At 65.0% G+C, this 113,721-nt stretch carries 109 protein-coding genes, 1 tRNA gene and 2 pseudogenes (2 of these 112 cut by a window edge); 59 read left to right on the top strand and 53 right to left on the bottom strand.

The window, feature by feature from the left end; genetic code table 11:
* Positions 1-424, bottom strand: the 5' portion of a protein-coding gene (locus tag QX121_RS14790) for a sn-glycerol-3-phosphate ABC transporter ATP-binding protein UgpC (protein WP_315776865.1). It extends 638 nt beyond the left edge of the window; the window shows 424 of its 1,062 coding nt (coding positions 1-424); its start codon is at positions 422-424; its stop codon lies beyond the left edge, outside the window.
* Positions 425-713: 289 nt separating this feature from the next.
* Between QX121_RS14790 and QX121_RS14785 the strand changes: the two genes are divergently transcribed.
* The 7 genes from QX121_RS14785 to QX121_RS14755 all read left to right on the top strand — a co-directional run bounded on the left by QX121_RS14785 (position 714) and on the right by QX121_RS14755 (position 7,282).
* A complete protein-coding gene (locus QX121_RS14785) occupies positions 714-1,793 on the top strand; it encodes a LacI family DNA-binding transcriptional regulator (protein ID WP_315776866.1) in 1,080 nt (359 codons plus the stop codon).
* 138 nt (positions 1,794-1,931) lie between these two features.
* A complete protein-coding gene (locus QX121_RS14780; RefSeq protein ID WP_315812306.1) occupies positions 1,932-3,755 on the top strand; it encodes an IlvD/Edd family dehydratase in 1,824 nt (607 codons plus the stop codon).
* A 141-nt stretch (positions 3,756-3,896) separates the two neighbouring features.
* A complete protein-coding gene (locus tag QX121_RS14775) occupies positions 3,897-4,631 on the top strand; it encodes an SDR family oxidoreductase (RefSeq protein WP_315749728.1) in 735 nt (244 codons plus the stop codon).
* Between the two features lie 115 nt (positions 4,632-4,746).
* The gene (locus QX121_RS14770) at positions 4,747-5,493 is read left to right on the top strand and encodes an SDR family NAD(P)-dependent oxidoreductase (protein WP_315812305.1); all 747 of its coding nucleotides are present in this window, start codon (positions 4,747-4,749) and stop codon (positions 5,491-5,493) included.
* Positions 5,494-5,694: 201 nt separating this feature from the next.
* Positions 5,695-6,084 (top strand): GFA family protein, encoded by a 390-nt coding sequence (locus QX121_RS14765; RefSeq protein ID WP_315812304.1) that lies wholly within the window; start codon positions 5,695-5,697, stop codon positions 6,082-6,084.
* 54 nt (positions 6,085-6,138) lie between these two features.
* The gene (locus QX121_RS14760; protein WP_315812303.1) at positions 6,139-6,819 is read left to right on the top strand and encodes a site-2 protease family protein; all 681 of its coding nucleotides are present in this window, start codon (positions 6,139-6,141) and stop codon (positions 6,817-6,819) included.
* A gap of 61 nt (positions 6,820-6,880) precedes the next feature.
* Positions 6,881-7,282 carry a hypothetical protein gene (locus tag QX121_RS14755; protein WP_315812342.1) on the top strand — a complete coding sequence of 134 codons (402 nt, stop codon included), beginning with the start codon at positions 6,881-6,883 and terminating at the stop codon, positions 7,280-7,282.
* Positions 7,283-7,324: 42 nt separating this feature from the next.
* On the opposite strand, the gene QX121_RS14750 is transcribed toward QX121_RS14755, so the two are convergent.
* The 7 genes from QX121_RS14750 to QX121_RS14720 form a co-directional block, all read right to left on the bottom strand.
* Positions 7,325-8,116, bottom strand: coding sequence for a TonB family protein (locus QX121_RS14750; protein WP_315812302.1), 792 nt, complete (start codon positions 8,114-8,116; stop codon positions 7,325-7,327).
* 14 nt (positions 8,117-8,130) lie between these two features.
* On the bottom strand, positions 8,131-8,601 hold the full coding sequence (locus QX121_RS14745) for a biopolymer transporter ExbD (protein ID WP_315812301.1): 471 nt from the start codon (positions 8,599-8,601) through the stop codon (positions 8,131-8,133).
* Positions 8,602-8,607: 6 nt separating this feature from the next.
* The gene (exbB, locus tag QX121_RS14740) at positions 8,608-9,531 is read right to left on the bottom strand and encodes a tonB-system energizer ExbB (protein ID WP_315812300.1); all 924 of its coding nucleotides are present in this window, start codon (positions 9,529-9,531) and stop codon (positions 8,608-8,610) included.
* Positions 9,532-9,542: 11 nt separating this feature from the next.
* Positions 9,543-10,232 (bottom strand): Fe2+-dependent dioxygenase, encoded by a 690-nt coding sequence (locus QX121_RS14735; protein ID WP_315739695.1) that lies wholly within the window; start codon positions 10,230-10,232, stop codon positions 9,543-9,545.
* 2 nt (positions 10,233-10,234) lie between these two features.
* Entirely contained in the window at positions 10,235-12,655 is a 2,421-nt protein-coding gene (locus QX121_RS14730) for a TonB-dependent receptor (protein ID WP_315812299.1), read from the bottom strand.
* A gap of 239 nt (positions 12,656-12,894) precedes the next feature.
* A complete protein-coding gene (locus tag QX121_RS14725; protein WP_315812298.1) occupies positions 12,895-13,155 on the bottom strand; it encodes a hypothetical protein in 261 nt (86 codons plus the stop codon).
* A gap of 379 nt (positions 13,156-13,534) precedes the next feature.
* Complete coding sequence (locus QX121_RS14720; RefSeq protein WP_315739692.1) at positions 13,535-13,996, bottom strand: MarR family transcriptional regulator; 462 nt, start codon at positions 13,994-13,996, stop codon at positions 13,535-13,537.
* A gap of 158 nt (positions 13,997-14,154) precedes the next feature.
* Between QX121_RS14720 and QX121_RS14715 the strand changes: the two genes are divergently transcribed.
* The 3 genes from QX121_RS14715 (at position 14,155) to QX121_RS14705 (ending at position 19,749) form a co-directional block, all read left to right on the top strand.
* Positions 14,155-15,324 carry an efflux RND transporter periplasmic adaptor subunit gene (locus QX121_RS14715; protein ID WP_315739691.1) on the top strand — a complete coding sequence of 390 codons (1,170 nt, stop codon included), beginning with the start codon at positions 14,155-14,157 and terminating at the stop codon, positions 15,322-15,324.
* On the top strand, positions 15,321-18,467 hold the full coding sequence (locus QX121_RS14710; protein ID WP_315812297.1) for an efflux RND transporter permease subunit: 3,147 nt from the start codon (positions 15,321-15,323) through the stop codon (positions 18,465-18,467). The genes QX121_RS14715 and QX121_RS14710 overlap by 4 nt, the downstream gene beginning before the upstream one ends.
* A 106-nt stretch (positions 18,468-18,573) precedes the next feature.
* Entirely contained in the window at positions 18,574-19,749 is a 1,176-nt protein-coding gene (locus QX121_RS14705) for a hypothetical protein (protein WP_315812296.1), read from the top strand.
* Positions 19,750-19,773: 24 nt separating this feature from the next.
* Here QX121_RS14705 and QX121_RS14700 read toward each other — a convergent pair whose 3' ends face one another.
* Positions 19,774-20,841 (bottom strand): XRE family transcriptional regulator, encoded by a 1,068-nt coding sequence (locus QX121_RS14700; RefSeq protein WP_315812295.1) that lies wholly within the window; start codon positions 20,839-20,841, stop codon positions 19,774-19,776.
* Between the two features lie 2 nt (positions 20,842-20,843).
* Positions 20,844-21,518, bottom strand: a complete 675-nt coding sequence (locus QX121_RS14695; protein WP_315812294.1) for a hypothetical protein — start codon at positions 21,516-21,518, stop codon at positions 20,844-20,846.
* 232 nt (positions 21,519-21,750) lie between these two features.
* On the opposite strand from QX121_RS14695, the gene QX121_RS14690 reads away from it, so the two are divergent.
* From QX121_RS14690 to QX121_RS14680, 3 genes are all read left to right on the top strand, one after another.
* Positions 21,751-21,824: transfer RNA gene (locus QX121_RS14690), tRNA-Gln, on the top strand.
* Between the two features lie 312 nt (positions 21,825-22,136).
* Positions 22,137-24,359 carry a tetratricopeptide repeat protein gene (locus QX121_RS14685; RefSeq protein WP_315812293.1) on the top strand — a complete coding sequence of 741 codons (2,223 nt, stop codon included), beginning with the start codon at positions 22,137-22,139 and terminating at the stop codon, positions 24,357-24,359.
* Between the two features lie 429 nt (positions 24,360-24,788).
* Positions 24,789-24,947, top strand: a complete 159-nt coding sequence (locus tag QX121_RS14680) for a hypothetical protein (RefSeq protein WP_315781062.1) — start codon at positions 24,789-24,791, stop codon at positions 24,945-24,947.
* A gap of 39 nt (positions 24,948-24,986) precedes the next feature.
* Here the strand turns inward: QX121_RS14680 and QX121_RS14675 are convergent, their stop codons facing one another.
* The gene (locus QX121_RS14675) at positions 24,987-25,508 is read right to left on the bottom strand and encodes a hypothetical protein (RefSeq protein WP_315812292.1); all 522 of its coding nucleotides are present in this window, start codon (positions 25,506-25,508) and stop codon (positions 24,987-24,989) included.
* Between the two features lie 299 nt (positions 25,509-25,807).
* On the opposite strand from QX121_RS14675, the gene QX121_RS14670 reads away from it, so the two are divergent.
* Positions 25,808-27,835: a lipase/acyltransferase domain-containing protein gene (locus QX121_RS14670; protein ID WP_315812291.1), complete on the top strand. Its 2,028-nt coding sequence runs from the start codon at positions 25,808-25,810 to the stop codon at positions 27,833-27,835.
* Positions 27,836-27,909: 74 nt separating this feature from the next.
* On the top strand, positions 27,910-28,044 hold the full coding sequence (locus QX121_RS14665) for a hypothetical protein (protein ID WP_315758917.1): 135 nt from the start codon (positions 27,910-27,912) through the stop codon (positions 28,042-28,044).
* Positions 28,045-28,057: 13 nt separating this feature from the next.
* On the opposite strand, the gene hpaD is transcribed toward QX121_RS14665, so the two are convergent.
* A complete protein-coding gene (hpaD, locus tag QX121_RS14660) occupies positions 28,058-28,975 on the bottom strand; it encodes a 3,4-dihydroxyphenylacetate 2,3-dioxygenase (protein ID WP_315797647.1) in 918 nt (305 codons plus the stop codon).
* 183 nt (positions 28,976-29,158) lie between these two features.
* Positions 29,159-29,545: pseudogene (locus tag QX121_RS14655) on the bottom strand (Hsp20/alpha crystallin family protein); the annotation flags it as partial.
* Between the two features lie 242 nt (positions 29,546-29,787).
* On the opposite strand from QX121_RS14655, the gene QX121_RS14650 reads away from it, so the two are divergent.
* Entirely contained in the window at positions 29,788-31,542 is a 1,755-nt protein-coding gene (locus QX121_RS14650; RefSeq protein WP_315739682.1) for an ATP-binding protein, read from the top strand.
* 161 nt (positions 31,543-31,703) lie between these two features.
* Complete coding sequence (locus QX121_RS14645; protein ID WP_315797645.1) at positions 31,704-32,288, top strand: peroxidase-related enzyme; 585 nt, start codon at positions 31,704-31,706, stop codon at positions 32,286-32,288.
* A 5-nt stretch (positions 32,289-32,293) separates the two neighbouring features.
* Here QX121_RS14645 and QX121_RS14640 read toward each other — a convergent pair whose 3' ends face one another.
* Positions 32,294-32,920, bottom strand: coding sequence for a ParB-like protein (locus QX121_RS14640; protein ID WP_315739680.1), 627 nt, complete (start codon positions 32,918-32,920; stop codon positions 32,294-32,296).
* A 239-nt stretch (positions 32,921-33,159) separates the two neighbouring features.
* On the opposite strand from QX121_RS14640, the gene QX121_RS14635 reads away from it, so the two are divergent.
* The 9 genes from QX121_RS14635 (at position 33,160) to fabF (ending at position 40,757) form a co-directional block, all read left to right on the top strand.
* Positions 33,160-33,510 carry a hypothetical protein gene (locus tag QX121_RS14635; protein WP_315812290.1) on the top strand — a complete coding sequence of 117 codons (351 nt, stop codon included), beginning with the start codon at positions 33,160-33,162 and terminating at the stop codon, positions 33,508-33,510.
* A 217-nt stretch (positions 33,511-33,727) separates the two neighbouring features.
* Positions 33,728-34,009, top strand: a complete 282-nt coding sequence (locus QX121_RS14630) for an acyl carrier protein (RefSeq protein WP_006609130.1) — start codon at positions 33,728-33,730, stop codon at positions 34,007-34,009.
* A 9-nt stretch (positions 34,010-34,018) separates the two neighbouring features.
* Positions 34,019-34,489 (top strand): 3-hydroxyacyl-ACP dehydratase FabZ family protein, encoded by a 471-nt coding sequence (locus QX121_RS14625; protein WP_315781069.1) that lies wholly within the window; start codon positions 34,019-34,021, stop codon positions 34,487-34,489.
* On the top strand, positions 34,486-35,691 hold the full coding sequence (locus QX121_RS14620; protein ID WP_315739677.1) for a beta-ketoacyl-ACP synthase: 1,206 nt from the start codon (positions 34,486-34,488) through the stop codon (positions 35,689-35,691). The genes QX121_RS14625 and QX121_RS14620 overlap by 4 nt, the downstream gene beginning before the upstream one ends.
* Before the next feature lie 37 nt (positions 35,692-35,728).
* Positions 35,729-37,003 carry a beta-ketoacyl-ACP synthase gene (locus tag QX121_RS14615; protein WP_409997704.1) on the top strand — a complete coding sequence of 425 codons (1,275 nt, stop codon included), beginning with the start codon at positions 35,729-35,731 and terminating at the stop codon, positions 37,001-37,003.
* Between the two features lie 16 nt (positions 37,004-37,019).
* Positions 37,020-37,952 (top strand): lipid A biosynthesis lauroyl acyltransferase, encoded by a 933-nt coding sequence (locus QX121_RS14610; protein WP_315797643.1) that lies wholly within the window; start codon positions 37,020-37,022, stop codon positions 37,950-37,952.
* 159 nt (positions 37,953-38,111) lie between these two features.
* On the top strand, positions 38,112-38,489 hold the full coding sequence (locus tag QX121_RS14605; protein ID WP_315739675.1) for a VOC family protein: 378 nt from the start codon (positions 38,112-38,114) through the stop codon (positions 38,487-38,489).
* A gap of 476 nt (positions 38,490-38,965) precedes the next feature.
* Positions 38,966-39,481, top strand: coding sequence for a helix-turn-helix domain-containing protein (locus QX121_RS14600; RefSeq protein WP_315739674.1), 516 nt, complete (start codon positions 38,966-38,968; stop codon positions 39,479-39,481).
* 13 nt (positions 39,482-39,494) lie between these two features.
* On the top strand, positions 39,495-40,757 hold the full coding sequence (fabF, locus tag QX121_RS14595) for a beta-ketoacyl-ACP synthase II (RefSeq protein WP_315797641.1): 1,263 nt from the start codon (positions 39,495-39,497) through the stop codon (positions 40,755-40,757).
* Between the two features lie 148 nt (positions 40,758-40,905).
* On the opposite strand, the gene QX121_RS14590 is transcribed toward fabF, so the two are convergent.
* From QX121_RS14590 to QX121_RS14525, 14 genes are all read right to left on the bottom strand, one after another.
* Complete coding sequence (locus QX121_RS14590) at positions 40,906-42,012, bottom strand: polyamine ABC transporter substrate-binding protein (protein WP_315812289.1); 1,107 nt, start codon at positions 42,010-42,012, stop codon at positions 40,906-40,908.
* A 12-nt stretch (positions 42,013-42,024) separates the two neighbouring features.
* Entirely contained in the window at positions 42,025-43,188 is a 1,164-nt protein-coding gene (locus tag QX121_RS14585) for an aminotransferase (RefSeq protein WP_315812288.1), read from the bottom strand.
* Positions 43,189-43,197: 9 nt separating this feature from the next.
* Positions 43,198-43,527 carry a rhodanese-like domain-containing protein gene (locus tag QX121_RS14580; RefSeq protein ID WP_315739670.1) on the bottom strand — a complete coding sequence of 110 codons (330 nt, stop codon included), beginning with the start codon at positions 43,525-43,527 and terminating at the stop codon, positions 43,198-43,200.
* Between the two features lie 108 nt (positions 43,528-43,635).
* The gene (locus QX121_RS14575) at positions 43,636-45,558 is read right to left on the bottom strand and encodes a potassium transporter Kup (protein ID WP_315776887.1); all 1,923 of its coding nucleotides are present in this window, start codon (positions 45,556-45,558) and stop codon (positions 43,636-43,638) included.
* 151 nt (positions 45,559-45,709) lie between these two features.
* Positions 45,710-47,608 carry a potassium transporter Kup gene (locus QX121_RS14570; protein ID WP_315770897.1) on the bottom strand — a complete coding sequence of 633 codons (1,899 nt, stop codon included), beginning with the start codon at positions 47,606-47,608 and terminating at the stop codon, positions 45,710-45,712.
* A gap of 279 nt (positions 47,609-47,887) precedes the next feature.
* Positions 47,888-48,718 carry a flagellar motor protein MotB gene (locus QX121_RS14565; RefSeq protein WP_315739667.1) on the bottom strand — a complete coding sequence of 277 codons (831 nt, stop codon included), beginning with the start codon at positions 48,716-48,718 and terminating at the stop codon, positions 47,888-47,890.
* Between the two features lie 36 nt (positions 48,719-48,754).
* Positions 48,755-49,528 carry a motility protein A gene (locus tag QX121_RS14560; protein ID WP_315714499.1) on the bottom strand — a complete coding sequence of 258 codons (774 nt, stop codon included), beginning with the start codon at positions 49,526-49,528 and terminating at the stop codon, positions 48,755-48,757.
* Positions 49,529-49,693: 165 nt separating this feature from the next.
* Entirely contained in the window at positions 49,694-50,056 is a 363-nt protein-coding gene (locus QX121_RS14555) for an Hpt domain-containing protein (protein WP_315770895.1), read from the bottom strand.
* Positions 50,053-52,242 carry a hybrid sensor histidine kinase/response regulator gene (locus QX121_RS14550; protein ID WP_315812287.1) on the bottom strand — a complete coding sequence of 730 codons (2,190 nt, stop codon included), beginning with the start codon at positions 52,240-52,242 and terminating at the stop codon, positions 50,053-50,055. Before QX121_RS14550 ends, QX121_RS14555 begins: the two co-directional genes overlap by 4 nt.
* A gap of 24 nt (positions 52,243-52,266) precedes the next feature.
* On the bottom strand, positions 52,267-52,413 hold the full coding sequence (locus QX121_RS14545; RefSeq protein WP_315776891.1) for a hypothetical protein: 147 nt from the start codon (positions 52,411-52,413) through the stop codon (positions 52,267-52,269).
* 124 nt (positions 52,414-52,537) lie between these two features.
* Positions 52,538-53,257, bottom strand: a complete 720-nt coding sequence (locus QX121_RS14540; protein WP_315812286.1) for an RraA family protein — start codon at positions 53,255-53,257, stop codon at positions 52,538-52,540.
* A gap of 110 nt (positions 53,258-53,367) precedes the next feature.
* Positions 53,368-54,258, bottom strand: a complete 891-nt coding sequence (locus QX121_RS14535) for a phosphatidylcholine/phosphatidylserine synthase (RefSeq protein WP_315739662.1) — start codon at positions 54,256-54,258, stop codon at positions 53,368-53,370.
* 86 nt (positions 54,259-54,344) lie between these two features.
* The gene (locus QX121_RS14530; protein ID WP_315739724.1) at positions 54,345-55,079 is read right to left on the bottom strand and encodes a phosphatidylserine decarboxylase; all 735 of its coding nucleotides are present in this window, start codon (positions 55,077-55,079) and stop codon (positions 54,345-54,347) included.
* Positions 55,080-55,172: 93 nt separating this feature from the next.
* Positions 55,173-57,143 carry an ABC transporter ATP-binding protein/permease gene (locus QX121_RS14525; RefSeq protein ID WP_315776892.1) on the bottom strand — a complete coding sequence of 657 codons (1,971 nt, stop codon included), beginning with the start codon at positions 57,141-57,143 and terminating at the stop codon, positions 55,173-55,175.
* A 242-nt stretch (positions 57,144-57,385) separates the two neighbouring features.
* Here QX121_RS14525 and QX121_RS14520 point away from each other — a divergent pair, with 242 nt between their 5' ends.
* Positions 57,386-57,988 carry a TIGR00730 family Rossman fold protein gene (locus QX121_RS14520; RefSeq protein ID WP_315739659.1) on the top strand — a complete coding sequence of 201 codons (603 nt, stop codon included), beginning with the start codon at positions 57,386-57,388 and terminating at the stop codon, positions 57,986-57,988.
* Between the two features lie 3 nt (positions 57,989-57,991).
* Here the strand turns inward: QX121_RS14520 and QX121_RS14515 are convergent, their stop codons facing one another.
* The 4 genes from QX121_RS14515 to cysS form a co-directional block, all read right to left on the bottom strand.
* On the bottom strand, positions 57,992-58,369 hold the full coding sequence (locus QX121_RS14515) for a VOC family protein (protein ID WP_315739658.1): 378 nt from the start codon (positions 58,367-58,369) through the stop codon (positions 57,992-57,994).
* A gap of 120 nt (positions 58,370-58,489) precedes the next feature.
* Positions 58,490-60,103 carry a citramalate synthase gene (gene cimA / locus QX121_RS14510; RefSeq protein ID WP_315812285.1) on the bottom strand — a complete coding sequence of 538 codons (1,614 nt, stop codon included), beginning with the start codon at positions 60,101-60,103 and terminating at the stop codon, positions 58,490-58,492.
* Entirely contained in the window at positions 60,100-60,603 is a 504-nt protein-coding gene (locus QX121_RS14505) for a GNAT family N-acetyltransferase (RefSeq protein WP_315812284.1), read from the bottom strand. Before QX121_RS14505 ends, cimA begins: the two co-directional genes overlap by 4 nt.
* A 113-nt stretch (positions 60,604-60,716) precedes the next feature.
* Positions 60,717-62,126 carry a cysteine--tRNA ligase gene (cysS, locus tag QX121_RS14500; protein ID WP_315812283.1) on the bottom strand — a complete coding sequence of 470 codons (1,410 nt, stop codon included), beginning with the start codon at positions 62,124-62,126 and terminating at the stop codon, positions 60,717-60,719.
* A 389-nt stretch (positions 62,127-62,515) separates the two neighbouring features.
* Here cysS and QX121_RS14495 point away from each other — a divergent pair, with 389 nt between their 5' ends.
* Positions 62,516-62,824, top strand: coding sequence for a hypothetical protein (locus tag QX121_RS14495; RefSeq protein ID WP_315739652.1), 309 nt, complete (start codon positions 62,516-62,518; stop codon positions 62,822-62,824).
* 153 nt (positions 62,825-62,977) lie between these two features.
* Entirely contained in the window at positions 62,978-64,132 is a 1,155-nt protein-coding gene (locus QX121_RS14490) for a DUF2865 domain-containing protein (protein WP_315739651.1), read from the top strand.
* Positions 64,133-64,154: 22 nt separating this feature from the next.
* Here QX121_RS14490 and QX121_RS14485 read toward each other — a convergent pair whose 3' ends face one another.
* From QX121_RS14485 to QX121_RS14475, 3 genes are read right to left on the bottom strand one after another with little or no spacing between them, the layout of a single operon-like run.
* Positions 64,155-65,543 carry a nitrilase-related carbon-nitrogen hydrolase gene (locus tag QX121_RS14485; RefSeq protein ID WP_315812282.1) on the bottom strand — a complete coding sequence of 463 codons (1,389 nt, stop codon included), beginning with the start codon at positions 65,541-65,543 and terminating at the stop codon, positions 64,155-64,157.
* Between the two features lie 12 nt (positions 65,544-65,555).
* On the bottom strand, positions 65,556-65,909 hold the full coding sequence (locus QX121_RS14480; protein WP_315739649.1) for a diacylglycerol kinase: 354 nt from the start codon (positions 65,907-65,909) through the stop codon (positions 65,556-65,558).
* Entirely contained in the window at positions 65,909-67,297 is a 1,389-nt protein-coding gene (locus QX121_RS14475) for a class II 3-deoxy-7-phosphoheptulonate synthase (RefSeq protein WP_315739648.1), read from the bottom strand. Before QX121_RS14475 ends, QX121_RS14480 begins: the two co-directional genes overlap by 1 nt.
* Positions 67,298-67,467: 170 nt before the next feature.
* Between QX121_RS14475 and QX121_RS14470 the strand changes: the two genes are divergently transcribed.
* Positions 67,468-68,340: an alpha/beta fold hydrolase gene (locus QX121_RS14470; protein WP_315812281.1), complete on the top strand. Its 873-nt coding sequence runs from the start codon at positions 67,468-67,470 to the stop codon at positions 68,338-68,340.
* 699 nt (positions 68,341-69,039) lie between these two features.
* Positions 69,040-69,774 carry a metallophosphoesterase family protein gene (locus QX121_RS14465; protein ID WP_315739646.1) on the top strand — a complete coding sequence of 245 codons (735 nt, stop codon included), beginning with the start codon at positions 69,040-69,042 and terminating at the stop codon, positions 69,772-69,774.
* A gap of 45 nt (positions 69,775-69,819) precedes the next feature.
* Here QX121_RS14465 and QX121_RS14460 read toward each other — a convergent pair whose 3' ends face one another.
* The gene (locus QX121_RS14460; RefSeq protein ID WP_315739645.1) at positions 69,820-69,960 is read right to left on the bottom strand and encodes a hypothetical protein; all 141 of its coding nucleotides are present in this window, start codon (positions 69,958-69,960) and stop codon (positions 69,820-69,822) included.
* A gap of 194 nt (positions 69,961-70,154) precedes the next feature.
* On the opposite strand from QX121_RS14460, the gene QX121_RS14455 reads away from it, so the two are divergent.
* The 5 genes from QX121_RS14455 (at position 70,155) to QX121_RS14435 (ending at position 73,797) form a co-directional block, all read left to right on the top strand.
* Positions 70,155-71,861 carry a jacalin-like lectin gene (locus QX121_RS14455; RefSeq protein ID WP_315797633.1) on the top strand — a complete coding sequence of 569 codons (1,707 nt, stop codon included), beginning with the start codon at positions 70,155-70,157 and terminating at the stop codon, positions 71,859-71,861.
* 138 nt (positions 71,862-71,999) lie between these two features.
* Positions 72,000-72,323, top strand: coding sequence for a metalloregulator ArsR/SmtB family transcription factor (locus QX121_RS14450; protein ID WP_315772894.1), 324 nt, complete (start codon positions 72,000-72,002; stop codon positions 72,321-72,323).
* Positions 72,320-72,730 (top strand): SRPBCC domain-containing protein, encoded by a 411-nt coding sequence (locus QX121_RS14445; protein ID WP_315739641.1) that lies wholly within the window; start codon positions 72,320-72,322, stop codon positions 72,728-72,730. The genes QX121_RS14450 and QX121_RS14445 overlap by 4 nt, the downstream gene beginning before the upstream one ends.
* Before the next feature lie 36 nt (positions 72,731-72,766).
* Positions 72,767-72,988: a hypothetical protein gene (locus QX121_RS14440; RefSeq protein WP_315739639.1), complete on the top strand. Its 222-nt coding sequence runs from the start codon at positions 72,767-72,769 to the stop codon at positions 72,986-72,988.
* Positions 72,989-73,161: 173 nt separating this feature from the next.
* Positions 73,162-73,797 (top strand): LysE family translocator, encoded by a 636-nt coding sequence (locus tag QX121_RS14435; protein ID WP_315739638.1) that lies wholly within the window; start codon positions 73,162-73,164, stop codon positions 73,795-73,797.
* 199 nt (positions 73,798-73,996) lie between these two features.
* Here QX121_RS14435 and QX121_RS14430 read toward each other — a convergent pair whose 3' ends face one another.
* The 4 genes from QX121_RS14430 to rpiA all read right to left on the bottom strand — a co-directional run bounded on the left by QX121_RS14430 (position 73,997) and on the right by rpiA (position 77,582).
* Complete coding sequence (locus tag QX121_RS14430; RefSeq protein ID WP_315739637.1) at positions 73,997-74,755, bottom strand: DUF4336 domain-containing protein; 759 nt, start codon at positions 74,753-74,755, stop codon at positions 73,997-73,999.
* 145 nt (positions 74,756-74,900) lie between these two features.
* A complete protein-coding gene (gor, locus tag QX121_RS14425) occupies positions 74,901-76,286 on the bottom strand; it encodes a glutathione-disulfide reductase (protein WP_315812280.1) in 1,386 nt (461 codons plus the stop codon).
* A 33-nt stretch (positions 76,287-76,319) separates the two neighbouring features.
* Positions 76,320-76,841 (bottom strand): DUF2059 domain-containing protein, encoded by a 522-nt coding sequence (locus QX121_RS14420; RefSeq protein ID WP_315739635.1) that lies wholly within the window; start codon positions 76,839-76,841, stop codon positions 76,320-76,322.
* Positions 76,842-76,889: 48 nt separating this feature from the next.
* Complete coding sequence (gene rpiA / locus QX121_RS14415) at positions 76,890-77,582, bottom strand: ribose-5-phosphate isomerase RpiA (protein WP_315739723.1); 693 nt, start codon at positions 77,580-77,582, stop codon at positions 76,890-76,892.
* Between the two features lie 175 nt (positions 77,583-77,757).
* Here rpiA and QX121_RS14410 point away from each other — a divergent pair, with 175 nt between their 5' ends.
* From QX121_RS14410 to QX121_RS14365, 10 genes are all read left to right on the top strand, one after another.
* A complete protein-coding gene (locus tag QX121_RS14410; protein ID WP_315739634.1) occupies positions 77,758-78,444 on the top strand; it encodes an HAD family hydrolase in 687 nt (228 codons plus the stop codon).
* A gap of 266 nt (positions 78,445-78,710) precedes the next feature.
* Positions 78,711-79,103 carry a hypothetical protein gene (locus QX121_RS14405; protein WP_315812279.1) on the top strand — a complete coding sequence of 131 codons (393 nt, stop codon included), beginning with the start codon at positions 78,711-78,713 and terminating at the stop codon, positions 79,101-79,103.
* 184 nt (positions 79,104-79,287) lie between these two features.
* Positions 79,288-80,319 (top strand): GTP 3',8-cyclase MoaA, encoded by a 1,032-nt coding sequence (gene moaA, locus QX121_RS14400; RefSeq protein WP_315758957.1) that lies wholly within the window; start codon positions 79,288-79,290, stop codon positions 80,317-80,319.
* Positions 80,320-80,469: 150 nt separating this feature from the next.
* The gene (locus QX121_RS14395) at positions 80,470-81,102 is read left to right on the top strand and encodes a DUF1326 domain-containing protein (protein WP_315812278.1); all 633 of its coding nucleotides are present in this window, start codon (positions 80,470-80,472) and stop codon (positions 81,100-81,102) included.
* A 36-nt stretch (positions 81,103-81,138) separates the two neighbouring features.
* Positions 81,139-81,960, top strand: coding sequence for a DUF2182 domain-containing protein (locus QX121_RS14390; protein ID WP_315812277.1), 822 nt, complete (start codon positions 81,139-81,141; stop codon positions 81,958-81,960).
* Between the two features lie 136 nt (positions 81,961-82,096).
* A complete protein-coding gene (locus tag QX121_RS14385) occupies positions 82,097-82,777 on the top strand; it encodes a spermidine synthase (protein ID WP_315812276.1) in 681 nt (226 codons plus the stop codon).
* A gap of 253 nt (positions 82,778-83,030) precedes the next feature.
* Positions 83,031-83,420, top strand: a complete 390-nt coding sequence (locus tag QX121_RS14380) for a nuclear transport factor 2 family protein (RefSeq protein ID WP_315812275.1) — start codon at positions 83,031-83,033, stop codon at positions 83,418-83,420.
* 155 nt (positions 83,421-83,575) lie between these two features.
* Entirely contained in the window at positions 83,576-85,837 is a 2,262-nt protein-coding gene (locus QX121_RS14375) for a DUF2235 domain-containing protein (RefSeq protein ID WP_315812274.1), read from the top strand.
* A gap of 336 nt (positions 85,838-86,173) precedes the next feature.
* Positions 86,174-86,446 (top strand): hypothetical protein, encoded by a 273-nt coding sequence (locus QX121_RS14370; protein ID WP_315717640.1) that lies wholly within the window; start codon positions 86,174-86,176, stop codon positions 86,444-86,446.
* 233 nt (positions 86,447-86,679) lie between these two features.
* Complete coding sequence (locus QX121_RS14365) at positions 86,680-87,570, top strand: cation diffusion facilitator family transporter (RefSeq protein WP_315739622.1); 891 nt, start codon at positions 86,680-86,682, stop codon at positions 87,568-87,570.
* A gap of 138 nt (positions 87,571-87,708) precedes the next feature.
* Here the strand turns inward: QX121_RS14365 and QX121_RS14360 are convergent, their stop codons facing one another.
* Complete coding sequence (locus QX121_RS14360) at positions 87,709-87,948, bottom strand: hypothetical protein (protein WP_315739621.1); 240 nt, start codon at positions 87,946-87,948, stop codon at positions 87,709-87,711.
* A 536-nt stretch (positions 87,949-88,484) separates the two neighbouring features.
* Between QX121_RS14360 and QX121_RS14355 the strand changes: the two genes are divergently transcribed.
* Together QX121_RS14355 and QX121_RS14350 are read left to right on the top strand one after the other, a co-directional pair.
* Positions 88,485-89,024 carry a TRAP transporter small permease subunit gene (locus QX121_RS14355; RefSeq protein WP_315739620.1) on the top strand — a complete coding sequence of 180 codons (540 nt, stop codon included), beginning with the start codon at positions 88,485-88,487 and terminating at the stop codon, positions 89,022-89,024.
* Positions 89,021-90,622 (top strand): TRAP transporter large permease subunit, encoded by a 1,602-nt coding sequence (locus QX121_RS14350; RefSeq protein ID WP_315739619.1) that lies wholly within the window; start codon positions 89,021-89,023, stop codon positions 90,620-90,622. Before QX121_RS14355 ends, QX121_RS14350 begins: the two co-directional genes overlap by 4 nt.
* 200 nt (positions 90,623-90,822) lie before the next feature.
* Here QX121_RS14350 and QX121_RS14345 read toward each other — a convergent pair whose 3' ends face one another.
* The 4 genes from QX121_RS14345 to QX121_RS14330 all read right to left on the bottom strand — a co-directional run bounded on the left by QX121_RS14345 (position 90,823) and on the right by QX121_RS14330 (position 95,074).
* Positions 90,823-91,911: an ABC transporter substrate-binding protein gene (locus QX121_RS14345; protein ID WP_315758965.1), complete on the bottom strand. Its 1,089-nt coding sequence runs from the start codon at positions 91,909-91,911 to the stop codon at positions 90,823-90,825.
* 182 nt (positions 91,912-92,093) lie between these two features.
* Positions 92,094-93,230: a TRAP transporter substrate-binding protein gene (locus QX121_RS14340; protein ID WP_409997703.1), complete on the bottom strand. Its 1,137-nt coding sequence runs from the start codon at positions 93,228-93,230 to the stop codon at positions 92,094-92,096.
* A gap of 134 nt (positions 93,231-93,364) precedes the next feature.
* Entirely contained in the window at positions 93,365-94,495 is a 1,131-nt protein-coding gene (locus QX121_RS14335) for an Mrp/NBP35 family ATP-binding protein (protein WP_315758966.1), read from the bottom strand.
* 132 nt (positions 94,496-94,627) lie between these two features.
* Positions 94,628-95,074, bottom strand: a complete 447-nt coding sequence (locus QX121_RS14330; protein ID WP_315758967.1) for a VOC family protein — start codon at positions 95,072-95,074, stop codon at positions 94,628-94,630.
* Between the two features lie 261 nt (positions 95,075-95,335).
* Between QX121_RS14330 and QX121_RS14325 the strand changes: the two genes are divergently transcribed.
* The 6 genes from QX121_RS14325 (at position 95,336) to QX121_RS14300 (ending at position 102,936) form a co-directional block, all read left to right on the top strand.
* Complete coding sequence (locus QX121_RS14325) at positions 95,336-96,205, top strand: NAD(P)-dependent oxidoreductase (protein WP_315739612.1); 870 nt, start codon at positions 95,336-95,338, stop codon at positions 96,203-96,205.
* A gap of 351 nt (positions 96,206-96,556) precedes the next feature.
* Complete coding sequence (locus QX121_RS14320; RefSeq protein WP_315812273.1) at positions 96,557-98,956, top strand: TonB-dependent receptor; 2,400 nt, start codon at positions 96,557-96,559, stop codon at positions 98,954-98,956.
* Between the two features lie 7 nt (positions 98,957-98,963).
* Positions 98,964-100,394 (top strand): PepSY domain-containing protein, encoded by a 1,431-nt coding sequence (locus tag QX121_RS14315; protein ID WP_315812272.1) that lies wholly within the window; start codon positions 98,964-98,966, stop codon positions 100,392-100,394.
* A 136-nt stretch (positions 100,395-100,530) separates the two neighbouring features.
* A complete protein-coding gene (locus tag QX121_RS14310) occupies positions 100,531-102,126 on the top strand; it encodes a HAMP domain-containing sensor histidine kinase (RefSeq protein WP_315739609.1) in 1,596 nt (531 codons plus the stop codon).
* A 47-nt stretch (positions 102,127-102,173) separates the two neighbouring features.
* The gene (locus QX121_RS14305) at positions 102,174-102,371 is read left to right on the top strand and encodes a DUF1289 domain-containing protein (protein ID WP_315812271.1); all 198 of its coding nucleotides are present in this window, start codon (positions 102,174-102,176) and stop codon (positions 102,369-102,371) included.
* A gap of 28 nt (positions 102,372-102,399) precedes the next feature.
* The gene (locus QX121_RS14300) at positions 102,400-102,936 is read left to right on the top strand and encodes a TIGR02281 family clan AA aspartic protease (protein ID WP_315739607.1); all 537 of its coding nucleotides are present in this window, start codon (positions 102,400-102,402) and stop codon (positions 102,934-102,936) included.
* A gap of 87 nt (positions 102,937-103,023) precedes the next feature.
* Here the strand turns inward: QX121_RS14300 and dusA are convergent, their stop codons facing one another.
* Positions 103,024-104,022 (bottom strand): tRNA dihydrouridine(20/20a) synthase DusA, encoded by a 999-nt coding sequence (gene dusA / locus QX121_RS14295; protein WP_315812270.1) that lies wholly within the window; start codon positions 104,020-104,022, stop codon positions 103,024-103,026.
* Between the two features lie 111 nt (positions 104,023-104,133).
* Between dusA and QX121_RS14290 the strand changes: the two genes are divergently transcribed.
* The gene (locus tag QX121_RS14290; RefSeq protein WP_315812269.1) at positions 104,134-104,640 is read left to right on the top strand and encodes a hypothetical protein; all 507 of its coding nucleotides are present in this window, start codon (positions 104,134-104,136) and stop codon (positions 104,638-104,640) included.
* Positions 104,567-105,108 (top strand): annotated as a pseudogene (locus tag QX121_RS14285) (site-specific integrase). The gene QX121_RS14290 and the pseudogene QX121_RS14285 overlap by 74 nt, the downstream one beginning before the upstream one ends.
* Before the next feature lie 497 nt (positions 105,109-105,605).
* Here the strand turns inward: QX121_RS14285 and QX121_RS14280 are convergent.
* The gene (locus QX121_RS14280) at positions 105,606-106,019 is read right to left on the bottom strand and encodes a hypothetical protein (protein WP_315772874.1); all 414 of its coding nucleotides are present in this window, start codon (positions 106,017-106,019) and stop codon (positions 105,606-105,608) included.
* Between the two features lie 108 nt (positions 106,020-106,127).
* Here QX121_RS14280 and QX121_RS14275 point away from each other — a divergent pair, with 108 nt between their 5' ends.
* Positions 106,128-107,063 carry a LysR family transcriptional regulator gene (locus QX121_RS14275; RefSeq protein WP_315812268.1) on the top strand — a complete coding sequence of 312 codons (936 nt, stop codon included), beginning with the start codon at positions 106,128-106,130 and terminating at the stop codon, positions 107,061-107,063.
* Between the two features lie 241 nt (positions 107,064-107,304).
* Here the strand turns inward: QX121_RS14275 and QX121_RS14270 are convergent, their stop codons facing one another.
* From QX121_RS14270 to QX121_RS14260, 3 genes are read right to left on the bottom strand one after another with little or no spacing between them, the layout of a single operon-like run.
* Complete coding sequence (locus QX121_RS14270) at positions 107,305-108,195, bottom strand: U32 family peptidase (protein WP_315772870.1); 891 nt, start codon at positions 108,193-108,195, stop codon at positions 107,305-107,307.
* Between the two features lie 36 nt (positions 108,196-108,231).
* Entirely contained in the window at positions 108,232-109,209 is a 978-nt protein-coding gene (locus QX121_RS14265) for a peptidase U32 family protein (RefSeq protein ID WP_315812267.1), read from the bottom strand.
* On the bottom strand, positions 109,200-109,718 hold the full coding sequence (locus QX121_RS14260; RefSeq protein WP_315757285.1) for an SCP2 domain-containing protein: 519 nt from the start codon (positions 109,716-109,718) through the stop codon (positions 109,200-109,202). Before QX121_RS14260 ends, QX121_RS14265 begins: the two co-directional genes overlap by 10 nt.
* 143 nt (positions 109,719-109,861) lie before the next feature.
* On the opposite strand from QX121_RS14260, the gene QX121_RS14255 reads away from it, so the two are divergent.
* Both QX121_RS14255 and QX121_RS14250 read left to right on the top strand, forming a co-directional pair.
* Positions 109,862-111,388: a UbiD family decarboxylase gene (locus QX121_RS14255; protein ID WP_315812266.1), complete on the top strand. Its 1,527-nt coding sequence runs from the start codon at positions 109,862-109,864 to the stop codon at positions 111,386-111,388.
* On the top strand, positions 111,385-112,017 hold the full coding sequence (locus tag QX121_RS14250) for a UbiX family flavin prenyltransferase (RefSeq protein ID WP_315812265.1): 633 nt from the start codon (positions 111,385-111,387) through the stop codon (positions 112,015-112,017). Before QX121_RS14255 ends, QX121_RS14250 begins: the two co-directional genes overlap by 4 nt.
* A gap of 139 nt (positions 112,018-112,156) precedes the next feature.
* Here the strand turns inward: QX121_RS14250 and QX121_RS14245 are convergent, their stop codons facing one another.
* The 3 genes in view from QX121_RS14245 to QX121_RS14235 are tightly spaced (at most 10 nt apart) and all read right to left on the bottom strand, a layout consistent with a single transcriptional unit that may run on beyond the window.
* Positions 112,157-112,471: a metal-sulfur cluster assembly factor gene (locus QX121_RS14245; protein WP_315739596.1), complete on the bottom strand. Its 315-nt coding sequence runs from the start codon at positions 112,469-112,471 to the stop codon at positions 112,157-112,159.
* Positions 112,468-112,977, bottom strand: coding sequence for a DUF2249 domain-containing protein (locus QX121_RS14240; RefSeq protein ID WP_315781127.1), 510 nt, complete (start codon positions 112,975-112,977; stop codon positions 112,468-112,470). The genes QX121_RS14245 and QX121_RS14240 overlap by 4 nt, the downstream gene beginning before the upstream one ends.
* Before the next feature lie 10 nt (positions 112,978-112,987).
* Positions 112,988-113,721 carry the 3' portion of a hypothetical protein gene (locus tag QX121_RS14235; RefSeq protein ID WP_315812264.1) on the bottom strand. Its footprint extends 658 nt past the window's final position, so only the last 734 of its 1,392 coding nucleotides appear in the window; its start codon lies beyond the right edge, outside the window; it ends in the stop codon at positions 112,988-112,990.

Here is a 113,721-nt window from a genome sequence, read left to right as displayed (position 1 = left end):
CGCGCTGGCGCTGGCCACCGGAGAGCTGGCGCGGATAGCGGTCGAGCAGCGGCGTCAGCGCCAGGATCTCGGCGGCGCGCGCGACGCCCTTCTTGATGTCCTCGGGCCGTGCGCCGCGCAGCTTCAGCGAGAAGCCCATGTTGTCGGCGACCGTCATATGCGGATAGAGCGCGTAGTTCTGGAACACCATCGCGATGTCGCGCTCTTTCGGCTGCACGTTGTTGACGACGCGCTCTCCGATCGAGATGGTTCCGGCGGTGATGTTCTCGAGCCCTGCGAGCATGCGCAGCAGCGTCGACTTGCCGCAGCCGGACGGCCCGACCAGCACGACGAACTCGCCATCCTCGATCGGAATCGTCACGCCGTGCAGCACCTCGAATCCGCCGAATGATTTGCGCACGTCGCGAATTTGCACCGACGACATCAATTTCCTCCTCAAAGACCGACAGCATTGGCTGCTTGCCGGCGGCATTCTGACCGTTGTTCTCGGCCGTTTGATCAGGCCGCTTGTCGTTTTGTAGTCTTGGTCGTGCAGTCTTGTTTTTGGTGGCCTTGTTGTTGGCTCTGGTCGCTCCGACTGGATCTGAAACAAGGACCAGCTCGGCTGACATTGTCCGCAGTTCAGTTCGCTTCCGCAATGCCTCGCTTAGCAACCGCGTGATAGCGCTGTCAATATCGCTTGTGTACCAGACCGCCTATGCTATGAGCGAGGCATGGGACGGAAACGCATCGAGCCGGGCAAAGTCCGGCTGACCGAAGTTGCGGCACTGGCGGGCGTCAGCCCGATCACGGTGTCACGCTTCTTCCGTAATCCCGCCACGGTCTCGGCCGGCCGCCGCACGCGGATCGAGAGCGCCGCCAAGGAGCTCGGCTATGTGCCGAACCTCGCCGCCCGCGCGCTCGCTTCGCAGCGCACCGAAGTGATCGGCGTGCTGATACCGTCCCTCACCAACAACGTGTTCTCCGACGTGCTGCGCGGCATCTATGACGCGTTCGAGGGTAGCCGCTACAGCATCCAGCTCGCCAACACCCGCTACAGCGTGCTGCAGGAGGAACGCCTGTTGCGGCTGTTCCTGATGCAGAAGCCGGCCGGGTTGATCGTGACCGGTCTCGACCAGACGGCGGAGAGCCGGTCGATCATCCAGGCAGCGGACTGTCCCGTCGTGCAGATCATGGAGCTCGGCACCGACCCGATCGACATGATGATCGGATTTTCGCATGTCGATGCCTGTTTTGCAGCCATTTCACACCTTCTCGCGCAGGGCTGCCGCCGCATCGGCTTCATCGGCGCCCGCATGGACCCAAGGGTGCAGCGCAGGCTGCAGGGCTATCAGAACGCGATGAAGGAGGCCGGTTTGTTCGACCCGCGTCTCATCGTCACGGCGCCTGTTCCGACCTCGACCACAATGGGTGGCAGCCTGTTCTCCGATCTGCTGATGAAGGCGCCGGATCTCGACGCAGTGTTCTGCGCCAATGACGATCTCGCCCTCGGCGTGCTGTTCGAATGCCAGCGCCGGCACATCGCGGTGCCCGAGCAGGTCGCGATCGTCGGCTTCAACGACATGGAATTCATGGCCGCGGCGGTTCCGACGCTCACCAGCGTGCGTACCAATCGCTACGAGATGGGCCGGCGCGCGGCAACGATGATCATGGACGCCGTCGAAGGGCGTCCCGTGGCGGAGCGCGTCGTCGATCTCGGCTTCGAGGTGATCGAACGGCAGAGCTCGACCTTGCAGCGCGCCGCCGCAAGTCCGCAGCCCGCGTCGGGGCGCGCTTCCGGAACAAAATGGTAGCGCAACCAAAAGCCATGAACTAGAACCACTCGAACCAACAACGACCTGAACGAAAGACGTAGGCGATCTTCGACAGCGGGCCGATGGCGCGCAGACGACAGACCGGCCTCGCCACGTTTGCACTGCGGGAGAAAACACATGACGAACTCGAACGGGCATGCCGGCAACGGCGCTGACAGGAGCCGCAAGCTGCGCTCGCAGGCGTGGTTCAACGATCCGCACAATCCGGGCATGACCGCGCTCTATCTCGAGCGCTATCTGAATTACGGCCTGACCCGCGCCGAGCTGCAGTCGGGCAAGCCGATCATCGGCATTGCCCAGACCGGCAACGATCTCTCGCCCTGCAACCGCCATCACATCGAGCTGGCGCACCGCGTCCGCGAGGGCATCCGCGCCGCCGGCGGCATCGCGATGGAGTTTCCGACCCATCCGATCCAGGAGACCGGCAAGCGCCCGACGGCCGCGCTCGACCGCAACCTCGCTTATCTCGGCCTGGTCGAAATCCTGTTCGGCTATCCGCTCGACGGCGTGGTGCTGACGACCGGCTGCGACAAGACGACGCCGGCCTGCCTGATGGCCGCGGCGACCGTGAACATCCCCGCCATCGTGCTCTCGGGCGGCCCGATGCTGAACGGCTGGCACGAGGGTCAGCGCACCGGCTCCGGCACCGTGGTGTGGAAGTCGCGCGAGCGGCTCGCCGCCGGCGAGATCGGCTATGAGGAGTTCATGGAGATCGTCGCCTCCTCGGCGCCCTCGGTCGGCCATTGCAACACCATGGGCACGGCATCGACGATGAATGCTCTGGCCGAGGCACTCGGCATGTCCCTGCCCGGCTGCGCCGCAATCCCAGCGCCCTATCGCGAGCGCGGCCAGATCGCCTACGAGACGGGAACACGCATCGTCGACATGGTGTGGGAGGACCTCAAGCCCTCTGACATCCTCACCCGCAAGGCGTTCGAGAACTGCATCGTCGCCAACTCCGCGATCGGCGGCTCGACCAACGCGCCGATCCACATCAACGCGCTGGCGCGCCATGTCGGCGTCGAGCTCGACATCGACGACTGGCAGAAGTTCGGCCACGACGTGCCGCTGCTGGTCAACATGCAGCCGGCCGGCTTCTATCTCGGCGAGGAATTCCATCGCGCCGGCGGCGTGCCGGCCGTGATCGGCGAGTTGATGCGCCACAGGCGCATCCACGAGGACGTCATCACCGTCAACGGCCGCAGCATGGGCGAGAATTGCCGCGAGGCGCCGAAGCCCGACGGCGACGTGATCTGGTCCTACGACAAGCCGCTGGTGAAGGACGCCGGCTTCCTGGTGCTGCGCGGCAACCTGTTCGATTCCGCGATCATGAAGACCAGCGTGATCTCCAAGGAATTCCGCGACCGCTATCTCGTCAACCCGAAGGACCCCAACGCGTTCGAGGGCCGCGCCATCGTGTTCGAGGGGCCTGAGGACTATCACGACCGCATCGATGATGAGCAGCTTGCGATCGACGAGCACTGCGTGCTGTTCATCCGCGGCGCCGGTCCGATCGGCTATCCCGGCGGCGCCGAGGTCGTGAACATGCAGCCGCCGGCGGCGCTGATCAAGCGCGGCATCTTGTCCCTGCCCTGCATCGGCGACGGCCGGCAGTCCGGCACCTCGGGCTCACCGTCGATTCTCAATGCGTCGCCGGAGGCCGCCGCCGATGGCGGGCTCGCAATCCTCAAGACCGGCGATCGCGTGCGCATCGACCTCAACAAGGGCTCGGCCAATATCCTGATCTCGGACGAGGAGCTTGCGAAGCGGCGCGCCGAGCTGAAGGCCAAGGGCGGCTTCCCGCACCCCGCCAACCAGACGCCATGGCAGGAGCTCTATCGCAACACCGTCGGCCAGCAGGCCACCGGAGCCTGCATGGAGCTTGCGACGCGCTATCACAACATCGCCGGCACCGTGGGTGTGGCAAGGCATAATCACTAGACCCAACTGCCGTCATTCCGGGGCGCGCGAAGCGCGAGCCCGGAATCCATACTCCCGATCGTGGTTATGGATTCCGGGCCCATCGCTTCGCGATGTCCCGGAATGACGATAACTAAGAAGTCAATTCCCAAGGGAGACTCCATGTCCGACCGTCTCAAGGGCAAGCGCGCCTTCGTCACTGCCGCCGCTGCCGGCATCGGCCGCGCCTGTGCCATTGCCTTCGCGCGTCAAGGCGCCACCGTATTCGCCACCGACATCGATGAGAACGGCCTGAGCACGCTGAAGAGCGAAGGCATTGCCGAAGTCGCGACGCTCGACGTGCGCAACACCGCGGCCGTGAACGCGATGGCCGAGCGGGTCGGCAAGGTCGAGATCCTGCTCAACGCTGCCGGCTTCGTGCACAACGGCACCATCCTCGACTGCTCCGACGACGACTGGGATTTCTCGTTCGATCTGAACGTCAAGTCGATGCATCGCACCATCCGCGCCTTCCTGCCGAAGATGCTCGATCAGGGCGGCGGCGCCATCGTCAACATCGCCTCCGCCGCGGGCGTGTTCAAGGCGGCGCCGAACCGCTACGTCTACGGCGCGACCAAGGCGGCCGTGGCGGCACTGACGCGCTCGGTCGCCGCCGATTTCGTCGGCAAGAAGATCCGCTGCAACTGCATCTGCCCGGGCACGATCGAAACGCCCTCGATGCTCGGACGCGCGGCCTCGGCCGGCCCGAACGGACTGGAGATGTTCATCTCGCGCCAGCCGATGGGCCGGCTCGGCACGGCGGAGGAGATCGCCCATCTCGCGGTCTATCTCGCCAGCGACGAGAGCGCGTTCACGACCGGCGTCGCGCATACCATCGACGGCGGCTGGACGCTGTAGTTCTGCTCCGTCATTCCGGGGCAGCCCGCAGGGCTGAACCCGGAATCTCGAGATTCCGGGTTCGCGCTGCGCGCGCCCCGGAATGACGACAACAAAGATCGACCGGGGAAACATCATGAACCACATCGACCTTACCAACCGCTGCGCTGTGGTCACCGGCGGCGCGCAGGGCTTTGGCCGCGCCATCACCGAGCGCTTCAAGGCGTCGGGTGCGAAGGTCGCGATCTGGGATCACGACATCGCGCTGGCGGAGAAGACCGCGCAGGCGATCGGTCCGGAGGTGCTGGCGCTGCAGGTCGACGTCACCGAAACCAAAGCGGTCGAAGGCGCCCGTGACGCGACGCTGGCCGCGTTCGGCAGCATCGACATCCTGGTCAACAATGCCGGCATCGCCGGCATCAACAAGACGGTGTGGGAGACCGATCTCGAGGAGTGGCGCAAGGTGCTGCGCATCAATCTCGACGGTCCCTTCATCTGCGCCAAGGCGATCGTGCCGGTGATGCTGAAGCAGGGCTATGGCCGCATCGTCAACATCGCCTCGATCGCCGGCAAGGAGGGCAACCCGAACGCTGCGCACTACTCCGCGTCCAAAGCCGGCCTGATCGCGCTGACAAAGTCGCTCGGCAAGGAGCTGGCGCAGCACAACATCACGGTCAATGCGGTGACGCCCGCCGCGGCGAAGACTGCCATCTTCGACCAGATGACGGAAGCGCACATCAACTTCATGCTGTCGAAGATCCCGAAAGGCCGCTTCGTGCTGGTGGAGGAGCTCGCCGCGCTGGTGTCGTGGCTCGCCTCGGAAGAGTGCTCGTTCTCGACCGGCGCCGTATTCGACATTTCCGGTGGCCGCGCAACTTATTAGTCGGCGTGCCGATCGATAGAGCCCGTCCTCACCGAGAAATCGTCATTGCGAGGAGGCGAAAGCCGACGAAGCACTCCAGAGCTCCTCGCGCGGCCCTGGATTGCTCCGCGGCGCCGCCGCGCTCGCAACGACGGCGATAGGCAGAACCGTTCCGGTGCTGCTGACGATCGCGAGAGTTCATGACCAGTTGGAGGTCCCACCATGACCCAGCACGGCGGCTGCTTCTGCGGCGCGGTGCGCTTCCGATGCACCGGCGAGCCGATCAACGTGCGCGTCTGCCACTGCCGCAATTGCCAGCGGGCGACGGGGGCGCCGTTCTTCGCCCGCGCGCTGTTCGCGCACGACGCGCTGACGATCACCGGCGAAACCGCGCGCTTCCCCTCCTCCGACGCGCTCGACCGCATGTTCTGCCCGCGCTGCGGCGTCAGGCTGTTCTCATGGCGCAAGACGCGCCCGGTGGTCGGCGTGGCCCTGGCCTGCTTCGACGACCGCAACGCGTTTGCCCCGACCGAGCACATCTGGGTCTCGGAAAAGATGGATTGGGTGCAGCTCAGCGACGGGCTGCCGCAATTTCCGGAGAATCCCGCGTAGCATCCGGGAACCATCGTGCCTATGTAGGGCGGAACGCGTCCGGAAACCCGATCCTTGAACATCTCGCTCTACGGCATCTCCGTCTGGATCCTGCCGATCATCATCGCCATCACCTTTCATGAGGCTGCTCACGCCTTCGTCGCCTGGCGGTTCGGCGACGACACCGCCTTGCGACTCGGTCGCGTCAGCTTCAACCCGATCCGGCACATCGATCCGTTCGGCACCATCCTGCTGCCGGGCATGCTGCTGCTGTCCGGCTCGCCCTTCCTGTTCGGCTACGCCAAGCCGGTGCCGGTCGATTTTCGCAATCTGAAGCCGCTGCGCGCCGGCATGGTGATGGTGGCGCTGGCCGGACCGGCCACCAACATCGCGCTGGCGCTGGCGGCCGGACTGGCGTTCCACGCCCTGCCGCTGGTTCCACCGGAGGCGGCGCGGTGGGTGGCCAGCAATCTGTGGAATATTTTCTCGTTCAACATCCTGCTCGCCGTGTTCAACATGCTCCCGATACCGCCGCTCGATGGCGGCCGGGTCGCGGTGGGCGTGCTGCCGGCGGCGCTGGCGCGGCCACTTGCCCGGCTCGAGCCGTATGGCATGCTGATTCTGATCGGATGTCTGATCCTCCTGCCGCTGGCGGGTTCCCAGTTCGGTCTCAATCTTGATCTTGTGTCGGGGCTGCTCCGCGCCACGACCGATTCTCTGAAGCAGCTGCTTCTGTTATTGACGGGCAATGTCTAGATCTCCCCGTCAGGGATGGTAACGAACGAGCCCCGAGGCACTCTTGGTCAAAGCCGCCGACATGATGATCGCACGCCGCGCCGACACCCGCGCCCGTGCCGATTTCGCGACCTGGAAGATGATCGCCAAGCTGAACGGCGCCTCCGGCCTGCCGCCGGCGGCGCAGGAATTCCTCGCAAGCTACAAGGCCCGCCTCGGCGACATGCCGGAGGACGAGGCGACCGAGGCCACCATCCGCGAGATGTACAAGGCCTATTATGCCGAGATGGGCGGCGGCGGCGCCCCGCCCGAAGTCAAGCCGGTCGCCGCCGAGCCGGTGACCGACAATGTCACCGCCTTCCGCAAGCTGCCGCCGAAGAAGGCGGCGCAAAGCGGGACGACCGCTCCGCGCAAGCTGCCGGTTGCGCTGATCTTCGCCGCGCTCTGCGTGGTCTATGTCGGAGTCAGGCTGTATTGGCAGTGAGGTGCACGGCCGGCCATGACCGTTCGGCCGATCGTCCCGGCGTCAGGTCTTGGTCGCCGGGAATTTGACGACGATGTTGAAGGGGATCTCGTCGTCGGAGACCTGCGCGGGCGGCTTGGGGAATGGGTCGGAGCGGCGCACCATTGCCACGGCTTCGCGATCGTAGTCCGGATCTCCGGATGATTGGATCACGTCGACGGAGACCACGTTGCCGCGGCGGTTCAGCTTGAACGACACCCGCACGCTGCCGCCCTGGGTCTTGCCGGCCGGATATTTCTGGTTCTTCTTCACGATCAGGCTGAGCTTGCGCTGCCAGTTCGTGGTCTGCGGATCCCGGTCCTTGCCCATGCCAATCGGATCGGGCGCCTTGACCCGCTCGGCGTCGGGCACCTTCGCATCGAGCGTCTTCCGCGAGCTGTCGATGGCCGAGTCATGCGCCTCGGAGGCGTTGGTCTCGACGGCGGCGACCTTCTCCTCCTCCGTCGGCTTCTTGACCTCGGTGGGCGAGACCCGCTGGTCGGCCTCTTCCGTGGTGGTTGGAGCGCCCTTCTGCAGATCCGTCTGCTCGGTCTCGGCCTTCTGCTCGGGGGTCGCGGCCGATGCCGTCTCGGCGACGGAATCGACGCCGTTGGGCAGGTCGTTCTCCTCGACCTTCGGCGCGGCCAGCTCGACGTCGATGACGTCGGCGGCGGTGCCGAGCCCGCCGGCGTCATCGTCGCCATGGGCCGTGGTCAGCGCCACCGCGACGCCGCCGACATGGAGCGCGACGGCCACCATCGCGGCCGCGAACCACGCGACCCGCGAAGTCGAAAGTCCGGTCTCGAGGTCACTCATCTCAGAACGGCCGCTCAGGGTTGTGGCGCCGGCGCGGCCGCCGCATCACCGGGCGCGCCGGGCACACGCTCCAGCGCCACCAGCTTGAATTTATAGCCGGCACTCCGCAGCAGCTCCAGGACCTCCATGACCTCGCCATAGGGCGCCGCACGGTCGCCGCGCAGGAAGACCGTTCGGTCGTCGGTACCGTGATCGGCCATCACCTTGTTCAGCTCGGACAGCAAGTCGACCCGCTTCACGGAGGTCTCGCCGATCGCAAGCGTGAGGTCCGGCTTGATCGAGACGTAGGTCGGCTTGTCCGGCTTCTTCTGCGGCGTGGCGCTCGAGGACGGCAGGTCGATCGGCAGGTCGACAGTCGAGAGCGGCGCGGCCACCATGAAGATGATCAGCAGCACCAGAATGACGTCGATGAACGGCGTCACGTTGATGTCGTGGGTCTCGTCGAAATCGTCGTCGAGATCGCCTTCGGAGAGCGAGACGGCCATCCTCGGCTACTCCGCCGCCCGGACGTGACGGCCGGTATGGCTGCGATCGAGATCACGCGACAGCAATCGTCCGGTGGTGCCGGAGGCGCGGTTGACGAGCTCGAGATAGCCCTTCGCGACCCGCGAGAAGTGATTGTAGATGATCACGGCCGGAATCGCCGCGGCAAGACCGATCGCGGTCGCCAGCAGCGCTTCCGCGATGCCCGGCGCGACCACCGCGAGGTTGGTGGTCTGCGATTTGGAAATGCCGATGAAGCTGTTCATGATGCCCCAGACGGTGCCGAACAGTCCGACGAAGGGCGAGATCGCACCGACGGTGGCGAGCAGGCCCATGCCGGTGCGGACCCGGCGCGCTTCGGCTCGAACGATTTCGGTAAAGCTCGAGGCTGCGCGCTCCTTGATGCCCTCGTCACTGCCGAGCCCGGCCGACAGCCGTGCCTCTGATATCGCAGCCTGCAGCAGCAATGCCGCGACGTTCTTGCCTTGACCAAGCGCAAGATGGGCCTCGGCCAGCGACTTCGCCCCGGTCAGCTTGCGCAGCGCGCCGACCAGCCGGCGGCGCAGGACGGAGAATTCGAGGCTCTTGGCGATCAGGATCGTCCAGCTTGCGATCGAGGCCAGCGCCAGCATGATCATGACCGCTTTGACGACGATGTCGGCCTTGAGAAACATGCCGAGCGGCGACAGCTCGTCGAGCCCGGTGGTCACCGACTTGCCACCGCGGGTGCCGCTCTCGCTGCCCACCGCGGCCGCCTGGCCCGACGCGGGAGGGGCCATCGTGTGTGCCGTGCCCGGCGCCGTCGCGGACGGATCGGTCGAGACCGCCGGGGCGGACCTGGCCGGCTCCTGCTGCGCATATGCAGGTAGCCCCGCAGCAACAGACAGACATGACAGGACGATTGCAAACCTAACGAGGAACGATGTCATCATATCTCGGCCCATTAGACCTCGGCCCATTGCCGGATCAGATTGTGATAGATGCCGGTCAGCTTGACAGCATCGGGATCGTCCCTCCCGAGGCGTTCCGCCAAGCTCTGGATCGCCGTGTCCAGATCGAAGATCATGCTCCGGACGTGGGCATCCCGTATCATGCTCTGCATCCAGAAAAAAGAGGCGACCCGGGCGCCGCGCGTGACCGGCGTGACCATGTGAAGGCTCGATGACGGATACAGCACCGCGTGCCCCGCGGGCAACTTGACTTCGTGCGAGCCGTAGGTGTCCTCGATCACAAGCTCGCCACCGTCATAGCTGTCGGGCTCGGCCAGGAACAAGGTCATCGACAGATCGGTGCGGATGCGCAGGCCGGTCAGCGGATCGCCGCGCACGGCATTGTCGACATGGATGCCGAAATGGTCGCCGCGCGAGGCAGTGTAGCGGTTGAACAAGGGCGGAAAGATCTGCAGCGGGATCGCCGCCGACAGGAAGCGCGGATGCTTCGTCAACGCCTGGATGACGCGCTGGCCGAGCACCCGCGCCGCCTCGCCATCCGGCGGCAATTGCTCGTTGCGCTTGACCATGGCCGACTGCGCCCCGGCCGTCGAGCGGCCGTCCTCCCACTCCACCGCATCCATGATGCGGCGGAACTCGGCCACCTCGTCTTTCGACAGAACGTCGGGGATGCAGATCAGCATGATCAGAACTTCGCAGTGGTGACGATGTAGAAGGCGCGCCCCGGGGCCACGGCGACGAACGGCACCGCGCTCCGATACAGCGTGTCGTAGTACAGCTTGTTGGTCAGGTTCTGGGCATAAAGCTTCATGGTCCAGTGCGCGTCGAGCTTCTTCTCGACGAACGCGTCGAAGCGCCAGTAGCTCGGTAGCTCGTTGCCGGTGTTCGCCGCGAAGGTGCCGCCATAGACCTTGGAGCGGTAGACCGCCTGGCCGCCGATCTCCCAGCCATTGTCGAGCTTGTACTTCGACAGCATGCTGAACGACTGGTGGGCGATGTTGGCGAGCTGCAGGCCGATGTTGGAAGCGACGCCACTCTGCGTGACCTTCGACTGCATCAGCACCAGGCCGCCGAAGATGCTCCAGCGATCGGTGAGCTTGCCTTCCGCCTCGATGTCGATGCCCTGGATGCGGTAGGCCGCGCCCGAGGTGAGCAGGCCGCCGACGGTCTCGCGGGCATTGTCCTTGGTGGTCTGGAACAGCGCGGCTGAGACCAGCAGATGGCGGTCGACCAGCTCCCATTTGGTGCCGAGCTCGGCCGCCTTGTTGCGCTCGGGTCCGAGCAGGACCGCGGTGTTGGCGGGCACGCCGCCGTAATCGGTGCCGGTGGCGTCGAGTTCGGAGCCGAACGGATTGGCCGAGGTCGCATAGGCCGCGTAGATGCTGCCGATCGGCATCGGCTTGTAGACCAGGCCGACATTGTAGTTGACCAGATCCGCGTTCATCTTGAGGTATTTCGGCGAATTGGTCGACGAGCTCATGGTGTAGCCGTCATAGCGCACCCCACCGTTCAGGATGACCGTGTCCTGCCAGTTGGCCGTGTCCATGACGTAGACGCTGTTGGTGTTGACGCCGTAGCGCGTCGGGTTGCCGACCAGCGACGGCGTATTGCTGAATGGGATGTAGGTGTACTGCGGCGAGTACACGTTGACGCCGGTGACCGCGCCCGAGCTGGTCGAGCCGCCGCCGAACAGTTCGGACGAGAGGCCGGTGTAGCGATCGATCGAGATGTTCTCGTTCGAGAACTCGGTGCCGAGAACGGCGGTATGCTTGACGCCGCCGGTATCGAGCTTGAACGTGGCGTCGTTCTGGTTGGCCCAGACGTCCACCGTCTGATAGCGGCTCTGCGCGCTCGCCGTGGTGGTCCAGAGCAGCGGATTGGGACTGGTCGTGTTCGGATTCTGCGGCAAGGTGCCGATATAGTTGAGCAGCGAGTGCTCGCCGCGGAACTTGCTGCTGAGTGTGATCGCCTCGTTGACCTTGTACTCGGCCGCGGCAGTGCCGAAATCCTGCCGCGCCGTCTGGAAGTCGCGATTGAGGAAGCCATACCAGGTGCCGCGCGGAATGCCCGCGGAGGTCACGGGGACGTTGCCTTGCTTGTAGTAGGGTACGCCGAAATCCGGATAACCCGACAGATCGGTATGGACATAGTTCGTCGTGATCTTGAGATCGTCGATCGGCGTCCACTTGGTCGAGAGGAAGGCGCCCCAGCGGTCGTCGGTGACGAAGTTGCGCCCCGCCACATTGGAGTCCTGGAACAGGCCGCCGGTGCGCACCGAGAAGGTTGGCGAGATCACCTGGTTCACGTCGAGCGTGACGCGCTTCTGCTGGTCGGTGCCGAACTCGGTATCCATCCGCTTGAAGTTCGTATCGCCAGCCTGCTTGGTGACGATGTTGATGGCGCCGCCGGCGGTGCCGCGTCCGGCATAGGACGAGGCCGGACCGCGCAGGATCTCGATCTGCTCGGTGAAGAAGTTCTCGCGGATCGACACGGCGGGATCACGGATGCCGTCGATGAAGACGTCGTTGCGGGCATCGAAGCCGCGAATGAAGAAGCGGTCGCCGAACGCATTGCCGCCTTCGCCCGATCCGAGCGTGACGCCGGCGGTCGAGCGGCCGATCTCCTTGAGCGCCGTGATGTGCTTGTCCTGCAGCACCTCCTTGCTCATCACCGTGATGGTCTTGGGCGTATTCAGTAGCGGCTCAGGAAACTTGCCCGACGCCTGCACGCGGTTGACCTTGTAGGGCTCGGCTGCGTCCGCGTAAGGGTTGGCGTCCGGCGCAGACAGCCCGCCCGCGTTCGGGAACGCCACCGCGGCCTGCTGCGCCGCCTGTTGACGGGCCGCCGCGCGGCGCAGGGCATTGCGCGCGCGGACCTGCTCGGCGGTCGGCTTGGAGGACGTCGGCTTGGCGCGCGCGATCGGCGCATCGACGTTGACCGGGGGCAGGTCGGAAGCCGGCTGCGCCTCGGCCGAGGACATCGATGCCACCGCCATCAGCCCGGCCACTGCCGACACCTTGGTGACGGAGGGCCCCTCTCCTCGTCCGTCATTGACCTTCATCGCTGCGACCCCACGCAGCGAACGCGGTGCTCTCACCTGTCCCATTTTATTTTCACGCGCCCCAGATTTTTTCATTCCACATCGCGAACGCGGATCATTTGCGTTGCAACGATGTGTCGTTGGTATCGGGCGCGTTTCAGGGGGTCAATTTGAGGAGCCCTAATTTGGCCTTGAATAGTTCCAGATCAAAACAATTCTAAAACGCTCAACTAACAACATGCGGAACTTGAAATCATTCTAAACAGCGCGAATTGACTCGCGCTGCCGTCGAATCGCTGCGCTTGTCAGTTCGACGAGCCAGCCGGCTCGTCGGGGCTCGGCGGCTTCATCAGCGAGAACAGCTCGTCCACGGTCTGCACCGCGATCTGGCGCACGCGATCGGAATCATCGACCCCCGCGATCCGCACGCCCTTGACGACGGCCCTGATCTCATCGCGAAAATCGGTCAGGAAGCGCAAGGGATCGCGCTGCTCGTTGGCGACGCGCGCGATCAGGCCGGTGACCAGGATCTGGCACGCGAGCATCTTTCCATTCAGTTCTTCCATCGTGAGCTCCCCATTCGCTATCGTCGCACGGCGCACCGTCGGGCGACGCAGCCTCGCTCCGGTTGAATCCTGCCGCGGACCGACGGCGCCATGACGGCGGCCGGACTCACCGGCTTCTAATCAGCTCCCATCGGGCGCGACAAGACGGCGAGAATAGGTCGGAGTGCGGCCTTCGCACGAGAGACCCGCGCGGTCGGCGACAGATCCGGCGCGGCGCGCTGGCCGGCAATGGCGGCAGAGGAATGCCGCAGACCGCCCTGCTCTCGCGCAGGCCGCACGGCGGCAACGGCAAGCTTCTGCGCCATTCTTCGCACTCAAGATGTTTTAGTAGAACAACGCAACTCAAGATGGGATCAAGACGGTCCGCGCTGCGGCTCAGCTATTTGAGCGCGACCTCGGCTTTCGGATCGGACAGCGTCTTGATCCGATCCTTCAGGTCCCTGAGCGTGGACAGGCTGGTCGCGACGGCCTCGTCCGGAATGTCGTGCAGAACCTCGCCGGCAATCGCATCGCGCAGCTCGTCGAGATCATCGACGAGCTTTCGTCCCGCGGCGGTGAGATGGAGACGGTTCGCGCGGCGATCCCTCGGATCGTGCCGGCGCTCCAGCAGCCCCTGCTCGACCAGCCTGTCGAGCAGACGCACCAGCGAAATGGGCTGCAGTTCCAGCACTTCTGCGAGATCGACCTGTGACATCCCCTCATGCGCGCGCAGCCGAAACAGCACCACCCATTGTGCGCGGGTCGTGCCGCGCTGTTTGGCACGATGATCAATATAGTTGCGCAGGATGCGCGAGCTTTCGACAAGCTGCGCAACGAGCTGACGTCTCATATCCAGCGACATGGCTGTGAACTCCCTTGCGATCCCTCGAAGCTTGCCGATTGTTTAGGTTTGTCCACGCGCTCGTGTGTTTACACATTAATTGCGTGCGTACTATATCTGGCGTGCTGGGAATGGTTTTAAAGACCGGTTATCCTGTTCGTCTCAGCATGTGGGCCAGCATGAAGACATCGCGAACCATAGGTTGGATCCTGCTGCTGGCGGCTCTCGGCGGCGCCGGCTATTACGGCTGGCAGCGCTATCAGGGCGCTGAGGCAGCGAAGAAGACGGCTGCGCAGAAATCGGCCGGGCCGCAGGCCGTTCGAGTCTCGACCGTGCTGGTCCAGAAGACGGACTTCCCGGTCTTCCTCACCGGCCTGGGGACCGTGCAAGGCTTCAACACCGTCCAGGTCCGGACCCGCGTCGACGGCCAGATCGACAAGATCGCCTTCACCGAAGGCCAGCTCGTGAACGAGGGCGACCTGCTGGTCGAGATCGACCCGCGGCCGTTCCAGGCCGCGCTCGACCAGGCCAAGGCCAAGCGGGCGCAGGACGAGGCCAATCTCAACAACGCCAATCTCGACCTGCAGCGCACCACCAAGCTCGGCGAGTTCGCGACCCGGCAGCAGCAGGACACGCAGCGCGCCACCGTCGCGCAGCTCACCGCTCAGATCGCAGCCGACGACGCCGCGATCGCCAATGCCCAGACCCAGCTCAGCTACACGCAGGTCAAGGCGCCGATCTCCGGCGTCGCCGGCCTGCGCCAGGTCGACATCGGCAACATCGTCAATGCCTCGACCCAGACCGGCATCGTTTCGATCGCGCAGATCGAGCCGATTGCGGTGATCTTCACCGCGCCGGAGGAGCAGTTGCCCTATATCAACGAGGCGCAGAAGGTTGCTGCCCTGAAGGTGATTGCGCTCACCACTGACGGCAAGAAACAGCTCGCCGAAGGCAAGCTGATGGTCGTGAACAACCAGGTCGACACGTCGAGTGGAACGATCCGGCTGAAGGCGGTGTTCGACAACAAGGACCACGTGCTGTGGCCTGGACAGTCGGTGTCGACGCGGCTCCTGGTGCGGACGCTGAAGGACGCCACGGTGGTTCCCGACGACGCCGTCCAGCATTCGACCAACGGGCTCTATTCCTACACGGTGAGCCCGGACAACAAGGCCGAGCTGCGCAAGGTGAAGGTCGGCGTTTCGATCGATGGCCGTACCGTGGTCGAAGAGGGGCTGACCCCCGGCCAGCAGGTGATTACGGGCGGTCAATTCAAAGTGCAGCCAGGCTCGGTCGTGACCACCGCGGTGGCCAGCTCGGAGCCGGCGCCAGCTAAGGTCCGGCAGGAATGAACGGCGGCGGCATCTCGGCACCCTTCATCAAATACCCCATCGGCACCTCGCTGCTGATGGCGGGCATCCTGTTCATCGGCCTCGTCGCCTACCCCCTGCTGCCGGTCGCGCCGCTGCCGCAGGTCGACTTCCCGACGATCCAGGTGACGGCCAACCTGCCGGGCGGCAGCCCCGAGACCATGGCAACCTCGGTCGCCCAGCCGCTGGAACGGCAGTTCGCCCAGATCCCGGGCATCGCCCAGATGACCTCGACCAGCTACCTGGGCACCGCATCGGTCACGATCCAGTTCGACCTCAATCGCAGCATCGACGGCGCCGCCAACGACGTCCAAGGCGCAATCAATGCCGCCTCCGGCCAGCTGCCGAAGAATCTGCCGTCGCCGCCGACCTACCGCAAGGTCAACCCGGCGGACTCGCCGATCCTGCTGCTGTCGGCGACCTCCGAGACGCTGCCGCTGACCACCGTCAGCGACGCGGTCGACGCCGGTCTCGCCCAGCAGATCAGCCAGATCTCGGGCGTCGCCCAGGTGATCATCGGCGGCCAGCAGAAACCATCCATCCGCATCCAGATCGACCCGGCCAAGCTCGTCGCCAAGGGGCTGTCGATGGAGGATGTGCGCAGCCAGATCGCGATCACCACGGTCGACGCGCCCAAGGGCAACATCGACGGCGAGCGGCGGGCCTATACGATCTACGCCAACGACCAGCTCACCGAGTCGAAGGACTGGAACGACGTCATCATCGCCTACCGCAATGGCGGCCCGCTGCGCATCCGCGACATCGGCAAGGCTGTGACCGGGGCCGAGGACGCCAAGCAGGCGGCTTGGGCCAATGGCAAGCGCGGCGTGTTCCTGGTGATCTTCAAGCAGCCCGGCGCCAACGTCATCGAGACCGTTGACCGCATCAAGGGGCTGTTGCCGCGGCTGGTCGCGGCGATCCCACCGGCGATCAAGATCGATCTCATCTCCGACCGGACCACCACCATCCGCGCCGCCGTTGAGGACGTTCAGTTCACGCTGATCCTGACCATCTTCCTGGTGGTGATGGTTATCTTCATCTTCCTGCGCAGCTTCTGGGCGACGGTGATCCCGACCATCACAGTGCCGCTGGCGTTGCTCGGCGCCTGCGCGATGATGTGGGGGGTCGGCTACACGCTCGACAATCTGTCGCTGATGGCACTGACGATCGCGGTGGGCTTCGTGGTCGACGACGCCATCGTCATGCTCGAGAACATCTCGCGTTATGTCGAGGAAGGCGAATCGCCGATGGCCGCCGCCTACAAGGGCGCCAAGGAGATCGGCTTCACCATCGTGTCGATCTCGATCTCGCTGGTCGCGGTGCTGATCCCGCTGCTGCTGATGGGCGGCATCATCGGCCGGCTGTTCCGTGAGTTCGCGGTCGTGCTGGCGATGACCATCTTCGTCTCGATGTTCGTGTCGCTGACCCTGACGCCGATGATGGCCTCGCGCTTCCTGCGCAACGAGCACGCCGCGCAGCACGGCAAGTTCTACCAGTGGAGCGAGGCCGCGTTCGACGCGATGCTGCGCGCCTATGAGAAGGGGCTCGATCTGGCGCTGCGCTGGCGCTTCGCCACCTTGATGGTGTTCTTCGCCACGCTCGGATTGTCGGTCTATCTGTTCATCCTGATCCCGAAGGGCTTCTTCCCGCAGCAGGACGTCGGCCTGATCACCGCGACCTCGGAGGCCTCCCAGGACATCTCGTTCAAGGCGATGCAGTCGCGCCAGGAGGCGCTCGCCAACATCGTAATGGCCGATCACGACGTCGCCAGCGTGGCCATGGCAATCGGCGGCTCCGGCCGCGCCGGCAACAACGGCAACATGTTCATCACGCTGAAGCCGCGCGAGGAGCGCAACGCGACGGCGCAGCAGATCATCACCCGCCTGCGGCCGCAGCTCGAGAAGGTCGAGGGTGCGCGGCTCTACATGCAGGCAGCGCAGGACATCCGGCTCGGCGGCCGCCCGTCCCGCACCCAGTTCGAGTTCACCTTGCAGGATCCCAACGTCGCAGAGCTGAACGAATGGGCGCCGAAGATCCTTGAGAAGATGCGTTCGCTGCCGCAGCTGCGCGACGTCGCCACCGACCAGCAGGCCGACGGCACCACCGTGCAGCTCACGATCAACCGCGACACCGCCTCGCGGTACGGCATCTCGCCGCAGCTGATCGATGACACGCTGTATGACGCGTTCGGCCAGCGCCAAGTCGCGCAGTACTTCACCCAGCTCAACTCCTACCGCGTGATCCTGGAGATCCTGCCTGAGCTGCAGGGCAACATCGACACGCTCAACAAGCTCTACGTGAAATCGCCGACCACCGGCGACCAGGTGCCGCTCTCGACCTTCGCCAGTTGGACCAACGTGCCGGTGCGGCCGCTGTCGATCAGCCACCAGGGCCAGTTCCCGTCGATCACGATCAGCTTCAACCTCGCCCAGGGCGTCGCGCTCGGCCAGGCCACCGATGCGGTGCAGCGCGCGATGGTCGAGCTCGGCGCGCCGGCGACCTTGAACTCGAGCTTCCAGGGCACCGCGCAGGCGTTCCAACAGTCGCTGTCGACCGTGCCGCTGCTGATCCTCGCGGCGCTCGTCGTGGTCTATCTGATCCTCGGCATCCTCTACGAGAGCTACATCCACCCGATCACGATCCTGTCGACCCTGCCGTCGGCCGGCGTCGGCGCGCTCGCGATCCTGATGGCGTTCGGCTACGATTTCAGCCTGATTGCGCTGATCGGCGTCATCCTGCTGATCGGCATCGTGAAGAAGAACGGCATCATGATGGTCGACTTCGCCATCGCCGCCGAACGCGACCAGCATCTGCCGCCGGAGCAGTCGATCCGCCAGGCCGCCCTGCTGCGCTTCCGTCCGATCATGATGACGACCATGGCCGCGCTGCTCGGCGGCGTGCCGCTGATGCTCGGCAACGGCACCGGCTCGGAGATCCGCCAGCCGCTCGGCTATGCGATGGTCGGCGGCCTCATCGTCAGCCAGATGCTGACGCTGTTCACGACGCCGGTGGTCTATCTCTATCTCGACAAGGTCAACAACGCCTTCGCGCGCTGGGGCCGCACGCATATCGACCACGAGCCCGAGACCGCAGCGGCAGGTCCGGTCAAGGAAGCGGCGGAATAATCCGCCGCTTCTTGTCGCCTACTGCCGCGCCATCTCCGCGTTGGACACGCCCTCGCCGACGCCATGAAGTGGGCAGCGAGCTTTGGCCAGAAGAAGGGAAAGCGCAGTGGCGCTGCCTGAGGGTGTCGAAAAGGTCACCGTTCGCAAAAAGAACGGCAAGGCCTACACCTACTACTATTGGAATCCCGGGCGCGGCACCGACCGAGAGGGCGAGCGCATCAAGCTGCCGAACGCCGAGACCGAGCCACGGGCTTTCTGGACCGAGGTCGAGCGGCGCCAGGCTTCCATTCGGACGGCGTTTCCCGCGGGATCGATCGGCGATCTCATCTCGCGCTATCGCGCCAGCGACGAGTTCAAGCGCCTCGCCGACGGCACCCGCACGAACTACGAAGTGACAATGCGCCGAATGGAGGAGCAAGGCGCGGCGCGCGTGCGGGACCTGACACCGTTCGTCGTGCAGACGGCGCGCGACACGATGAAGGCCACGCCGGTGATGGCGAACCAGATGCTGTCGGTCGGACGGACCATCTTCGATTGGGCGATCCCACTCGGTCTCGCGGAGGCAAACCCGTTCGAAAAGGTCAGAGACTTCGACATTCCCGACCGAGGCCATGTGCCCTGGCCCGACTGGATCGTCGACTATGTCCGGGCGAATGCGTGGCCGGACCTGGTCCGGATGACGCGGCTCGGCATCATGACATGCCAGCGCGGCAGCGACCTGATCCGCATGGGCCCGGAGCATCGCGACCGCAACGGGCTCTGGTGCCGGCCAAAGAAGACGCGGAAGCGCCGCCGCGCGTTCCACATCCCTCTTGCTGCGGTCGACGCGATCGAGATCGACCGCTGGGCCGAAACGCCCATGACGTTCACGAACACGCGCTGGCTCAAGCCGATCGAGCGCTTCCGCGAAGACCTGTACCTCTATTCGCCGAAGGGCGCGCAATACACCCCCGACGGCCTGCGGGCGCGATGGGGCCGCTGGCTGGAAGGCACATCGGAAGGCAAACAGCTCTGCCGCCGGTGGAAGGAATGGGTCGCCGGCCAGGTCAAGAAATACGAGTGGGACATCGACCCCGAGGATGCCGACCACCCTACCATCCACGGCCTGCGCGGCACCGGCATCCTGGTGCGCGCCGAGCAGGGCTACGAAGTCGACCAGATCGCCAATGATATCGGAATGTCCCGACAGAACGTCGAACACTACATGCGGTTCAAGGACCAGATGAAGGTCGGGCTCGACGGCCAGAGGAGACTTCGCGTCGTAATCGGTCAGAAGGACTGAAAACCAGCAGCACTGAGTTGTGCGCTAAATGGCCGATAGCTTGCGAGCATCAGGTCTCGGGGTTGATTTACCTAAGACCCCGAAAATCATCGAGTCGACTTCACTAGGTGGCAGATTGAGATCGCGAGCAATCTCAGTGCGGGTAATCCTATCGGCCCAAAGGGATTTCAGAACCTTGTCCCAAACTACGGACATCTCACGCTCGATCGGGAACGGTTCGTTCTTGTTAAACCCACGTTCTGCAATTTGAATGCAGAAGTTGCGATTTTGCCACTCAGTAGTCACCCCGAGCTTCCGAAGGCGGTAGTTGAGCGCCGCTACCGACACCTTCCATCTGGCCTTCTGCTCAATAATCTGATTGAGCGAGTGCACGTAGGGTATCTGTGCTAGAACATCCGCTTCGGGCATCAAAAAACAAGACGCAAACCTGTTTGCCTCATCCTCAGCTTCTCGGCCTCTCGGCTTACCGTCTTGATGCAGCACTAGATGACCGAGTTCGTGAGCGGCGTCAAACCGACTGCTCTCCGGACTCTTCATGGTGTTCAAAAAGATGTACGGCTTACCCTCACGCCAGAGCGAGAAGGCGTTCACTTTTAGCGAGTTCTCGGCCAACGAGAAAACTCGAACGCCTTTAGATTCTAACAGATGAATCATATTGGAGATGGCCCGCTCTCCGAGCGCCCAGTCTTGCCGTAATACTCTACTCGCCTCCTCCGGTGAGTAGAACTCCAAGTTAGGAACCGCGATCTTCGGAAGATCGAAGCGCGCCTCAACATAATCAGAAATTAGAAATCCGATTGAGCCAGCGGCCAGTGCAGCGTCCCGAACCCCGGCCGTCATTGACGTTTGACTGCGGAAGCTCGCCGCATCAGCCAAGGGTTCATCGACGTCATCCCCGAAGAAGAACTCAACCGGAAATCCGAGAGTCTTTCCAAGGACAAGAATCATGTCGTCTGCCGGAACAGTTTTCCCGGCCTCGTAACGCATAACAGTGTACTCACTGACACCTAGCACATCAGCGAGCTTGCGCTTGTTCAGCAATCGCCGCTTTCGAGCGATGCCGAACCTCCTCCCATTGAATTTCTTACCCATAGTTACTTGCGACGTACCGGAATATCGAACTCGGAACTGGACGCTTCAGGCTTGAGCTCTTGGCGCGACTTCACGCTTGGCGGCCAGTCGCCCGGCCCAACTAGAATGATTCGTTCGCTGAACCCAGTGAAAAAACCACTCTCAACGGAGATTGGACACGAGAACTCTGCGCGAACGACATCGCCCTCATTGAACACGCAGATATAGAACGTGGCGTAGGTGGACGAGTGACGAGCCCTTGGAGTGAAAAGAATGACCTTTCCATCTGGTTTCGAGGTCAACAGGCCGAACAACGTCTGCTGCGTTCCATCAACAGCACGGTCGGTAGCCGCGCCTTTCCGGGCGCGGTTCTGAGGAATTGAGCCTGGTAGGGCCTGCCCAGTCTGTTCATCCGTATTGGCGACAGTGATGCGCATGCCCAGCGTATGGTTCACAACACAAGACATTTGGTCGGTGTCGTCCTTCAGCCAGCCGCGAGGCCGCAACACCTCTCGCGATCGCCGAACACCATGCCGCCATGACGACCATCCTGGGGCCGAGGGGGGATCGTTTTCAGTGCATGCCGCCTTGCCGGCCACCATAGCGGTGACTACTTCCAGCAGGCTCTCCCGATTAAGTCCGAGGGCTGCGAGGCGGCCATCGACTTCAATCGCGCTTTTGAAGATTGCGACTGCCATTCAGGACGTCCTTGTCAGTTTTTCCTTCCTCAAATGAGCACAGAAAAACTGACAGCACAATCCGTATCGCCCCTGTACCCACAAGCGCCCAATTCCAAGGAATTCGCCTACCGAGGGCTAGACCGAGAACGTCGACCCGGCTATATGACCTCGGCTGACGGGGCGATTTGCAAAACTCTTGGCCCTGATTGCAAAACTTCCGAAAAAATCACTGCGATATCAGTGACTTCGGTGGGGAATGGTGTAACGGTAGCACAACAGACTCTGACTCTGTTTGTCTTGGTTCGAATCCAGGTTCCCCAGCCATTCGGTGCTGACCCACTATTTTTGAGGTCAGCCGGTTTCGACTCGCGAACGAAACGCCACCCCGTCGTCGCGCACACTTCGTTGTTCCCGTCACTGCACCTCGGCGTCTCCGCGCACTTCGTCCTCGGAGAGCTCTGTCGATCGCAGCGGTACCTTGTTCTTCCAGATCCTCCAGCGCGATGCTTGCGATGGCGGATGGTCGACACCGCCTGACCCGGCGCCGAATTGCCGGGAACACAGTCCTCCCGATTGCGAATCGGCGAAAACAAAACAACCATTGCGAGCAATGAAGCGCTCCCCGGAGGATTGCACTTGCAGAGCAGCGTTGGCTCCCGCGCCTTTCAAAACGCAAGGCTGCAGAAGCGCGCCAAGAAACAGGCGGACGTGCTGTTGCCAGCGGCGGTCAAGGCCTACCGCGAAGGCCGACATCCGGAAGCTCAGGCACTGTGCCAGCAGATCCTGCAGGACCTGCCGCATCATTTCGGCGCCCTGCATCTGCTCGGCGTGTCCGAGCGGGATTGCGGCCGTTTCGACCAGGCGGTGCTCGTCCTGACACGCGCGGTCGAGATCGACCCGCGCTCGGCCGGAGCCCAGTCCGATCTTGGTCTCTCGTTATTCCGGCTCGGCCGCTATCAGGAGGCCCGCGCTCGTTACGAACGCGCCGTCGAACTCCAGCCGAACTTCCCGGCCGCGCTCACCAATCTCGGCACTACGCTGATGAGCCTCTCGCGTTTCGAGGAGGCGATTGCTGCGCATGACCGCGCCATCGCGCTGAACCCCGGCTATGGCGACGCCCATGCCAATCGCGGAATGGCGCTGCTGCTCACGGGCCGGTACGAGGACGCCGGCCGGAGCTTCGATCGCGCGCTCACGCTGCAGCCGCGGTTGCTGACGGCCCTGTTCGGCAAGGGCCTGGTCAGCATGAACCTGCGGAATTTCGATGCTGCACTGGCGGCGCTGACTGCGGCGCTGGCCATCAATCCGAATGCGGCCCCTGCCCTCGCCCAGCGCGGGCGGGCCTATCAGGAGCAGGGCAAGTTCGACGAGGCAGAAGCCGATTTTGACGCGGCACTGGTCCTCGAACCGTTGCTCGAAGACGCCCTGCGCGGCAAGGCCACGGTTTCGCTCGTGCGCGGCAACATCGCCCTGGCGATCTCGTTCGTCGACAAGATCCTGGCGCAGAACCCGAAGCAGGAGAGCGCCTGGACCCTGCTCGGGGTCTGCTCTGCGATGCAAGGCGACATCGCCACGGCAATTGCGGATTACGACCGCGCGCTCGCGATCAACCCGAACTACGAGGACGCGATCACCAAGAAGATCTTCGCGCTGGATTTCCTGCCCGAGATCGGAGTCGAACGTCTCCAGGCAGAACGGAGATATTGGTGGGAGGCGATCGGCTCGCGATTACCCCGTGTCCAACTCGGTGGGCGAGATCTCGACCCCGATCGGCAGCTCGTCGTGGGCTACGTCTCCTCCGATTTCCGCGAGCATTCGGCGGCTCTCGGCTTCCTACCGATCCTGCGCCATCACGACCGCGCCAAGTTCGAAATCATCGGCTATTCCTGTTCGCCGGCAAAGGACGCCAAGACGGAGTTATGCCGTTCGCAGGTCGATCGCTGGGTCGACGCCTGGCAGTTGACCGACGAGAGGCTCGCCGAGCAGATCCGGGCCGACAAGGTCGACATCCTCGTCGACCTCTCGGGGCATTCCGCCGGCCATCGGCTCACCTTGTTTGCGCGCAAGCCCGCCCCGATCCAGGTCTCCGCCGTCGGCAGCGTCACCGGCACGGGGCTGCCAGTGATGGACTATCTGCTGGCCGATGCGGTGACGATCCCGGCCGCGGTCCGGCATCTGTTTGCCGAAAGGATCTACGACCTACCGTCGCTGATCACGATCGAACCGCCGCCTCCAATTCCACCGTCGCCGCTGCCCATGCTTCGCAACGGTCACGTCACCTTCGGCTCATTCAATCGCGCCGACAAGTTTTCGGAGCCCACTCTGGCTCTATGGTCGAAGCTGATGGCTGCGACGCCGGGCTCTATGATCGTCGTCAAGAACCATGCGATGAGCGATCCCCTGCTGCGCGACCGATTGATCGCCCGCTTCGTCGCCCACGGCATCGCCGCGGAACGCCTCCGTTGCGTCGGAAAGACATCGCGCGAGGAGCATCTTGCGATGTTCGCCGATATCGACATCGCACTCGATCCGTTCCCGCAAAATGGCGGCATATCGACGTGGGAGTCACTGCAGATGGGCGTGCCTGTCGTCACCAAGCTCGGCAGCAGCCCCTCGGCACGCGCCGGCGGCGCGATCGTCAAGGCGGTCGGCCTCGACGCGTGGGTCGCCGATGACGACGAAGGCTATCTCGCGGCAGCGCTGAAATTCTGCTCGCGGCCCGGCGAGCTTGCCGCGCTCCGCGCTGAGCTGCCGGCCAGGGTATTGAATTCAACCGCCGGAAACGGCGCGCTCTACACGCAGCATGTGGAACAGGGATACCGGACGTTCTGGCGTGACTATTGCGCGAGGGCCAGCTAGCCTTTGAATCAGAACTGGTTCGGCCGGCACAGCCTTGCGCCCGTGCGCCGCTCCAGCCATGCCAGAGAGTCTTCCGACCGCGCCAGGACCTGCGCCCGCGACAATCCGAATTGCTCGAGCGAATAGACATGCTTGCAGCGGCGGCCGATGGCCTCCCCATGGAACGCTCCCCTGGGCGTGGCTGACGCGTGCATGCTGGCGAACGGCCTGCCCGATCAAAACAAAGGCGCCACGAACGCGGCTGATGCGACGCCTGCGGAGGCGTCGACGGTACAGTCCCGCCGGTCCCCCGCGCCCCGCATCCTCGGCTCGCCGTCACGATCCAGCCAACGTGCGCCCGATCACGGAATTAACCCGTCATTCACCACGATCCTCATCCAGCCGGAACGATGCAATTTGCTTCAAATTGTCTGGCCAGGGAGACGGGACATGACCAAGCTGACAGACCTCGACGACCAGATTGAGCGGGCCGAGCGGCTCGAGCGGAGCATCACGGACACGCTGACGATCGAGCGGCTGCGCCAATTCGCGGCCAAGTGCCGGCGCGAGCGCGAGCGGCTGTCGCAGCACCGGCAGCACGCGGCCTGAGGGGTTTGATCCGCTTTCGTCGGCGGCGGACGCGGCCGCTCACGAGCAGGTCGTCACCATGTTGGTGCAGAGCTGCCGGGTCCAGCCGATGCCTTTCTTCATGCGGATCTTGGCGAAGTCGCCGAAGCAGCCGAGCAGTTCGACAGCCTGGTCGCCGTTCGCATGCGGATCGAGCTTCGGGCTCGAGGCGGCATGGTCGCGATAGATCACCGCACCGTTCTGCAGGCCGCCGACGCCCACCACGCTCCGATGCACGAAGCCCCTGCCCTGAAAGATCACGCTCTCCTTGCCCTGATCGACGTCGTTCAGCACGGCCCGGTCGATCTCGAACCAGTCGCCCTGCTGCGCGGTGAGATGCACGACGATCCAGCCGTCGCTGGTCGGATTCTTCAGCGCCTTGATGATGCTGCCGCCCGGCTCCGCGCGGACATTGGCGCCGTTCGGATCGCGGTCGGCGATGTCGACCTCGACGTTGCAGGCTTCGCGATGAGGCGCCTGCGCAGCGGCCACGCTCGGCGCCGCGAGCAGCGCCGTCAGCAACAGAATTTTCGTCAGCGTCATGCGGTCAACCGGCCTCGGGTTCCTCTCGCAGAGGTCGCTCCCGTCGTAATGAAGTTCAACCGGCCGGAGGCGGTCCCGGCAAAGCCTTGTGCATCCGCATCCTTGGCAAGGATGTCGGCCGCATCGAAGCGGGCTCGAGCAGCACCTGGTCATTCATCGAGGCGGGCGGCTGCACCTGAAAACCTGTCGTGACGGCCTGACGGTTCGTTGCTATCATGAGTTGTTGATATCCTATACCACCAGTCTCATCCCGCCATGAGACACGCATGTGTTGCGATCAATCTCAATGGAGATCGCCGATGCTTCCGGCCAGGTTTGTCATCGCTGTCATTCTCACGCTTGCTGTTGCGAGCGCTTGCCGCGGGCAGGCCGCGCCGGTGCCAGAGGTTCCGGGAAGCGCGATCATCAAGGACATCCCGCAGCAGACCCGTGACGAGTTCTATGCCAAGCGCCGCGAGATCCGACGGCAGACCGCCCCGCGGGTCCTGTTCGTTCCGGGCATCCTCGGCTCGAAGATCGCCGAATGTCGCGCCGATGGCAGCCAGTGCCGCGACATCTGGGGGACGGCCGGCGCGATTACGCGAAGCGATGTCGATCTGAGCCTGAAGGCGGATCGCCGCTATCAGACCGACGTCGTCGAAACCTTGCTGTTCAGCGACATCTATGGCGGGATCGTCGACCATCTTCGCCAGAAGGCCGGCACGATCGGACCTGACACCTCCGGCGACCCGCTCGTCACCGTATTCTCGTATGACTGGCGGCTCTCCAACGCCTCGAACGCCACGCTGCTGCGCGACCGCATCTGCGACATCCGAGCTGGCGCGGCAAAGTCGCCGATCGTGATCATCGCTCACAGCATGGGCGGACTGATGACCAAGATCTGGGCCGCCCGCTACGCCAAGCAGCCCTGCAGCAACGGCAGCCTGCCCGAGGTGTCGCAGATCGTGTTCGTTGCAACCCCGCATCTCGGATCACCCAAGGCGATCAAGGCCGTCGTCGATGGCTACAACATCCTGTTCGATGAGCTGACCGGGCTGAAGCGTTACCTCGGCTGGTGGGAGCGCAACTATTTGCTGGATTCGATCAATGCGGCGGGCATCTCATTCCCGAGCCTCTACGAGCTGCTGCCGATCCGCAGCAGCGAATATTGCCTCCGGCAAAAGCCTGCGCTGAGCAGAGCGGGGGTGCCGGTCGCGAGCGACAACGACAAACCGGTCAACCTGTTCGACGTCGAGACCTGGCGCAAATACGATCTGCTGCAGCGGATCGGTCTGCCCGCGGTCCGAAACAGCTATTACGACAGGGAGCTCGCGCCGATGCTGAAGAACGCCGAGCAGGTGCTGTGCGAAATCGCTGATTTCGATCCGGCCAGCATTGCCGACGTGTCGTATTTCTTTGGTCGGGAAAAGACCGATCGCACCTATGGCTGGTTCCACCTGCGTAGCGGCAAGGCCGATCGGATCGACGGCACGAAGATCGTCCAGGGCGACGGCACCGTCCCCGTCTACAGCGCGCAGAGCATGCTGGTCAGCAGCACGCGCCAGACCATCGAGGTTCAGGAGGACCATACCAAGATCATCAGCAGCAAGCCCGTGCTCAGCATGATCGACGACCTCTACATCTCCGCGGCGAAGCGGGCCGATCTCCAGACGGCACGCGCGGAGGCCCGATATGCCTCGCTGCTGGCAGCGGAAACCGCCGCGACGCGATCATGGATTCCGGTGTCCTCGGATCCTAAGAACTGGTCGCACAGCGACGACAAGCTCGCGATCGACATCAACAAGCGGGCTCTGGCTGCTGCCGGTGCCAAGCCAGCCGATATCGCCATACTGGCTGTCAATTCCTTCGACGCCGGAGAACGTGCCCGACTCTACGCCGTTGCCGCAGCGACGACGGAGGACAAGAAGCAACAGCTGACCTGGATCGCCGATGCCGCCAATTCGTCCTACGTCGCCGGCCAATACCAGGACGCCATCACCGGCTCGAATTACATTGCGGTCGCAGCCGCAAACACCCTGCCGCAGAACGATCCGACCCTCATTGCCCTGCAGAAATCAGCGGCCGAGGTCGAAGGATGGTCCTATTTGCGCAGCGGCGACCTTACGGCGTTCAACAACCGCGCCTCCTCCTATGCCAACAAGTTCACTGTGGCCAAAGAAGATTTCAAGGAGCCGTCCCAGAAGCAGAATCCGGCCGCACAATGGTTCCTCGCGACAAAGGGGCAGCCGGTCTGGGTCTATGATTCCGGCAATCCTGATTCCTGGGTTACCTACGACCCGTCTGCAGGCAATATTCGCTTCTTTACTCCGATGGCAAATCCGAACTGAAGCATAGCCTCGTTGGCCAACGCACAAGCTCCTGCTCGTCAACAATTTCGTCGGGACACGCTGCAATCATTTCGATGCACTGGACCGACCTCGAGCGCGCGGCCGTCGCCGCGCAACGCTGGTGGCAAAGGGACGAGCTGGCGGCGACGGCCGATCAGGCCCTTCCCGAGGACATCACGGAGATGCTGATGTGTGCGGGCGTCTGGTAGGACACCCCGCCTGCTACAGCCGTCCGCCCGCAAGCGCCGCAGCGCGCGGGCGGCCGATGTCGTCGAGCACATGCGGCATCGGGGTCACCGGGAAGACCGCGTTGATCTGGCCCGTCCCCGACGACGGGAAGAACGGGGTCACGACCTCGACGCCGCGGTCGTAGTGGTTCCAGCCGAGCGCGCCGAGCAGCATGGCTGTATCGTGCATGAAGCCCTCGCCATGGCCCTTGCTGGCATATTCCGGCAGCATGTCGCAGAAATCCGGCCACTCGCCGTGCTCCCACATCTGGATCACCTCGTGGTCGAGCCGCTCCAGGAACGGGCTGAACATGCGGTCGCGATACTCGTCGGCGGTGCCGTTCTGGGCGAAGCGATGGCTCAGCGAGCCCGAGGCGAAGAAGGCCACCGTGCCGTCGTAATGATCCTCGACCGCGCGGCGGAACGCCCAGCCGAGCTTGGCGCTGTCGGCGAGATAATGCGAGGTGCAGAGCGCCGAGACGGAGACGACCTTGAAGTGGCGGTCGGGGTTCATGTAGCGCATCGGCACCAAGGTGCCGTATTCCAGCGCCAGCGACGTCGCATCGTGGGCCATGGTGGCAACGCCATGGGCGTTGGCGCCCTCGGCCAGGATGTGGCCGAGCTCTGGATTGCCGTCGTATTCATACGTCATGTTGGCGATGAAGTGCGGCAGCTCGTTGGAGGTGTAGAGCCCCTCGAAATGCGGCGCGCAATTGATGTGGTAGCCGGCATTGACCAGCCAATGGGTGTCGAACACGACGATGGTGTCGACGCCGGCCTCGCGGCAGCGCCGGCCGATCTCGATATGACCGTCGATCGCCGACTGTCGCTTGCCCTTGGCCGGACCATCCAGCTCGCTGAGATACATCGACGGCACATGCGTGATCTTGGCCGCCAGTGCGAGCTTGCCCATCCTCTCGTCTCCCTTCCGGTCGTTCCCCGGTCCGGCATCGCCGACCGTTTGCTTGGGAGGCAGATTACCCCTGCAGCTCCGCGAAAAAAAGGGCCGCGCGCGCGGCCCTTCCTCGGCGTCCAATCCATCGTCTGTCCCATGATCATGGGACAGCGCGGCGCGCTTGCGCGACTCCGCGCCCGGTCAGGCAGCCTTGATGTCGATGGTCTTGGCGGCCTTCTGCACCTCGGGTTTCTTCGGCAGGGTGACCTTGAGCACGCCCTGCTTGAACACGGCCTCGATCTTGTCGGTGTCGACGCCGTCAGGGATCTGGAAGGAACGTTCGAAGGATCCGAAGCTGCGCTCACGGACGTAATAGTCCTTCTTCTTCTTCTCCTCCTTCTCCTCCTGCTTCTCGCCCTTGATCGAGAGCACGCCGCTCGCAACTTTCACCTCGACGTTCTTCTCGTCGAGGCCGGGCAGCTCAGCCGTGACCTCATAGGCATTGTCGTGCTCGGCGACGTCGACCGCCGGCGCCACGGCAAAGGACCGTGCGCGGGCCAGACCCGGCAGTTGGTCGAACAGCGACGGAAGAGCCTTGGAGATGGTGAACCGGACGTTAATCCGAGCGGCTCGAGCGACGCTTTAGGGAAGGATGCAGAAAGCCTTATGCCGCAAGGTGTTAGGCGCCATTGAGAAGGTGCATTCGCAACGCTCCGCGCGCCCCTCCGACCGCCGGGCTGGGCGGCAGCACGTTCACAAACATTGCCCGCTTAACAAATTTTCCAGTCCCAGCAGAGAAGGTGTCAGCTCAACAATTCACCACAGGTTTCATGACCGTGACATCCTTCGGACGCGTGATCTCGGTGCGGGGCTCCCAGGCCCGCGTCGGCATTCTGTCGACCCAGCAGATGACCGTTTCCGATATCCGCGCCACAGTCGGCCGTTTCATCAGCATTCGCTGCCCGAGCGCCACGATCATTGCGATCATCACCGAGGTGACCAGCGAAGACCTGTCGCATGCCAGCGAATACGTCGCGACGGCGTCGGTGGACCTGCTGGGCGAGATCCTCGGACCGGCCGAACGGCCCAAGTTCCAGCGCGGCGTCACCCACTACCCGACCATCGGCGACGCCGTCGACATGATCACGAGCGAGGAGCTGCGCACGATCTACACGCCGACCGCCGGCGACCACATCGACATCGGCGCGCTGCAGCAGGACACCTCCGTGCGCGCCTGTGTCAATGTCGAGGAAATGCTGTCGAAACACTTCGCCGTGCTCGGTTCGACCGGCGTCGGCAAATCGACGGGCGTGTCGCTCTTGCTCAACGAGATCCTCAAGGCGCGGCCGAACCTGCGCATCTTCCTGCTCGACGTCCACAACGAATATGGCCGCTGCTTCGGCGAGCGCGCGCTGGTGCTGAACCCCCGCAATCTGAAGCTGCCGTTCTGGCTGTTCAATTTCGAGGAGATCGTCGACGTCCTGTTCGGCGGCCGGCCCGGCGTGCCGGAGGAGCTCGACATCCTCGCCGAGGTGATCCCGCTGGCGAAGGGCATCTACACCCAATACCAGAATACGGACCGCATCGGGCTCAAGCGCGTCGATCCCAAGATGGTCGGCTACACCGTCGATACGCCGGTGCCCTACCGCCTTGTCGACCTCATCAACCTGATCGACGAGCGCATGGGCAAGCTGGAGAACCGCTCCTCGCGCATCATCTATCACAAGCTGATCTCGCGCATCGAGACCGTGCGCAACGACCCGCGCTACGCCTTCATGTTCGACAACGCCAATGTCGGCGGCGACACCATGGCGGAGGTCATCAGCCATCTGTTCCGCCTGCCGGCCAACGGCCGCCCGATGACGGTGATGCAGCTCGCCGGCTTCCCGGCCGAGGTCGTCGATTCCGTCGTCTCGGTCGTGTGCCGCATGGCGTTCGATTTCGGCCTGTGGAGCGACGGCGTCTCGCCGCTGTTGTTCGTCTGCGAGGAAGCGCACCGCTACGCCTCCGCAGACCGTTCGATCGGCTTCGGTCCGACCCGCAAGGCGATCTCGCGCATCGCCAAGGAAGGCCGCAAATACGGCGTCTATCTCGGCCTCATCACCCAGCGGCCGGCCGAGCTCGACGCCACCATCATCTCCCAGTGCAACACGCTGTTCACGATGCGCCTCGCCAACGAGCGCGACCAGTCGCTGCTGCGCTCGGCGGTCTCCGACGCCGCCGCCAACCTGCTCTCCTTCGTTCCCTCGCTCGGCACCCGCGAGGTGCTGGCCTTCGGCGAAGGCGTCGCGCTACCAACCCGGCTGCGCTTCAAGGAGGTGCCGCTGCATCAATTGCCGCGCAGCGAGGCGACGATCGCGACTGTCCGCTCGGTCAATGCCGGACACGACATGCATTTCGTCAGTGCCGTGCTGGAGCGCTGGCGCGGAGCGACCTCGAGCCGCGACGCTGCGAGCGGCGACAGCGGCGCCGGCAGCCTCGGAGATCGCGGCAACCTGTCGGCCTCGCTGGACGCGCCGATGCTGCAGCCCTCGATGGGCCTCGATCCGGACCGCTTCTCGCTGCTGAAGAAGCCGCTGCGCTGAATACGGCGGCGGCCCCCTCTTAAATCTCGATCGACGACGCCTTCGAGAAGGCGTTGCGGGCATTCCGCCACGGAGCGAGGTGATGGGCTGAGCTGGACCGTTGCGCCTGCGCCGCGATCCACTAAGGTTCGCCCCCTGCCACACATGCCGGACCCGTTGCCATGACCCAGCCCGCCATCAGCCGCTTTCCCGTTCCCGCAATCGACGCCCTGCCGGACGACATCCGCACCCGGCTGCTCGGCGTGCAGGAGAAGAGCGGCTTCGTGCCCAACGTGTTCCTGACGCTCGCGCACCGGCCGGACGAGTTCCGCGCGTTCTTTGCGTATCACGACGCGCTGATGGAGAAGGACGGCGGGCTGACCAAAGCCGAGCGCGAGATGATCGTTGTCGCGACGTCGAGCGCCAACCAGTGCCAGTATTGCGTGATCGCGCACGGCGCGATCCTGCGCATCCGCGCCAAGAATCCCCTGCTCGCCGACCAGATCGCGATCAACTACCGGAAAGCGGACATCACGCCGCGGCAGCGGGCGATGCTCGATTTCGCAATGAAGGTGGCGCTGGAGGCGCAGACGGTCGGGGACGCCGATTTCAAGGCGCTGGCCGGCCACGGTTTCAGCGACGACGACATCTGGGACATCGCCGCAATCGCGGCGTTCTTCGCGTTGTCGAACCGGATGGCAAATGTCACGGGCATGCGGCCCAACGACGAGTTCTATCTGATGGGGCGGCTGCCCAAGGCGAAGTGAGCCAGTCAGTCGTCCGACGCGGGTCCGCACCAGCCGGGCAGATAGACGGCGTCGTGGCTCTTTGCGGCCGCCAGCGCGTGCTCCATGGCGGCGGCGAAATGGGTCTCGACCGTCTTGCGCTTGACCTTGCGGCGCAGGAAGTCGGCCCATAGGAACTCGCTGAACGGCGTCGTGTCCTTGGCAAAGCCGCCGGCGCGGCGCAACTCGCCGGCCAGGCTGCGGAACGGATCGTCCTTCATATCCGCGACGGTCTTCGGCAGGTCCTTGAAATGCCGCCGCTCGCCCTTGGCGTCGTAAGGATAGGCCCAACGCTTGTTGTCCATCACGCCCCAGAACGCCTCGCGATCGACCATCGACAGATCGCCGATCACCGTGACCAGCACGTCCTTGACGCCCTCGTCATGGAGCGCGCGGGCGAGGTGATGGTGGTCGACGACGTAGTGCCGCTGGTCGGGACCGAGCACCACCGGGATCATGTGCTTGCCGAGCAGCTCGGCCTGCTTCTTCTTCGACTTGTGCTCGCGCCAGCGCTCGCGCTTCTCCTTCACTTCGCGCATGCCGACGGTCATCTGCGTCGGGCGCAGCGACAGGATCGGCACAGGATGAAGCAGCGGCTCGCGGGTATTGGCCATGGCCTGGGCTCCCGGGGGATGATCAGCATTATGCCACGCCTGCCGAGCCGTTCCAGTGCATCTGCCCGTAGCTGCGACGCCGTTCGGACCGGTCGCGGCAGGTTCCAACCACCCGCGGAGCGGGCGCCGATTGGATGCATCCGAGGAGGGAGATGTTTTGCTGATGCAGCTCAATTGTGGCAAAGTTTCTTTGTGAGAGGTTGGGCCCGCGTGCTAAAAAGGACCATCGGAGTCGAGGCATGAAGTCCCAGCGCCCCATTGCAGCGGAGGAGGAGCATCGCGTGGTGCCGTTCCGGCCGCGCAGCAGTCCGGTGCGGCGCGTGACCGAGGGCGGCAGCCCGCCGATTCAGCTGCATCGGCGCGAGCGGCCGACACTCGATCTCTCCCGATATGAACAGCCGCGCGAAGAGCCCGACGATTTCCGTCACCGCATCCTGGCCAACATCGCGGCGATCGCCTTCACGGTCGCGTTGACCGCGATCGGCATCTGGCTGGCGATGAGCATTGCCGACCTGCGCAAGACCCAGGACTGCCTGCTGACCGGACGGCACGACTGCGCCCGCATCATCACCGAGACCTACACGCCCTGATCCCTGCTGGACGCCGCTCGGCCGCCAGCGGCGGAGCATCACAATCCCGCCACAACCGCCGTGTCCGGCTCCATTGAACTCACCGCGTCGCTCCGATATACGGGCACACGACTCCCGGGCGGCGGGGGTAGAAGGGCTCGCATCAGACGGCCCCGGGGGCGCGGTGTCCTCCCGTCGCCACCTACCGGATTAGCTCCAAAATATCAAAGGCTTAGTGATGTCCTCAACATTCGATCAGGTCGCCACGATCATCGCTGAAACCTGCGACATCCCGCGCGACACGATCACGCCGGATAGCCACGCCATCGACGATCTGGGCATCGACAGCCTCGATTTCCTCGACATCGCGTTTGCGATCGACAAGGCCTTCGGGATCAAGCTGCCGCTCGAGAAGTGGACGCAGGAAGTCAACGACGGCAAAGCCAGCACCGAGCAGTATTTCGTGCTGAAGAACCTGTGCGCCCGCATCGACGAGCTGGTCGCCGCCAAGGGCGCCTGAGCGCCCGCCATGCAAATCGAATATTTCCTGCTCATCGACCGCATTCTTGACCTCCGACTGGACGAGAAGGCCATCACTGTCGAAGCCAAGGTTCCCACCGAGAGCACGATCTTCGAAGGACACTTTCCGGGCTATCCGATCATGCCCGGTGTTCTCTTGATCGAGTCCATGGCCCAGACGTCCGGCTGGCTGCTGCTCGCGCTGATGAAGTTCGAGCGGATGCCGTTCCTCGCCGCCGTGAAGGAAGCCAAGATGCGCGGCTTCGTGTCGCCGGGCGAGGTGCTGACCGTCGAGGCCAACGTGCTGCACGAGGGCTCCGGCTACGCCGTGACCGAAGCGCGCGTGAAGGTCGGCGGCAAGCTGCGCTCGAACGCGACGATCACTTTCAGCCACGTCCCCTTCCCCAATCCGGAGCTGCGCGGACACATGGACGCCGTCGCCAAGCGCGTCGGCTTTCCGCAACAGGTCCTGCAGCGATGAGTGAGACGACAGCCGTGACCTCCAATCCCGTCGAAGTCTGGATCACCGGTATCGGTCTTGCGACCTCGCTTGGCGAGGGACTCGATGCGAACTGGGACGCCCTCAACTCCGGCCAGATCAACATCGACGAGCAGGGTTTCGCGCCCTACATCGTGCATCCCTGGGCCAAGGTGAATCTGGAAGCGCAGATCCCCAAGAAGGAGCAGCGCCAGATGGAGGCGTGGCAGCGCATCGGCACCTATGCCGCCGGGCTGGCGCTGGATTCCGCCGGCCTCAAGGGCAACAAGGACATCCTGTCCCGGATGGACATGATCGTGGCCGCGGGCGGCGGCGAGCGCGACATCTCCGTCGACATCGCGATCCTCAACGCGGAAGCCCAGGGCAATTGCACGCCCGGCTTCCTGAACGACCGGCTGATGAACGACCTGCGCCCGACCCTGTTCCTGGCGCAGTTGTCCAACCTGCTCGCCGGCAACATCGCGATCTCGCACGGCGTCTGCGGCACCTCGCGCACCTTCATGGGCGAGGAGGTTGCGGGCGTCGACGCCTTCAAGATCGCTTTGGCCCGCATCGCCGGCGGCCAGAGCGACATCGCTCTGGTCGGCGGCTCGCATAATGGCGAGCGCAAGGATCTGCTCGTGCTGTACGAGTTCGGCGACTACAATCTGAAGAACGAGTTCAAGCCGGTCTGGGCCCGCAAGGACCATCCGGGCTTCGCGCTCGGATCGGCCGGCGCGTTCCTGGTGCTGGAATCCAAGCCGCATGCCGAGGCCCGCGGCGCCAAGCCGCTGGCGCGGCTCAGCAAGGTCGTCGCCGACCGCGCCCGCCGCAAGGAGGCAGGTGCCGTCACCGGGACGCTCGACCGTCTTTGGTCGGCGCTGGACGTGCATGACGCGCCGGGCGCGATCATCACCGGCGCGACCGGTGCCGAGCCCGTGACGTCGGAGGAACGCGCGTTCCTCGACCATCACAAATCCTACGCCGTGCGCTCGAGCGGCACCCGCTTCGGCCACACGATGGAGGCGCATTTCGCGCTCGATCTCGCGCTGGCGGCGCTGTCGATCTCGCGCGGTGCCCTGTTCGCACCGGGCGACTCCTCGGGCGTCGAGGCGGACATGAAGGAGGCTCCGACCCAGATCGTAGTGGTCGGCGCCGGCCATTACCGCGGCGAAGGCATGGCCTTGGTCGAAGCAGTCAAGTGAACGCGGCTCGGCCGATCGATTCACGACGGGGGACATCATGAGTGTACGCGACAAGTTTGGACGTCCCATCGTGGTCGTGACCGGGATGGGGATCGTCACCTCGCTCGGGGCCGGCAAGTCGGACAATTGGAACAAGCTCGTTGCGGGCGAGTCCGGCATCCGCACCATCACGCGCTTCCCGATCGACGGCCTGAAGACGACGATGGCCGGCACGGTCGACTTCGTTCCCGTGGCCCCGTTCACGTCGACGGGTCTGTCCGAACGGCTGGGCCACATGGCCGTTGAGGAAGCCATCGCGCAGGCCGGGATCGGCTCCAAGGGCGACTTCCCGGGGCCGCTGTTTCTCGCCGTCGCCCCGGTCGAGATCGAATGGCCGCAGCGGCTCGAGCTCGCGCACGAGGTCGGCGGCACCCAGTTCACCTATGACGACCTGCTGAAGGTCTGCGGCGGCGGCAAGTTCGTCAACTATCACCACCGCTTCCTGTTCGGCTCGGTGGCCGATTCGCTGTCCGACACATTCGGCACCAAGGGCTCGCCGATCTCGCTGTCGACCGCCTGCGCCTCCGGCGCGACCGCGATCCAGCTCGGCGTCGAGGCGATCCGGCGCGGTGAGACCGACGTCGCGCTATGCGCCGCCACCGAAGGCTCGGTCAATCCGGAGGGGCTCGTGCGCTTCTCGCTGCTGTCGGCGCTGTCGACCCAGAACGACCCGCCGCAAGGCGCCTCGAAGCCGTTCTCGAAGAACCGCGACGGCTTCGTGATGGCCGAGGGCGCCGGGGCGCTGGTGCTGGAGAGCTATGATGCGGCGGTCGCGCGCGGCGCCAAGATCCTCGGCGTCGTCGCCGGCTGCGGCGAGCTGACCGACTCCTTCCACCGCACCCGCTCCTCGCCGGACGGCAAGCCGATCATCGGCTGCATCCGCAAGGCGCTGGCCGACGCCGGCATGGCGCCGGAGCAGATCGACCATATCAACGCCCACGGCACCGCCACGCCCGAGAACGACAAGATGGAATATGTCGGCGTCTCCGCCGTGTTCGGCGAGCACACCGGCAAGATCCCGGTGTCGTCGAACAAGTCGATGGTCGGGCATACGATCTCGGCGGCCGGCGCGGTCGAGGCGATCTTCTCGCTGCAGACGCTCGAGCATCAGCGGATTCCGCCGACCATCAACTACGACATTCCGGATCCCGCGATCCTGTTCGACGTCGTCGGCAACAAGGCCCGCGACGCGCGGGTCACCACCGTGATGTCGAATTCGTTCGGCTTCGGCGGCCAGAACGCCTCGCTGATCCTGACGCGCGAACCGGCCTGATCCGCCGCTGCCATCGATGAGTCTCCTGCCACTCCGGACCAAGCTCGTGATCCGCCGAGCCGTGAAGTCGGCCGGGGCTTCCGCCGTCGGCGCGCTGACGGTCGGCATGCTCAGGACCACGCGCTATTTCGACCCGCAGAAGACGGCCGACCGCTTCGCGCGCCTCGCGCAGATGATCGGGCCACGCCTGCGCGAGCAGCGCATCGGTCGCGACAATCTCACCGCGGCCTTCCCGGAGAAATCGCCCGCGGAGATCGAGAAGATCCTCGCCGGCGTGTGGGACAATCTCGGCCGCGTCGGCGCCGAGTTCGCCCATCTCGACAAGATCTGGGATTACGACGAGGCGCATCCCGAGCTCAGCCGGATCGAGCTGTCGCCGCGCACCCATGAGCTGTTTCATCAGCTCCGTCTCGACGGCAAGCCGGCCCTGATCTTTGCCAGCCATCTCGCCAATTGGGAGATGCCGGCGCTGGCGGCGGTCGCCCATAAGCTCGATACGGCCATCCTTTATCGCCGACCCAACATCGCCGCCGCCGACCGCATCATCCAGGAGATTCGGCAGGTCAAGATGGGCACACTGGTCCCGGCCGGCCGCGACGCGCCGCTGCGGCTGGCACAGGCGCTCAAGAACGGCCAGCACGTTGCCATGCTGGTCGATCAGTATCTGACCGGTGGCGTCGAGGTCACCTTCTTCGGCCGCAAGACCCGCGCCAATCCGATGCTGGCTCGCCTGTTACGCCAGGTCGAATGCCCCGTGCACGGCGTCCGCATCATCCGCCTTCCCGGCAATCGCTTCCGCGCCGAAGTGTCGGAGGAAGTGAAGCCGGTGCGGACGGCCGACGGTCAGATCGACATCCAGGGCACGACGCAGGCGGTCACCGACGTCGTCGAGGGCTGGATCCGCGAATATCCGGAGCAGTGGCTTTGGCTGCACCGGCGCTGGCGGTAGTCGGCGCCGTACCAAATTCCACCACGAGGAAGCCGGTCCGCAGCATCCCATTCCGTCGATCGGCCCATCCGAACAAAACCCTTACCTCTTGCACCAACGGCCGCTACCTTGGCCGCCTATCCGACAGCTGTTCGGAAGCTCCAGGGAGGATAAGCGCGAATGTTTTCGCATGTGATGATCGGCACCAACGACCTCGACAAGGCCAAGGCCTTCTACGACAAGCTGCTGGGGACGCTGGGCGTGCGCCCGGCCAGGGTCGACGGCCACCGCATCTTCTACATCACGCCGACCGGCATCTTCTCGGTGTCAAAGCCGATCAACGGCCAGCCCGCGACCCCTGCCAATGGCGGCACCATCGGCTTTGCCTGCAGCTCGCCCGAACAGGCTGACGCGTGGCATGCAGCGGGCCTGGAAGCCGGCGGCACCACCTGCGAAAATCCGCCCGGCATCCGCGAAGGTTCGACGGGCAAGCTTTACCTCGCCTACTTGCGCGACCTCGACGGCAACAAGCTCTGCGCCATGCATCGGTTGGGGTGATCCGAGAGGTTGCCAACGGCGGGGATCGCCCATTGCCGGGCGGTTCCGGTCGATGAAGGCGCGGGGCTGACGATCGACTGGGACACGCCCGTTGGGCCTGATCAGGTCGCGCACCAGTCAGCGCAAAAGATGGACGCCGCGCGACAGCGGACCGCCAAGAGGGCTTTCGTCCAAACCTCGATCAAGCTCGACGACCCCGTCATTCCAAACGCTGATCTGAATGGATCTCGGCGCGGCCGGTGACGGCTACGCGGTCGTCTGGTCGCGCCGACGCCATCAAAGCGGCGCATCACTCGCCGCCAGCTCGCTGAAGTGCCGTCCACCCCACCTGCAGACGACCCCGCTCAGTCGCCGGGAGCGACGAGCCGCGCTGTCCGACCGTCATGGTCGCGCGTGTGAAGCGCCCGGCACCAGCGTGCGGGCACGGCTCTGGCTTGTGACTTGCAATTAGCAAGTTACTCGGGCATGGTGGCGGTATGCAGCCGAAGAAATTCAAATCTGCGGAATGTCCCGCCGCACGGGCGGTCGAGTGCGTCGGCGAGTGGTGGAGCATTCTGATCTTGCGCGACGCGTTCCAGGGACTCACTCGCTTCGACGAATTTCAGGACAGCCTGGGTATCGCGTCCAACATCCTGTCGCGTCGCCTCGCACATCTCACCGATACGGGCATGTTCGAACGGCGGCTCTATAACGAACACCCGCCCCGATACGAATATGTCCTCACCCCCAAGGGCCAAGACTTCTTCCCGGTCGTGGTGGCGATGTTCGCGTGGGGAAACAGGCACCTCGCCCCCGAGGGCAAATCGATTGTCATGGCTGATCGCAACAGCGCACGCACGTTCGATCCGGTCGTGGTGGATGCCTGCAGCAAGACGCCGATCACGCCGACGAACGCGGTGCTTCTCCCTGGTCCGCGAGCAAGCGCAGGCATGCGCAAGCGTCTCGCCTCGATCCGAGCAATGCGCCCGGAGACGTCTTCCTCGCCAGACTAGCTAGGAGAGCAGCATGCGTCGGATTGTCGTGACGGGATTGGGTGTCGTGTCCCCTTTGGGATGCGGCGTTGAACTTGCGTGGGCGCGTCTGCTGTCCGGCCGGTCGGGACTCCGCGCGCTACCCGAATGGGCTGCAGCCTTGCCGGCCAAAGTCGCCGGGATCGTGCCCAGCAAGAGCGAGGATGCCGAGGGTGGCTTCGATGCCGACCTTGCCGCATCGCCAAAGGACCAGCGTAGGATGGACCGGTTCATCATTTTCGCCTTGGCGGCTGCCGCCGAGGCGATCGCCCAGGCCGGATGGGCGCCCGCTGATGCACACGCGGCCGGACGAACCGCCACGATCATCGCGTCCGGCATCGGCGGTTTTCCGGCTATCGTCGAGGCGGTCAGGACCACCGAGCAGCGAGGCGTGCAACGGCTGTCGCCTTTCACAGTACCATCATTCCTGCCCAATCTCGCAGCGGGTCATGTCAGCATCCGGTTTGGCTTCAAGGGACCCGTAGGAACGCCGGTTACCGCATGCGCAGCGGGCGTACAGGCGATCGGCGATGGAGCTCGCCTGATCCGATCGGGCGAAGCTGACATTGCGGTGTGTGGCGGCACGGAGGCCTGCATCGACCTCGTCAGCTTGGGAGGTTTCGCCGCGGCTCGGGCGCTATCGACCCGCTTCAATGACACGCCGGACCGCGCGTCCCGGCCGTTCGATCGAGACCGCGACGGCTTCGTCATGGGGGAAGGCGCCGGCGTCCTGGTGATCGAGGAGTTGGAGCATGCGCTTGCACGCGGGGCGTCGCCAATTGCCGAGATCGTTGGCTATGGCACAACCAGCGACGCCTTTCACATCACGTCCGGGCCCGAGGACGGCGAAGGCGCGCGTCGCGCAATGGAGGCTGCGCTGCGACAGGCCGGGCTCGAACCGGGCGACGTGCAGCATCTGAACGCTCACTCGACCTCCACGCCGTCGGGCGACCGCAGCGAGCTCGAAGCGATCAAGGCGGTGTTCGGGTGCGACAGGCGCATTGCCGTGAGCGCGACAAAATCATCGACCGGCCATCTCCTCGGAGCAGCCGGTGGGCTGGAATCGATCTTCACCGTTCTGGCTCTGCGCGATCAGATCGCGCCGCCGACCCGCAATATCACCACGCCCGACGCAGCGGCCGACAGTGTGGACCTGGTCCGCGGTGAACCGAGATCGATGAGAATGGACCGTGCGATCTCGAACGGCTTTGGCTTCGGCGGAGTCAACGCCAGCATCGTTTTCCAGCGCTGGTCGTGACCCTTTCGAGTCAGGTTCAACCGCATCGACGATCCCGTACGCGCCCACGCGCCTACGGGCTCGAGCCATCCTTTACGCTTCGCCATGCTGCTGACTGTTGCGCGATGTTGTCATCCAGAGACAATCGTCTCGGACACCAGGTGTCGCGTCACCGCCCCGTCTTCACCTTGGTCCACAACCGGTTGATGGTCCGCTGCGTGGCCGGATCGCGGGCGGTGATGACGAACAGCTTCTTCAGCATCGCCTCGTCCGGATAGATGTTCTTGTCGCCGAGGATCTTCGGGTCGATCAGCTTCTGGCTGGCCAGGTTGCCATTGGCATAGGACAGGAAGTCCGAGTTCTTGGCGGCGATCTCAGGGCGGTAGAGGTAGTTGATCAGCGCATACGCCTCAGCCACGTGCGGGGCGTCGGCGGGAATCGCAAAATTGTCGAAGAACATCTGCGCGCCCTCCTTCGGGATGGCGTAGCCGATCTCGATGCCGTTCTTGGCCTCCTCGGCGCGGCTGCGCGCCTGCATGATGTCGCCGGACCAGCCGACCACCAGGCAGATCTCGCCGGTGGCGAGCGCGCTCAGATACTCCGACGAATGAAACTTGCGGACAGACGACGCAACCTTGCCGACCACGTCGGCCGCCTTCTCCAGGTCGGCCTGCTTGGTCGAGTTCGGATCGAGACCGAGGAAGTTGAGCGCCGCCGGAAGGATGTCGTCGGCGGAATCCAGCATGTGGACGCCGCAATCCTTGAACTTGGCGAGGTTCTCCGGCTTGAACACCATGTCCCAGCTGTCGATCCGCGCGCCGGGACCCAGGATCTTCTCGACCGCCTTGACGTTGTAGCCGATCCCGGTCGTGCCCCACATGTAGTTGGCCGCGAACTGATTGCCGGGGTCGTAGGTGGCGAGACGCTCAGTGACGACAGGCCACGCGTTGGCGAGATTCGGCAGCTTCGACTTGTCGAGCGGCTGGAAGATCTTTGCCTTGATCTGGCGCTGCAGGAAATACGCGGTCGGAACCACGACGTCGTAGCCGGATTTGCCGGCGAGCAGCCGCGTCTCCAGGGTCTCGTTGGCGTCGAACGTGTCGTAGACGACCTTGATGCCGGTCTCCTTGGTGAAGTCGTCAAGGACACCTGGCGCCATGTAGTTCGACCAGTTGTAGAAGTTGACGACGCGCTCCTCGGCGCGCCCCGCCGGCACCGTGAGCGCCAGCGCCGCGACAGCCAGCACCAGAGCCGAACCCATGCAGCCGCGCGTCATCACTCTTGTCTCCTAGCGCCGGTGGATGGCGTCCGAGAGGCGCTCCAGTGCCGTATCCAAGGTTGTGTCCTTCTTGGCGAAGCAGAACCGCACGACGGACGTCACGGCATCCGTCTCGTAGAACGCCGACACCGGGATGGCCGCCACCTTGTAGTCGTGGACGATGCGCCGGCAGAACTGCTCGTCGGTCTCGTTGAGGCCGAGCGGCGAAAGGTCGACGGTCAGGAAGTAGGTCCCCTGCGCCTTCAGCACGGGAAAGCCCAGGCTTTCGAGACCGGCCGTGAGCCGGTCGCGGCTGCGCGCGAGCTCGCTGCGCATATTGACGAAATAGTCGTCCGACTTGCCGAGCCCGTAGGCGACCGCGACCTGCAGGTTCGGCGCGGTCGTGAAGGTCAGGAATTGATGCACCTTGGCGGCGACGCGCAACAGATGCGGCGCGGCGCAGACGAATCCGATCTTCCAGCCCGTCAACGAGAAGATCTTTCCTGCCGAGCCGACCTTGATGGTGCGGTCGCGCATGCCGGGAATCGTGATCAGCGGAATGTGCGCGCGGCCGTCGAACACCACGTGCTCCCACACCTCGTCGCAGATCGCGACCGCATCGAACTCCTGGCAGAAGCGCGCCAACAGCTCGAGGTCCTCGCGCGGATAGACCACGGCGGCCGGGTTGAGCGGGTTGTTGAACAGCACCGCCTTGGTCTTCGGCGAGAACGCCTGCCGCAGCATCTCCTCCGACAGCCGCCAATGCGGCGGCTCGAGCCGGACGAGGCGCGGAATGCCGCCGGCCTGGCGGATGATCGGCAAGTATGAATCATAGACCGGCTGGAAGCAGATCACCTCGTCGCCCGGCTCCACCACCGACAGGATCGCCGACGTCAGCGCCTCAGTGCCGCCGGAGGTGACCATGACCTCGCTCATCGGGTCGAGATCGAGCTTGTGCCAGTGCCGGTAGTGGGCCGCGATGGCCTGGCGCAGCTCGGGCAGGCCCATCATCGACGGATACTGGTTGTAGCCGTTGAGGACGGCGTCGGCCGCCGCGCGGCGGATATCCTCCGGGCCCGGATCGTCGGGAAAGCCCTGCCCCAGATTGATCGCGTTGTTGTCGCGCGCGAGCTGCGACATCTGCTCGAAAATGGTGACGGGCAGGTCGGCGAAGACCTTGTTCTGCGAGATCATGATCGCCTGTCAGCCGCCGGTCCTGGTCGGCAGGCCGGCCGCCTTCCAGCCGAGCATGCCCCCCTGGAGATGCTTGTCGTAGGGCAGACCGGCGGCCTGCGCCGCCAGCGAGGCCGTCACCGAGCGCTTGCCGGAGCGGCAGGCGAACACGACATCCTTGCCTTGGGGATCCGGGATCAGCTTCGGGTCGAAGCCCGACAGCGGAACGACGACGCCGTGGGGATAGGCTTCCGCAGCAACTTCGTTCGGCTCTCGCACGTCAACCAGAAGAATTCGCCCTTCCGCGATCCCCTGGGCCACGTCCTGCGGGGTCAAATCGTGCACAACAGCCACGCCCATCCTCCAAGCCTTCAGCAGGGCCGTACCGACCCTGATCCGGCCGCCAAACTCACCCTAGACGCTACGAAAATCAAGCGCTTCGGCACACTGGCGCGGCGGGTCCAGAGCTCAGATCGTGACCTGGGTGCCGACCTCCACCACCCGTCCGCTCGGGATCTGAAAATAGTCGGTCGCATCGTTGGCGGAGCGGCTCATCGAGATGAACAGGTGATCCTGCCAGCGCGGCATGCCCGAATGCGCAGCCGGCTTCAGCGCGCGGCGCGACAGGAAGAACGAGGTCGACATGATGTCGAACTGCCAGCCGAGCTTGCGCGCGATCGCCAGCGCGCGCGGCACGTTGGGCGATTCCATGAAGCCGAAGCGCAACGTCACCTTGGAGAAAGTCGGACTGATCTGCTCGAGGCGAACGCGTTCGGACGGATCGATGCGCGGCGTCGGCGCGGTCTCGATGGTCAGGATCACGTTCTTCTCGTGCAGCACCTTGTAGTGCTTGAGGCTGTGCATCAGCGCGGTTGGCGCGCTCAAGGGATCGCTGGTCAGGAACACGGCCGTTCCCGCCACCCGCTGCGGCGGACGTTTCTCGAGCATCGCAACGAGATCGGCGAGCGGGAACTCGAGCTTGCGCGACTTGTCGAACAAGAGCCGGCTGCCGCGCCGCCACGTGTACATCAGCGTCATCACGAAGCCGCCCAGCGCCAGCGGCACCCAGCCGCCTTCGAGCACCTTCAGGAGGTTCGCCGCCAGGAAGGTCAGGTCCAGGAAGAGGAACGGCGCGATCAGCGCGGCCGCCGCGAACGGCGACCAGCGCCAGACCTTCCAGATCACGACGAAGCCCATCATCGCGGTGACGACCATCGTGCCGGTGACCGAGATGCCGTAGGCCGAGGCCAGTGCGCTCGACGACTTGAACATCAGCACCAGCAGCATGACCGAGATCAGCAGCAGCTTGTTGATGCGCGGAATATAGATCTGACCCGAATGCGCCTCGGAGGTGTGGCGGATCTCGAAGCGCGGCAGCAGGCCGAGCTGGATCGCCTGCCGCGTCAGCGAATAGGCGCCGGTGATGACCGCTTGGCTCGCGATGACCGTCGCCATCGTGGCGAGCGCGACCATCGGGATCAGCGCCCAGTCCGGGAACATCAGGAAGAACGGGTTCTCGATCGCCTTCGCGTCTGCGATGACCAGCGCCCCCTGCCCCAGATAGTTCAGCGCCAGCGACGGCAACACGATGAACAGCCATGCGGTCTGGATCGGCCGCTTGCCGAAATGGCCCAGATCGGCATAGAGCGCCTCGGCGCCGGTGACGGCCAGAAACACCGCGCCCAGCGTGATGAAGCCGATGATACCGTGATGCAGCATGAAGGTGACGGCCTTCATCGGATTGATCGCCCACAGCACCTCCGGATGACGCAGGATCGGCGGCAGCGCCGCGATCCCGATCACCACGAACCAGATCAGCATGATCGGGCCGAAGAACGCTGCCACCTTGGCCGTGCCGCGCACCTGGACCGCGAACAGCATGACCAGGATGATGACCGTGAGCGGCACGACGTAGGGATCGAACGCCGCCGTCACCAGCTTGATGCCCTCGATCGCCGACAGCACGGACAGGGCCGGCGTGATCACCGCATCGCCATAGAACAGCGCGCCCGAGATGATGCCGAGCAGAACGATGACGCTGGCGCCGCGCGTGACCGCGCGCTGGGCGAGCGCCATCAGCGCCAGCGTTCCGCCCTCGCCGTGGTTGTCGGCGCGCAGCAGGATCACGACGTATTTGAGGGTTACGACGACGATGAGAGCCCACAGGATGAGCGAGATCACCCCCATCACGGCGTGAGGCGCAGGTTCGCCGCCGCTGCTCGCAGCCATGACCGCTTCACGCAGCGCGTAGAGCGGGCTGGTGCCGATGTCGCCATAGACGACACCGATGCTTCCCAGTGTCAGCGCCGCGAAGCTGGCCGTGGAATGGGCGTTGCCATGCCCGTTGGTCGCCGGCGCTTCCGCGGGCGTAGCTGCGACGTCGACTGTCATGGGGTAGCCCCCTCGAGGACTCGTTAATGCTTCACTGCACAACGCGGCAGAGCGCGCGGCTTATAGCGGCAGAGCGCTGCTATGGACCTGAAGAGAATGCGCTTCAGCCATGCAATTAAGCATGCATGAGCCGCCAGGGAAGATCAATCGATTAAATCGTTACCTGGGTACCCACTTCGACGACCCGGCCCGTCGGAATCTGGAAGTAGTCCGTGGCGTCATTGGCCGACCGGCTCAGGCCAATGAAGAGATGGTCCTGCCAGGTCGGCATGCCCGATTGGGACGATGGCTTCAACGAGCGGCGCGAGACGAAGAACGACGTCGACATGATGTCGAACTGCCAGCCGAGCTTGCGCGCCACCGCCAGCGCGCGCGGCACGTTCGGGGATTCCATGAACCCGAAGCGCAGCCGCACCTTGGAAAACTTCTCGCTGATCTTCTCCATGCGCACGCGCTCCGACACATCGACCCGCGGCGTCTGCGCGGTCTCGATGGTCAGGATCACATTGTGCTCGTGCAGCACCTTGTTGTGCTTGAGATTGTGCAACAGGGCCGTCGGCACGGAGGTCGGATCGCTGGTGAGAAACACCGCCGTGCCCTTGACGATGTGAGGAGGCCTCTTCTCCAGGCTGGTGATCAGGTCGTCCAGCGGAACCTCGATCTTGCGCGTCTTGAGCACCAAAATCGCCGAGCCACGCCGCCAAGTCCAGATCGTCACGACCATTGCGGCACCGAACAGCAGCGGAACCCAGGCTCCTTCGAGGAGCTTCAGCAGATTGGCGCTGAAGAAGGTCATGTCGACGATGACGAAGGGAGCGATTACGGCCGCCGCCACGGCCGCACGCAAGTTCCACAGCTTCCAGATCACCACGAAGCCCATGATGCCGTCGGCCACCATGGTGGTGGACACCGCGATGCCGTAGGCGGAGGCCAGATTGCTCGAGGTCCGGAACAGCAGAACCAGTAGCAGCACGCCGATCAGCAGCAACCGGTTGACGCGCGGCAGATAGATCTGGCCGGCATGGCTCTCGGACGTATAGCGGACCTCGAAACGCGGCAGCAGGCCGAGCTGGACCGCCTGGCCGACCAGCGAATAGGCACCGGTGATCACGGCCTGGCTCGCGATGACGGTCGCGGCGGTCGCCAGCACCACCAGCGGCAGCAGCAACAGTTCAGGCACCATCCGGTAGAACGAATTCTCGATCGCGGCGGGATCGGACAGCACCAGGGCGCCCTGCCCGAAATAGTTGATCAGCAGCGCCGGTAGCACGAAGAACAGCCAAGCCGACTGGATCGGCCTGCGGCCGAAATGACCGAGATCCGCATAGAGCGCCTCGCCGCCGGTGACCGCGAGGAACACCGCGCCCAGGGTGATCAGGCCGATCGTGCCATGCGAGAGCAGGAACTGCACCGCGTAATAGGGATTGATGGCCGCAAGCACGGAGGGGTCGTCGCTGATGTGGACGATTCCCATCACGGCGAGGCTGGTGAACCATGTGATCATGACCGGGCCGAACGCGGAGGCGACGCGCGCCGTCCCCTTGCTCTGGACCGCGAACAGCACGACCAGGATGAACACGGTCAGCGGCACGACGTAGTGCTCGAGCGCGGGCGCCGCGAGCTTGAGGCCCTCGACCGCGGACAACACCGAGATCGCCGGCGTGATCATCGAATCGCCGATGAACATCGACGCGCCGATCACGCCCAGCGACATCAGGAACAGGCTGCGCCGGCCCAGGGCGCGCTGTCCCAGCGCCATCAGCGACAGCGTTCCGCCCTCGCCATTGTTATCGGCACGGAGCAGCAGCAGCACGTATTTGGCCGTCACCACGATGAACAGCGACCAGAGGATCAGGGAAAGCACGCCGAGCACGATGATCCGCGACACCGGCTGTCCCTGAGCAGCGCCGTGCGCAGCCTCGCGAAAGGCGTAGAGGGGCGAGGTGCCGATGTCGCCGAACACCACGCCGATGCTGCCTAGCGTCAGCCCCCAGAACCCCGACGTGCTCGCGGTGTCCTGTCCTTCGGTCGATGTCGCGCTGGCCGTCATGTTGCTTGGAACGCATCTTCCTGTCTGGCCCGGCGCGTGTGAACGCAGACCGTTCGCAGGTCAAGCCTCTACCGTAAACAGACCGATGTTCCCAGGCCGCAACCAAACGGCACGGCTGACGCCGATGTCGCATGCCGCATCGCGGCAGGCGCCTTTAGCCCAAGCATCCTGAGGCAGATGTCGGATCTGCCTCGGGCGAATCAAGTGCCTGCCGATGCTCTTCGTTGCCGTTCGCAAGCCGCCATGCGGCAATATGATGCGGGAAGCGAAGCGTCCCGGCTAGGGCTTCAGATCGGGCGGCAATGGCGGGTCTTCCCGCATCAGGGTGATCGTCACGCGGCGGTTGGCGGCCAGCGAGGGGTCGTCCGGGAACAGCGGCTGGGTGTCCGCCTTGCCGGAGACCGCGTAGATGTGGCTCGCCGGCAGCCCTTCCCGCTCCAGGATCTGCCGCACCGCGTTGGCGCGATCCGCCGACAGGTCGAAACCACCATAATCGCTGCGGGCGGGAACGAAGCCGGCGGCCGTGTGCCCGGTGATCTGCACCCGAAGCGGCGTCGCCTTCAGCGGCGCGGCCAGCTTCTCGATCAGGCGTCGCGTGCGGTCGAAGGGCACCTTCGAGCCATCCGCGAACATCGAACGCCCGTCCTGGTCGACGATCTCCAAGTTGAGCCCCTGCTTGGTCTCTTCGAACATGATGTGCTTGGAGATCTCGGTCATCTCCGGCATGTCCTGCAGCGCCTGACGCAGCGAGGCGGACGCCAGCGCGAACTGGCGATCGATCTTCAGCTTGGCGCCATTGGTATGCTGGCGCTCCTCCTGCTCGGGGCTCGGCTCGCGCGCGGTCTCCTCCGGCGAGATGTGGGCGGCGTTCTTGAGCTTCGGCCGGGTCGGCAGGCCGTCGGATTCCACGATGCCCGAATAGCGCGACTCGGACTGCACGCCGAAGGCGTCGCGCATCGAGCCTGCGACGACTTTCAGCTTGTTGTTGTCCATGGTGGAGAACGCGACCAGCATCACGAAGAAGCTGACCAGAAGTCCCATCAGGTCGGCAAAGGTCACGAACCAGCCGTGACCGCCGCCATGCGCATCGCCCCTCTTCTTCTTTGCCATTGCCTACCCCACCCCGGATCGCCCCGCCTCAGCCGATCAGGCCGGCACGGGTTCGCCTTCGGCGTGGCGATGCTTCTCGGGCAGATAGGCCAGGAGCATTTCGCGGACCAGGGCCGGGCTCTTGGAGTCACGGATCATCAGGATTCCGTCGATGATCAGCGTCCGGTTGGTTTCCTCGTCCAGCAGCTTGCCATGCAGCTTGTCGGCGATCGGCAGACAGATCAGGTTCGACACCAACGCGCCGTACAGGGTCGCGAGCAGCGCGGTCGCCATGAACGGGCCGAGCTTCGAGGGGTCGGTCATGTTGGCGAACATCTGCACCATGCCGATCAGCGTGCCGACCATGCCGAACGCCGGGGCGCAGTCGCCGATGGCGCGATAGATCTTGCTGCCTTCGTCCAGGTGCATCAGGAAATTGTCGCGGTCGCGCTCGAGATTGTCGCGGATGAATTCGAGATCGTAGCCGTCGGCCACGTAGCGGATTCCCTTGGCGAGGAACGGCTCGTCGGTCTCGACCTTTTCCAGGCCGACCGGGCCCTGCTTGCGCGCGATCTCGGCAATGCGGGCGAGCTCGTCGACGAGCTCGCGGGCCGACAGGCGGCTCATGGTGAAAGCGTACTTCATTCCAAGCGGAACGCCGTGCAGCATGACGCCCAGCGGGAAGCGAATCATGGTGGCTGCGATCGAACCGCCGAAGATGATGATTGCGGCGTGCTCGCTGACGAACATCTCGAGATCGCCGCCCAGCAGCATCATCGTCGCGATGACGATCACGCCAGCCACGAGCCCCGCACTCGTCATAATATCCATGAGTCAACTCCACCCGCGTACGCAAACCACGGACCCTGCCGGACCGACGCGGTGCTTCTGGACCGCGTGTCACGACCCTAAATGTCCGCCATTAAGGACGAGTTACTGAATTCGGTAGGCATAATGAAAGGTAAACAGCAGCGCCGCAGACCACGCCGACCTCGCTCAAGCGGCTGACGCTCCGGACTTGAGCAGGTTAGCCGCGGCGAAGACGGCTGACTGATCGAATGATCGCTGCATCTTGTGGATCATCTCCAGCATCTGCGCCGGCTCCATCGTCGACGATCCGACCTCGAGTTCGCGCGACAGGCGCGACAGCGCCGAAAAACCGAACGTCGCCGACGAACTCTTGATCGAATGCGCCTCGCGCCTCAGTTCGAGGCGATCCTCGAACTTGGCGGCAAGCGTGCCGAACTTTCCCGAGGTATCGTCGAGGAACGTGCGCAGGACTTCCAGCGCATCCTCCTCGCCGAGCTCGGAGACCAGGGTCTGATAGACGGATTCGTCGAATTGCACCAAGTCGGTCATGCGAAGAGCCTTTCCTTGTGTGTAGCAGCGACCGCGCGAAGCAGAGCGGCATTCAGTCGATCGCGCGTGACCGGCTTGGTCACGAAGTCGTTCATGCCGGCCTCCGTGCACGCCAGATGATCCTGGCTGGTGGCGTTGGCCGTCAGGGCAATAACGTAGATGTCCTGGGCAGGCGGCGGCAGCGAGCGGATCATCCGCGTCGCCGTGAGCCCGTCCATCTCGGGCATCATCATGTCCATCAGCACGAGATCGTAGCTCTGCCTCTGCACGGCCGCGATCGCCTGCGTTCCGTTCTCGACGATGTCGTAGCGGTGACCGAGCTTGTCCAGGAGCTTCTTGACGACGAACTGATTGGTCAGATTGTCCTCGGCAACGAGAATCTTCAGCGGCTCGAGGCTGGCCGGACGTTCCTCGGCGATCGTCTCGCCGACCGGCGCGATGGTCGCTTCGTGCGCGCTGACCTGCTCGACGTCCGGCTGCGGCTGAACCTGGATCGAGAAGGTGAAGGTGCTGCCCTCGCCCACCTTGCTCTGCACCTTGATGTCGCCGCCCATGCAGGTGACGAGGCGCTTGCAGATCGCGAGCCCCAGACCGGTGCCGCCGAAGCGGCGCGAGATGGAATTGTCGACCTGCGAGAACTGCTTGAACAGCCGGCTGACGGCGTCTGCGGGAATGCCGACGCCGGTATCGGCCACCGAGAACACCAGCGTCAGGTTCGGCCCGGCAAGGTTCTCGGCACGGACATCGACATGGACGCCGCCCGATTCGGTGAATTTGAGCGCATTGCCGACCAAGTTGAACAGCACCTGGCGCAATCGCGCGGGATCGCCGACCACGTAGCTCGGCACTTCCGGCGCGATCGAGGTGGTCAGCTGCAGACCCTTTTCCTTGGCGCGGGACACCAGCAGTTCGGCGGTCGCAGTCACCGACCGGTGCAGGTCGAACTCGATGTGCTCGATCTCCAGACGATCGGCATCGAGCTTGGAGAAATCGAGGACGTCGTTGAGCAGCTGTAACAGGTAGTCGGCCGACTCGCGCAAGGTCGTCGCGATCTTGCGCTGCTCCGGCCCGAGGTCCGCCGACAGCAAGAGATCGGCAAGGCCGATGACGCCGTTCATCGGCGTGCGGATCTCATGGCTCATCATCGCCAGGAATTCGGAGCGCGCCCGCGTACCTGCCTCGGCGGCATCACGTGAGGCGGCAAGCCCCGCCTGATAGCGCGCGATCAGGATCGTGATGATGCCGATGACCACCGTCAGCAACGCCCCGACCAGCAGATCACGATCGCGGTTGAGCTTGAAGGCGCTGAAGATCTCCTCGGAGGCCTGACCGACAATGACCACCAGCGGCAGATCCTTGATGCGCTGGAACGAGTAGATGCGCGTGACGCCGTCGATCAGACTCTTGAAGGTGTAGAAGCCGCTGCTTCTGTGCTGAATGGCGCTCATCACCGGGCTGCCGGCGAGCGAGGATCCCACGCCCCCCGGGCCGGCCGAGGCCCGTGCGCGCACGATGCCGTCGAGACCGAGGAGCGTGACATTGCCCTTCTTGCCGAGATCGACCGAATTATAGAAGCTCGACAGATATTCGGGATCGAGCGAGACCACGACGACGCCGCCGAACGAACCGTCCGGCATGATGATGCGGCGGGTCAGCTGGATCGACCATTTGTTGGAGACGCGGCCGAAGATCGGCTTGCTGATGAAGAGAAAATCATCCTTTCCGCCGGCATGAACGCGGAAGTGCTCGCGGTCGCGCAGGTCGAGGCCGCGCATGTTCGGATCGATGTTGCTGGACAGCATGATGCCGTCCTTTCCGATCACGACGACCTGAAACGAGAAGTCGGACAGGAACTGGCTGTTCTTCGACCATAGCGACATGTCGAAGTTGTGCGGGTCCCTGGCATAGGAGTCGCGGACGTAGAGCAAGGTCTGATCTGCCGCGCGGATCGAGCGGATGATCTGCTCCTCGAACGCGCGGGCCAGGTTGGCGCCGTTCTTCAGCGCCGACTGCTCGGTGCGAGTATGCTCTTCGGAGATCGTGTAGAAGATGCCGGCCCACACCAGGGCGATCGCCGAGAGGCCGATCGCGGCGCTGCCGAAATGTCCGATCAGCCGAACCATCTTGTCGACGGTCCGGTCGAGCCGCCCGAACAACGGCCTCGATTTCGATATCAGCCTGCGCATGTCCTTCGCCCTCGGGCGACATGCCTATCGGGACAGGCTGGCCATCAGGTAAAGCTTGATGGATAAAATCTTCTCAACGAACGACGGCCGCTTAACCTTCGGCAAATCCCGGCCTGTTTGCGGGTCATTCGCCACCACGCCCGATACTTTCGGCGGAAGCTCGGCCGCCACCCCGTAGTCATCCGGATGCGGTTGCAGCGTCGCAGTTCGGCGAGCGGCCCTGCGCAGGGCCCGAACGGGGCCGCACCGCCGAGCGGTACGGCTCTCGCTGATTGGGACCGGAGCGAAGCGAGGCTCAATGAATCTCCGCCGACCGCTTCAAGGCGGCCTTGAGCTTCTCGAGCGAGAAATCCGCTGACCGCGCGATCTCCAGGATCGGCGTTTCGCGGCGCGCGCACAGCTCGGCCGCCTCGGGAAGCTTCGCCGCGATGTCGGCCGGGATGACGATCGCACCATGGCGATCGGAGTGGATCAGATCGTCCGAGCGCACGGTCATCCCGGCGACGCGGACCTCGCCGCCGAAGCTCTCGGCATGCACCCACGCATGCGACGGACCGATCGAGCCCGCCAGAGCCTGGAAGCCGGCAGCCCATTGCGGAATGTCGCGGATCGATCCATCCGTGATCACGCCGAGGCAGCCGAGCGCCTTGTGGACATTGCTCTGCACCTCGCCCCAGAACGCGCCGTAGCCGATGTCGGGACCATCGATGTCCTGGATCACGACGATGCGGGGACCATGACCGGTGCCGACATATTCGTAGTAGTCTGTGCGCCGCCTCGCCTGCTCGTCCGCCGGCAATCCCGATTTGACGACGGACCGGATCGTCGCCGTCCGCGCGTAGCCGACCATGGGCGGCAGATCGGGGAACGGACACACCAGCGGCTTGATCGTGTAGCCGACCAGGCGGCGTTCGGGCGCCACGATCTCCATCGCGTTGCAGATGGTCGGCGTATCGTAGCGCGCGAGCGCCTCGAGAACGGAAGCAGCGAGGGGCGCGGCGGCAGTGCTTGTCACGGGCGATTTCTCCGGATGATGCGGACGGCATTCGCGGCCGTCCTTGGCCATCCGGTATAACTGAGGCGCCGAAGCCGGCAAAGCGCGCGCTGGGTCTTGGGGCCTTGCGCTCAGTGCAGCCGTTCCGGCGGCCGCTGCCCCTGCTCCGCCGCTGGCGCGCCGGTCGGCGCAAAAGCCGTCGCGGATGAAGACGAGGCGTGCGGCGCTGCAGCCGCGGCACCAAGGACCGCGGAGTGCCGCGCCGCCTGCTGCCGATACAGCCGCCAGCCGAACGGAAGGCTCAGGATGTAGAGGATCGATCCTGCCGACAGGATGTGCCAGGGATAGACCACCAGCAGCGCCACGAAGAACACCACCGAGGCGAACACTGGCAGCACGAGTTCGGGCGAGACGCGCATCCGCGTGGTCTTGCCGGAGAACACCGGCAGCCGCGACACCATCAGGAAGGCGATCAGCAGCGTGTAGAAAGCCGTCACCAGCGCCGGCGGCCTCGGCAGATCCAGGAACGCCAGATAGACCGGCAGCAGCACCGTGATGGCGCCAAGCGGGGCCGGCACGCCGGTGAAGAAATTGGCGGCGAAGGGCGGCTTATTGGGATCGTCAATGCTGGCATTGAAGCGCGCCAGCCGCAGGCCGCCGCTGATGGCGTACATCATGGCGGCGATCCAGCCGCCGTCGCGCAGCTCATGGAGCTGCCAGAAATACAGGATCAGGCCGGGCGCCACGCCGAAATTGACGAAATCGGCCAGGCTGTCGAGCTCGGCGCCGAACTTCGACTGGCCCTTGATCATGCGGGCGATGCGGCCGTCGATGCCGTCCAGGAAGGCAGCGAAGACGATGGCGCCGACGGCGAGCTCCATCCGCCCCTCGGTCGACAGCCGGATTGCGGTCAGGCCGGCGCAGATCGCCAACAGGGTGATCATGTTCGGCACCAGCAGCCGCACCGGGATCGGGCGGAAACGGCGCCGGCGCAGTTCGGGAGAGTTCGGATCGAAGCTCATGATCACACCACGTGTGGGTTGGTAGGAACCTTGTGCCGGAAGGTGCCTCAAGGACCTTTAATGAGTCATCATCGGCCGGCGACGGTTCACTGGCTCCGGAAGGTCAGGCCGGGCACGGGCACGTCGAAATCGGCCAGGATCGTCTCGCCGGCAATGGCCGTCTGCCCCTCCGAGACCAGAACTTCCGTGCCGTCAGGCAGATAGACGTCGAGCCGCGAGCCGAAGCGGATCAGGCCGAAGCGCTCGCCAGCCCCGATGGTCTGCCCCTCGCGCACGAACGACACGATCCGGCGCGCCACGAGGCCGGCGATCTGGACCACGCCGATGCGGCCATGCGGCGTCGAGATCGCGAGCGAGTTGCGCTCGTTGTCCTCGCTCGCCTTGTCGAGCTCGGCGTTGATGAAGGCGCCCGGACGGTAGGAGATCTTCTCGATCCGGCCGGCCACCGGGCTGCGGTTCACATGCACGTTGAACACGCTCATGAAGATCGAGACCCGCAGCAGCGGCCGGTCGCCGAGGCCGAGCTCGGCCGGCGGCAGGGCGCGCGTGATCATGGAGATGCGCCCGTCGGCCGGCGCCACCACCAGCCCTTCCCGCTGCGGCGTGACCCGGATCGGGTCGCGGAAGAACAGCGCGCACCAGACGGTGAGCAGCGTGCCGATCCAGCCGAGCGGGGTGAATATCCAGAACAGGATCAGGCTGACGAGGGCAAATCCCCCGATGAAGGGATAGCCTTCCGGGTGGATCGGCGGGATCTGAGCGCGGATGGAATTGCTGATCGACATGGCCTGCTTCGTTGAGTGTTGTCGCTCTGACCTCAGAGCGGACCGCCGCCTTGACTAGGTCGATGGCCGGCGAAGGTCAAAATGAATCCTTAATGCATTCTTGAGTTCAGATCAGGGCGGTCCGCGGCATCATTCGGCGGCACTCGCCACCTGGCCGGTCCGATCGGGCCCGACCGCGTCCGGCTCGCTCCGATCCGGCGGATTGCGGTTCGGCGCCGCCGCATCGTCGCCGATCTGCGCCAGTTTTTCGCGCGCCTCCTCGGCCTCGCGCTGCCGGTTCCACATGCCGGCATACAGCCCGCCTTTGCCCAGCAGCTCGGCATGGGTGCCACGCTCGGCAATTCGCCCCCGGTCGAGCACGATGATCTCGTCGGCCGCCACGATGGTCGAAAGCCGATGCGCGATCACGAGCGAGGTGCGATTGCGCGACACGCCATCGAGCGCCTCCTGGATCTCGTGCTCGGTATGGCTGTCCAGCGCCGAGGTCGCCTCGTCCAGCACGAGGATCGGCGGCCCCTTCAGGATGGTGCGGGCAATCGCAACGCGCTGCTTCTCCCCACCGGAGAGCTTGAGGCCGCGCTCGCCCACCTGCGTCTCGTACCCCTTCGGCGCCATCCGGATCAGACCGTCGATCTGCGCGAGGCGGGCCGCCTCCTCGACCGCGGCGTCGTCGGCATCCCAGCGTCCGTAGCGGATGTTGTAGCGGATGGTGTCGTTGAACAGCACGGTGTCCTGCGGCACCATGCCGATCTGGGCGCGCAGCGACACCTGGGTGACGTCGCGGATATCCTGCCCATCGATCAGGATGCGGCCGCCGGAGACGTCGTAGAGGCGAAACAGCAGCCGCGAGATGGTCGACTTGCCGGCACCTGACGGACCCACGATCGCGACCGTCTTGCCGGCCGGCACCTCGAAGCTCAGGCCCTGCAGGATCGGCCGCTCCGGCTCATAGGCGAAGCGGACGTCCTCGAAGCGGACATGGCCGGAGGTCACCACCAAAGGCGTCGCCCCGGGTGAATCCTTCACCTCGGCATCGCGCGTGAGCACGCCGAACATCTTCTCGATGTCGATGATCGCCTGCTTGATCTCGCGGTAGACCATGCCCATGAAGTTCAGCGGCTGGTAGAGCTGGATCATCATGCTGTTGATCATGACGAAGTCGCCGACGGTGTTGCGGCCCTGGCGCACGCCCTGGGCGCACATCAGCATCGCCACCGTCAGCCCGATCGTGAAAATCACGGCCTGCCCGGCGTTGAGCACTGCGAGCGAGGTATAGGTCTTCACGCTGGCCCGCTCGTAGCGCTCCATGGAACGGTCATAGCGCTCGGCCTCACGCGCCTCGGCGCCGAAATATTTCACCGTCTCATAGTTCAAGAGCGAGTCGATCGCCTTGGTGTTGGCGTCGGTGTCCGAGTCGTTCATGCGGCGCCGGATCTCGATGCGCCACTCGGTCGCGATGTAGGTGTAATAGAGATAGGCTGCGACCATGGTGAGCGTGACCAGCACGTAGCGCCAGTCGAACTGCCAGAGCAGCACCGCCGTCAGCAGCGAGACCTCGACGATGGTCGGGATCAGCTGCAGGATCACCATGCGCACGATGGTCTCGATCGCGTTGCGGCCGCGCTCGAGCACACGGGTCAGGCCGCCGGTCTTGCGCTCCAGGTGAAAGCGCAGCGACAATTCGTGCATGTGGACGAAGGTGATGGTCGCGAGCTTGCGCACCGCATGCATGGCGACGCGGGCAAAAATACCATCTCGCCACTGCGTCAGCACCGCCATCAGGACGCGCATCCCACCGTAGCTTGCCGTCATGACGAGCGGCGAGGCCACCAGCCAGAACGCCCAGTTGGCGGGCGCAATCGGCGCGGTGTTGGCGCCGGTCAGCGCGTCGGTCGCCCATTTGAAGGTGAAGGGCAGGACCAGCGTCGCGACCTTCGCCACGATCAGCAGCACCACCGACCATAGCACGCGCATCTTCAGGTCGGCGCGATCGCTCGGCCAGATGAAGGGCCACAAATGGCGCAGCGTGCCGGCCAGCGTTCCCTGCTCGAGGGACGATGGCTGGCTGGCGGCTGGTTCGGAGGAGGAATCGGGCGGCATCTAACGTTCTGGAACAGCGAGTGTCTCGGCATGTTGTGATGCCGGCGTTGCTGGTCATATAGAGTGTCCGGGCGCCGGATGCACCCGTGCGTCGGCGGATTCCGTTGCCGCGGCGCAGTATTTGCATACTCCATTCCCAGGCAAATGGATCCATCTAGTCCGCATCATTCCGTGAAAGCCCGCGAATCCACGCCCTCCGCCCTCGTCTTGACGCCTTTCAACTGCAGTGTCACATCCGTCCAATGACTGAAATCCGCACCGTCTGTGTCTATTGCGGCTCCGGCCCCGGGACCAATCCCAGCTTCATCGAATCAGCGAAAGCGCTCGGCAAGGCGCTCGCCGAGAACGGCGTCAGGCTCGTCTATGGCGGCGGCTCCATCGGCATGATGGGCGCGGTTGCCAAGGCGGTGCTCGACCATGGCGGCGACGTCACCGGCATCATTCCGGACTTCCTTGTGAAGAAGGAAGTCATGATGCCGCTGAAGGATCTCATCGTCACGCCCGACATGCATGAACGCAAGCGGCTGATGTTCGAGCATTCCGATGCGTTCGTGGCGCTGCCCGGCGGCATCGGCACGCTCGAGGAGCTGGTCGAGCAGTTGACCTGGAAACAGCTCGGACGCCACGCCAAGCCGGTGCTGATGGCCAACATCGACGGCTTCTGGGAGCCGCTGTTCTCGCTGCTCGCCCATATGCGCGAGACCGAGTTCATCCGCCCCGGCTTCTCGATCGAGCTCTTGAAGGCCGAGCGCGTCGAGGACATCCTGCCGCGCCTGCGCGCGGCTGCCGCCGGCATCGCCAGGGAAGAGACCGAAATGGCACCGGAGATCGCCAAGCGGCTCTGATCCCTACTCCGCGGGAAATGTGACGGCTTCGATCCGGTTGCCGTCGGGATCGAGCACGAAGGCGGCGTAGTAGCGCACGCGATCATGCGGCCGTAGCCCAGGCAGGCCGTCTGAAACACCGCCCGCCTCCAGCGCCGCCGCATGGAATGCATCGACCTCGGCGGTGCTCCTAGCACGGAAGCACAGATGCGAGCCGGTGTCGGACGATACCCGCGCCATCGCGGGGCGCAGATTGATCCAGAACTCCGGATAGGCCTTGCCGAAGCCGATGGTCGCCGGGCGCGCGACCAGGCGCGTCATCCCGAGCGGCGCCAGCGCGAGCTCATAGAAGCGGGCGCTGCGGGCGAGATCGCTGACGCCGACGGAGACGTGGTCGATCATGCGTTACCTCCTGCCCTCTCCTCCGTCATTGCGAGGAGCAGAGCGACGAAGCAATCCAGACTCGATCCGCGGAAAGACTCTGGATTGCTTCGCTTCGCTCGCAATGACGGATACACCATCTCACCCCGGCGCGCCTGACTTCACCAGCTTGTAGAATACCGAATCCATCAGCGCCTGGAACGAGGCATCGATGATGTTCGGCGACACGCCGACCGTGGTCCAGCGCTCGCCCTTTTCGTCCTCGCTCTCGATCAGCACGCGCGTGACCGCCTCGGTGCCGCCATTGAGGATGCGGACGCGATAGTCGATCAGCTTCAGACCATCGATATAGCCCTGGTACTTGCCGAGATCCTTGCGCAGCGCGACGTCGAGCGCATTGACCGGACCGTTGCCCTCGGCCGCCGAGATCAGCCGCTCGCCAGCGACGTCGACCTTGACCACGGCCAGCGCCACCGTGACGCGCTCGCCGAGCGCGTTGTAGCGCTGCTCGACATTGACGTCGAACTGCTCGACCCGGAAGTACTCGGGCACCGAGCCCAGCGTGCGCCGCGCCAACAGCTCGAACGAGGCGTTGGCGGACTCGTAGGCATAGCCCGCGGCCTCGCGCTCCTTCAGCTCCTCGACCAGCCGCGTCAGCTTCGGATCGCTCTTGGTGAAGGGAATGCCACCACGCTCCAGCGCCGCGATCACGTTGGAACGGCCCGCCTGGTCCGATACCAGCACCTTGCGACGATTGCCGACGCTCTCGGGCAGAATGTGCTCATAGGTTTGTGGATCCTTGAGCACGGCCGAGGCATGAATGCCGGTCTTGGTCACGAAGGCGCTCTCGCCCACATAGGGCGCGTGGCGGTTCGGCGCGCGGTTCAGCATGTCGTCGAGCGTCCGCGAGACCTTCATCAGCCCGGCGAGTTGGTGGTCGGAGACGCCAATCTCGAAGCGATCCGAGAACTCCGTCTTCAGCTTCAATGTCGGGATCAGCGAGCACAGATTGGCGTTGCCGCAGCGCTCGCCGAGGCCGTTCAGCGTGCCCTGGATCTGGCGCACGCCGGCGCGGACCGCGGCAAGCGAGTTCGCCACCGCCTGCTCGGTGTCGTTATGGGCGTGGATGCCGAGGTGATCGCCCGGCACGTGCTTGACGACCTCGCCGACGATCGCCTCGATCTCGTGCGGCATGGTGCCGCCATTGGTGTCGCACAACACGACCCAGCGCGCGCCGGCCTCATAGGCCGCGCGTGCGCAGGCCAGCGCGAACTCCGCATTCTCCTTGTAGCCGTCGAAGAAATGCTCGCAGTCGAGCATCACCTCGCGCCCCGCAGCCTTCGCGGCCGTCACGCTGTCGCGGATCGAGGCGAGATTCTCTTCGTTGGTGGTCTCCAGCGCGACGCGCACCTGATAGGCGGATGACTTCGCGACGAAGCAGATCGCGTCTGCCTTGGCCTCCAGCAACGCCGCTACGCCCGGATCGTTGGACACCGAGCGTCCCGCCCGGCGCGTCATCCCGAAGGCGGTGAAGCGGGCGTGGCCGAGCTTGGGCTTGGCGGCGAAGAACTCCGTGTCGAGCGGATTGGCGCCGGGATAGCCGCCCTCGACATAGTCGATGCCGAGATCGTCGAGCAAGCGCGCGATCGCCTGCTTGTCGGCCAGCGTGAAATCGACACCGTTGGTCTGCGCGCCATCGCGCAGGGTGGTGTCGAACAGATAAAGTCGTTCCCTGCTTGTGCCTGCCGTGCTCATGCCTGTGCTCCCCCGGAGCCGAGCGTCTTCTTCATCGTGGTGTTGGCGAGCCACTCGCCATTGATGGAGACGCTATTGCGCTGCTGCGCGACGTAGCCGCGCTTGCGGAAGAATTCGACCGCCGTGTCGCTGGCGTCGACCGACAGACCGGTCGTGCCGCGCGCGCCCGCCAGCTTTTCCAGCGCGTCGCATAGCAGGGCCCCGACGCCCTGCCCCGCCGCGTTCGGATGGACATAGAGCATGTCGATGTGATCGTTTCCCTTCAGCGCGGCGAAGCCGACCGGCGAGCCCTGCAGGGTCGCAATCAAGGTGAGCTCGGATGCCAGCCTCTTGCCGAAACCCGTCTCATCCTCAGCAGCGGACGCCCAGGCCTCCCGCTGCTCCTCGCTGTAATCGTCACCGGTCAATTCCTGGATGCTGGCGACGAAGATCGCAGCCAGCACCGGCGCATCAGCGGGAAGAAACGGCCGGAGCGCGGGCCTCGGAAGAGCCTGTCCCATGCGTCACCACATGCCGTAGAGTTTCGTGACCAGCGCCACCGCGCCCGCGATCAGAACCAGCTTGAGCAGGATGTAGTACAGCCAGTGCCGCGGAAACGGCGTGTCGGGCTTGCTCATCGCGCGATCTCCCAGGTCGTCACCGGCTTGCCGTCGGCGCCCTTGCCATCCTTCAACACGACACCCATCGCCGCGAGCTCGTCGCGGAGGCGATCGGACTCCTTGAAGTCCTTGCGCGCGCGAGCCGCGGTGCGCTCGGCGATCAGGCTTTCGACCTTGGCGGCGTCGACGCCTTTGGCCTGCTGCTTTCGCGCCTCCCATTGCGCGACGGTTTCTGACAGGAAGCCCGCAAAACGAAGCGAGCCTGCAAAGGCAGCGCGATCCGTCTCGCCGCCGGACGCCGCACGGCTCCGCAACGCGTGCAGCTCTGCGATCATCAGCGGCGTGTTGAGGTCGTCGACGAGGGCGGCGATGATCTCAGGCTCCGGCTGCTCGCCCGGCGCATCGGCCGCGACGCGATACCAGTCGTCGAGCGTCTTGGCACTCTCCTCCAGGCCCTTGACCGTCCAATCCGCCGGCGAGCGATAATGCATCTTGAGCATGTTGAGGCGCAACACCTCTCCGGGCCAGTCCGCCAGCAGGTCTCGGATGGTGACGAAGTTGCCGAGGCTCTTCGACATCTTCGCGCCCTCGACCTGGACGAACTCATTGTGCAGCCAGTAGTTCGCCATCACGGACGTGCCGTGCGCGCAACGCGACTGCGCGATCTCGTTCTCATGATGCGGGAAGATCAGATCGAGTCCGCCGCCATGGATGTCGAAGACCTCACCGAGAAAGGCGGCGCTCATCGCCGAGCACTCGATGTGCCAGCCCGGCCGGCCGCGGCCCCACGGGCTGTCCCAGCCCGGCTCGTCCTCCGACGATTGCTTCCACAGCACGAAGTCGGCAGGATTCTTCTTGTGCGCATCGACGGCCACGCGCGCGCCGGCGAGCTGCTCGTCGAGCCTACGACCCGATAGCGCGCCATAGTCCGGCATCGATCGGGTGTCGAACAACACCTCGCCGCCCGCCTCATAGGCGTGGCCACGCGCGATCAGCTGCTTGATCAGGGTCACCATATCCGCCTTGCCATCAGGGCGCGGCAGCACGAACTCGGTGGCCCGCGGCTCGAAGGTGGGTCGGAGACTGCCGAGCGCAGCCGCGTCGCTGTGGAACTGATTGGCCGTCACCTCCGTGACCTTGCGGATCGCCTCGTTCAGCGGCAGCCCGGGAAAGTCGCGCGCGGCGCGCGCGTTGATCTTGTCGTCGACATCCGTGATGTTGCGGACGTAGGTGACGTGATCCTTGCCGTAGAGATGCCGCAGCAGCCGAAACAGCACGTCGAAGACGATCACGGGCCGCGCATTGCCGATATGGGCGAAGTCGTAGACCGTCGGTCCGCAGACATACATGCGGACATTGTTCGGATCGAGCGGCACGAAGGGGCGCTTCTCCCGCGACGCGGTGTCGTACAAACGCAAGTCCATGGTCCGTCCCCGAATGCCCTGTGCTCACCGCCCCGACGGACCGACAGTCCATGACGAGGCGCAACGGGTGTCCTACGCCGCACGACCGCCCGCGAGCGGGCCGCCACGGCACGAATCACGCTTCCGACCTGCCGGCCGGGCGTCCTGATCATCTCTGTTGAGAAAAGACGGCCTCAGCCAGCGAATCGCTAGCGCGTAATCTCGCGGCAAATGCAGCAGATGGCGAGGAAACCGTTCATGAAACTCACCATGCTGCAGCCGGCTGTCTCCGTCAAGAGCCGCAAAACGGCCGTTTTCACTGCCCAAATGCTCGCGCCCCGCCTCATGGTTAATCATTTTTAACCTTTTGGGCCTAACCATGAGTTGTCTCCTACACCCACCGGTGCACCATGCGAATCTCCTCGGCGCTGCTCGCCTGCTGTGTTCTCCTCGCCGCCGCGACCACCGCCACGGCGGAGAGCCGCATCTTCATCATCGCCAACGAAGCCGACGGCTACGGCGTCGACCAGTGCCTCGCCAAGGGCGACCGATGCGGCGCCTCGGCCGCGCGGTCGTACTGCCAATCACGGGATTTTGCACAGGCCTCCTCCTATCGCCGCGTCGACCCCGATGAAATCACCGGATCGGTGCCGAAAGCTGGCGCAAACTGTGCCCACGGCGGCTGCAGCGACTTCGTCGCGATCACCTGCCAGCGCTGAGACGGCCGGGAACGGCTGTTCCCGCCACCCCGGCGCCCCGGAAACGACGTGACGATGCCCGACAAAGCGGCTAAGGGATGCCCGCCGCTGCCGCGATTTTTCCGAATTCTGTGCTAGTCCCGCGGCTGCACCCATGGACCGGAATACCGCATCTTGATCGCATCCCTGTCTCCGCGCCTGTTGGCCGTCTCTGCGCTGCTCGGATTGACCCTGACCGGCTCGCACGCCCTGGCGCAATCCAGCTCCGAGTCCTATGCGCAGATGCCGCCGGGCCAGCCCGGGCCGCAGGCCGGCGTCAATCCGATCTGCCCGCGTCTGGAAGCGCAGCTCGCCTCGATCGATCGCGGCGGTGGCGGCGATCCCGCGCGTGAGGACCAGATCCGGCGTTATCAGGACGCGGCCGCCAAGCAGCAAGGCGAGCTCGACCGCGTCAGCATGCAGGCCAAGCGCATGGGCTGCGACAGCACCGGCTTCTTCTCGCTGTTCAATGGCCGTTCCGCGGAATGCGCTCCGGTCAACAACCAGATCCAGCAGATGCGAACCAATCTCGACCAGATCACCAACAGCCTGGAGCGGCTGCGCGGCGGCGGGTTTGGTGGTGAGCGCGACAATCAGCGCCGCTCGGTGCTGGCTGCGCTGGGCCAGAACAATTGCGGCCCGCAGTACCAGCAATATGCCAACGCCAATCGCGGCGGCGGCGGCAACTTCCTGACCAGCCTGTTCGGCGGCGGCGCCGACAGCAATCCGGCCGCATCGCTGCCCCCGCCGAGCGCCGATCTCGCGGCGCCGCAGGGCACCTACCGGACTGTGTGCGTGCGTAGCTGCGACGGCGCCTATTTCCCGATCTCGTTCGCCACCGTTCCCGGCCGCTTCGCCGACGACGAGCGCGCCTGCAAGGCGCAATGCCCCGCCGCCGACGCGACGCTGTTCACCTATCGCAATCCCGGCGAGGACATGAACCAGGCGGTCTCGGTCAACGGCCAGCCCTACACCGCGCTGCCGAACGCCTTCAAGTATCGCACCGAGTTCAACCCGAGCTGTTCCTGCAAGGCCGCGGGACAGACCTGGGCCGACGCGCTGAAATCGATCGATGACAAGGCCGCAGCCGAGCAGCAGGGCGACATCATCGTCACCGAGGAGAGCGCCAAGCGGATGCAGCAGCGCCAGACCGGTAAGCCGCCGGCGAACGCCGCCCGGAAGGGTGCCGCGCCGGCCGAGGCCGCAGCGCCCGCGACCGCGGACACCACGGGCGCCGGTGGCGACAAGCAGATCCGCACGGTCGGACCGACCTTCATCCCGGCGCGCTGAGCGAAATCGCTGGACCATCGGGTCATCCTTCGAACGCATCTGAGAACGCGCGGCCAGCGAGATCGGGCGATATGACTTCGCCCGACGGTCCCAGCGCGTTCGCAGGCTTCCAACGATTGCGAAGCGCTGCGAGACGAACGATCTCGGCCTGGGACATATCGTCGAACAGAGCGACACCGCCGGTCGCGTCACCGATCTCACAGCCATTCCGATCCGACTCCTCGCCTGTAGCGACGGCAAGCGCACCAGAAAGACTCGCCAACGCCAGCAGCAGCGTGCCGCGCACGCGCGCCAGCAGGGCGTGACGGGCCCCGCCCGCCAGCGGACCGGGCAGAACCGTTTCGAAGCCGGCCACTGCCGCCGTGATCGGCAACACCTCGGCGGTGACGCCGAGCCGCGCCGCGATTGCAATAGCCCGCGCCTCCTGCGGCATGTCGGGCCCGGACAGCACCACGCCGCGAACCCTCGCAGCTCCCAGCGCATCGACGGCCATCGCCAATGACAGCGCGGATTCGATGCCTCCGGTCAGGCCGAGCACGATGCCGGTGAAGCCGTGCTTCTCGACATGGTCGTGCAGGCCGAGCACGCGGGCCGCGTAGTCCGCCTCGTCGCCCTCGATCAGCGTGGTGACCGGTCCCCGGCACTGCCAGCCATCGTCTCCCCTGCTCCATGCCAAGGTCGTGACTTCAGCGACGAAGCCCGGGAGCTGTGCCGCCACCGAGAGATCGGCGTTCAGCGCAAAGGACGCGCCGTCGAACACCTCGCCATCCTGACCGCCGACCTGATTGAGCCAGACGAGCGGCAGATCGCTTTCGGTGACGCGCGCCACGGCGGCCGACAGGCGCCGGTCGCCGCCGCCGCGCAGGTAGCATGAGCGGCTCGGCACGACGATGAGCTCGGCCCCGGTTTCTGCCAGCGTCTCGATGACGTTTTCGTCGTTCGAGGATTCTTCGAGCGAGATGTCGTCGCCGATCGCGACGCCGATGCGAACGCCCCGCACGCTGAGCGGGCCGGCAGCCGGGCCGCGCGTGAACAGGCGCTTCTGATCACCATCGGGCAGGTTGGCCTTGAAGCGCGTCGCGGCGATGCGGCCGGCGTCGAGCAGCGCGCAGGCATTGTAGAGCTTGCCGTCCTCGATCCAGGGCGTACCGATCAGCACCGCTGGCCCGCCATCGCCGGTCTCGCGCGCGAGAGCCTCGATCGCGGCCTGGCACGCGGCCTGAAATGCCGGCTGCAAGACGAGGTCCTGCGGCGGATCGCCCGCAATGAACAACTCCGGCAGCACCACGAGATCGGCGCCGTCGGCCGAAGCCTTCGCACGCGCCTCGCGCGCCTTGGCGACGTTGCCGGCGATGTCGCCGACCGTCGGGTTGAGCTGGGCCAGCGTGACCCTGAAGATGTCAGCGACCATCGCTCAACTCATTCAAAGCAGCCCAAGCCGCTCGGCGATCGCGAACAGCCAGAAGCTGCCGGACATCAGCAGCGCGACGCCGACCGCGGCCGAGCCGAGATCCTTGACCCGGCCGATCTGCAGATCGTGCTCGGTGGTGAGCCGGTCCGCGAGCTTCTCGATCGCGGTGTTGAGCAGCTCGACGACCAGCACCAGCACCACCGCGCAGACCAGCTCGACGCTGCGCATCGGCGTCGCGCCGACGACATAGGCCAGCGGCAGCGCCAGCAGGAACGCGACCACCTCCTCGCGCACCGCCTGCTCGGAGCGGAGCGCGAAGGCCAGGCCGTTGCGCGAGTTGAGCGTCGCGCGCCAGATGCGCAGCATCAGAAGCCCGCGACGGCCGGCATCGGTGCGGACTTGCCGCCGCGCTGCTGCTTCAGCAGCTCGGCGATGAGGAACGCCATGTCGATCGACTGCTCGGCGTTGAGCCTGGGATCGCACACCGTGTGATAGCGGTCGTTGAGATCCTCGTCGGTGATCGCCCGCGCGCCGCCGATGCACTCGGTGACGTCCTTGCCGGTCATCTCCAGATGGATGCCGCCGGCATGGGTGCCTTCCGCGGCATGCACCGCGAAGAACGCACGCACCTCGGCAACGATGCGGTCGAACGGCCGCGTCTTGTAGCCCGAGGTCGAGGTGATGGTGTTGCCGTGCATCGGATCGCACGACCACACCACCTTGCGCCCTTCCCGCTGCACCGCGCGGATCAGTCCCGGCAGATGATCGCCGACCTTGTCGGCGCCGAAGCGGTTGATCAGGGTCAGCCGGCCCGGCTCGTTGTCGGGATTGAGGATGTCGATCAGCTTCAGCAGCTCGTCCGGCTTCAGCGAGGGGCCGCATTTCAGGCCGATCGGGTTCTTGATGCCGCGGAAATATTCGACATGGCCGTGATCGAGCTGCCGGGTGCGGTCGCCGATCCAGATGAAATGGCCCGAGGTCGCGTACCAGTCGCCAGTGGTGGAATCGACGCGGGTGAAGGCCTGCTCATAGCCGAGCAGCAACGCCTCGTGGCTGGTGTAGAAGTCGGTGGCACGCAGCTCCGGATGGCTCTCGAGGTCGAGGCCGCAGGCGCGCATGAAGTTGAGCGCCTCGGAGATGCGGTCGGCGAGCTCCTTGTAACGGCGCGACTGCGGGCTATCCTTGACGAAGCCGAGCATCCATTGATGCACGCTGCCGAGATTGGCGAAGCCGCCGGTGGCGAAGGCGCGCAGCAGGTTCAAGGTCGCCGCCGACTGCCGGTAGGCGTCGAGCTGGCGGCGCGGATCGGGAATGCGCGCCTCGGGCGTGAACGCGGTGTCGTTGACGATGTCGCCGCGATAGCTCGGCAGCTCGACGCCATTGATCTTCTCGGTCGGCGACGAGCGCGGCTTGGCGAACTGGCCGGCGATGCGGCCGACCTTCACCACCGGCACCGCGCCGGCATAGGTCATGACCACGGCCATCTGCAGCAGCACGCGGAAGAAGTCGCGGATGTTGTTGGCGCCGTGCTCGGCGAAGCTCTCGGCGCAGTCGCCGCCCTGCAGCAGGAAGGCCTGGCCGGCCGAAACCCGCGCCAGCGCCTTCTTCAGGTTGCGCGCCTCGCCGGCGAACACCAGCGGCGGGAAGGTCGCAAGCTGCGCCTCGACCTCGGCCAGCGCCTTCTGGTCGGGATAGTCAGGCACCTGCTGCACCGGCTTGGAACGCCAGCTCTCCGGGCTCCAGCGCTCGGTCATGGCTTCAACTCCCTTGCGAATACCGCGCGTTCATCCCCTACTGCGGCGCGCGCCTTATACACAGCCTGCCTCCGCGCCGCCACTTGGAATTTAAGGCGCAGACACAAGGGCTTGCACCGCAAGCCGAATTTGACTTTGCTGCGGTCCGGCGCGTGATGGGAGGACGAGGCGTGGGCGAGACGGGATCCAATGGCGTTTCGAGTGAGGATCTGACCATTGCGGCCATCGACGGCTTTGAGCTCGCGGGCACCCTGTTCGCGCCGCGCGGTACACCCGCGCATGCCGTGCTGATCAATTCCGGGGCGGCGATCCCGCGCCGGATCTATCGCGGCTTCGCTGCTCATCTTGCCCAGCAGGGTTGCGCGGTTCTGACCTACGACTATCGCGGGATCGGCGGCAGCCGTCCCCTCTCCCTGAAGGGCTTTGCGGCCTCGATGACCGACTGGGCCGCACTCGACATCACCGGCGCGGTCGGTTGGATGCGTGCGCGCTATGGTGCGCTGCCGCTGCGCTATGTCGGCCACTCCTTCGGCGGCCAGACGCTCGGCCTGCTCGCCAACAACACCGAGGTGTCGCGCGCCCTCTTCATCGCCTCGCAGGCCGGCTATTGGAAGCTCATGGCCCCGGGCGAACGCTGGCGCGTGGCGACGATGCTCAACGGCGTTGGCGTCCCGCTGACTCATGCGCTGGGTTACACGCCGGGCTGGAGTGGCGTCGGCGAGGACCTGCCGAAGGGTGTCTTCCTGCAATGGGTGCGCTGGATCATGAGCCCGCGCTATCTGTTCGATGACGCATCGCTGCCGCTTGCCAACTACGCCAACTTCAAGAGTCCCGTCCGGGCGCTGTGCCTCGCCGACGATCCCTGGGCGACGCGGCCGGCGGTCGAGCTGCTGTGCGCTGGTTATACGGGCACGACGCCGGAGCTGCTCAGCATCGCGCCGCAGGACGTCGGCGCGTCCGCAATCGGCCATATGGGCTTCTTCCGCGCGGCGCATCGCGACACGCTGTGGCGCAGCGCGACGGAGTGGCTGCTCGAAAGCTGACGCGATTGGTTCGTCATGGCCCATGAGCGAGCGCTCCCGCGGCAGGTGCTGCCCGAGCTGTGCTGATGTCGTTCACCCTCATCAAGTCGGAGGGCGCAGGGAATGCCGGGTGAAGGCCTCACCCATGGCCCGCCTGCGGAAGAAAGTGCAGGCGGCAGGTACCACAGGTGCAGCCGATCAACCGGCATTCCCCGCGCGACAGTCTTAACGCTTATACGCAGTCTGCCTGGTGCGCCGGGCTTGTTGGCCACCATGCACGCAACGCGCTTACGCGCCTTGCGTGGGACACCAGCATCGGGGTGTCAGCACGCTGCGACTTCACGTCCGCGCCAAGCCGTTCGTCCGCGTGTCCGAAGACACGCTGCGGCTTACTCGCGGCCATCGCTCCCCGCCCCGCGTGTCGTGACGATCGCGCGCAACGCCCCTCCGAGTGAGGCGGGATGCGCACAATAGAGCATGATTTCTGATATTCGTAAAGAAGAATCTTCGTCGGAACGACCGCTTTTGCCGTCGACAGAACCGCGAGCGTAGCGACATCCGGCCTCGGCCCACTGATTGTCGTCCTCATCCGCAGCGTGCTACTGATCGTGCCAAGCGCCGATTTGACCATCAGCTTGCGGGCGCGTCTCAAAGTGCAGCTAAAGCGAACGGTTCATTGCATGGCAACGCCCTGCCCGCCGTTCCTGAACGGAGGCTCTCATGCGGTTTGCGGCCATCGCCGACATCCACGGAAATTGCGACGCGCTGGCGGCCGTGCTGGCCGACATCGCTTCGCTTGGCATTGATGACGTCGTCAATCTCGGCGACCATCTCAGCGGCCCGCTCGCGCCGATACAGACGGCCGAGATGCTGATGGCACGCGATTTCCCGTCGGTCAGGGGCGATCAGGACCGGCATATGATCGATCGGCATCGTGCCGGAGATTTGTCCCGCGGGGACGTACGTGCGCTCCGGCAGGAGCAAGTCGCGTGGCTGGCGGCACAGCCGGCGACGTTGCTGTATCGCGATGAGGTGTTCCTGTGTCACGCCGCCCCGGACGACGATGCGGCGTTCTGGCTCGAAGGGATCACGGAGGGCGACACACCGCGTCCAAGCAATCTTGCCAGCATCGAAGCGCGGGCCGCCGGCATCGATGCCTCGCTGATTTTGTGCGGGCACAGCCACATTCCGCGCATCGTCCGGCTCGGCGATGGCCGGCTGATCGTCAATCCCGGCAGCGTCGGGCTGCCGGGCTATCGGATCTCCACGCCCAAGCGCTATCACGTGCAGACTGGCACGCCGGACGCCTGCTATGCGATCGCAGAGCGCCGAGATGGATGCTGGTCATTGACGTTTCGCTACGTGCCTTATGACGGCACAGCGATGGCCGCCCTTGCCCGACGCGGCGGCCGGCCGGACTGGGCCAACGCCATCGCGACGGGATGGGTGGAGTGATCGGCCATCACCCGCAATGCTCAGCAAGCAACGACGTCCCTCCCGTCAGACGGCCAGCAGCAGCCCTGACGCCAGCAGAATGCTCAGGATGATCTTCCTGAACAGCGCGTCGTTGATCTCACGGAAGACAAGGACGCCCAGCGAGCCGGAAGAAGCGGGGTTGGTCGGCCTTTCTCCGCTCGTCATCCCGAACCGCCACTATGGCCGCCGACGATCGGAGAGCGCAGGCGAAAGGGCCGTGCGGAAGCGCAGCAACTCCAGCTTGCACCCGCTGTTCCGACACGCCGCGCAGAGAACATGCATCGATCCGTCATCAGGCCGACACGCGACAGATGATATCGCGCGCCCCGTTATCCGGCATCATCGAGGGGATTCGACCAATGACACTTCGCCTATGGGCGGGCGCAATCGCGCTTGGATGCGCCAGTCTGCTCGGCAGCGCGCTACACGCAGCCGACGGAACGTTCAGCACGCTGACCTACAACGTGGCGGAAACGCCGACCGCCTATAACGGCGGCAGCGACGCACATTCGCGCGTGATCAGCTGCTACCTGCGCCAGTTCGGCATCGTCAACGTGCAGGAGGATTTTCTCTGGCACGCCGCGCTCTATGACACCTGCGACAACCATCCGTATCGCACGCCGACCTCGGGCACGGCCGGAATCGGCGACGGCATGAACACGCTCAGCACCTACGCGTTCGACGATCTCGATCGCGTCACCTGGACCAAGCGGGCCGATTCCGACGCGCTGACGCCGAAGGGATTCTCCCTGGTCCGCACCCGCCTCGCCGAGGGCGTCTATCTCGACTTCTACAACCTGCACGCCCAGTCCGGCACGTCCTCCACCGATCTCGCCTATAGCGAGTCCGACGTGGTGCAGATCCTGAGCTACATCGAGGCGAATTCCGCCGGCAATGCCGTCATGGTGATGGGCGACACCAACACGCGCTACACGCGGGCCGGCCAGAACATGTGGGAATTCCTGCATCACGGCTTCAGCGATGCCTGGATCGAGACGATGCGCGGCGGCAGCGTGCCTCCGATCGGCGCTGCATTGGTCTGCGGCGATCCCCAGACGGCACGGCCGGATTGCGAGATCGTCGACAAGGTGCTGTGGCGCAACAACGGCGTCCTCAACCTGCAGGCCACGTCCTATGTCGACCGGCAGGACGCGCTCGATTCGAGCGGCGCGCAGCTCTCCGACCATCACCCGATCGAGGTGAAGTGGAGCTTCTCGACGGCCGCGAACCGCAGGCTGAGCGATCAGTTCGGCGGCCCGCATGGCACGAGCTACAATGATTCATCGGCGCTGCCCGCCGATCCCGCGGTCAGCAAGCTGACCATCCGCACCGGAAGCCGGGTCGACCAGGTCGAACTGACGCTCTCCAACGGCTATGTCTACAGCCATGGCGGCACCGGCGGCACGGCGCAGAGCCTGACGCTCGGCAGCGGCGAATATCTCACCTCGGTCGGTCTGTGCAGCGATCAGTACCAGGGCCATACGCGCATCTTCCGGATTGCGTTCACCACCAGCACGGGCCGCACGCTGGCGGGCGGCACGACCACCGCGACCTGCACCAGCTACGCCGCGCCGAGCGGCTGGCAGATCACCGGCTTCCATGGCCGGTCCGGTGACGGGATCGACAAGCTCGGCGTCGTCTACGCGCCGGTCTCCAGCGCCGCGCCACCATCGCGCCAGCCTGTCCGCATCGTCAACCGCACGTCCGCGCTGTGCATGGACGTCAATGGCGGCGCGATGGCCGACGGCACGGCCGTGATCCAGTGGTACTGCACCGGCGCCGCCAACCAGACCTGGAGCTACGACGACGCCAGCGGCATGATCCGCAGCATGCAGGATCCGCACTACTGCCTGGACAACAACGGCACCTATGGCGATGGTGCACAACTGATCATCTGGACCTGCACCGGCAACAACAACCAGCGCTTCCGCTATGATGCTGCGACCGGCACGATCGCGCTGCGCAGCTATCCGGTCGAGGTCGTCAGCCAGAACGGCACCTCGGTCGGCAACCAGCTGCTGACCGCCGCGGCAGCGGGATCTCAGCTGTGGACGCTGACGCCCTGATCGCATCGTGACGCAGCGGTGATCCGGGCGGCATGCCGTCCGGATCACCCGATCGATCATCAAGGATGAAGCTTGCGCTTGACCGATCGATAACCGTTCGGTTATGGATAAACCCATAACCAACGAGTTATGGATTGAATGCCGCGCTCTCCCGACATGCTGTTCCGCACGCTTGCCGACCCGACGCGGCGCGCCATCTTCGAAGGCCTGTGCCGGCATGGCGAGCAGACCGTCGGGGCGCTGACGGCCAAGGCTGGCGTGTCGCAGCCGGCGGTGTCGAAGCATCTCGGCCTGCTCAAGCAGGCGGGCCTCGTGCGGGAGCGTCACGAAGGCCGCCAGACGCATTACCGTGCGCAACCGAAGGCGCTGGCGCCGCTGCTCGACTGGACCAGCCGGATGGCTGCGTTCTGGGAGAGCCGGTTCGACGAACTCGACACTCTGCTCAACAGGATGGATCAATGAGCTCACCTGCGCCAGAAACCCGCACCGTCGTCGTCGAGCGCGAATTCGCGCATCCGCCCGAAAAACTCTGGCGCGCGCTGACGCAGCCGCATCTGATCGCGGAGTGGCTGATGACCAACGACTTTGCGCCGTCGGTCGATCATCGCTTCAAGCTGAAGGCCGACTGGGGCGTCGTCGACTGCCAGGTCGTGACCATCGAGCCGCACAAGACGTTGTCCTACACCTGGGCGGCGGCTGGCCTCGACAGCATCGTGACCTGGACGCTGACGCCGACCGCCTTGGGCACGCACCTGCGCATGGAGCAGACCGGCTTCGCAGCCGACCAGACCCGCGCCTATCAGGGCGCACGCTATGGCTGGCCGAAATTCTTCGATGCGCTCGAACAGAGCGTCGCGCGCCTCGGCTGAGGCGTGCGCATCACGACGTCATCAGGGGAGAAGCACTTGAACTGGAACAACACCGTCCGGCAGGTCCATCGCTGGGTATCGATCGCCTTCACGGTCGCCGTCATCGTCAACATCGCCGCGATGACGCAGACGCAAGCCCCGCTGTGGGTCGGCCTGCTGGCGCTGATTCCGCTCATCGTGCTGCTCGGCACGGGGCTGTATCTGTTCGCGCTGCCCTACGTCGCGACGAAGTTGACCGCCTCGCGGGTGGAGCGCTGAACGGGCAATCGCGCCCAGCGGCGTTTTCCGGGAGGGAGTCAAGCCTCTTGGCGATCCGGCAGGTCGAGCGTGCGTCAGCGAAGACGATCGCTGGCCGCCTCCAAGGAACGTCTTGCGTTCGCGGCCGAACCGCGCCCTACTGGCGCGTCTTCCGCCGACGAGGCCATTCTGACGTGAACGCTCTTACGCTCTTCAGCTTCGCCATCGTCGCCTTCATCGGGATCGCGACCCCCGGTCCGACGGTGCTGCTGGCCCTCACCAACGGCTCGCGTGTCGGTGTACGCCGCGCCTGGGCCGGCATCGCCGGCGCGGTGGCTTCGGACTTCATCCTCATCGGCGCCGTCGCGGTCGGCCTGGGCGCGCTGCTGGCCGCTTCCGAATTCTGGTTCTCGGTCGTGAAGTGGATCGGCGTGGCCTACCTCGCCTATCTCGGGCTCATGCTGCTGCGGTCCAGCGGGTCGATCGACCTTGCGGCGTCCGCAGACGGCAAGGACGGGTCACGACAGCCGCACGCGCTGTTTCTGAAAAGCTTCCTCGTCGCGATCACCAATCCAAAGGGCTATCTGTTCTTCTCGGCATTCCTGCCGCAGTTCGTGGTGCCGTCCGCGCCGCAGCTGCCGCAATATCTCACGCTGGCCCTCACCTTCGCGATGCTCGATGTCCTGATCATGCTCGCCTACGCGAGCGCGGGCTCGCAAGCGATGCGTTTCCTCAAGCGCTCCGGTGCCCTCTGGCTCGATCGCATCTGCGGCGGCGCGCTGCTGAGCCTTGCCGGCGCCCTTGCGCTTTACCGCCGAGCCGGCCCCTGACCCGGCCGCGCGTCGCGGTCGTCCACCTACTCCGCCGCCTGCCGCACGTGGCGCTCGGTCACCGTGCGCATCGTCACCAGCTCCTCCGCGGCCGAGGGATGCCTGGCGCCAACCTCAATCGCACGAGCTTATACGTCCGTCGCGGGAAGAGAAAAGCACGGCATCACGAAGGCCGGTCTCATGAAGCCCAGCCGGCGGTTCAAGGCCGCAGCAACCAGCAGAATGCCTCGCGCAGGATCTCGGTGCCGTCAGTCGGGTGCCAGGCGCCATGGGCGATCACGATCCGCTCGGGGTGCCACCCAAGCATGGTCTCGACCGCAGCCCGCAACTCGGGTCGGTGCCGCCAGGTAAATGTCAGCCGGAGTTCGCGCGGCAGGCCGCCATGCGGCGGACCGACGCCCCCGATCCAGCTCAGGTAGCGCGCCAAGCCGGCGCCGATCTTGGCCGGCTCGAAATTCTCCATCAGATCGGTCAGGATCAGCGTGCGCGAAGGGCGATGGAAGAACACGACCTCCGTCATATAGCTGCCGACGACGGGCAAGGTCGCGATCTCATCATCCCAGGGATAGCCACCGCTGCGATCCAACGGCCTGCCCTCGAATTCGATGCGGCCCTTCGCCTTCGCGCGAATGCCCGGCGCCAGATAGATCGCCGCGTCGGGAAAGGTCGCCTGCCAGTCGGGGATCCACCAATAGTGGATGCGATTCGGACCGATGATGTCGCGCACGCGGCCTTCCCGGTCGATCTCGGCCCGCAGTGCCGGCGTCAACGGCGTGGGCGAGTGGATGAACAGATCTCCGGAGGCGCATCGCACCACGGTCATGCGGGTGGGAAACGGAAATTTCAGCCCGGGAATGCCGAAGCGGATCACGGGCCCGTCGACGATCCAGATGTTCTCGGCAACGGGCTTCAGAGTGTTCAGCGGCGGATAGGTCGCAAGGCAATCATCTTGGGACATGCTGGTCGCTCTCCAACCGCTGAACGGTTCCAACGGCAGCAAGCCCGATCGGCCACGGTGTGGACCGTCGTCAGACCGTGAGCACCGGCCCACCGCAGTCGCTACGGACGCCGGCCGCGCACGAGCCCCAAAAGCAGTTGGCGCCCTACTCCGCCGCCTGCCGCACGTGGCGCTCGGTCACCGTGCGCATCGTCACCAGCTCCTCGGCGGCGGAGGGATGCAACGCGATAGTGGCGTCGAAATCGGCCTTGGTCGCCTTCATCTTGATGGCGATGGCCACCGCTTGCGTGATCTCGGCGGCCATGTCGCCGACGATGTGGCAGCCAAGCACGCGATCGCTGGCGCCGTCGACGACGAGCTTCATCAGCACGCGGGTGTCGCGGCCGGACATCGTCGCCTTGATCGGGCGGAAGTTCGTCTTGTAGATGTCGACGCGGTCGTACAGCTCGCGCGCCTGCGTCTCGGTGAGACCGACGGTGCCCACTTCAGGCTGGCAGAACACGGCCGTCGGAATGTCCGCGTGATCGACGCGAACGGTCTTGCCGCCAAACACGGTGTCGGCGAAGGTGTGGCCCTCGCGGATCGCGACCGGCGTCAGGTTGAAGCGATGGGTGACGTCGCCGATCGCGTAGATGCTCGGCACCGAGCTCTGCGAGAACGCATCCACCGCAATGCCGCCGTTCCTCGGATTGATGGCGACGCCGGCCTTCTCCAGGCCGAGATTGGCCACGGCCGGATGGCGGCCGATCGCGAACATCACCTTGTCGGAGGCGATGCTGGAGCCGTTCGACAGATGCGTGGTGTAGTCCTGGCCGTGCTTGTCGACGCTCGTCACCGTGCAGCCGGTCAGGATGGTGATGCCTTCCTTCTCCATCTCGGAGCGGACATGCTTGCGGACGTCCTCGTCGAAGCCGCGCAGGATGTTGTCGCCGCGATAGACGACGGTCACGTCGGAGCCGAAATTGGCGAAGATGCAGGCGAATTCGAGCGCGATGTAGCCGCCGCCCTGGATCACGATCCGGCGCGGCAGCTCGTCGAGATGAAACGCCTCGTTGGAGGAGATGACGTGCTCGATGCCGGGAATCGGCGTGCCGTGGTTGGGCGCTCCGCCGGTCGCGATGAGAATGTACTTGGCGCGGACGGTCTCGCCGGTCGTCAGCCGCACGGTGTGGGCGTCCTCGAGCACGGCGCGGGTCTTGACGATCTTGGCGCCAGACTTCTCGACGTTGCTGGTGTAGGCCGCCTCGAGCCGCGCGATCTCCTTGTCCTTGTTCCTGATCAGCGTCGGCCAGTCGAAGGTCGCGGTCGGGATCATCCAGCCGAAGCCGGCGGCATCGGCGATCTCCTGGCGGACATGCGAGCCGATCACGAACAGCTTCTTGGGCACGCAGCCGCGGATCACGCAGGTGCCGCCCATGCGGTATTCTTCGGCGACCATCACGCGGGCGCCATAGCCGGCGGCGATGCGGGCGGCGCGTACGCCCCCCGAGCCGCCACCGATCACGAACAGGTCGACGTCGAATTCAGCCATCTCTCCCCCGACCTGGCCTTTCGGCCGCAAGCCTCAGATCGGCTTGTTGCGCTTGCGCATCTCGGCGCGGAACTGCGCGGTGACGGTGTCGGAAAACTCCGCCGCCCACAGGTTCATCGCCTGCATGCTCATCTGGATCGCCTTCGGCTCCGCCGCAAGCAGCTTCTGGCCGATGGCTGACTTGTAGAAGGCGACGAGGTTGGCGATCTCCTGGTCGGAGAACTCGTTGCAGTAGATCTGCGCCATCTTCTCGCCGATCTCCTTCTCCTTGCCGGCATAGGTCTGCGCGACCGAGACGGCGACCTCGTCGAGGTCTTTCTGGTAGTTGAGATTGGACTGCAGCAGCGCCTGCTTGGTCTGCTGCACGATGCCCGGGACGGCATTGGCGTACATCGCAGCCGCGTTCTTCATCCCCAGAATCTCGCGCGCGCCGGCCATGCAGGCGGGCGAGGCCGGCTTCAGCGCCGGTGCCTGCCCCTGCGCCGCAACCGGGCTTGCCGAGGCCAAGGCCAGTACGATTCCGGCGGCCGGCAAGATTCTGAACACGCTCTTCATTCCAAGTCTCCTGTGAGTTGCCGCCCTGAGCACAGCCTCGTGCCGCGCTCAGGGCCGCTGGATAACGCGAATTCCCTGTGCGCCTGCCAGGATCGCCGTGCTGCCGAGGCCGATGAACAGCCCATGCTCGACCACGCCCGGAATTGCGCTCAAAAGACCCGCCAGGCGCGGGGGATCCACGATCTCCCCAAGGCGGACGTCGATAATCCAGTGGCCGCCATCGGTGACGAAAACGTGGCCGTCTGCGGACTTGCGCAGGCTCATCGGCCCGGACACGCCGGCCGTGGCGAAGGCGTCACTCATCTCGCGCTGGGTCGCGGCGAGGCCGAACGGAACCACCTCGACCGGCAGCGGGTAGCGGCCGAGCTGCGCCACCCATTTGCTGTCGTCGGCGATCACGATCATGCGATCCGAGGCGCTGGCGACGATCTTCTCGCGCAGCAGCGCGCCGCCGCCGCCCTTGATCAGGTCGAGCGCCGGATTGATCTCGTCGGCGCCGTCGATGGTGATGTCGAGCCGGTCGATCTCATCGAGCGTGGTCAGCGGCACGCCGCACGCTTGCGCCTGCGCCCTTGTCGCCTCCGAGGTCGGCACGCCCACGATCTTGAGGCCGGCGCGCACCTTTTCCCCGAGCAGATCGACGAAATGCTTGGCCGTCGAGCCGGTGCCGAGACCGAGCTTCATGCCGCTCTCGACCTCTTCCAGCGCACGCGCCGCCGCCTGCCGCTTCAATGCATCCATGTCGACCAAGGAACCCGCCCTTTCGCACCCCGAGACCCCCACGGACGGGGGCCGAAAGCCGGCGCATATCTAGCGATGTTTTGACGCGGGGCCTAGCTCTCGCCGGCCACGAAATCGGACAAAAAGCCATTGCGGGCCTCTTGCAAGGACATGAGCCGGCCGCTAGCGGATACCGATGCCCATCTCCAGCACCATCGTCTTCGATCTCGACGGCACCCTGGTCGACACGGCGCCGGATCTCATCAGCGCGCTCAACCACATCCTGCAGCGCGAGGGTCTGCGGCCGATGCCGCTGGCCTCGGCCCGCAAGATGATCGGGCACGGCGCCCGCAAGCTGATCGAGCGCGGGCTGGAGGCGGAGGGTCGCCTGGCCAGCACCGATGACATCGGCCGCCTCACCACCGATTTCATCGATTTCTACGCCGACAACATCGCGGTCGAATCGCGTCCCTTCGAGGGGCTGGAGTCGGCGCTGGACGACCTCGCCGCGCGCGGCTGCCAGTTCGCGGTGTGCACCAACAAGCTGGAATGGCTGTCGAAGCGGTTGCTCGACCAGCTCGGCCTGTCCTCCCGCTTCGCCGCGATCTGCGGTGCCGACACGTTCGGGGTCGCCAAGCCGGATCCGGCGATCCTGCGCCAGACCATCGCGCAGGCCGGCGGTGAGATCGGGGCCGCGATCATGGTCGGCGATGCCGGCACCGACGTCGGCGCCGCCCGCCGCGCCGGCGTGCCGGTGATCGGCTGCACCTTCGGCTATACCGACGTACCGATCGCGGAGCTCAATCCGGACCACCTGATCGACCACATGCGCGAGCTGCCGGCGGCCGTCACGGCCCTCAGCCCATCGCTCAGGATCGCCTGAGCGGACTTGCGATTCCACTGCCGCATCGCACCCTAACCCACTGCCCTGTCGACCTGAATCCGCACCTTGCGGTGCATTAACGTTCTGTTGAGAATAGGGTTGACCGCAGTTGCGCCGCTGTTCTGACGCTCCTATGGTCGCCCTGGGATTGCGGCCGATGGCCGCAGGGTTGTGGGGCGGACATCATGATGCGGCGTGTCATCGCAATTGCGGTTGCGGGAGCCGGCTTGGCCGGGTGCTCATCCTTCTCCATGGACAGCTTCAAGATGGCAGCGCCCGAGGTGCCGGTGCAGCTCGACTCGGTGCCGCCGGGCGCCGACGCCAAGACCTCGCTCGGACCGGGCTGCAAGACGCCGTGCTCGGTCTCGGTGCCGGCGCCCGATGCCGGCTTCAGCGTCACCTTCACGATGGACAGGTACCAGCCCGCGACCATGCCGGTGCAGGTGATCCGCAACACCGGGGATTTCAACAGCTCGCCGCCCGTCGTGATGGACCCGAGCCCGGTGGTCGCCGAGCTGCAGCCGATGCCGGGTACGCCGCCGAAGGCCGTCAAGCACATGCGGCCGAAGAAGCCGAAGCCGCAGAAATCCGCCGCCGCGCCGGCGGCGCCCGCGACCACCGGTTCCGCCTTCCCCGCCCCCGCGCCGGGACGCCAGTAGCGGACCATCGTCCCGCGCGCCACCTGCCAGGGCGAAGCTGCATTGCAGCATCGACGAATCCACGTCGATGATTGTGAGGCGCGCCGATCATGATTAGATTGTCGTGAGACCGACATCCGGCCGCGCTTGCGCGGCCGCCGCGTGGCATCGCCGCCACCTGCGCCGCCACCAGCCAAGGCTTTTCATGACCGCAGAGACGTTGAGTGACACCGCCCTGACGCGCCCGATGACCGACCCGTTCGGTCGCCGCATCAGCTATCTGCGCGTCTCGGTGACCGACCGCTGCGACCTGCGCTGCTTCTACTGCATGTCCGAGGACATGACCTTCCTGCCGAAGGCCGACCTGCTGACGCTTGAGGAGCTCGACCGGCTGTGCTCGGCGTTCATCCATAAGGGCGTCAAGAAGCTCCGGCTCACCGGCGGTGAGCCGCTGGTTCGGCGCAACGTGATGGGCCTGGTCCGCTCGCTGTCGCGACATCTGAAGAGCGGCGCGCTCAACGAGCTGACGATGACGACCAACGCGACGCAGCTCGCCAAATATGCCGCCGAGCTCGCCGATTGCGGCGTCCGCCGCATCAACGTCTCGCTCGACACGCTCGATCCTGACAAGTTCCGCGCCATCACCCGCTGGGGCGATCTCGACCGTGTGCTGGCCGGCATCGAGGCGGCGCGCGCCGCAGGTCTCGCCGTGAAGATCAACGCGGTCGCGCTGAAGAACATGAACGAGGACGAGATCCCCTCGCTGATCGACTGGGCGCACGGCAAGGGCATGGCGCTGACCTTGATCGAGGTGATGCCGATGGGCGAGATCGGCGAAGGCCGCATCGACCAGTATCTACCGCTGTCGCTGCTGCGCGCGCGCCTGGCGCAGACCTACACCATGACCGATCTCGACGAGACCACCGGGGGCCCTGCCCGCTACGTCCGCGTCGCCGAGACCGGCGGCACGATCGGCTTCATCACGCCGATGACGCATAATTTCTGCGAGAGCTGCAACCGCGTGCGCGTCACCTGCACCGGCACCTTGCACACCTGCCTTGGCCACGAGGACGCCTCCGACCTGCGCAAGCCGCTGCGTGCCTCGGCCAGCGACGAGGAGCTCAGCGCCGCGATCGACCGCGCCATCGGCCTCAAGCCGAAGGGCCATGACTTCATCATCGACCGCCGCCACAACCGTCCGAGCGTCAGCCGGCACATGAGCGTGACGGGCGGGTAATCGGCGTCCATAACCATCGGGCCCTGCGATCAATCGCAGTCGGAACCTCATCGTTTCTAGGCTTGCGGCACGTCCCCGTGCGGCGTAGCTTTCAACTGCAGATCGCGCATTCGAAAGCAATTTGTCGGTTCGGCCTAGCGGGAGACAGCGATGGCAGACCCAGTCGCATGGCACCTGTCCGGTGACTATTTCGAGAATTGCAGTTGCAGCCTGCTGTGTCCGTGCCTCATGTCGGCCGCCCCTCCCCTGACCGCGCAACCGACCGAGGGCTTTTGCAACGTACCATTGCTGTTCCACATCGAAACCGGCCGCTATGGCGATGTCGCGCTCGATGGCCTCAACGCGGCGGTGATGCTCCATGCGCCCGGCGTGATGGCGGAGGGAGACTGGTCGATCGCCGCCTATGTCGATCAGCGCGCCGACGATCCGCAGACCGAGGCGATGGCCGCGATCTTCACCGGCGCCGCGGGCGGCCCGATGGCTGCGTTCACGCCGCTGATCAGCACCAATCTCGGCGTGCGCAAGGTCGCCATCACCTTCCGGATCGACGGCAAGACGCGGTCCGCCGACATCGCCGACATTCTGCACATGTCCGTCGATCCGCTGCCGACCATGCATCCGAGCGGTGAGATGTGGGTGAATATCGGCCATCCCGTCAGCCCCGACCGGATGGCGCTGGCCGTCGGCGCTGCGGGCAACACCTACAACGATCACGGCATGCGCTGGGACAATTCCGGCAAGAACGGCCTGTACGCGTCGATCAGTTGGTCCAACCAGGCCTGATGCGACGTGCGGCAAGGCCGCCAACCCACCTTGCAGATGACGGGCAGCGCCCTGGAAGCCGTGCTGCGGCGCGATCGCTGGATCGTGGGCGGCGCGATCGCGATCATGGTCGCCCTGGCATGGGCCTATGTGCTCTGGCTCGCCAACGACATGGACATGGGCGGCATGGACATGACCGGCTTTCGCATGATCCCGGCCGGCATCGGAATCATGTTGCCGGCCAGCGAGCCCTGGCGCGCGATCGAATTCGCCTATGTGTTCCTGATGTGGGCGGTAATGATGGTCGGGATGATGGCGCCTTCGGCCGCGCCCATGGTCCTGATGTACGCCCGTGTGGGTCGACACGGCCGCGCGCGGGGCCAGCCGTTCGCTGCGACCGGCTGGTTTGCGGCCGGCTATCTGCTCGCCTGGAGCGGCTTTTCGCTGCTGGCGACCTGCCTGCAATGGTTTGTGGAGCGGACTGCGCTGCTGGATTCGCGGATGGCGATCGACAACCATCTGCTCGGCGCCATCGTGCTGATCGCGGCAGGCGTCTATCAGTGGACGCCGCTGAAGAGCGCCTGCCTTGCCCAATGCCAGTCGCCGCTAATGTTCCTGATGCGCCACGGCGGCTTTCGCGGCGACCTGCAGGGCTGCCTGCTGCTGGGCCTTCGACACGGCGGCTATTGCGTCGGCTGCTGCTGGGCTCTGATGGCGCTGCTGTTCGTCGGCGGGGTGATGAGCGTGATGTGGATTGCCATTCTGACCCTGCTCGTGCTGTTTGAGAAACTGACTCCTGTCGGACGATGGATCGCGCGCGCGGCCGGCATTGCTTGCAGCGCCGCGGGCGCCTGGATGCTGGTGTCCCCACCGCAATGACGCGCAACGACGCGATGCAGGTCGTCGCGAGAGTGGCGACTGCCCCTTGGCACGGGATGCGGGCAACATGGTAAGCAGGCTCCAGCGTGGCGACTCTGTCGCCTGGATGCCGCAACCGAATTGACGCGAGACGCCCGTGATTCCCTGGAAGCTGATCGACACCGCAGACGTGCCCGGCGGCGGTGAGCCGCTGCGGCTGATGCAGCGTGGCAAGGAGTTCTCGATCAAGCTCGGTTCGAACGAGCTGATGAACAGCCGGCTGCACGGATCCGAAGAGGCGCTGGCGACCCTGAGCTGCGCCCGCATCAAGGCCGAGCCCGCTCCGCGGCTGTTGATCGGGGGCCTCGGCATGGGCTTCACGTTGCGGGCGGCACTGAAAGTGTTGGGTCCGCAGGCCCGCGTCACCGTCGCCGAGCTGGTGCCGGCAGTGATCGCCTGGGCGCGCGGGCCGATGGCCGAATTGTCCGGCGCCAGCCTTGCCGATCCGCGCGTCGACATCCGCGAGGCCGACGTCGTGAAGCTGATCGCCGCAGGGCGCAGCGCCTACGATGCGATCCTGCTCGACGTCGATAACGGCCCGCAGGGACTGACTCGGCAATCCAACGACGCGCTCTACGATCCCACCGGCCTGCGCACCGCCTTCGCCGCCTTGCGTCCCGGCGGCGTGCTGGCGGTGTGGTCGTCACATCCCGACGATCGTTTCGCCCCGCGCCTGCGCAAGGCCGGCTTCGCGGCCGAGGAGATCAACATCCGCGCCACCGGCCGCGGTGGCGGCGGCGCCCGCCACGTGATCTGGATTGCCACCCGTCCAGCGTGACAGCGTCGTTGCCGCGCGTAGCTCAGCGCGGTGCGACTGGCCCGGAGAACTCTCTCCGGCGACAGGGTCACCTCGCTCACATCTCCCGTTCGGATCGGAGTGGTGACACGTCGGCCATCGTCCTATGATGCGTCAGCGGCTGCGAAGCCTGCGGATGCCCGCATCCACGCGCGAAAGCCTCGAGGATGCTCCATTCTCCGGCATGCAGACTGTAGCTCTGCAACGAGAGCGCGCAGCTGAATGGGAGATTGCCATGGACGACCGCGCCACGCGCGCTGCCCTGCAGCACCATTGGGATGCATCGGACGCAAATGATTTTGAGGCCGAGCACGCCATCTATCGCGACGATGCCGTGCTGGATTATCCGCAATCGGGCGAACGGATCCACGGCCGGCGCAACATTCAGGAAAGCCGCTTCGTGCAGCCCAACCACAAGCGCTTCTCAGTGCGGCGGATCCTGGGCAGCGGCGATCTTTGGGTGACCGAACTGGTCCTGACCTATGATGGCGCACCCTCCTACGTGGTGAGCATCATGGAGTTCCGCGACGGCGGAGTGGCGCACGAGACGCAATATTTCAGTGATCCCTTCGACGCAGCGCCCTCGCGCGCGCATCTCGTCGAGCACGTCGGCGTATTTCGGTGACAGTGCACTTTTTACCCGCCCGCCGCGTCGCTCCAGCGGCGCACCCGCGCCTCCCGCCACGCAGCAGAAGGCGCCATACCATCTCAGGTTGATTTCTCCCCCGCGCGGTTTACGCTTCCGCTCCTCGGCTCTGAATGTCGAGCGGGGTCCTTTGCATGGCGAGTCCCAAGATCATCATCCTGTCCGACGGGACCGGCAACGCCGCCTCGAGCGTGTGGCGAACCAACGTCTGGCGCATGTTCCAGGCGCTCGACCTGCAGGGCAATGCCCAGGCGGCCAAGTATGATGACGGCGTCGGCACATCGTCGTTCGTTCCGCTCGCCCTGCTCGGCGGCGCGTTCGGCTTCGGTCTCAAGCGCAACATCCTGGATGCCTATAAGTTCGTCTGCCGCAACTACGACCACGCGGACGGCTCGAAGATCTATTTGTTCGGCTTCAGCCGCGGCGCCTTCACCGTCCGGGTGCTCGCCGCGCTGATGCTCGATCAGGGGCTGATCGTTGCCGACACCGAGGCTGAGCTGCACGACGGCGCCGTGAAGGCCTATCGCGCCTATCGCGCCAAGGGATACCATTCGATCTGGCGGATCGAGGTGCTGTTCCGCTGGCTTCGCGACAAAATGCTGGTGCCGGTGATCGACCGCATCATGGGCCGCAAATCGCTCGACCTCATCGTGCGAAAAAGCCTCCCGGCGATCGAGTTCATCGGGCTGTGGGACACCGTCGCGGCCTATGGACTTCCGATCGACGAGATGACGCGGGGCATCTCCAACTGGGTGTGGCCGCTCGAGCTCCCCAACCGCGTGCTCAGTCCGCGGGTGACATGCGCGCGCCACGCACTCGCGCTCGACGACGAGAGGACGACCTTCCATCCGGTGCTCTGGACCGAGGCGGGTGAGACCAAGCCGCAGGATGCCAAAACGATCGATGACGAAAGACTGGTGCAGGTCTGGTTCGTCGGCATGCACGCCAATGTCGGCGGCGGCTATCCGGACGATTCCCTCTCCTACGTCCCCCTGACCTGGCTCGTGGACGAGGCCGTCAAACGCGGCTTGGTCTTCAAGACCGCGCCCGAGGCCGATCCGGATGCGATCAAGTCGATCGTCACGTCACAGGACAAGGACGGCCGACTCTACAACTCGCGCTCCGGGCTCGGCTCCTATTATCGATACGGCCCGCGCAAGGTGTCGGAGCTGTGCAACGACCCGGCGGCGGGCGTCCAGGTGTCGATGCCGAAGATTCACGAAAGCGTCTTCGACCGCATCGACAGCGGCTGCAATGCCTATGCGCCCATCGGCTTGCCGGACACCTACGTCATCGTCCGCTACGACGGCACGCTGGCGCCTCTCGGGCCGACCACGTTCGAAACGCCGGCCGGAGCGGCCGCCCGGTTCGCGGCCCAGGAAAAGCTGTGGAATCTGGTGTGGTTCAGACGTCTCGCTTATTTCGCGACGCTGGCGGCCTCCCTCCACCTCGCGGCCTTCTGGCTGTTCCACGACCTCGATCGCACGCACGAATACGACTCGCGCATCAGGATGGTCTCCGAGGCGGTCCGGCTGGTCGAATCGTTCCTGCCGACATCGCTGCACTGGTCGACGGACTGGTATGCCGCCAATCCCGAATGGTTCGCCGGCGGGATCATCATCCTCGTCGCGCTGATTGCGGCCGGGACATTCCTCAGCGACCGCATCAGCGACCTGATGCGCGTGATCTGGCGCGAACGAGCAGCGCCCCCGATGCTGTCCGGCCCGATGCATCAAGCCATCTACGCCCTCCGGACCAATCGCGCCTATCAGTTCGCCATCAGGAACGGCAAGCGGCATGTCGGCCCGTTGCTGCTCGCGCTCGGCACCGTCTGGCTCGCGGCCACGCTGATCAGCCATGTCCTGTTCAACGCCGCGGACTCGATGGGCGCCTTCTGCCATGGCACCCCTGCCCACGAGCTCGTCGCGGTCGACAAAGGCATTCCGCAGGATGCCAGGGATTTCTCGACCGATGCGGTTTGCGCTCCCACCGGGTTGAGAGTCCGTCCCGGCTTCTCCTACGAGATCGTCGTCACCATGACCGACCCGTGGGAGGACGCCGGGCATCCGGTCACGCCCGCCGGCTATCGCACCTCGACGGTCCGGGGCTACGCCCGCGGGACGTTCTACGCAGGCATCCTGCTGCGCCGCGTTCTCTTCCGGCCCTGGTATCGGCTGATCGCCAGGGTCGGCGAGACGGGAGTCGACGAATATTTCCTCGACCCCGTTCCCGCCCCCAACACGACGCCTCAGGCCTACAAGGCGAGGTTCAAGGCCGAGCGCGGCGGTGAGCTGTTCCTCTATGTCAACGACGCCGTGATCGGGCTGCCCTGGGTGTACGATGCATTCTATCCGAACAATACCGGCAAGGCGAAGGTGACCGTCAGGCTGCTCTGAATCGCTACCGCCGCCAGTGCGCCGGCTCGTCGATATCGCGACGTCCGTCGATGCACGGACGAGGTCGTGATCGATGTTCGCCTGCCAACCGCGGCGCGACGCGCTTGGGACACTGGCAAGCGCGCCACGGCGGGCGTGCGCGCGTGTCGCTGGATCCTGACGGGATCTCGCGTCCATCGCTGCCGACACTGCATCGCATCAACACAGGCTGCGCGTGGCGTACCGGAACCCCGACCAGCCGGCCGAGTTGCAAAGGCGGAGCATCGAACGATGAGGCAGACAACTCCTCATCGAATCCCGCTCCCCTTTTGGCTGTTCTTGGAAAGAGAGGCGACAATGAAAGCACCCCTTCTTCTAGCCGGCGCAGTGATCATCGGATCGGTCGCGCCAGTGCTCGCGGACGAGTATTACATCGTGCAGGGACCGAGCCATCGCTGCACCATCACCACCACTCGCCCCGCCGACCGCGAGGTCGTCACGCAGATCGGACCGATGGCGTTCACCAGCCGCGTGGAAGCCGAGGACCGCATCCGCCAGACCAAGGTCTGCGAGGACGAAGGCACGGTCGGCAGCTCCACCAGCACCACCACGGTCATCAAAGAGAAGTAGTCGGCGGCGTCATTGCTATCGGCGCTTGCCGCGACAAGGCCGCGTCCATGTCCGTGGGCGCGGCCTTTCTGTTTTCCACAGATCATATTGCGCTCGCGGCAACGCCGCGCCCGGCGCATTCGCAACGGCGATGAACCGAGGATATCAGCTTTTCCGATAGCGAGCGGCCGGCAGCGGAGGTTGCGTTCCGCCGCAGCGTTGAGTACCCCAGCGCGGGATCGGATCAGGACATCATGGCCTCGCAATCGCTCAAGCTCGCCATCGGCAGCCTCGTGGTCGGAACGATCGTGCTCGGCCTGAAGTATCTTGCCTATTGGATCACCGGCTCGGTCGCGCTGTACTCGGACGCCCTCGAGAGCATCGTCAACGTCGTCACCGCCGCCGTCGCGCTCGTCGCGGTGCGCATCGCAGCCAAGCCCGCCGACGCCAACCATCCGTTCGGCCACCACAAGGTGGAGTATTTCAGCGCGGTGATCGAGGGCGTCATGATCGTCGTGGCGGCGCTGCTCATCATCCATGAGGCTTACGGGAATTTCTTCAATCCGCGGCCGTTTTCGGCGCCCGTCGAAGGGCTCGCCGTGAATGGGCTGGCGAGCGCGATCAATGCGGTCTGGTGCTGGCTGTTGATCACGCGGGGAAAGCGGCTGCGGTCGCCGGCGCTGGTGGCCGACGGACGCCATCTGCTGACGGACGTCGTGTCCTCGGGCGGCGTCGTGGTCGGCCTCGGCCTCGCGGTGATGTTGCAGCTGCCGATCCTCGATCCCGCACTGGCCGTGCTGGTCGCCGTGAACATCCTGTGGTCGGGATGGCAGGTGCTGAAGGAATCCACCAGCGGGCTGATGGATGAAGCGGTCCCGGACGCCACGCTGGCGCGCATTCGCCTGATCATCAGTCAGCATGCCGGCGGCGCACTGGAGGCGCATGATGTCCGGACCCGCCATGCCGGCAAGCTGACCTTCATCGAGTTCCACCTCGTGGTGCCCGGCGAGATGTCGGTCAACCAGGCGCACGAAATCTGCGACCGGATCGAGGCCGCCTTGCGCGAGCACGACGAGCACAGCTGGATCACCATCCACGTCGAACCAGAGAACAAGGCCAAGCACTCCGGCGTGGTGGTGCTGTAGCGCCGCACATCAGGCGGCGCGGCCGGTTTTTTTGATTTTTGAGGAGGCTCGCCGCGTCGGGGCAGGCCCCTGGCATCCCCAGATGCCTGCGGGTTCGACGGTGTCGGAGTGCCCGCCGCCAGCGGTCGCGAAGCCATTTCACTTCTCCTGGAGCGCGTACTGCTTCGACAGATGGTCTCCAATCTGGACCAACATGGCGACGCATTCGGGATAGCCGGGCCTGCCGATCGTCTCCTGATCGGCACTGGCGCGAAACTCCCAGGAATTTCCGTCCCGCACGACCGCGATGAGAATGCCCTCGGCGTACTCGGTATGAGCCTTCAGCTCGGCCACCGCCATTGCGATCAGTTCGGCTTCGGTCTTGCTCGGCTTGCTCATCCGGTTGGTCCCTGCATCAAACGTCCACGACGACGCTTTTTATCCAGCTTGTGGCCCCACGCCAACATTCCCTTGCCGGGGATCAGACGCCTCGCCGGATCACCACACCACATTCTGATCCCACGCTCCGTCCCAGACAGCCCACGCGACCATCCTCCACGGCCGCCCCCATCGGAGCGATGGACGGCCGGCAGCGAACTGCCCGCTCTTTCGGCAGGCCGAACGCCGCCCCCCGGACCCGGGGTTTAGCCAGCGCCGCCAGACTGTTGCCGGCGCGTCAATGTGTCCATTTTCCGATTGACGGCAGGACGGCGCGCTGAAATGGTGCCCCCGCTTTCAGGCCCAGCGCGGCCGATGGGCGCTCGCCCTTCATACAAGCGCCGAACAAGAGCTGAAGGCATCGAGGGGGAGGACGTTTCGTTGGATTCGCTTCAAGCGCGCCGTCATGACGACATGCACGTTCTGCGTGATCGCGAAGCCGTGCCTCCTGAGAGCTCAGGCGCGCTCGTCTGACAGCGCCCGCAGCGGAGACAATGATGCGCCCCTTGTTGGCAATCAGTAACGCCATCGATCAGCTCAACGAAAAGATCGGTTACGTCTGCAATATCATGGTTCTGCTGGCCTGCCTGGTCAGCGCGATCAACGCCATGATCCGCTATGCCTTCAGCTACTCGTCGAACGGCTGGCTGGAATTGCAGTGGTACATGTTCGCGCTGCTGGTCATGTTCGGCGCCTCCTACACCTTCCGGCGCAACGAGCATGTTCGGGTGGAGCTGCTCTATCTCTATCTGTCCGAGCGCGGCCAACTCTGGCTCGATCTGATCGGCACGCTGTTCTTCCTGATCCCGACCTGCCTGCTGCTGGCCTACCTGTCCTGGCCGTTCTTCATGCAGTCCTATTCGGTCAACGAGATGTCGGCCAATGCCGGCGGCCTGCTTCGCTGGCCGGTGAAGTTCGCCATCCCCGCGGGCTTCGTGATGCTGGCGCTGCAGGGCCTCTCCGAGGTGATCAAGCGCGCCGCCGCGCTGCGCGGTGAAGTGACGATCGACGCCAAATACGAGAGGCCGACGCAATGATTACGCTGGAGATGATGCCGCCGCTGATGTTCGGCGGCCTGGTCCTGGCGATGCTGATCGGCTTCCCGGTGGCGTTCACGCTCGCCGCCGTCGGCCTGTCGTTCGGCTTCCTCGCCATCGACTTAGGGTTCTTCGACCTCAACTTCCTGCAGGCGATTCCGGGCCGCATCTTCGGCAGCGTGCTCGCCAACGACCTCCTGCTCGCGATCCCGTTCTTCACCTTCATGGGCGCGATCCTGGAGAGATGCGGGCTCGCCGAGGACATGCTGGATTCGATGGGCCAGCTATTCGGGCCGATCCGCGGCGGCCTCGGCTATTCCGTCATCATCGTCGGCTTCATCCTCGGCGCCATCACCGGCACGGTGGCGGCACAGGTGATCGCGATGGCGATGATCTCGATGCCCGTGATGATGCGCTACGGCTACAACATGCGCTACATCACCGGCGTGCTCGCGGCGTCCGGCACCATCACCCAGCTGGTGCCGCCGTCGCTGGTGCTGATCGTTCTGGCCGACCAGCTCGGCAAATCGGTCGGCGACATGTATCTCGGCGCCTGGGGCCCCTCGATCTTCCAGGTCGTGCTGTTCGCCGGCTACACCTTCGTGCTCGGCCTGGTCAAGCCGGGCCACCTGCCGCCGGTGCCGAAGGAGGCGCGTACGCTGACCGGCTGGGCGCTGTGGAAGAAGTGCCTGATGGGCATCATTCCCTCGGCGGTGCTGATCTTTGTCGTGCTCGGCACCATGATGATGGGCCTGGCCACGCCGACGGAAGCCGGCGCCATGGGCGCGGTCGGCGCGATCGTGCTGGCGGTGATCCACCACAAGGAGTTCACCAAGAGCGATCGCAGCATCCTGATCGTCGGCGTCGTCGCCGCCGGCATCGGCACCATCATCGCGATGCTGTTCACCGAGAACCTCGCATTCAAGCTCTCTTTCGCGGTCACCTATCTCGCGGTTGCCTGGCTCTGCATCCGCGCCGTCGCCCTCCCCGACCTGCGCGACCTGATCAAGCAGGGCTACGAGACAACCATGCGCATCACCTGCATGGTCACTTTCATCCTGATCGGCTCGACCTGCTTCTCGGTGGTGTTCCAGGGCGTCTCCGGCGGCGAATGGCTGGAGCACCTGCTCACCTCCCTGCCCGGCGGCGTCTGGGGCTTCCTGATCTTCATCAACGTCTTCATCTTCTTCCTGGCCTTCTTCCTCGACTTCTTCGAGATCGCCTTCATCATCCTGCCGATGATCGCACCGATCGCGCAGAAGATCCTGGCGCCGGTGGTCGGCCCGGAGGCCGCCCTGATCTGGTTCGGCGTCATGCTGTGCGTGAACATGCAGACCTCGTTCCTGCATCCGCCGTTCGGCTTCGCGCTGTTCTACCTGCGCGGCGTCGCGCCGAAGGAAGTGAAGAGCTCCGACATCTATTGGGGCGCGATGCCATGGATCGGCCTGCAGGCGATCATGGTGCTGCTCGTAATCGCGTTCCCGGTCACGGTGACCGGCCTGCTCGACAAGCCGGTCCAGGTCGACCTCGACAAGGTCAAGATCGAGGTGCCGCAGATCGATCTGCCGCCGCTGGATTTCGGCGCGCCGAAGCAGTAGACGGCGGCTCCGACCGAATGAAGAAAGCCCCGGAAGCTCCGCTTCCGGGGTTTTTGTTTGGGGCCGCCTCTCTTGTTTGGGACCTGTTTGGGACCGTCTCTATCAGCGCGTCATTGCGAGGCGACCTTGCGCCGAAGCAATCCAGGGGCACGCGCGCAGCCCTGGATTGCCTCGCTGCGCTCGCAACGACGGAATCTCGCTCAGCTCTGCGACCGCCGGGCCATGAAGTTGTCGTAGCCGACCTCGGCGACCTGGAACCAGGAATAGCCCGCACCCGAATAGGCCGTGAGCGAGTCCAGCGCCTTCTTGAAGTTTGGATTGCCGGCGGCGACCTCGGCATGCAGCTCCTTGGCGGCCTTGAACGAGGCTTCCATGACCGGGGCCGGGAACGGATGCAGCTTGGCGCCGCCGGCGATCAGCTTGCGCAGCGCCAGCGGGTTGGCGGAATCGTACTTGGCCATCATCCAGTTGTTGGAGTAGTGGCCGGCCTGCTCAAGCAGCTTCTGATAGTGCTTGGGCAGCGCGTTCCACTTGTCGAGGTTGATCATGGCGAGCAGCATCGGCCCGCCCTCCCACCAGCCGGGGAAGTAGTAGTGCGGCGCGACCTTGTAGAGGCCGAGCTTCTCGTCGTCATAGGGACCGACCCATTCGGCGGCGTCGATCGTGCCCTTCTCCAGCGCCGGATAGATGTCGCCGCCGGCGATCTGCTGCGGCACCGCGCCGAGCTTCTGCAGCACCCGCCCGGCAAAACCGCCGATGCGGAATTTCATGCCGTTGAGATCGTCGACGGAGTTGACCTCCTTGCGGAACCAACCGCCCATCTGGCAGCCGGTGTTGCCGGCCAGCAGCGAGGTGACGTTGTAGCTCTTGTAGAACTCGTTGAGGATCTCCTTGCCCCCGCCCATCAGGTACCAGGCCTGGTTGATGCGCATGTTCGGGCCGAACGGCACCGACGAGCCGAAGGTGAAGGTCGGGTCCTTGCCGAAATAATAGTAGGACGCGGTGTGGCCCATCTCGACGGTGCCGTTCTGCACGGCGTCGAGCACCTGCAGGCCGGGCACGATCTCGCCGGCGGCGAAGGTCTGGATCTGGAATTTGTTGTCGGTGGCCTCACCAATCATCTTGGCCATGATCTCGGCGCCGCCATGCAGCGTGTCGAGCGATTTCGGCCAGCTCGTGGTCATGCGCCATTTGATCTCCGGCATCGATTGCGCGATCGCGGGCGATGCGATCGCGGCGGCGCCTGCAGCGCCGAGCCCGGTGACCTTGATGAAGTCTCTCCGCTTCATGCTCTTTCCTCCCTTGTGGTGATTGTGTTCGTTTCCTGGGCAGCCTTCTTGCGAGGCTTAGTTCCAGTGTGGATCAAAGTGCGTCGGAGTGCCATTGCAAAACGATGTCGCAATGCAACGCAAAAGCCCGGCCTCTTGCGAGGCCGGGCTCAATGTCTATCCGCCGATCGAAATGCTGAAGATCAGCCGCGGGTGCGCGAGCGGATCATGAAGCTGTCGTAGGTGTATTCGGCGACCTGCCACCACAGATATTCGTCCGAGCGGTAGGCCTGCATGGCATCGATCGACTTCTTGAAGTCGGGATTCTTGGCCGAGATCTCGCCCCAAAGCTCGTTGGTCGCCTTGAGACAGGCTTCCAGCACCTCGTTGGTAAACGGGCGCAACTGGGTGCCGCCGGCGACCAGGCGCTTCAGCGCCGACGGGTTCTGCATGTCGTAGCGCGCCGCCATCCAAGTGTTCGCGGCCATGGTCGCGTTGGTCAGGATCGCCTGGTAGCTCTTGGGCAGCGAATTCCACTTGTCCAGGTTGGTGTAGGCATGGACGGTCGGACCGCCTTCCCACCAACCCGGATAGTAATAGTACTTGGCCACCTTCTGGAAGCCGAGCTTCTCGTCGTCATAGGGGCCGACCCACTCGGCCGCGTCGATGGTGCCCTTCTCCAGCGCCGGGTAGATGTCGCCACCGGCGAGCTGCTGCGGCACGACGCCGAGCTTCTGCAGCACCTGGCCGGCGATGCCGCCGATGCGGAATTTCAGGCCCGAGAGGTCGGCGGCGGTCTTGATCTCCTTGCGGAACCAACCGCCCATCTGGGTGCCGGTGTTGCCGCAGGGAAAGCCGATCACGCCGAACTTCTTGTAGAACTCGTTGGCGAGCTCGTTGCCGCCGCCCTGATACAGCCAGGAGTTCTGCTGCCGGGCATTGAGGCCGAACGGCACCGAAGCGAAGATCGCGAAGGTCGGGTCCTTGCCGACGTAGTAATACGACACCGTGTGGCACATCTCGACGGTGCCGTTGGCGGTCGCGTCCAGCGCCTGCAGGCCGGGAACGATTTCGCCGGCCGCGAACACCTGGATCTGGAACTTGTTGTCGGTCATTTCGGCGACGTACTTGGCCAGCTCGGTGGCGCCGCCATAGATCGTGTCGAGCGACTTCGGGAAGCTCGAGGTCAACCGCCACTTGATCTCGGGCGACGACTGCGCGATCGCCGGCGAGGCGATGGCCCCCGTCGCCGCGGCACCGGCGGCCGAAACCTTCAGAAAATCACGACGCTTCATATTAGGGCATCTCCTTGTTGGGGGCGTTTCCCGTTGAAAAAGCATTTATCCGCCGATGCGATTGGCCGCACACGGTCGAAGGCGATCCGGGCCGGGCTTTAGCACGGAACCGGTTAAGCGAAAACGCGACGTTGGAATGACAAACGGTCCAATAGTCGCACGCGCTTCGCTGCAGTGCATCAAGCAGCGGCGATGGCGTCCTTGAGCTGATCCCGCACCGACGCGGCGATGCTCCGGTAGATCGCCGCGTGCGGACCGTTCGGCTCGCTCTCGACCAACGGGTTGCCGGCGTCCGACGTCGAGCGGATGTCCATGTGCAACGGGATCTCGCCGAGGAACGGCACGCCGAGCCGCTCGGCCTCGTGGCGCGCGCCGCCATGACCGAAGATGTCGGACCGGGTGCCGCATTGCGGGCACTGGAAGTAGCTCATGTTCTCGATGATGCCGAGCACGGGCACGTTGACCTTGCGGAACATCGCAAGCCCGCGGCGGGCGTCGATCAGCGACAGGTCCTGCGGCGTCGACACGATCACGGCGCCCTTCAGCGGCACATTCTGCGCCAGAGTCAGCTGGGCATCGCCGGTGCCCGGCGGCATGTCGACGACGAGCACGTCGAGCGTACCCCAGGCGACGTCGCGCAGCATCTGGTTGATGGCCGACATCACCATCGGGCCGCGCCAGATCATCGGGCTGTCCTCGTCGACGAGAAAGCCGATCGACATGATCGACAGGCCGAACCGCGACAGCGGAATCATCTTCTTGTCGTCGGTGAGCTTGGGCTTTTCCTGCAGGCCGGTCAGTCGCGGCACCGAGGGGCCGTAGATGTCGGCGTCGAGCAGCCCGACCTTGAGGCCGAGATCGCGCAGGCCCAGCGCGAGATTGATCGCGGTGGTCGACTTGCCGACACCGCCCTTTCCGGAGGCGACGGCGATGACCGCCGCGATGCCCGGGATCGGAGCCTGCCGGGACATCGGCGAGTCGGCCGGATGCTGGTGCTGATGCGGACGATGCGCCGCGACCGGCTGCACGCCGCCCTGCCGCGGCGGCGGGGCGGCAGCGCCCGCCTTGCGCTCGGCGGTCAGCGCGATCATCGCCATGGTCACGCCGGGAATGGCGCGCACGGCGGCTTCGGCTTTCGCGCGGGTGTCTTCCCAGGCGCGGGCCTCGCTGGCCTCGACATTGATCGAGAAGAACACCTTGCCGTCATTGGCCGTGATCGGCGAGAGCACGCCGGCGTCCGGCAGCGCCACGCCGCGCGGCGAGCGGACCCGCTTGAGTGCCTCGATAACCTGCTGCTGCGTCACGCTCACGGCGCGTCTCCTGAAGAAGTTCAGAACGCGCCACATCGTCGCGCCCTATCCTGTTGACCGGACATGATCTTCCGTCGTCCGCGACGGGACCGCCCCGGCCCTGCGTTGCGCTGCTTCATAAGGCCGGCCGGCTCAAAACGCCACCTTGGTTCCGATGTCGCCGGCGGTCTCCACCGGCGCGTCGCCGGCCTGCTCCTTGGCCGCCTCGTAATTGAGCTCGATCGTCACGCCGTTGGGGTCGCGCACGAAGATCTGCCACAGCTCGCCGCCGGGCACCTGGCGGGCATCGAACGGCATGCCCTTGGCGGCGAGCCGGGCCTTCATGCCGGCGAAGCCGCGGCTGACGAAGGCGACGTGGTGGACGACGCCGGAATCCGGCTTCTGTGCCTCGGATGTCGGCGAGATGTCGACGAGGTGCACCACCGGCCGGCCCTCGCTGTACATCCAGGCGCCAGGGAACGCGAAATTCGGCCGGGCGCCGTTCTCGAGCCCGAGCACGTCCTCGTAGAAGCGCACGGTCTCGGCGAGGTTGCGGGTCCGGATGTTGAAATGATCGAGCACGCCGACGCTGACGCCCATGCGAGACACTCCCTGGCTGGTTCGTTGGTTGACTGGATTTCGTTGCCGGATGACGGCTTTGCAAGCCGTCATGATGATGCCTCTTTAGCACGGGCGGACGTTTTCGCATCCGTCACGAAGCCGTTGCCCCTGTTTCGCAAGCGGCTATGGTGCGGCGTCCAGCGCCGCCGCCGGAACCCGGCCGGCCGCTGATGTTTTCCGTCAAGAACGGCCCGGCCCTCTCAAGGCTGTCGGCAGAACCCCAAGGTCAAGGTAGCTCATATGGCTAAAGTCGCTTTCATCGGTCTCGGCGTCATGGGTTTCCCCATGGCAGGACATCTCGTGAAGAAGGGCGGTCACGAGGTCACGGTCTACAACCGTACCGCGGCCAAGGCGAAGGAATGGGCTGACAAGTTCGGCGGCAAAACCGCCGCGACGCCGAAGCAGGCCGCCGAGGGCCAGGACTTCGTGATGTGCTGCGTCGGCAACGACAACGATCTGCGCGCGGTGACCATCGGCCCGGACGGCGCTTTCGCCGGCATGACCAAGGGCGCAACCTTCGTTGACCACACCACGGCCTCGGCTGAAGTGGCACGTGAGCTCGATGCCGCAGCCACCAAGGCCGGCTTCAAATTCATCGACGCGCCGGTGTCCGGCGGCCAGGCCGGCGCGGAGAACGGCGTGCTGACGGTGATGTGCGGCGGCACCGCGGACGCGTATGCGGGCGCCGAGCCGGTAATCGCGGCCTATGCCCGGATGTGCAAGCTGCTGGGACCGGCGGGCTCCGGCCAGCTGACCAAGATGGTCAACCAGATCTGCATCGCCGGCCTCGTGCAGGGCCTGTCCGAGGGCATCCATTTCGCGAAGAAGTCGGGCTTGGACGTGCCCGCCGTGATCGAGACCATCTCCAAGGGCGCCGCCCAGTCCTGGCAGATGGAGAACCGCTACAAGACCATGAACGACGGCAAATACGACTTTGGTTTTGCGGTGGAATGGATGCGCAAGGACCTGTCGATCTGCCTCAGCGAAGCGCGCCGCAACGGCGCCCATCTGCCGGTGACCGCGCTGGTCGACCAGTTCTATTCCGAGGTCGAGAAGCTCGGCGGCAAGCGCTGGGACACGTCGAGCCTGCTGGCCCGCCTGGAGAAGTAATCCGCGATCGCGATCCGATGAACGTGCCGCCGCGCGCTTCGAGCGGCGGCACGTTTATTTCTGCCCCGTGACGACCAACTGGCTCGTCACCGCCGTCGGCCGGGACCTCGCGCGCCCTGTCTGACCCGTATCAGCCGGCGCCATTGCGCACCCTCCGACTCGCTGATACCCGTTGCAATCGCCAATCGTTCGCATGTGTTGCCGAACAGAGACAGGCTTGACCAGAAGAGAAGATATGTAATGTTATAACATTACATATTCAGCGTTCTGCGTTAGCTCTCGTCCCGATCACAAGAGCGCTGGAGGGGGCGCGGACACCGGCATGGCCGGACCGCGGGTGGGGGAATCGGAATGAGCATGCGGGACGTCCGGGGTTTGATTGCGTTGGCGGGGCTTGTTGCGGCGGTCTTCTGCGCGGCCGTTCCGCTGGCCCATGCGCAGCAGACAGCAAATCCTGGCGTGAGGCCGGCGGCCGACACGCTGCTGCCGGACGTCACCGTCGATGCGCCGCGCCAGCGACAGGCTGCCGACCGTTCGCCGTCACCGGTCAGAACAGCCAGCGGGACGGTACACCCCATGCCCCGAGGGACAGCGACGCCACCGCCGGCAGTCGCGCCATCGCCCCACGTCTCCGCCTCCCCAGCGGCGACGCCGCTCAACGGCAATGCGGCTCCGGCGGTCGGCGGCCGGCTGGGCCTGATCGCGCGCGAGGCGCCGGCATCGATCGAGGTCGTGGGTGCAGCGACGCTGCGCGAGCAGGGCTATCACACCACCGTCGATGCGGTGAAAGGCGCCACCGGCGTCAGCGCCGGCGATGCCCCGAACGACGTCGGCTTTGCCATGCGCGGCTTCCAGGGCAACCAAGTCAACGTCCTCTACAACGGCATCAACATCGGGCCGACCGGCTTCACCGCGCTGACGATGGAGACGTTCAACCTCGACCGGGTCGAGTTTCTCAAAGGCCCCTCCTCGCTGATCTCCGGCCAGGGCGCGGTCGGCGGCACCATCAACTTTGTGACCATGGCGCCGCACACCGGACCGGTCCAGAACGAGGCTTTCATAGGCTTCGACCAGCGCGGCACGTTCCGCAGCGGCTTTGGCTCCGGGGGCAGCACCGCGATCGAGGGCCTGGACTATCGCTTCGATATCAGCCGAACGAAAGAGGTCGGCTTCATCGACGACACCGAGTTCAAGAACGTCCATGTCTCGGGCCAGCTCGACTACCGCCTGTCCGACAGTTTCAGGACCTTCTTTGCCGCCGAGTTCAAGGACTACAAGGCCAAGCCCTACGAAGGCACGCCGCTGGTGCCGGTCACCTACAGCGGCGCGAACGCGACCAGCGGCATCGTGTCGGGCACCAAGATATCCGCCTACAACGGCAGCGATCTCGGCGCCGTCACGATCGACGGCCGCACGCTGTCGACCAACTACAACGTCGTCGACGGCCACAAGACGATCAAGGAATCCTGGGTGCGCAGCGGGTTCGAATGGAACCTCAGCAACGACGTCAAGCTGCGGAGCCAGATCTACAACTACAATGCCAGCCGCGACTGGTACAATAACGAGGTGTCGGCGTTCAACGCCGACACCGGCAGGGTCGATCGCGAGCGGTTCTTCGTCCACCACAACCACAACATGGTCGGCAACACCACCGACATGACCTGGAACGGCAGCATCTTCGGCCTTTCCAACCGTCTCGTCACCTCGGTCGAGAGCTCCCATACCGACTTCACGCGGCCCGGCGCGGCGAACTTTCCCGGTGACTCGGTCCCCCTGGTCGGCTTCGACCGCGGTGTTTATGGCCAGCTCGGAACGCAGTTGCAGACCGCCACGATCGACAGCGTCGCCCTGAACCTCGAGGACCGGCTGAAGCTCACCGACACGTTCGCCCTGGTCGGCGGCCTGCGCTACAATCCGTTCACGCTCGATCGCAACTCGATCGACAGGAATGGCGCGGTGAAAAGTGGCTTCCCCTATTCGAAGAGCTGGCAGCCGGTCACCGGCCGCATCGGCTACACGTGGGAGGCGCTACCCGGCACCACCTTCTACAGCCAATATGCGACGGCCACCGACATCTCGGCCGACAGCATCTTTATCTTGAGTCCGACGCAGAACCTCGCGCTGTCCGACTCCCGCAGCTACGAGACCGGCGTCAAGCAGCTGCTGTGGAACGGGCGCGCGGAGTGGACCTTCTCGGCCTTCGACATCGCGCGCAACAACGTCTACAGCGCCCAGGCGGGCCAGCAGCTCAACCTCGCCGGCAAGGTGAAATCGCAGGGCATCGAGGTCGCGGCCGCCGTGCGGCCGACGCCGGAGAGCAAGCTATGGGGCAACGTCGCCTATGTCCGCGCCCGCTATGCCGACTATGATCTCGCGGGCGGCGGCTCGTTCTCGGGCAACACGCCGCCCAACATTCCCGCCATCATCGTCAATGGTGGCGGCTCCTACCGCTTCCTCAATCCCGGCTGGTGGCCGGTCGAGCTCGGCTTCTCGGTGCGCCATGTCGGCGATCGATGGAGCACCGATGCCAACACGGTGAAGCTAAACGCCTACACCACCGCCGACCTGTTCGCCTTCGTCGATCTGCCGAAGGTGCCGATGTTCGCCACCGCGACCAGCACGCGCCTCGCCTTGCGCATCCGCAACGTCACCGACAGGCGCTACGCGGCCTGGAGCGATCCGTTCTATCCCGACCAGATCTTCCTCGGCGCGCCGCGCACCTACGAGGTCGAGGCCTCGTTCAAGTTCTGATGACAGCATGATCCAGGCGCTGATCCTCATGCACCGCTGGTTGAGCATCCCGCTCGGTCCGCTGTTCGTGCTGTGGTTCGCGACCGGGATCGTGATGCACTACGTGCCATTCCCGGCGCAGACCGAGAGCGAGCGCTTCGCCGCGCTGCCGGTGCTCGACATCGCCATGTCGCTGCGCAGTCCCGCGGAGGCCCTCGCCGCTGGTGGCATCGATCATCCCGCCCGCATCCGGTTGTTTCAGCGCGTGGATGGTCCGGTCTATGTCATCTCGGCCGCCGGCCGCAGCGCGGCCATTCATGCCGACACGCTGGCCGCAGCCGACGTGAACGATCCCGGTCTCGCACTGTCGGTGGCACGCGCAGCAGCCCAGCAACGCGGGCTCGAGGCCGATCGCGCCGCCATCGCGGCGCTGGACAGCTACGATCAATGGACGGTGCCGAACCGGTTCGATGTGCATCGTCCGCTGCACCGGATCGCGCTCCACGATCCCGATGGGACCGAGCTGTACGTGTCGTCGAAGACCGGCGAGGTCGTGCTCGACACGACACGCTTCGAACGCGCCTGGAACTACGTCGGCAGCGTTGTCCATTGGATCTATCCAACCGTCCTGCGCAAGGACTGGGCGGCCTGGAACGTCGTCGTGTGGTGGCTATCGCTCGCGGCCGTCATCGCCGCCGTGACCGGCGCCCTGCTCGGTCCGATGAGGCTGCGACCTCGCGAGGCGCGGCTGTGCTCGCGCTACCGCGGCTGGCACCTGTGGCATCATTGGGCTGGTCTGCTCTGCATGCAGTTCGTGCTGACCTGGATGGTCAGCGGTTGGCTGTCGATGGACCATGGCAGGCTGTTCGCGACCGGCCATCTGACGCCGTCCGAGGAAGCCATGCTGGTCGGCACACCGGATTGGAGCCACCTGACTGCGGTTGCACTCGCGGCGGCGCATGGCGAGGCTCGCGAGATCGAGTGGTTCGCCTTCGGCGGCCGCCTCCATCAGCGCACCCGGCGAGCGCCGGGCCAGCAGCAGATTTCGGTGCTGGACGGCGCTTCGGCAAGGATCATCGGACGCTTCCTGCAGCCGGCCGACGTCAATGCCGCAACGTCCCGCCTGGGCCACGATTGCGCGCGCTCGACCGAAGTCGAGCCGGGCGACGACTATCCGTTCGTCTCCGATGTGCCGGGCGCGCCGGTCCATCGCGTGATCTGCGGCGACACCTGGTATCATGTCGACGCCGCCTCCGGCGCGGTGCTCGAGAAGCTCGATCCGTCCCGACGCGCCTATCGGTGGCTCTATCAGGCGCTCCACACGCTCGACTTTCCGGCCCTGCTCGCCCATGCGGCGCTGCGCACGGCTCTCATCGTCGGCCTTTGCGCGATCGGCCTCGTCTTCAGCATCACGGGCGTGGTGATCGGCTGGCGACGCCTGCGAATGCAGCTCCGCTGAGCCTCGCACAATGGTTAATTTAACGCGCGGTTAACGCAAATTTTTCGTTGTCTATAATCCGTCTTAAGGATTTGGGCCCAGTTATAGACAATGCAGAAAGCAGCCCGTACCTCGCGGGCAGGATTTGTGTTGTTTGATGAGTAAACCCGCTGAAAAGCCTGAGGTCGTCGAGCTTCCGGCAGATCCGCCGGCGCTTGCACCGGCAAGCCAGCGCCGGGCCGCGCAGCAGCGGGTGCGCGAGGCGCGCGACCGGTTAACGTCGACATCGGGAACGCGTCCGGCCTTCGATCGCGAGCTGCTGCGCCAATACGCGCAGACCCGCATCTCCGCCTCCTACATCGTCGTGCTGCTGGTGGTCGCAACCGGCCTGATGCTGAGCGCCTGGCTCCATACGCTGGCGGCCGGCGCCTGGACGGCCGGCGTGCTTTGCATCCATGCTGCGATCGTCCGCAACTGCTCGAACTTTCTCGCCGACCAGCCGTCGATGGCGGCGACGCGGCGTTGGCGCACGCGCTTCGTGCTGCTCGACCTGCTCTACGGCGTGTGCTGGATGGCGATCCTGATCCACCCCGCACTCGCGGCGGTGTCAGGCACGCTGATGATGTTCCTGATGCTGCTGGTGATCGCCGTCTCCAGCATGCTCGCTGCCAACCTGCCCGTCGCAGCCGTCGCGGTCACCGCACCGGTCACGGTCGCGATCACCCTCAGCCTCGTGCTGTCGGGCACGTTCGACAATTACCTGCTGGCCGGATTCGCGGTCGCAGCAGAAGGCTATTTCGTGCTGCTCGCCCATCAGCTGCATTCGACCACGCTCGCCACGCTCGAAGCACGCGCCGAGAAGGACGCCCTGATCGGCGAGCTCGAGCAGGCCAAGGCGATCTCCGACGAGGCGCGCTACCGGGCAGAAGCGGCCAACGTTGCCAAGTCGCGCTTCCTCGCGCAGATGAGTCACGAGCTGCGAACGCCGCTGAACGCCATCCTCGGCTTTTCCGAGGTGATGAAGAGCGAGATCTTCGGAACGCACGCGGTGCCGGTCTACAAGGAATATTCGGCCGACATCCACAATTCCGGCGTCCACCTGCTCAACCTGATCAACGAGATCCTCGATCTCTCGCGCATCGAGGCCGGCCGCTACGAGCTCAACGAGGAAGCCGTGGCGCTCGTGCACGTGATCGCCGACTGCCATCATCTCCTGAAGCTGCGCGCCACGAGCCGCGGCATCACCATTCACGAGGTGTTCGAGCGGAAGATGCCGCGGCTGTGGGCGGACGAGCGCGCGATTCGCCAGGTCGTGCTCAACCTGCTCTCCAACGCCATCAAGTTCACGCCGCAGGGCGGCGACATCTGGCTCAAGGCCGGCTGGACGGCCTCGGGCGGGCAATATCTCAGCGTCAAGGACACCGGCTCGGGCATCCCCGAGAACGAGATTCCGATCGTGCTCGCCTCGTTCGGCCAGGGCTCCAACTCGATCAAGTCGGCCGAACAGGGGGCCGGGCTCGGCCTGCCGATCGCCAAGAACCTGATCGAGATGCATGGCGGCACGTTCACGCTGAAATCGAAGGTCCGCATCGGCACCGAGGTGATCGTCACCTTCCCGCCGGAGCGGGTGATGTCGGCGCTCGCTCCGCTGTCGGACGAGGCCCCGCCATTGCAGCCGGAGCATGCGATCGCCCCCGCTAAGGAGAAGCGCCGGGTGCGCAAGCCGATCATGAATGCCGGAACGGGACTGTGAGATGATTGCACTTGCACGACAGTGGCAGAACCTTTCAAACTCGCTCCATGAGCCAGGATACGCCCTGCATCGCGGTCTGCATGATCGACCCGAAGACGAAGCTCTGCTTCGGTTGCGGACGCACGCTGCCGGAGATCGCCCGCTGGGGCCGCATGTCGCGCGACGAGCGGCTGGCGCTGATGGACGGGCTGCCGTCCCGCATGCACGACGCCGGCCTGCCCGCGCTGGCGCGTCGGCACGCCTGAGCGCCTCCGTGCCGACGGGAGGCGCGGCATGAACAAGATCGCGCTCGTTCTCGTCACCATGGTGCTCACCGCGGGCGCCGTGATCGTCTACAAGGATCCCGAGCAGGCGGCGCTCGCAAGCGACACCGTGTCGGAGGTTCTGCGCAGCCGCGTGCTCAGAGCCAAGGCGAGCCCTCCGACCAACGCGGTCGAGATCGAGCGCACCAGAGGCGGTGAGTTCGCGTTGCGCGCCAAGATCAACGGCGTCACCGCGCCGATGGTGGTCGACACCGGCGCCACATCGGTAGTTCTGACCTACGAGACCGCCAAGGCCGCAGGCCTGCCGCTCGAACTGCTCGCCTACGACGTCGACGTCGAGACCGCCGGCGGTCACACCAAGGCGGCGCGCCTGACCTTGGACCGGCTTGCGATCGGCAAACTGGTGGAACGCTCGGTTCCGGCCTTGGTAGTGCCGCACGGCCAGATGAAGACCAATTTGCTCGGCATGAGCTTCCTCGACCGGCTGGAGCGCTGGGAAGTGCGCTCCGACCGGCTGATGCTGCACGGCTTTCCCGACCGCAGCTGAGGCCCAGCGCCTCGTTGCAGCCCTGCCGGAGGAGAATGCGCTCGCGCGACAGACCGTCACCGAGTTGCTGCCGCCGGCCTGATCCGCTCAGGCGAGCGCCGCAACCGCCGGACGATCCTCGACCGTCGCCACCGCCTCGCGCAGCACCTCGATGCCGGCGTCCGGCTTGACTCCACGTTCGGCAAGATGGCGGCGGAAGGCGCGCGCCCCCGGCACCGCATGATAGGCCCCGACGAGATGCCGCGTCATCGCGTGCAGCCGCGTGCCCTGCCCGAGCTGATGTTCGATATAGGGCTCCAGCGCCGCCAGCGCCTCTCGCATCGACAGATGCGGCGCGGCCTCACCGAACAGCATGGGATCGACATCGAGCAGCCGCCACGGCTCCTGATAGGCAGCTCGCCCGAGCATCACGCCATCGACATGCGCGAGATGACCTTGCGCAGCCTCGATGCTGCCGATGCCGCCATTGATGATGACCGGCACGTGCGGCAGCCTCGCCTTCAGCCGGTACACCCTGTCGTAGTCGAGCGGCGGGACGTCACGGTTCTCCTTCGGCGACAAGCCGTCCAGCCACGCCTTGCGCGCGTGCACGATCAGCGCGTCTGCGCCGCTGTCGACGACCGCGTCCGCCAGCATATCGAGTGCGATTTCCGGATCCTGATCGTCGATGCCGATGCGGCACTTCACCGTGACGGGAATGCGAACGGCGCGCTTCATCGCGGCGACGCAGGCGGCGACGAGCCCAGGCTCGGCCATCAAACAGGCCCCGAAGCGGCCGTCCTTCACCCGGTCCGATGGGCAGCCGACATTGAGATTGATCTCATCGTAGCCGAACTCCTCGCCGATCTTGGCTGACGTCGCGAGATCGCCGGGATCGGAGCCGCCGAGCTGCAGCGCCACCGGATGCTCGCTTCGATCGAAGCCGAGCAGCCGCTGGCGGTCGCCATGTATCACGGCGCCGGTGGTGACCATCTCGGTATAGAGCAGCGCCCGGCGCGACAGCAGCCGATGGAACACGCGGCAGTGCCGGTCGGTCCAATCCATCATGGGCGCCACGGCAAATCTATGTAATTGATATTGCTTCATTTTTCGAGCATATTCAACTCGTAAGGTCGCCTCGTGTGCACTCTATTCTACGCCACAGCGCGATGTTTTTTCCGGCTTTTTGCCGCCTCAGTGCACACGGAGCGCACACGCGTGGCAACTATCACCAGACTGAAATCCGGCTCTTGGAGAGCCCAAGTCCGACGAAAGGGGAAATATGTCAACGGGACGTTTCTCCGCCGAAAGGATGCCGAGGAATGGGCCATCGATATCGAGCGGCGGATCGATCGCCAAGAACCGACAACGACGCAAAAGTCCCGCGACGTCCAACTCTTCGGCGATCTCGTCACGCTTCATCGTCAAGATTTGGCCGAGGTGGGAAAGGACATTGGTCGCTCCAAAACTGCGAGCCTCATCTTCCTGAACGAAAGACTTGGGCATCTTCGTCTTCCAGAGCTTGATCGAGAGCGGTTCATCAAATTTGGAAAAGAGCGCGCGATGGAGGGGGCCGGCCCGGTGACCGTCGGTATCGATCTTGGATACATCAAAACGATTCTGTCTCACGCCGCCGCAGTACACGGCATCGTTGTTTCAACCGAACCACTCGACCACGCCCGGATCGCTCTTCGACGTCTCGGGCTCGTCGGAAAAGGGCGATGAGCGCAACCGCCGTCCCACGCAAGACGAACTCGATCGTATTATCTCAGCGTTCGAATTAAACAGTCGGCAACAGATCCCAGTCGGTCGTGTGATCCGATTCGCGATCGCAACGGCTATGCGGCAAGATGAAATTGCAAGAGTCGAATGGCGCGACTTCGACGCCGGCAACCGAATGCTCCTCATTCGCAACCGGAAAGATCCCCGACAGAAGAAGGGCAACGATCAGCGAATTCCCCTGCTGGACGATCCGTTGGAACGGCATTTCGCCGTCAGTGCCAACAATTGAAGATCGATGACCTACATTTCCACGATCTGCGCCACGAAGGCACGAGTCGTCTTTTCGAGGCAGGATTTTCCATTGAACAGGTTGCACTTGTCACCGGACACAAGGATTGGAAAATGCTGCGTCGCTACACGCATCTAAAGCCAGAGACTCTCCATTCCATCCGTTCGGTGCGGGTTGCCTGACAGGCGCCGAAAACAAGAAGAAAGTGAAAACTTCATCTGGAGCGATGAAAGGTCGAACATCGTACTCAGCTTGGAAAGGTTTCGGCATTTGAATACTTTCAAGGTGCGTTCGGACAAAACGCAGCTCTAGGCGCGATTGAACTGACATAGCTTTTCTGGATTGTCCGATTGATTGAAGCGGGCCCAAAGATCGCCCCTCGCCTACGGACCAGAGATAGTCACTATGCCTGAAAACATGGTTGGCGCGCCCGCGATCCAACATGTAGGAGCCACCATCTTGAGGCATCGGTGGTTCGAGTCGGGGGTCCGCTACATCGCTAGACCCACTATTTCGGAAGCCCTGTTTTCTTGTCGGCGGGCAGCCCAAATGCCAATGAACAAGTCCCAATCCCGGGGCCCGCGACACCAATTCTTGCGATCGGTGGAACGGATTCCCGGGCTCGTCGTAGCGTCACGTTTGGTTAAGGCGAATGCATAAGGCCGCCGCCTCAATGCGTTCACATCGCCTTGGCGAGCACGAACAACCGGAAATCCTCGAGCGCCGCGTGCCGATGCGGGGCGACTTCGCGCTGGTAGGTCTCGGTGTCGACGATCGAGCGGAAGGCGGCGAAATCGCCGTATTCATTGATCGCCGCTTCGTCCCAGCGTTTGCCTTGCGGGCCGACCAGGCTCGCCAGGACCGGCCCGGAAAACATCCGCACCAGCGGCTTACCGGCTGCGAGACGCCGGAAGGCCGGTCTATAGCGTTCGTTAAAGGCTTCGCGGCCCGAACAGGGCGCGGCGTCGAAGCCGTCCTCGTAACGCGCATACGCGCGGTAGCGCAGCAGATTGAGCATGTAGACCGGCTGGCCGGGGGGAATCGCGCGCTCGGCGGCGTCGAGGGCTTGCAGCGTGATTTCGATGGCGTTCATGGGACTTCTCGCGGTTTCTAGCGGCGCAGCATGCGCGCTAACGCTCCCCATTTGGCCCATCGGAACGGCCTCTTGTAGCGACCCCGTCGCCATGACTATGTGGACTGAATGTCCACAACAGCCTTGCCTCCCGACCTCTCGCGTCTCCTCGCCTTCGTCCGCGTCGTCGAGGCGGGCTCCTTCGCCGAAGCCGCGCGGCGGGCGGGGACAACCACCTCGGCGATGTCCAAGGCGGTCGCCCGCCTCGAACAGGCTCGCGGAATACGGCTTTTGCATCGCACCACCCATTCGCTGGCGCTGACCGAAGAGGGCGAGCGGCTGATGGCGGCGGGACGCGCGCTGGCCGAAAGTCTCGATCGCGTCCAATCCGCGCTCGGCGAAGCCGCGCGTAACGATGGCGGACGGGTGCGAGTGACCGCCCCCGCCTCGTTCGCGCGTGCCTGCATCCTGCCGCGACTGCCTGCGTTCCTGCGGGAGCGGCCGGAAATCGAGATCGAGATCAAATTCCGCAACGAGATTCTTGATCTCGCAGCGGAAGGCGTCGACATCGCCATCCGCTCAGGACCCCTCGATCGCGCGCCCGGTCATCTGGCGCGGCGGCTTTGCACGTTCTCCTGGATCGCTTGCGCCTCGCCTGCCTATCTGAACGCGCGCGGCGCGCCGGCGACTCCATACGAGCTGTCCGAACATGACCACGTCGGCTTCCGCAATCCCGCGAGCGGGCAGATCCTGACCTGGCGCTTCACCGACCCGCGCGGCAAAAAACTCGTTCGCGTCGCGCCCAAGCCCAAGCACATTTGCGACGACGCGCACGCTTCGGTCGCTTTGATCGCGAATGGGTTCGGCATTGGCTGGGGCCCGGCATGGCTCGTCCACGACGACTTGCGCACAGGTCGGCTCGTCGAAGTGCTTGAGCCGTGGCGCGCGCCAGCGGAGCCCCTATGGATGCTGCGCACCTCGGACCGCCGGCCGCCCCTGCGCACGCAGCGCGTCATGGCGTTCCTCGCTGCGCTTCCCGCCGCGTTCAGCGACAAATCGGGATGAGGCGTCAGCTGTCAGCTGGGCTCTGCGGTCGGCGCGTAGGACGCCAGCCGTTTGGAGGGGAAATCGGGGACTGACCACGATTTCCCCGGCTTCCTGGGCTTCCGCCTGGGCGCGGTCAGCAATCTGCAGCATGCCGGCACGAACGGGCTGCGCGCCGTCTCTCAACGTCGTCCATCCGTGGTCAGTCAACATGCAGACTGGGCACATCCGAGTTTACCTCGACAGAAGGACACGGCAGTACCTACCCCGAGACGTAGGAGGCACCGGGGGCGCCGTGCAAGAAGCCGTTGGCGAATGGAACGTCCGGATAGATCTCGCGCAAGCGGCCCCTGGCGGCCTCAGCTTCCACGCGGCCCGCCAGGACCGCCTGGAATTGCTCGGACACGGCGACCATGTCGCAGGCCTGAGGTGACAGCCGCAGCGATCTCACGCCGCTCTGCGTCAGACGATCGAGATCGCCGAGCAGGTTGCAGCAACCATGCGACAACGTCTGCACGCCATTCATGGTGAGGAACGCTTCATTGTCCAGCGTCGTCACGACGAGGCCGTCCGGATCCTGCTCGCACACGAAGCGGCAATTGTCCTTGGCGAGCTTGTGCAGGCGGGCGTGATAGCAGCGCGCGGAGATCGCGAGCGGCACACGGCCGAAGGCGAACACTTCGATCGCCACCTGCGGCACGGCGCCGGCGATCGCGGCAACCGAGGACAGTGGCAGCTCCGGCGGGAGGCAGATCCGGGTAGCGCCCTGGGCGGCATGAAACGCGGCGCTGGCCTCGTTGTAGATGTTGACGAATGGCCCGATGGCATGCGGCCTACCGGCGATCGATTTGAGGCAGGTGAGGTCGTTGACCTCCACCAGACCGTGGCCAAACTCGGCGAGGCTTGCCGTCTGCCGGCGCTCGCGTCGCAACGACACCAGGACCAGCGAACCCAGCAGCACCTGCTTGCCGGCAGCCATAAGCCGCTCGATGACTTCAGGCAAATGGGGTTCGAAGAACGGCGCGCGCTTAGAGCAGACGACCTCGCCGACCACAACGCGGTCGAGCGGGGCCTCGTCGGCCATGCGAAAGTAAAAATCACGCCAGCGCTCGGGCTGCCAATTGTAGAGCACGGGCCCCAGAGTGAGCTGCATTCGGCCTGCGCCTTGTTCCGCCATTGTCATGTCGTCCTAGCGCCAGGTCTTGCGGTAGGCGCCCTGCGTGGAGGCCTGCCCTTCGGTGAACGCCGTGAGGTCGGACGCGTCGGCGGACCGGCCGGCATCGAGCGCTGCCAGCACGCTGCGGAAATGCCGCACGACGCCGTCGACATAGGCGCGGCCGCGCTGGCGGCCCTCGATCTTGAGCGCGGTGACGCCGGCTTCGCGCAAGCCTGCGAGCAGGGTCGTGGCATCGAGGCTGACCGGATCCTCAAAGATGTAGCCAGAGCCCTGTGCGGTCGAGAAACGCCCCTTGCACAGCGTTGGATAGCCGGCAGGTTCGTTGCGTCCGAAGCGGTTGATTGTGAAAGCGCCAAGCCGCGAGGTCGTGCCCAGTATCGTCTCCTGATAGACGACATGACTGGCCGGCGAGCATACCCCCTGCATGTTCGGCGACTTGCCGGTGGCGTAGGAGGACAGCGAGCAACGCCCCTCGGCCATAACGCATAGTCCGCCAAACACGAACACTTCGGTCTCGCATGCCGTCTCACGGGTGATATCGGCGATCTCGGGCACGCTCAGCACGCGCGGCAGCACCACGCGGCGGGCGCCGAAATTCTCGACATAGAACGCAATCGCGTCGACATTCGCCGCCGCCGCCTGCACCGAGACATGCAGTCGCTGTTCGGGATGGCGCCGCGCGGCATAGTGCATCAGCCCGACATCGGCAAGGATCAGCGCGTCGGCTCCGGCCTCGACGGCATCGTCGACCGCGCGACGCCACAGCTCGACGGCGCCGGCGCGCGGGAAGGTGTTGATCGCAACCAGCACCTTGGCGCCGCGCCGATGCGCGAACGTTACTCCTTCGCGCATCTGCTCGCGGCTGAAATTCAGCCCGGGAAAGTTGCGGGCATTGGTCTCGTCGGCGAAGCCGCAATAGACGGCATCGGCACCGGCTTCGACCGCGCTCTTCAGCGCCGCCGGCGTCCCTGCCGGACAGATCAGCTCCATCGTCGCATCCCGCTTTCGTTCGTCGTTGATCTCAGCAGCGAGTCACGCGCGGCCGCGAGCAGGCGTTGCGCGGGCACGCCGAACGGCCCCGAAAGCGCTGCGATCTCGCCGACCAGATCCAGACCGGCATCGTCGATCGCATTGCGGAGCGCCAGCACCGCCTCGATATCGCCTTCGATGACGAGCTGACGCGAAAACATCAGCGCATCGCCGTCGAGCCGGCCCTCGACCAGCGCCAACAGGCTCACGATCGACGCGGAGATGGAGGCATCGAGGCCGGTGGGCAGCTCGCGCACCGCCGCGAGTTGCGGCTGCTGTGGGCCCGCCTGAATCACGAAAGCGAACGGCAGATCGGTCGGCTTGATGCCAAAGCGCTTTCCGCGATGCGACCCGAGCCGGTCGAGCAGATGCGGATGCCGGCGCAAGAGCCCACGCAGGAAAGCGCCGAGCGCGATCTGCAGGGGCAGCAACGGCAACGGACGCAGCACCTGCCTGAGCAGTGGCGGCAACAGGGGCAGTGAGGTCGAAGACGCGTCCTGAAGAGAGCTCATGGCACAAGCTCTGGCCGGATCGGCGGGGGAAGTATTTGACCCGGAACAAAGATCACACTGATTGTTCCAGCTACGAGGCGTTTTTTGAACGGAGCCTATCGTTGCGACGTGATGTCCCTCGCTTCCGCGAGCTGTCGGATTTCCTGCGCTTTCTCGACGAGCGGGGACAGCTGCGACGCATTCGCGACAGCGTCTCGGTCGTCCACGAGATCACCGAGATCCATCGCCGCGTCATCTCCGCCGAAGGGCCCGTGCTGCTGTTCGAACGACCGATCAAGGCATGCGGATCGCTCTCGGCAATGCCGCTCGTCACCAATCTGTTCGGCACCGTGGAGCGAGTGGCCTGGGGCATGGGCGTGCAGCCGGAACGATTGGCGGAGCTCGGCGAGATGATGGCGGAGTTGCGCGCCCCCCAGCCGCCGCGCGACATCAGGGAAGCGCTGCAGAAGCTGCCGCTGGCACGCGCAGCACTGTCGACCCGGCCGAGGCTGCGATCAGCCGCGCCGGTGCATGAATGTGTCACGATGGGCGATGACATCGACCTGACCACCTTACCGGCCCAGATCTGCTGGCCGGGCGAGCCAGCGCCACTGTTGACGTGGCCGCTCGTCATCACCGTGCCGCCGGACGCGTCCGCCGGCGAGCAGGAAAATGTCGGCGTCTACCGCATGCAGGTGCTCGGCCGCGATCGCGCCATCATGCGCTGGCTCGCCCATCGCGGCGGCGCCCGCCACCACCAGCAGTGGCAGGCGCAGGGGCGCGACATGCCGATTGCGATCGTGATCGGGGCCGATCCCGCCACCATCCTCAGCGCCGTGTTGCCATTGCCCGAGACCATCTCCGAGCTGCGCTTCGCCGGCATCCTGCGCGGCGACCGTCCCGAGCTGGTCGAATGCCTCACCGTGCCCCTGACGGTGCCGGCGGCCGCCGAGATCGTGATCGAGGGCATCGTGTCGGCCACGGAGACCGCGCCGGAGGGGCCCTATGGCGATCACACCGGCTACTACAACGCCGTCGAGAGCTTTCCGGTGCTTCAGGTCACCGCGATCACCACGCGTCGCAGCCCGCTCTATCTGTCGACGTTCACGGGACGCGCGCCGGACGAGCCGTCTCGAATTGGCGAGGCGCTGAACACGCTGTTCGTCCCCTTGATCCGACGACAATTCCCGGAGGTCGTCGACTGCTATCTGCCGCCGGAGGCCTGCTCCTACAGGATCGCCGTAGTAGCGATCGAGAAGCGCTATCCGGGCCAGGCCCGCCGCATCATGCTCGGCCTTTGGTCGATGCTGCCGCAGTTCAGCTACACCAAGCTCCTCATCGTGGTCGACCACGACATCGACGTCCGCGACTGGCGCGCGGTGATGTGGGCCGTCGCAACGCGCTGCGACTCCTCGCGCGACCTGCTGCCGCTTGCCAACACGCCGATCGACTACCTCGACTTCGCCTCGCCAAAATCCGGCCTCGGCGGGAAGCTCGGCATCGACGCCACAACCAAGCTCGGGGTCGAGACCGAACGCGCCTGGGGGGAGGTGCTGGCGATGAACCCCGCTGTAGCCGCGCGCATCGACGTGATGTGGCCGAGCCTCGGCCTCGGCGACGCCAGAGCCGGCCGGACGGCCTCGGCATGAACGGGCGGCATCACGTCATCGTCGGCATCAGCGGCGCCTCGGGCGCCGCGATCGGTGCGCGCATCGTCGAACGGCTCGCGGAGCAGCCGCAATGCACGGTCCATCTCGTGGTGTCGGACGCTGCCGTGCGCACCTTGCACGAGGAGGTCGGCCAGGGCGGCCTGGCGCGGCTGCGCGATCTGGCGGCGCATGCTCATGATGTCGCCGACATCGGCGCGAGCATCGCCAGCGGCTCGTTTTCTGCAGCCGGCATGATCGTCGCGCCCTGCTCGATCCGCACCCTCTCGGCGATCGCCTGGGGTCAGCTCGACAACCTGCTGGTCCGCGCCGCCGACGTTCAACTCAAGGAGCGCCGCCGGCTGATACTCCTGGTGCGGGAGAGCCCGCTGCATCTCGGTCATCTCCGAGCGATGACGCAGGCCACCGAGATCGGCGCGATCATCGCGCCGCCAATGCCGGCGTTCTACCTGAAGCCCCAGTCGCTCGATGACGTCATCGAGCAGATCGCCTGTCGCGCGATCAACCTGCTCGGCGTCCCCGGGCTCCACGCCAACGCGCGGGAGTGGCTTCCGGACCGGACGACCGAAGCAGGCAATCTTGTTGAGATGGCGAAGCAAGACAGACGATAGGATTTGAAGACAGAACACGACAGACGCACTCGGGCGATGGGCCGAAGGCGTCCACGACGGTTGACGTGTTCTTCGACGAGCGGGCGTAACGACGCCGCCTCTCCGGCCGAGCCGCTGCCAGCTTTTCGCTTTCGTTCGGTCAATTGACGTTGTCGAAACCCAGCGCAGCACGAACGGCCGGATCAATTCTGGATGGGGTCCAAGGCGGATCGAATGTCATCGTCACGTCCACGGCTTCGACGTCCGCAATCTCCGCAATGCTGCTTGCGACCCCTTCCTTGAGAAAACCTGTTGCGGGGCACCCGGGCGTTGTGGCCGTCATCGTGACATGCACGACACCATCCGTCGCCGTAATCTCATAGATGAAGCCGAGATCGACCACGTTTTCCCCCAGCTCCGGATCGATGACCACGCGCATTGCGTCGCGGATGCGGTCGATGACGTCGCGGCTCATAGCGGAGCCCTCACCGACAGTTCGTAGGTCGATCCATCCGGCGTAAACCCGCCGAGCCAGCGAAAGCCACGCTTCTCAAGTTCAGGGAACAGGAAGACCGGCTCGCGGCCCAGAAGTGCCGACAAGGTCTCTCCAGGGCCCAGCTCCTCCGCGGCCGCGAGGATGCGCACCATCGGCTCGGGTGGGTCGAGCTCTCGGTTGTCGAGGGTGACTACGGGATCTGGCCATTGCTCGAATGCGAGGCCGGCACCAGCGTCTTCCTGACCGGCGTCCTCGGCAGCCAGCGGCGAAAACAGCACTTCCCAGTCGCCACCGTCGAGCGGTCGATCGGTGTGGGCGAAGCCCTTTCCTGCCATGACGGAGAGCAGCGGAACCGGCCTGAAGCTCGCGATCAGCCGGACACCCTGGCCTGGCGCCAGCCGGTCGACCGCGTCCATGATGATGGAGAACGGTTCGCCTCCGGCCCTGAGAATCGGTCGGACGTCGACGTCAATGTACGCGGTCATGGCTCTCCTCCTAGTTTCTGGCGAACAACAGGCTTGGCGCGATGGCTCCGGCCGGAAGCCTCCGGGAGCCCGCAACATCGGAAAGACGTCGGACTCGCACAAGCTCGTGTATGATTCCAAGACTGCCCACGGCCATGACCGCCGCGGCGCCGCGAAACGCCTGGCCCTCGCCCATCATCAACATGATGGTCGCCGCCCATACGCCTAGAAAATAGATGATGAACCACTTCTCGGACCGACGTTCCACCGCCAGGTCCTGAACCCGTGGCGTCGGGGCGCGCCCCATCACGGGACCGTAGGTTTCGAGCCAGGTCAGAAAGGCAACAATCTTGTAGAGCTTCGCGAATATGAGACCAGACAGCCAGCCGAACACGGCCAAGAACGCGAACGCGCCGACATGAACGCCGACCTTTCCGGTGACGATGATGACGGTGCCGAGCGTCACCGTCGCCGCCAGATTGGCGAAAGACACGGTTGCCATCCGCATGTTCAGCTCGAGCTGGCGCCGTTTGCGGGAGCGATAGATCGTCGCGATGTCCCATCCATAGAGCGCAAGCGAGATCACCCCAAGAACGGCGGCGAGGATGAGCACGGCTCCGAGCTCGGCCCCGAGGCCGATTGCGAACAATCCGCCCACGACTGCTACCGATAGCGCGAGCGCACCGAATTTCAGCGCGGATGTGCTCTGTCGCTCGCCGAGGTCCGCCGAGAGCATGAACATGGCCAGCAGGCGATAGCTCACCC

This window comes from Bradyrhizobium sp. SZCCHNR2028 (assembly GCF_032380995.1).
GTDB lineage: Bacteria > Pseudomonadota > Alphaproteobacteria > Rhizobiales > Xanthobacteraceae > Bradyrhizobium.
The sequence above is the reverse complement of the archived record's forward strand: the minus strand, read 5'-3'. Positions and strand labels throughout refer to the sequence as shown.

Excerpts from the sequence above, each read along its gene's own strand:
- QX121_RS14310 (WP_315739609.1), top strand. The coding sequence starts at position 100,531 with ATGAGTAAACCCGCTGAAAAGCCTGAGGTCGTCGAGCTTCCGGCAGAT.
- QX121_RS14560 (WP_315714499.1), bottom strand. The coding sequence starts at position 49,528 with ATGGATATTATGACGAGTGCGGGGCTCGTGGCTGGCGTGATCGTCATC.
- QX121_RS14345 (WP_315758965.1), bottom strand. The coding sequence starts at position 91,911 with ATGAAGCGGAGAGACTTCATCAAGGTCACCGGGCTCGGCGCTGCAGGC.
- QX121_RS14300 (WP_315739607.1), top strand. The coding sequence starts at position 102,400 with ATGAACAAGATCGCGCTCGTTCTCGTCACCATGGTGCTCACCGCGGGC.
- QX121_RS14465 (WP_315739646.1), top strand. The coding sequence starts at position 69,040 with ATGCGGTTTGCGGCCATCGCCGACATCCACGGAAATTGCGACGCGCTG.
- QX121_RS14505 (WP_315812284.1), bottom strand. The coding sequence starts at position 60,603 with ATGGGACAGGCTCTTCCGAGGCCCGCGCTCCGGCCGTTTCTTCCCGCT.
- QX121_RS14270 (WP_315772870.1), bottom strand. The coding sequence starts at position 108,195 with ATGCAGCTCACTCTGGGGCCCGTGCTCTACAATTGGCAGCCCGAGCGC.
- QX121_RS14275 (WP_315812268.1), top strand. The coding sequence starts at position 106,128 with ATGTCCACAACAGCCTTGCCTCCCGACCTCTCGCGTCTCCTCGCCTTC.
- QX121_RS14410 (WP_315739634.1), top strand. The coding sequence starts at position 77,758 with ATGCCCATCTCCAGCACCATCGTCTTCGATCTCGACGGCACCCTGGTC.
- fabF (WP_315797641.1), top strand. The coding sequence starts at position 39,495 with ATGCGTCGGATTGTCGTGACGGGATTGGGTGTCGTGTCCCCTTTGGGA.
- cimA (WP_315812285.1), bottom strand. The coding sequence starts at position 60,103 with ATGAGCACGGCAGGCACAAGCAGGGAACGACTTTATCTGTTCGACACC.
- QX121_RS14700 (WP_315812295.1), bottom strand. The coding sequence starts at position 20,841 with ATGGGTAAGAAATTCAATGGGAGGAGGTTCGGCATCGCTCGAAAGCGG.
- QX121_RS14395 (WP_315812278.1), top strand. The coding sequence starts at position 80,470 with ATGGCAGACCCAGTCGCATGGCACCTGTCCGGTGACTATTTCGAGAAT.
- QX121_RS14535 (WP_315739662.1), bottom strand. The coding sequence starts at position 54,258 with ATGAGCTTCGATCCGAACTCTCCCGAACTGCGCCGGCGCCGTTTCCGC.
- QX121_RS14315 (WP_315812272.1), top strand. The coding sequence starts at position 98,964 with ATGATCCAGGCGCTGATCCTCATGCACCGCTGGTTGAGCATCCCGCTC.
- QX121_RS14670 (WP_315812291.1), top strand. The coding sequence starts at position 25,808 with ATGCTTCCGGCCAGGTTTGTCATCGCTGTCATTCTCACGCTTGCTGTT.
- QX121_RS14675 (WP_315812292.1), bottom strand. The coding sequence starts at position 25,508 with ATGACGCTGACGAAAATTCTGTTGCTGACGGCGCTGCTCGCGGCGCCG.
- QX121_RS14585 (WP_315812288.1), bottom strand. The coding sequence starts at position 43,188 with ATGATCTCGCAGAACAAGGTCTTCGCCGACCTGCCCGTCACCATTTTC.
- QX121_RS14605 (WP_315739675.1), top strand. The coding sequence starts at position 38,112 with ATGTTTTCGCATGTGATGATCGGCACCAACGACCTCGACAAGGCCAAG.
- QX121_RS14570 (WP_315770897.1), bottom strand. The coding sequence starts at position 47,608 with ATGACGGCCAGCGCGACATCGACCGAAGGACAGGACACCGCGAGCACG.
- QX121_RS14765 (WP_315812304.1), top strand. The coding sequence starts at position 5,695 with ATGACCCAGCACGGCGGCTGCTTCTGCGGCGCGGTGCGCTTCCGATGC.
- gor (WP_315812280.1), bottom strand. The coding sequence starts at position 76,286 with ATGGCTGAATTCGACGTCGACCTGTTCGTGATCGGTGGCGGCTCGGGG.
- QX121_RS14375 (WP_315812274.1), top strand. The coding sequence starts at position 83,576 with ATGGCGAGTCCCAAGATCATCATCCTGTCCGACGGGACCGGCAACGCC.
- QX121_RS14355 (WP_315739620.1), top strand. The coding sequence starts at position 88,485 with ATGCGCCCCTTGTTGGCAATCAGTAACGCCATCGATCAGCTCAACGAA.
- QX121_RS14445 (WP_315739641.1), top strand. The coding sequence starts at position 72,320 with ATGAGCTCACCTGCGCCAGAAACCCGCACCGTCGTCGTCGAGCGCGAA.
- QX121_RS14405 (WP_315812279.1), top strand. The coding sequence starts at position 78,711 with ATGGCAGCGCCCGAGGTGCCGGTGCAGCTCGACTCGGTGCCGCCGGGC.
- QX121_RS14240 (WP_315781127.1), bottom strand. The coding sequence starts at position 112,977 with ATGACCGCGTACATTGACGTCGACGTCCGACCGATTCTCAGGGCCGGA.
- QX121_RS14460 (WP_315739645.1), bottom strand. The coding sequence starts at position 69,960 with ATGACGAGCGGAGAAAGGCCGACCAACCCCGCTTCTTCCGGCTCGCTG.
- QX121_RS14715 (WP_315739691.1), top strand. The coding sequence starts at position 14,155 with ATGAAGACATCGCGAACCATAGGTTGGATCCTGCTGCTGGCGGCTCTC.
- QX121_RS14600 (WP_315739674.1), top strand. The coding sequence starts at position 38,966 with ATGCAGCCGAAGAAATTCAAATCTGCGGAATGTCCCGCCGCACGGGCG.
- QX121_RS14730 (WP_315812299.1), bottom strand. The coding sequence starts at position 12,655 with ATGGGACAGGTGAGAGCACCGCGTTCGCTGCGTGGGGTCGCAGCGATG.
- QX121_RS14635 (WP_315812290.1), top strand. The coding sequence starts at position 33,160 with ATGAAGTCCCAGCGCCCCATTGCAGCGGAGGAGGAGCATCGCGTGGTG.
- QX121_RS14480 (WP_315739649.1), bottom strand. The coding sequence starts at position 65,909 with ATGCTGCGCATCTGGCGCGCGACGCTCAACTCGCGCAACGGCCTGGCC.
- QX121_RS14580 (WP_315739670.1), bottom strand. The coding sequence starts at position 43,527 with ATGGGCGTGGCTGTTGTGCACGATTTGACCCCGCAGGACGTGGCCCAG.
- QX121_RS14280 (WP_315772874.1), bottom strand. The coding sequence starts at position 106,019 with ATGAACGCCATCGAAATCACGCTGCAAGCCCTCGACGCCGCCGAGCGC.
- QX121_RS14555 (WP_315770895.1), bottom strand. The coding sequence starts at position 50,056 with ATGACCGACTTGGTGCAATTCGACGAATCCGTCTATCAGACCCTGGTC.
- QX121_RS14650 (WP_315739682.1), top strand. The coding sequence starts at position 29,788 with ATGACCGTGACATCCTTCGGACGCGTGATCTCGGTGCGGGGCTCCCAG.
- QX121_RS14610 (WP_315797643.1), top strand. The coding sequence starts at position 37,020 with ATGAGTCTCCTGCCACTCCGGACCAAGCTCGTGATCCGCCGAGCCGTG.
- QX121_RS14615 (WP_409997704.1), top strand. The coding sequence starts at position 35,729 with ATGAGTGTACGCGACAAGTTTGGACGTCCCATCGTGGTCGTGACCGGG.
- cysS (WP_315812283.1), bottom strand. The coding sequence starts at position 62,126 with ATGGACTTGCGTTTGTACGACACCGCGTCGCGGGAGAAGCGCCCCTTC.
- QX121_RS14620 (WP_315739677.1), top strand. The coding sequence starts at position 34,486 with ATGAGTGAGACGACAGCCGTGACCTCCAATCCCGTCGAAGTCTGGATC.
- QX121_RS14785 (WP_315776866.1), top strand. The coding sequence starts at position 714 with ATGGGACGGAAACGCATCGAGCCGGGCAAAGTCCGGCTGACCGAAGTT.
- QX121_RS14515 (WP_315739658.1), bottom strand. The coding sequence starts at position 58,369 with ATGATCGACCACGTCTCCGTCGGCGTCAGCGATCTCGCCCGCAGCGCC.
- QX121_RS14750 (WP_315812302.1), bottom strand. The coding sequence starts at position 8,116 with ATGAGTGACCTCGAGACCGGACTTTCGACTTCGCGGGTCGCGTGGTTC.
- QX121_RS14725 (WP_315812298.1), bottom strand. The coding sequence starts at position 13,155 with ATGGAAGAACTGAATGGAAAGATGCTCGCGTGCCAGATCCTGGTCACC.
- QX121_RS14430 (WP_315739637.1), bottom strand. The coding sequence starts at position 74,755 with ATGTCCCAAGATGATTGCCTTGCGACCTATCCGCCGCTGAACACTCTG.
- QX121_RS14380 (WP_315812275.1), top strand. The coding sequence starts at position 83,031 with ATGGACGACCGCGCCACGCGCGCTGCCCTGCAGCACCATTGGGATGCA.
- QX121_RS14710 (WP_315812297.1), top strand. The coding sequence starts at position 15,321 with ATGAACGGCGGCGGCATCTCGGCACCCTTCATCAAATACCCCATCGGC.
- QX121_RS14525 (WP_315776892.1), bottom strand. The coding sequence starts at position 57,143 with ATGCCGCCCGATTCCTCCTCCGAACCAGCCGCCAGCCAGCCATCGTCC.
- moaA (WP_315758957.1), top strand. The coding sequence starts at position 79,288 with ATGACCGCAGAGACGTTGAGTGACACCGCCCTGACGCGCCCGATGACC.
- QX121_RS14250 (WP_315812265.1), top strand. The coding sequence starts at position 111,385 with ATGAACGGGCGGCATCACGTCATCGTCGGCATCAGCGGCGCCTCGGGC.
- QX121_RS14370 (WP_315717640.1), top strand. The coding sequence starts at position 86,174 with ATGAAAGCACCCCTTCTTCTAGCCGGCGCAGTGATCATCGGATCGGTC.
- QX121_RS14420 (WP_315739635.1), bottom strand. The coding sequence starts at position 76,841 with ATGAAGAGCGTGTTCAGAATCTTGCCGGCCGCCGGAATCGTACTGGCC.
- QX121_RS14365 (WP_315739622.1), top strand. The coding sequence starts at position 86,680 with ATGGCCTCGCAATCGCTCAAGCTCGCCATCGGCAGCCTCGTGGTCGGA.
- QX121_RS14735 (WP_315739695.1), bottom strand. The coding sequence starts at position 10,232 with ATGCTGATCTGCATCCCCGACGTTCTGTCGAAAGACGAGGTGGCCGAG.
- QX121_RS14475 (WP_315739648.1), bottom strand. The coding sequence starts at position 67,297 with ATGACCGAGCGCTGGAGCCCGGAGAGCTGGCGTTCCAAGCCGGTGCAG.
- QX121_RS14645 (WP_315797645.1), top strand. The coding sequence starts at position 31,704 with ATGACCCAGCCCGCCATCAGCCGCTTTCCCGTTCCCGCAATCGACGCC.
- QX121_RS14625 (WP_315781069.1), top strand. The coding sequence starts at position 34,019 with ATGCAAATCGAATATTTCCTGCTCATCGACCGCATTCTTGACCTCCGA.
- QX121_RS14720 (WP_315739692.1), bottom strand. The coding sequence starts at position 13,996 with ATGTCGCTGGATATGAGACGTCAGCTCGTTGCGCAGCTTGTCGAAAGC.
- QX121_RS14340 (WP_409997703.1), bottom strand. The coding sequence starts at position 93,230 with ATGCTTTTTCAACGGGAAACGCCCCCAACAAGGAGATGCCCTAATATG.
- QX121_RS14640 (WP_315739680.1), bottom strand. The coding sequence starts at position 32,920 with ATGGCCAATACCCGCGAGCCGCTGCTTCATCCTGTGCCGATCCTGTCG.
- QX121_RS14325 (WP_315739612.1), top strand. The coding sequence starts at position 95,336 with ATGGCTAAAGTCGCTTTCATCGGTCTCGGCGTCATGGGTTTCCCCATG.
- QX121_RS14265 (WP_315812267.1), bottom strand. The coding sequence starts at position 109,209 with ATGGAGCTGATCTGTCCGGCAGGGACGCCGGCGGCGCTGAAGAGCGCG.
- QX121_RS14450 (WP_315772894.1), top strand. The coding sequence starts at position 72,000 with ATGCCGCGCTCTCCCGACATGCTGTTCCGCACGCTTGCCGACCCGACG.
- QX121_RS14775 (WP_315749728.1), top strand. The coding sequence starts at position 3,897 with ATGTCCGACCGTCTCAAGGGCAAGCGCGCCTTCGTCACTGCCGCCGCT.
- QX121_RS14590 (WP_315812289.1), bottom strand. The coding sequence starts at position 42,012 with ATGACGCGCGGCTGCATGGGTTCGGCTCTGGTGCTGGCTGTCGCGGCG.
- QX121_RS14665 (WP_315758917.1), top strand. The coding sequence starts at position 27,910 with ATGCACTGGACCGACCTCGAGCGCGCGGCCGTCGCCGCGCAACGCTGG.
- QX121_RS14565 (WP_315739667.1), bottom strand. The coding sequence starts at position 48,718 with ATGGCAAAGAAGAAGAGGGGCGATGCGCATGGCGGCGGTCACGGCTGG.
- QX121_RS14455 (WP_315797633.1), top strand. The coding sequence starts at position 70,155 with ATGACACTTCGCCTATGGGCGGGCGCAATCGCGCTTGGATGCGCCAGT.
- QX121_RS14630 (WP_006609130.1), top strand. The coding sequence starts at position 33,728 with ATGTCCTCAACATTCGATCAGGTCGCCACGATCATCGCTGAAACCTGC.
- QX121_RS14550 (WP_315812287.1), bottom strand. The coding sequence starts at position 52,242 with ATGCGCAGGCTGATATCGAAATCGAGGCCGTTGTTCGGGCGGCTCGAC.
- hpaD (WP_315797647.1), bottom strand. The coding sequence starts at position 28,975 with ATGGGCAAGCTCGCACTGGCGGCCAAGATCACGCATGTGCCGTCGATG.
- QX121_RS14695 (WP_315812294.1), bottom strand. The coding sequence starts at position 21,518 with ATGGCAGTCGCAATCTTCAAAAGCGCGATTGAAGTCGATGGCCGCCTC.
- QX121_RS14245 (WP_315739596.1), bottom strand. The coding sequence starts at position 112,471 with ATGAGCCGCGACGTCATCGACCGCATCCGCGACGCAATGCGCGTGGTC.
- QX121_RS14495 (WP_315739652.1), top strand. The coding sequence starts at position 62,516 with ATGCGAATCTCCTCGGCGCTGCTCGCCTGCTGTGTTCTCCTCGCCGCC.
- QX121_RS14575 (WP_315776887.1), bottom strand. The coding sequence starts at position 45,558 with ATGACAGTCGACGTCGCAGCTACGCCCGCGGAAGCGCCGGCGACCAAC.
- exbB (WP_315812300.1), bottom strand. The coding sequence starts at position 9,531 with ATGATGACATCGTTCCTCGTTAGGTTTGCAATCGTCCTGTCATGTCTG.
- QX121_RS14320 (WP_315812273.1), top strand. The coding sequence starts at position 96,557 with ATGAGCATGCGGGACGTCCGGGGTTTGATTGCGTTGGCGGGGCTTGTT.
- QX121_RS14755 (WP_315812342.1), top strand. The coding sequence starts at position 6,881 with ATGATGATCGCACGCCGCGCCGACACCCGCGCCCGTGCCGATTTCGCG.
- QX121_RS14305 (WP_315812271.1), top strand. The coding sequence starts at position 102,174 with ATGAGCCAGGATACGCCCTGCATCGCGGTCTGCATGATCGACCCGAAG.
- QX121_RS14780 (WP_315812306.1), top strand. The coding sequence starts at position 1,932 with ATGACGAACTCGAACGGGCATGCCGGCAACGGCGCTGACAGGAGCCGC.
- QX121_RS14390 (WP_315812277.1), top strand. The coding sequence starts at position 81,139 with ATGACGGGCAGCGCCCTGGAAGCCGTGCTGCGGCGCGATCGCTGGATC.
- dusA (WP_315812270.1), bottom strand. The coding sequence starts at position 104,022 with ATGAAGCAATATCAATTACATAGATTTGCCGTGGCGCCCATGATGGAT.
- QX121_RS14520 (WP_315739659.1), top strand. The coding sequence starts at position 57,386 with ATGACTGAAATCCGCACCGTCTGTGTCTATTGCGGCTCCGGCCCCGGG.
- QX121_RS14770 (WP_315812305.1), top strand. The coding sequence starts at position 4,747 with ATGAACCACATCGACCTTACCAACCGCTGCGCTGTGGTCACCGGCGGC.
- QX121_RS14485 (WP_315812282.1), bottom strand. The coding sequence starts at position 65,543 with ATGGTCGCTGACATCTTCAGGGTCACGCTGGCCCAGCTCAACCCGACG.
- QX121_RS14360 (WP_315739621.1), bottom strand. The coding sequence starts at position 87,948 with ATGAGCAAGCCGAGCAAGACCGAAGCCGAACTGATCGCAATGGCGGTG.
- QX121_RS14330 (WP_315758967.1), bottom strand. The coding sequence starts at position 95,074 with ATGGGCGTCAGCGTCGGCGTGCTCGATCATTTCAACATCCGGACCCGC.
- QX121_RS14680 (WP_315781062.1), top strand. The coding sequence starts at position 24,789 with ATGACCAAGCTGACAGACCTCGACGACCAGATTGAGCGGGCCGAGCGG.
- rpiA (WP_315739723.1), bottom strand. The coding sequence starts at position 77,582 with ATGGATGCATTGAAGCGGCAGGCGGCGGCGCGTGCGCTGGAAGAGGTC.
- QX121_RS14745 (WP_315812301.1), bottom strand. The coding sequence starts at position 8,601 with ATGGCCGTCTCGCTCTCCGAAGGCGATCTCGACGACGATTTCGACGAG.
- QX121_RS14350 (WP_315739619.1), top strand. The coding sequence starts at position 89,021 with ATGATTACGCTGGAGATGATGCCGCCGCTGATGTTCGGCGGCCTGGTC.